Raw genomic sequence first — 115,343 nt, 5'->3', positions numbered from 1 at the left:
GTGGTCCAGGTTTCCGACCACCAGCAGCGGCGGCTTTGCGGTGTTGGCCAGGGCGATGCGCAGCAGGATCTGGTCGAGCTCGGTGAGCCCGTCGAAGTACGCCGTCAGTGACGGCAACGGCAGGTCACCGAACACCGGCGCGCACACAGCGGCCAGGGCGTCTTCGTCGGCGCGGCCCACCAGCGTGTACCAGGGCGCGTCCCACCGGCGTTGTTCGGTCACCAGATCGCGCACCGTCACCGATTCCGACACTGTGTCCAGTTCATCGATCCCGGCGAGCGCCGCGAAGCGGAAGATGTCAGGCGCCCGGGTACGCCCGAACACGGTCAGCTGTCCGCGCGCGGTCTTCATCCGCCCGGCAAGTGTCATCAGCAGTGCGGTGCGACCGGTACCCGCCGGTGCGACCAGCACCGTGACGCCGCCTTCGTCGATGGCGAGGTCGACAGGCCCGTACACCGGGCCCCAGGGACCGTGCATGGTGATCGCGCGTGCAGTGATCGCCGGCGGCTTTTGCTCGTCCTCGCCGACATCAGGCTCTGGACTTTGCTCAGGCATAGGCACATCACAACACATCCGGCGGGTCCGCACAGGCAACCGGAATCCCGCGGCCGGCCGCCGATTCCACCTGCCTGCGTCGGGCGTGGCCTCGCACGTAGAGGAGACGGTGTCAACACCGGCTTCGCGCGTGACCTGACCGGCGGCGCGGCTGCCAGGTTTGTAGCGCGATCAGGCATGCGGCGGCAAGCACACCGACAGCGGTGGCGAAACCGATTCCGGCGCCCCTCAGCCCCCAATGCTGCGCGGCGAGGCCTTCGCCGATGACGGGTACCGAGATGGCGATGTAGGCGACCACGAACAGCGTCGAGCTGACTTCGGCGCGCCTATCGGCTGGGGTGAGCTCGGTGACGGCGGCAAGGCCGCGACTGAAGGTGATACCTTGTCCCGCACCGGAAATGATGGCAGCGGCGATGAGTCCGGCCAGTGAGGTGGTGACCAGCGCCGCCGTCAAGGCGATCATGCCGATCACCAGTGTTGCGCAGCCAACGGCCATCGCGCGTTGGGGCGGTATCCGGGTTGCCGCTACCTGGGCCGCTGCTGAAGCGAGGAAGGCGCTGCTCGCCATCAACCCGGCTGCGGCGTGGTTGTCGATGCCGATCATGGTGGATAGAAATGACGGCGCGAGCGCGGCGAACAGCCCGATACAGGCGAATCCCGCGAAAACCCCGATCGCCGCGAACGTCAACATTCCCCGCACCTGGGCGGGCAGTCGCAGTCGCTGTAACCCTAGATGTCCAGTCTTGGAAGATGTTTCAGGTACGGCGATGACCGCCAAGCTGGCCAGTCCCGCTGCCGTCGCATGGACGGCGAAAGCCAAATGCAGCGGTGCGGGACAGTACTGCACGAGAAGACCTGCCAGCACAGGTCCGACACCCAGCCCGCCCATGTTCGCGATCGTCGCGATCGCGGCGGCCTTGGTGCGCCACTTCAGCGGTGCGGTTTCGACGATCGCGGCGGTGGCGGTGGCGGTGAACACACCTGCTGACAGTCCGGACAGCACACGAGCGATCACCAGATCGAGCACGGAGTCGGCAGCCAGGAACAGCACGCTGCTGACCATGGCGACGGCCACACCACCAAGCAGAACCGGGCGTCGACCGATCGCGTCGGACCAGCGACCGAACACGACGAGTGCCGTCAGCACTCCTCCGGCGTACGCCGCGTAGATCACCGTGGTGGTGGCAACCGCGAAGTGCATGGCGCTGGCGTAGAGCGCATACATCGGGGTCGGCAGCGTGGTGCCGGCCATGATCACAGCGAGTGCGTAGACCAGCAGCGCGGTGGCCACACCGCCGGAGGTCACCCGGCCGTGCGCACCTGTCGCGTCGACATCGTCGACATCCGTGCCTACAGTCACGATTGCGACGTAATTGACTGTGGGGTAATATTTTTCACTGCGGCTCGCGTGGTTTCGGCGATATTGTGGATCGCGATGTGGCCGATGTAGCCATCCGGGCGGATCAGCAACAGCGCGTCTCGGCTCAACCCGTAGATCCGCGCGAACTCTCCGGTCGGGTCGGTGAGCACATCGCCGGGTATGTCGCACTTGCTATCGGCGCCGATGATGAGGCGCGTAAGTGGTGCTCCGCCTGCGGGCCAGTCGAGTTTGGTCAACTCGGCGGCGGCGTGTGGGCCGTACGCCAGCGCGGTGAAGTGCGGTCCGCGGTAGGCGTCGAACAACCGCACGCGGTGGCCGCCGCCGGTGCCGAGGTCGGAGTTGGGAGCGCGGTCACCGACGCGCAGGGTCTTGGTGCGGTCAGCGGCCAGGGGCGCCAGCGGACCGCCGTGGTAGGTCAGCGTGAGTTGTTTTTCGTCCTTGCCTCGCCGGATGCTGGAGGGGTCGAACTTCCCGATGCCTTCGTATTTCTTGGTGGACAGCCCGAGGACTCCGGCGGCGATGGGTTGTCGTTCCTGTTCGTAGGTGTCGAGAAGGCGATCATCGGCTCCGGCCAGGACTTGGCCGAGTTTCCAGCCCATGTTGTAGGCGTCGCCGATGCCGGTGTTGAGGCCCTGGGCGCCGGCGGGGGTGTGGACGTGGGCGGCGTCGCCGGCCAGCAGGACACGGCCGCGTCGGTAGTTCTTGGCCAGCCGGATATTGGGACGAAACACCGACTGCCACTGGATGTCTCGCAGCACAAGACGCTTGCTGCGGGTGTGCGCTTGGATGCGCGCGTTGATCTGTGCGAGGTCTTCGGGCGCTTGCTCATCAGGCGCGAGTCGGATCATCCACTGGAATTGGTCGCTGTGCGGCAGCGGGCAGGCGCCCACGAAGCGGCCCTTGATGCCGGGCCACACGTGCCAGTAGTTGCGGGACAGCCCGCCCGAGATGGCGGCGTCGACGATGAGGATGCGATCGGCCTCGTCGGTGGAGCCGCTGAACTCGACGCCGAGGATCTTGCGGACCCGGCTGGCCCCGCCGTCAGCGCCGACGAGGAAACGAGCGTTGATGTCCTCAGTCCCATCGGAGGTCGCGACGTGCGCGGCGACATGGGTGCCATGGTCGGTGAACTCCAGCAGCTCAGTGCCGAATTCGACACGACCGCCGAGGGATTCGAACCCCGCGTGCAGGGCCCGGTCGGTGCGGCGCTGCGGGATCAGCCAGGTGTCGGGGTAAGGGACATCGGGGCCGCGTTTTCCCTTGGCCATCATCCGGAACGGGATGGTGATCGGGCCGAGATGGATTCCCATCGGCGGGTACAGGGCGCCTTGGTTGATGATGTCGGGCAGCGCACCCAGATCGTCGAGAACTTCAAGGGTGCGGGGCTGGATGCCTTTAGCGCGTGACCCGTCGAAGGCGTGCGGCGCCTTGTCGATGATACGTACCGTCACGCCGCGGCGGGCGAGGTCGATTGCCAGGGTGGCGCCAGCGGGCCCGGCGCCGACGATCAAGACGTCGGCGGTGCTGGTTGTGGTCATGGGTTACGCCGATCTGTGGAAGGTGTCGTAGAACGCCGCCAGTTGGTCGGCGACTACGCCCGGACGTTCGAACGGAGCCATGTGGCCGCAGTCGTCGATGACGTGGAATTGGCTGGGCTGCAGCAGGTTACGGACTTGATCCAGGCTGCTGATGGGAGTCACGTGGTCGTCGCGGCCCCAGATCAATTGGATGGGCAACGCAAGCGTGCCGGTTTGCCGGTAGAGCTCGGCGCGGTCGAACAACGGGAAGTGCCGCAGCGTCTCGAAGAAGGCGTAGATCGAGCCTTCGTATCGGTAGGCGTCACCGACCATGGCTGACAACTCGGCGGCGCGATTCGGGTCTGCGACGTTGTGCCCCAGATGCTGCTCGAGCATGCGGCGCCCGGCGTGCTTGGCGATGACACTGGCCGTGAAGTCGTTGCCCAGGACAAGTTTCTGGAGCATCGGTTGGCCGCTGAGGCCGGCCGGTCCCACCAGGGTCAAAGTGGCGGCGCCGACGGCGCGTTGGCCCACATACGCCATCGCGGTCAGCGCGCCCATCGACGTGCCCACGACATGGCACGGGACGGGCACCTCGAGGTGGTCGATGAGCTCACGTAGTTGGCGAACGAACAACGCCTGGTCGTAGCGGGCGACGACGCGGTCGGAGTAGCCGCGCCCGTAGCCGCTGTAGGCGAGGGTCCGCAGTCCACGGGCGTGCAACTCCGCGGCCAGCCCGTCCCAGTAGAACAACGGTATGGTCAGGCCACCGGCCAGGACGACGACATCACCGCCGCCAGGCCCGGCCAGCTCGTAATGCGTTACGCCATCCGACAGACGGATGTAGTCGCCGCGCAAAGTGCGCCGCGTGGCAGCATCGAGTCGGCGGTCTTCTCCAGCCGCGACGAAGTACTTCATTTGGCGTTCCGCGGCTGGAGGGCTTGCAGGAATTCGGTGATCGCGTCGGCCACCCATGCGGGGTCCTCCTCGGGGAGTAGATGCCCGCCATCAGGATGGACTTTTTCGATGCTGCCGGCGATGTCGCGGACGAAGTGCTGGCCGTCCATCTCGGCGCTGCGCAACACCAGGGTAGGCACGCTGATACCGGGAATCTCGGCACTGCGGTCGGGTTGGTCGGTGGTGAGGAAGTCGACGAACGCCGAGCGGTTGCCTGGCCTGTTCCACAACCGGTGCGCGCGGTCCACCATCGCGGCGTCGACGATGTCCGAGTTCGGTCCGACAGCTTGGCGCAGGCTGCGCTCGACGGCGCGGCGCGGCATGAACCGTCGCAACAATTGACCGACAATGGGGTTGCGCGCCAGCGCCATCGCGGCCGGTAGTTCCTTGTCCGGATAGCCGGTCCCATTGATCAACACCAACCCGGTGAGCTTCAGGTGCTCGGGGTGATCGAGCGCAAGATTCCAAGCGATGTTGCCGCCCAAGGAGTTGCCGACCAGGGCGCATCGCTCGACGCCGATGGTGTCCAAGAAGCGTGCGAGCGTCGCGGCATAGGTGGCGACCCGATAATCGCGGTCGGGGCGCGGCCCCGTCACGCCGAAACCCGGCAGATCCGGCCGAATCACGTCGAACGAACCCCACAGTCGTTGCGCGACCGCCTCCACCCCGTACAGCGAGGAAGCGCTGCCGTGCAGCAGCACCACCGTCAGGCCCGATCCGGAGCGCTTGTAGTGGATCCGCATGCCGTCGACCGCGGTGAACCGCGAGTCCGAGTGAACATCGATATCGCATCCATTCATAATGGATACAGTGTTACCGTTATTGTGATGGCTGTCAAGGGTCGGCATACTGGGCCGTGTGAGCACGTCACGTACCGGCGCCAAGCTGGAGCAGAACCCGCGGCGATCCCGGGGCCGCCCACCGGTGCCGCTGGACCGGATCATCGCGACTGCTATCGCCCTCCTGGACGAGGAGGGCGCCGACGCGCTGTCGATGCGCAACCTGGCCCAGCGCCTGGACTCGGGTACCGCGACGTTGTACCGGCACTTCACCGGCCGGGCCCAGCTGGTCGCTCAGGTAATCGACAGCGTGTTGGCCGAGGCACACGTCGACAACGAGGCACTTGAAGCCATGACATGGCAGCAAGCCTGCGAAGCGTTGGCACACAGCCTGTTTGATGTGTTCCGACGCCACCCTCACGTCGCGCCACTGTTGGTCGAAAAGATTCCGATCGGACCTAATGCGATGGCCCAGCGCGAGCAGACCATCGCGCTGCTGCTCAAATCCGGCTTCGCGGCACCGTTGGCCGCGCAGGCTTGCGCCACGCTGGCGCGCTACGTGTTGGGGTTCGCGACACAACTGTCCCCGCCTGACTCCGACCCCGCGGGCCAGGACGAGATCTGGCAGACCCTCGACCCACAGGCGTTTCCCGCCACCGTCAGCGTGGCCGATCATCTACCCGTGCCGCTGGAGCAAGAGTTCACCTTCGGTCTGGAACTCCTCATCAACGGCTTGAACCAGGTTGCGCACCACGACGACAAACGCGCACCGGGACGGCGGGCTCGGGGCGGTTAGGCGAACCGGCGATCGATGCGGGTGGCGGGCCCGGTGGCAATAGATGGAGACGGCCCACCATGAGCAACACACCGACGCCGCGGTAACAGTGCCCATGGGGCGCATGAACATGCCTGCCTGCGGTCAGGCCGATGGCGGCAGCGATCCGGGCACCCCGATCAGCCTGCTCAGCGGTCGGACCAAGCCAGCCGCCGTTCGATGACGGTTGACACCAGACGACATTATCGGTCACACTGTATCCGTTATAAACCAAGCGTGGCCGTCAGCGGCATGCACCATTTACGCCGAAGCGCAGACCACACCAGCGCCAGCGGTGGCGCGAAAGGGTGACAGGAGACAACCAGTGACCCGAATTCTGTTGCGCGGCGCCCAGGTGGTCAGCCTGGCGCCGAATCGGCCCGATAGCGAGCGAGTCGACATCTTCATCGAGGACGATCACATCGCCGCGATGGGCGAATACCTCGACCCGAGCGGCGCCGACCTCGTCGAGCTTACCGACCGCATCATCATCCCCGGCCTCGTCAACGCCCACCTGCACACCTGGCAGACGGCGCTACGGTTCACCGGCACAGACTGGTCGCTGCTGGAATACCTGGCCCACACGCACGGCCACGTCGCCCGCCAATACAGCCCCGGCGACATGCACGTCGGCACATTGGCCGGGTCGCTGAACCAGATCAACTGCGGCACAACGACCGTGGGCGACTGGTGTCACAACTGCCTGACACCTGGCCATGCCGACGCCGCTATCGACGCGCTGAGCACCGCCGGCATCCGCGCAGTCTTTCTGCACGGCACAGCGCATGGCGGCCCGACCAAGCCTCATGACGTGCGCGAGATCGACCGCCTCCTCGCCGGCTCCATCGCCAACAGCGCGCTGCTCACCGTGGGAATGGCAATCAAGGGTCCGCAGTTATCGGCACCCGACGTGGCAATCGCGGACCTGCGGGCTGCGCTCGAGCGTGGCGTGATCGCGTCAATGCACCAAAGCGCCGGAACGCCCGGACCAGGCTGGAATGCCGTGGACGCTGCGGGTTTGTGGGGTCCGCACGCCAACATCGTGCACGGGACCGGCCTGACCGACGAATGGGTCAAGCGCCTCGCCGATACTGGAACCAGCTTCACCTCGACACCGGAAAACGAACTGGGTCAAGGGCATTGCACGTCGATCACCGAACAACTGCTACGCGCGGATGCGGCGCCGTCTCTGGGTACCGACACCGAAACCGCCGTCTCTGGCGAAGTTCTCACCGCCGCCCGGATCACCCTGGCTCACCAGCGAGGCCTGGCCCATGAACAGGAATTGCGCCGCACCGGGCTGAGCGCGCCGACCGCGACGCTCACCAGCAAGCAGGCGCTGTCATGGGCGACCGTGCACGGTGCGCGCGCCCTCGGCCTGGCACACCAGGTGGGCCACATCGCCCCCGGGATGCAGGCCGATCTCGTCGTCATCGATGCCCGAGCATTGAACCTGTGGCCGGCCCACGACCCGATAGCCGCGGCATTGCAGGCCAGCATCGCCAACATCGAGGCAGTCATGATCGCCGGCAACTGGCGAAAGCGTCACCATGCCCTGGTCGGCACGGACATCGAAGAGGTCCAAGACCGGCTGATGCTGTCGGGCGAACGATTCGCACACAAGATCCGCGCGACCGGCCCGGTAGCCCGCGCACGACGCCGAGTGGTGCGCACGGTCGTGCGCCAGCACCTGCGTCGCCAGACGCGGTGAACCGTGTTGACAATCCCCCGGTGTAGGGTTTCCAATGAAACCCGCGCTTCGTTAGGTGAGGCTCCTATGCGAACACAGGCCACTGATCCGACGACGTCGAGAGACGCCCAGGGTTAGGACAGGTCTTCCCGGCCTAAGGGATGACCCGAAGTGGCTTCCCACCTCTGGTGGGACACGTCGTGTAGTGCCAAAGCTCTGATGAGGGAGTGCTCGCGCCGTCCGGCGCGTTTGGCCATGTGCCCAACTTCCTCTTCAGCGCGTTCGCATCTGACGATGGCGTCAAGACCAGCGGCGTCGCGTGCGCCCGACAGCGAGGAGGTGACGACGACATGACGTCGAGTGACAGTCCGTATCCCAGTCCGATTCGAAAACGTCTGTCCATAAACACCTTTCCGCTGTCGATGACTGCGTAGATCCACCACCCCGGACACCCGCGGTGGCCGGCCGCCGCATGCCTGTCGACGCGGAGAGCTCCGATTCAACTGGAGATGATCCGATGCAGCGCAACACCTTTCTTCGTCATGCTCACGGCTTGGTCAAGGGCCCGATCGCGTGGATTCACACGCGTGCGTCGCTGACCCCGCAGGAGCGGCACAACCTGAGGATGAGCAACACTCCGGTGGCGGTCCTGACCGCGTCCCTGGGGGGCGGCTCGCACACCGCTCGGTAACCGAGCAATCCCAGATCCCTTTGATTCGATCATCTTTCACGTAACTACCGACGTGAACTGACACCTTCCATACTGCGCATCACCCTCAAGTCCGCCGAATCCTGGTTTTCCCCAGCCGATTCGGTGCGACTTGTGGTGCGCGCTGACCACCGACAGGAGCAGCCGGATGAACACCGCTGTCGAACAATTCGCTCTGACCCCCACCAAGCGCGACGGCCACAGCCTGTCCCTGCGCGCGGCCGCTGAAGCACACAACGATGTGGACCTCACGCTGGCGAATGTGAGAGGCCACCTCGACGGCCTGACCATCGAGGATGCCGCCGAACGTCTCGCCGTCGACGGCCCCAACGAGGTCGCCCACGACAAAGCGCCGCCCGCGATCCTCCAATTCCTGGAGGCCTTCAAGAACCCGTTCATCGCGGTACTCGTGGTGCTGGCGGCCATCAGCTCGGTGACCGACATCTACCTTCCGATGCGCGACGGACAGGACGCGGACTACACCGGTGTGCTGATCATCCTGACCATGGTCGCGCTCAGCGCCCTGCTGAGGTTCTGGCAGGAGTACCGCTCGGGCAAGGCGGCCGAGACGCTGAAGGCGATGGTGCGGAATACCGCAACTGTCCGGCGCCGGGCCGCCCCGGGTGCCACGCCCGAACTCATGGAGATCCCGATGGCGCAGATCGTCACCGGCGACATCGTGCAACTGTCGGCCGGCGACATGATTCCCGCCGACATCCGCCTGCTCGAATCCCGCGATCTGTTCGTCAGCCAGGCAGCGCTGACCGGTGAGGCCCTCCCGGTCGAGAAGTACGACACTCTCGGCGACGTGGCGCAGAAATCCGCGACCGTCGTCGCCGACGACGAGGCCGGCCTGCTCGACCTGCCGGGCATCTGTTTGATGGGCACCAATGTGGTGAGCGGTACGGCCACGGCGGTCGTCGTATCGACCGGTGTACACACCTATTTCGGATCGCTGGCCAAGACGATCGTCGGTTCGCGTGCGGAGACGGCCTTCGACCGGGGTGTCAACAGCGTCAGCTGGCTGCTGATCCGCTTCATGTTGGTGATGGTGCCCATCGTGTTGCTGATCAACGGTTTCACCAAGGGCGACTGGCCCGCGGCGTTCCTGTTCGCGCTTGCCGTTGCGGTAGGGCTCACCCCGGAGATGCTGCCGATGATCGTGTCGTCCAATCTCGCCAAGGGTGCTGTCGCGTTGTCGCGTCGCAAGGTTGTGGTCAAGCGCCTCAATGCCATCCAGAACTTCGGCGCCATGGACGTGCTGTGCACCGACAAGACCGGGACGCTCACCCAGGACCGGATCATCCTCGAGCACCACGCGGACATCCGGGGCGATCGAGACGACAACGTGCTGGCCCTGGCCTGGCTCAACAGCTTTCACCAGAGTGGTGTCAAGAATCTGATGGACCGTGCTGTCCTGCACTTCGCCGACGGGACGCCCGAAACGCTGATCGCCGCCTCCGCGTACCGCAAGGTCGACGAACTTCCGTTCGACTTCGAGCGGCGCCGGCTGTCGGTCGTCGTCCAGGACGTCGACCGGAATCACTTGCTGGTCTGCAAGGGAGCCGTCGAGGAAATGCTGGCGGTGTCCACCCAAGTGTCCGACGGCACCGCTTGCCGGCCGCTCACCGACGTCGACCGCAAGACGCTCGCCGAAACAGCGCGCGCGTACAACCGCGACGGGTTCCGGGTGCTGTTGGTGGCCACGCGCGAGATCCCCCGCATTCAGCGCACGCACCGATACAGCGTCGATGCCGAGAAGGACCTCGTCGTCCGCGGCTTTCTCACCTTCCTCGATCCACCGAAAGAGACGGCCGCCCCGGCCATCACCGCACTCGCCGAGCACGGCGTGACGGTGAAGGTCCTCACCGGCGACAACGAGGTGGTCAGCGCCAAGATCTGTCAGGAGGTGGGACTCGATCCCGGCCAACCCGTTCTCGGCCGCGAAATCGACACCCTCGACGATGAGGCGCTGGGCCGAATCGTCGACGAAAGAACCGTTTTCGCGAAGCTGACGCCGATGCAGAAGTCCCGGGTACTGCGGGCACTGCAGGCCAACGGGCACACGGTCGGTTTCCTGGGCGACGGCATCAACGACGCACCGGCGCTGCGCGATGCGGACGTGGGCATCTCGGTCGACACCGGCACCGATATCGCCAAGGAATCAGCGGACATCATCCTGCTCGAGAAGAGCCTGATGGTGCTCGAAGAGGGTGTGGTCAAGGGCCGCGAAACATTCGGCAACATCATCAAATACCTGAACATGACCGCCAGTTCGAACTTCGGCAACGTGTTCTCGGTATTGGTGGCCAGCGCCTTCATCCCATTCCTGCCCATGCTGGCGATCCACCTGCTGATCCAGAACCTGCTGTACGACATCTCCCAGCTGGCCCTGCCGTGGGACCGGATGGACAAGGAGTTTCTGCTCAAGCCTCGCAAGTGGGACGCCAGGAACATCCGTCGTTTCATGATCTGGATGGGGCCGACGTCATCGATCTTCGACATCACCACCTTCGCGGTGATGTGGTTTGTCTTCGCCGCCAACTCACCCGAGATGCAATCGCTGTTCCAATCGGGTTGGTTCATCGAAAGCCTGCTCTCGCAGACACTGGTCGTTCACATGTTGCGAACCCGGAAGATCCCGTTCATCCAGAGCACTGCAGCGTTGCCGGTGCTGCTGGCGACGGGAACGGTGTGCGTGCTCGGGATCCTCATCCCGTTCTCGCCACTGGGCACGGCCGTCGGATTGCAGCCGCTGCCATGGCAGTACTTTCCCTGGCTGGTCGCGACTCTGGTGTCGTATTGCGTCGTCGCTCAGACCATGAAGACGATCTACATCCGAAAGTTCGGTCAATGGTTCTGAACAGCTGAGGTGCCATCGACTCCGCCGGGGGTCACGGCGGAGTCGATGGCATTCTGGATTCGTGGAACCTCTGTGGCAGTTCGCAGGGAACTTCTGGTGGCTGATCTTCCCGCTGGGCGGAGTGATCGGCGGCGGCATCAGGGCCGTCGCCGCTGCCAACGAGCGCCGGGCCCAACGACGGCTGGAGCGTTACCGCATCAAGCAGCAGACGAAAATCGAGCTTGCCCGGGCCGCCGGTACGGCCAAATCGGCGGACGCCGCATACCAGCGGGAGCTGACCAAGGTGCTCACGCAACACGACCGGACCAACGAACGGTGGCTCGACTACGAGATCGATATCGCCAAACTGCTGGACTTCCCGCTGATGACGGATATGCGGGATCCATTGACGATCGCGTTTCACCGGGCGCGCGGCCGTGCCGAGCTGCTGCGGCCCGAGAATGCCGAGGACCTGCTCGACGACCGCGCCGCCCAGCTCGAGTACCGCGACGCCGTGCACGACTATGTGACGGCCTTCGACATCGCCGAGGCCGAGGCGGTCCGCAGGCGGCGCAGCGACTTCTCGGAGGCGGCCCAGGAACGCATCGCCCGGGCCCAACAACTGCTGCGGCTCGCCTCCGACGACGGCGCGACCCCCGACGAACGCCGCAGCGCCTATGCACGGGCGCAGAAGGAGCTCGACGGGCTCATCGTGCTGCCGGCCGGCACCCGGGCCGCCATCGAGCGCGGGATCGCCGGGGAGTTGGAGGCCTGAGCTCCGGCACGGCGGTGCGACGATGGGCAGGTGACCGAGTCAAGGACCTATCCGCCCGGGGTGCCCTGCTGGGTGGATACCGACCAGCAGGATGTAGCTGCCGCCCAGGACTTTTACGGTCGGCTGTTCGGCTGGACGTTCGAGGACGTGCTGCCCGACGACACCGAGGAGTCCTATCTGATCGCCACGCTGGACGGTCAGGACGTCGCGGCGATCGCGTCCGCGCAGACCGGTGACGAGATCACCTGGAACACCTATGTCGCGGTAGCCGATGCAGACACGACGGCCACGGCGGTGACGGCCGCCGGCGGGACCGTGACGAGCAGCCCCGTCGACGCGGGACCCGGTGGGCGGCAAGCCGGTTGTGTCGATCCTCGCGGCGCACACTTCAAGCTGTGGCAGCCGCGGCGGCGCCCCGGTGCCCAGCTGGTCAACGTTCCCGGAACCTGGAATTTCAGCAACCTGCAGACAACAGACCCGCAGGCCGCCGCGGCGTTCTACTCGCCCTTGTTCGGCTGGGAGTTGGACGGAGCCGGCTTCGCGACGATGATCCGGCGGCCGGGATACGGCGACCACCTCGCCGCCACCGTCGACCCCGGCATCAAGGAACGTCATGCCACTGCTGGTACCCCGCCCGGGTTCTCCGACGCGGTCGGCTGGACCGGCCAGTTACCCGACGAGCAGCAGCCCGAGCACTGGCAGGTGGTATTCGCGGTGGCGAACCGTGACGAAGCCGCGGGACTGGCCGAGAAACTCGGCGCTGCCGTGGTTTCCAGCGCGGACACCGAGTGGACGAACACCGCTCTGATCCAGGACCCACAGGGCGCCCGGCTGGTCCTGAGCCAGTTCATCCCGCCGACGGGCTGATCACCGAGCGGTGCCTGGTTGTGTAGGCCAGCACGGCCGCGGCGACGACCACCTCGAGCAGAGCCAGCAGCGTCGCCGTCGTCATCACCGCCGAGGTCTGCACGGGGGCCACCACGCCATGGTGATGCATGGGCATCGGGGTGTGCAGGGCGATCATCGCCAGGCTCATCAACGCGATCGTGCACCAGACGCCGGAAGTGCCGCGCCGCCACAGATGACGGGCGCAGTACAGGCAACCCACGATCATCGCCGCGAGCACCGCGGCGGCCACCGGATTGGCGGTCGCGCCGAGCATCGCCACGTGCAGCCCTGCCGAACCCACGGCCAAAAGCGCACACGTCCGCCGCCCGAGAACACTGCAGGCTTGTGCGGCCGACATGACCACCATCGTCGCAGCAATCGCTTGTCGGCGCTCCCGAAACCCGGATGAGCTGCCAAAACCCCGGTACGTGTTCCCCTATCGCCGTAGCGTCTGCCGTATGACGAACTTCGCAGCCCGCCCGGCCCGGTCGCGATTGGCGATCGGCACATTCCTTCTCGCGGTCGCGCTCACGTCCGCTTGTTCGACCAACACGAACTCGACCGAGGGGACGACGAACCCGGACAGCGCCAAGGGCGAATCGACGGCGGGCAAAGTCGTCGTGATCACCACCGGTGGGACCATCGCGACGAGCACCGATGCCAACGGCGTGCGCCGCCCGACGGTCAGCGGGGCCGACCTGGCGGCCGGCCTGGACGTCGAGGTCATGGATGTGATGAAGAAGGACAGTTCACAGCTGACACCCGCAGATTGGGATGCGATCGGAACGGCCGCCGAGAAAGCAGTGGCCGACGGCGCTTCCGGCGTGGTGATCACCCACGGCACCGACACCATGGAAGACACCGCGATGTGGCTGGACGTCACCTACAACGGACCCGCCCCGATCGTGCTGACCGGGGCGCAACGCAGTTCCGATGCCCCGGATGCCGACGGGCCGACAAACCTGCGCAACGCGCTGACCGTGGCGTCCAGTCCCGCCGCCCGCGACCAGGGCGTGATGATCACGTTCGCCGGGGATGTGTTTCAGGCCTTGGGGACCCACAAGGTGAACACCCAGGATCTCCATGCGTTCGGCGGTACCCCGCCGATCGGGTCCGTCGCCGGCAACACCTTCACGCTGGACCACCCCGCGCAGCGGCCGTTCCTCGGTGAGGTGCCGGCGGTCAGTGCGCCGCGGGTCAACGTCGTCGCGGCCTATCCCGGCGACGGCGCCGGACCCATCGATGCCGCCGTGGCCGCCGGAGCACGCGGAATCATCCTGGAGGCACTGGGATCCGGCAACGCCGGTGACGGCGTGGTGGACGCGGTGCGCCGCCACGCGCCGGCCGGCGTGGCCTTCGGAATCTCCAGCCGTGTCCCGGACGGGGAGGTCATCGCCGAATACGGTCCGGGTGACGACATGGTCAAGGCCGGCGCGGTGATGGTTCCCCACCTGCGGCCGAGCCAGGCGCGGGTGCTGATGATGGCCGCGCTGGCGACCGGTAAGCCGGTGGGCGATGTGATCAAGCGCTGGGGCTGAGTCGTCCCGGTTATCCGGGGTCGAGCCCGAGCAGCTTGACGCTTTCGTCGCGCATATCGACCTTGCGGATCTTGCCGGTGATCGTCATCGGGAATTCGTCCACCACATGCACATACCGTGGAATCTTGTAGTGGGCCAGTTTGCCCGCGGCGAAGGCCCGTACCGCTTCGGCATCCAACGGGGTGCGGCCCGGTTTCATCCGGATCCAGGCGCAGATCTCCTCGCCGTATTTCGCATCGGGAACCCCGATCACCTGCGCATCGTCGATGTCGGGGTGGGTGTACAGGAATTCCTCGACCTCCCGCGGGTACACGTTCTCCCCGCCCCGGATCACCATGTCCTTGATCCGGCCCACCACTGCGCAGTAGCCGTCCTCGCGCATCACCGCCAGATCCCCGGTATGCATCCAGCCCTCGGAATCGATGGCCTCACGAGTCTTGGCCTCCTCATTCCAATAGCCGAGCATCACCGAATACCCGCGGGTGCAGAACTCCCCGGGCTGTCCGCGCTCGACGGTCTCACCGGTATCGGGGTCCACGATCTTGACCTCGAGGTGTGGATGGGCCCGGCCTATGGTGGCGGTGCGACGCTCCAGATCGTCATCGACCAAGGTCTGACACGACACCGGCGAGGTCTCGGTCATGCCGTAGCAGATGGCCACCTCGGCCATGTGCATATCGGCCACCACCCGCTTCATCACCTCGACGGGGCACACCGAACCCGCCATGATGCCGGTGCGCAGCGAGGACAGGTCGAACTTGGCGAAGTCGGGATGACCGAGCATCGCGATGAACATCGTCGGCACCCCGTACAGCGCGGTGCACTGCTCCGCCTCGACTGCGGCCAACGTGATCCCGGGATCGAATCCCGGCGCCGGGATCACGATCGTCGCACCATTTGTCAACGCCCCGAGATTGCCCATCACCATGCCGAAGCAGTGATAGAACGGCACCGGGATACACACCCGGTCACCGACTCCGAAGTTGATCAACCCGCCGACGAAGAACCCGTTGTTGAGGATGTTGCGATGGCTCAGCGTCGCGCCCTTGGGGAATCCGGTTGTCCCCGAGGTGTATTGGATGTTGATCGGATCGGTGTTGGACAACTCCGCGGTCCGGGCGCGCAACTGGTCCTCGCCGACCTGCTCGATAGACAGCTGGTCCCAATCCAGGGTGCCCAGAAAGATGATGTCTTTCAGCGCTGGACACTCCGCCTGCACCTCGGCCACCATCGTCACGTAGTCCGAGGACTTGAACGCGGTGGCCGACACCAGCGTTCGTATCCCGGACTGCTTGAGCACATACGCCAACTCATGGGTGCGGTAGGCCGGATTGATGTTGACCAGGATTGCCCCGATCTTGGCCGTCGCGAGTTGCAGGATCACCCACTCGGCGCAGTTGGGCGCCCAGATCCCGACGCGATCGCCCTTGGCCACACCGAGGGCCATGAGCCCCCGGGCCACCTTGTCGACCTCGGCGTTGAGTTCGGTGTAGGTCCAGCGCCGTCGGGTCGCCACCTCGACCAGCGCGTCGGCGTGCGGTCCGGCCGCCACCATCCGCTCGAAGTTCGCCCCGATCGTCTCTTCGAGCACGGGTACATCCGTGGGGCCGGTGTCATAGGAACTCATCGCCGTATTCATTCCACAAGATCCTCGTATCGGTATTCGGTGGAAATCGGTTCGCCCGCTGCGTGAGCCGCGTCCTCACGCTTGCGCAGCTCGACGCGGCGGATCTTGCCCGAGACCGTCTTGGGCAGGTCGACGAACTCGACTCGGCGCACCTTGAGATACGGCGCGAGATGGTCACGGGCATAGGCCATGACGTCTTTTGCCGTGTCCGCGTTGGCTTCCCAGCCCTCCGCGAGCGCAAGATAGGCCTTGGGCACCGCCAGCCGGGTGTCGTCGGGTTGCGGCACCACCGCGGCCTCGACCACGGCCGGATGCTCGATCAGCACGCTCTCCAACTCGAACGGCGAGACCTTGTAATCGCTGGACTTGAACACGTCGTCGGTGCGGCCGATGTAGGTGATGTAGCCGTCGGCGTCGCGGGAGGCCACGTCGCCGGTGTGGTAGTAGCCGCCGGCCATCACGGCTTCATTGCGTTGCGGGTCACCGAGATAGCCCGTCATCAGGTTGCGCGGGCGCTCGCTGAGATCCAGACAGATCTCGCCCTCGTCGGCAAGCTCCCCGCTGATCGGGTCCACCAGCACCACCGGCACCCCCGGCATCGGCCGGCCCATCGAACCGGGCTTCACCGGCTGCCCCGGGGTGTTGCCGACCAGCAGCGACGACTCGGTCTGGCCGAAGCCGTCACGGATCGTCAGCCCCCAGGCCTTTTCGACCTGAGCGATCACATCGGGGTTCAACGGCTCACCGGCGCCGAGGATTTCCCGCAGCCCCTCGGGCCGCTCACCCAGGTCGGCTTGGATCAGCATGCGCCACACCGTCGGCGGGGCACAGAACGTGTTGACCCCGGCCCGGCGCAACTGGCCCAGCAGCGCCGCCGCATCGAAGCGCGCGTAGTTGTAGACGAAGATCGTCGCCTCGGCGATCCACGGCGCGAAGAAACAGCTCCAGGCGTGCTTGGCCCAGCCGGGCGAGCTGATCGCCAGGTGCACATCACCGGGTTTGACGCCGATCCAGGCCATCGTGGTCAGGTGCCCGACCGGATAGGACACCTGGGAATGCTCGACCAATTTCGGCTTGCTCGTCGTACCGGAGGTGAAGTAGATGAGCATCGGGTCGTCGACCGTGGTGCACGCCTCGAACCGCTGCGGTGCCGCGTCCTGCGCGTCGGCGTAGCGGTGCCAGCCTGCCGGCGTCTCACCGACCGCGATCCGCACGTAGTCGCCGGGCACCTCGGCGAACTTGACCGCATCGGCGGTGTTGGCGATGACGAACCGCGCGCCGCCGCGCGTGAGGCGATCGGACAGATCCGCCGACCCGAGCGCCCCGGTGGTCGGCATGATGACCGCACCCAGCTTGGCGATGGCCAGCATGGCCTCCCACAACTCGACCTGATTGCCGAGCATCAACAGCACCCGGTCGCCCTTGCCCACCCCGAGGCCCTGCAGCCAGGCCGCGACGCTGTCGGACCGCTGCGCCATCTCGGCAAAGGTGACCCGCTGCTCGGAGCCGTCCTCCTCGACGATCCACAGCGCCGTGCGGTCGTTGCCCCTGGCGATGGCGTCAAACCAGTCGACAGCCCAGTTGAAGGTGCCGCTGATCTGCGGCCAGGCGAACTCCTCGACCGCCCGGCCGTAATCCGCGATGGCGGCGACCAGCTGGTCACGGGCACCGCGGTAGCGGTCTGTGTTGCTCGCGACGACATTCATGACAGTTATGCTCTACGTCACACTCGCCCGACCGCTACCCCCGAAAGTGGGTACCTGCAATGCGCCCCTGGCTGCTGCGGCCTCGTGACGCCGACGCGGTGCGCTCCGAACTGCGCCGCATGGCCGCCGACACCGGGCTCCCGCTGGCCTTCGGCGGACAGGTACACGAGGACACCCTGCTGCTGAGCGAGTTCTTCGGCACCCGCACCGGCGCCATGCGCGGGCTCGCGGTGCTGCCCCGCGCCGGGCTGGGCGGGGCGAGCCTGGCGTCGCGCCGCCCGATCTCGGTGCCCGACTACCGGCGTGCCTCGAGCATCACCCACGACTACGACGAGCCCGTGCTGTCCGAGGGAATCCGTTCGATCCTGGCCGTGCCGGTGGTCGTCGACGGCACAGCCCGGGCCGTGCTGTACGGAGCCCACCGCACCAGTGCGCCGATCGGCGATCGCACCGCGGCCGCGATGGTGGCCTCGGCGCAGCGGTTGAGCGACGAGCTACGCGTCCGCGACGAGGTGGACCGCCGCATGCGGATGCGGGAGGCCGCGCTGACCAACTTCGCCGACACACCGGCCGACGCCGAGCAGATCCGTGAGGTGCACGCCGACCTGCGCCGGCTGGCCGCCGACACCCCGGACCTGGCCGGGCCGCTACGCGAGCTCGCCGACCGGTTGGCGGTGGCGTTGCGCGGTGACCCGCCGGCGAGCGCCCCCTTGACCGTCCGCGAGGTCGACGTGCTGGCGCAGGTCGCCCTGGGATGCACCAACGCCGAAGCAGCCCAGCGGCTTTCACTCAAGCCCGAAACGGTGAAGAGTTACCTGCGCAGCGCGGCGGCCAAACTCGGGGCGCGCAACCGCCACGAGGCGGTGTCCAAGGCCCGGCGGCTACGCCAGATTCCCTGACCTCCGCAGCTCCCTCTGGCAGATTGGGAGCCATGGCTCAGATCAACCCCTTCCGCATCGCAATCCCCGACGCCGACCTGGACGACCTCAAACAGCGACTGAACCGGACCCGCTGGCCCGAGGCCGAGTGCGTCGAGGACTGGACCCAGGGAATCCCGCTGGACTACACGAAGAACCTGGCCGCCTACTGGGCCAACGAGTACGACTGGCGCGCCCGTGAGGCCGCATTGAACCGGTTCGACCACTTCACCACCGAGATCGACGGGCTCGACATCCATTTCATCCACCAGCGATCCGGACGGGAGGATGCGTTCCCGCTGCTGATCACCCACGGCTGGCCCGGATCCATCGTCGAGTTCCACAAGGTCATCGAGCCGCTGACCGAGGCCGGGTTCGACGTGGTGTGCCCCTCTCTGCCCGGCTACGGGTTCTCCGGCAAGCCGAGTGCGACCGGTTGGGGCATCGGAAAGATCGCGGAGGCCTGGGACACCCTCATGACGCGACTGGGCTACACCCGCTACGGCGCCCAGGGCGGCGACTGGGGTGCCGCCGTGACGACGCAGATCGGCCGCAATGTGGGGGCGTGCGTGGGCATTCACGTCAACATGCCGATCGCGCAGCCGCCGGCCGAAGGCGTCGGCGAGATGACCGAGGACCTGCAGAAGGCCCTGGCCCGCATCGACTACTACCGCAAATGGGATTCGGGCTACATGAAGCAGCAGTCCACCCGGCCGCAGACCGTCGGCTACGGACTGGTCGACTCCCCCGTCGGTCAGCTCGCGTGGATCGTGGAGAAGTTCTGGTCGTGGATGGATTGCGACGGAAACCCCGAAAACGTGGTGTCCAAAGACGAGCTGCTCGACAACGTGATGCTCTACTGGCTCACCGCATCGGCGGCATCGTCGGCCCGGCTGTACTGGGAGAGCGCCAACACCTTCGGCGGCGGCGAATACGTCGGCCTGCCCACCGGGATCGCGTCGTTCCCGATGGAAATCCTGCGTGCCCCGCGTAGTTGGTGCGAGACCGGCTACAACGTCACCCACTTCACGACGATGCCCCGTGGCGGGCACTTCGCGGCCTTCGAGCAGCCGGAACTGTTCGTCGAGGATGTGAAGACGTTCTTCGACACGGTGCGTTGAGGTATTAGCGTCGTGAGCATGGACCCATTGGTGCGTTCCCGTGCCGTGCAGGCCGTCATCTGGGGGATGCCCGCCGTCAACTTCGAGCTGCTGCGTCAGGCAGCGGTCGAAGTCGGCGCGGGCGACAACCAGGTGGTGTTCTGGTCGAAACTGCTGGATTGGAAGAACCAGACCCTCACGCCCAACCCGGACACGCTCTACTTCTTCCCGTTCTACAACACCCAGGCCGGCCCGGTGGTGCTGGAAATTCCGCCCGCAGAAGGCGGTTCGATCACCGGGTCGGTGGACAACGCGTGGCAGGAGGCGATCGAGGACGTCGGACCCGCCGGGGTCGACAAGGGCAGAGGTGGCAAGTACCTGATCCTGCCGCCCGGGTTCGACGGCGAGGTCCCCGACGGCCACATTCCGATGCCGTCGGCGACGTACACCGGATTCGGTGCGCTGCGGTCCAACATCGCATCCAGCGACGATGCGGACGTCGCTGCGGCCGTCGAATACGGCAAACGCATCAAGTGCTATCCGCTGTCCGGGCCGGAACCGACCGCCTTCTTCGATGCATCGGACGCGTTGTACGACAGCACGATTCCCTACGGACTCCGCTTCTTCGAGTTGCTCGATCAGTTTGTGCAACGTGAGCCGTGGCTGCAACGGGACCGGGTGATGATCTCGGTGCTCGCCTCGATCGGCATCGAACAAGGCAAGCTGTTCGAACCGAGCGCCGAGCTGAAGTCAGTGCTCGAGGCCGCCGCCTCCGAAGCGCACGCCTGGCTCGACGCCAACTATCCGAAGTTCTTCACCCCGCCGTACTTCGAGGGAACCCACTGGGCCGTGCCCGCCTCGCCGGAGGTGGTGCAGGGCATGCAGAGTGGATTCGCCGACCCGACCAGCTACCCCGTCGACGACCGCGGCCTGCTGTACTCATTCATCTACTTCAGCGCCAAACATCTTGGCCAGGGCCAGTTCTACGTGATGACGATCGCCGACCGCGAGGGTGCGGCCTTCGACGGTGCCGCCACCTACCGGCTCCGGGTGCCCGCGGAAGCGCCGGTTTCGCTCTACTGGTCGGCGACGGTGTACGACCGTGGCACCCACGCACTGATCCGCGACCTGCCGTACGGGAGCCGCTCCTCCCACCGACCCGACCTCGTGACGAACCCCGACGGATCCGTCGACATCTACTTTGGCCCGTCCGCACCGAATGGCAAGGAGTCCAACTGGATCCCGACAAGGCCCGACGGCGGGTTCGAGGTGCTGTTCCGGCTATACGGCCCGAAACCCGCCCTGTTCGACAAGACCTGGGCGCTTCCCGACATCGAGAAGCTGTAGCCGCCACCATGAACCGCCTGCGCTGGCTGGGCATCGCCGTCATCGTCGTCGCCGTGGGCGGCGGCACGCTGCGGCTGCTGTGGCCGCAACCACGGCCGCCGCTCGTCGCCGAAGCCGATGCGGGGCCGTACCTGGTGCGGTTGAAAGGCGATCCGCCCAAGGTCGGGATCGGCTCGCTGACCGTCGAGATCCTGGGCAGCGCAGGCGAAACACCGACGCCGGAGTGGGTGCGGTTCGAACCCCACATGCCACAGCTGGGTCTGGTCAGCACAGGGGTCGAGGCCGTGCCCGCAGGCACGGATGACTACAGCGGAGTCATCGACCTGTCCGCGCCGGGGCAGTGGGACGTCACGGTGCGCATCGGAATGGGCACGGACGCAGGCGCAAAGAGCTATGCCGCCGTGCTGCACGTGACTGCCGAGCGCTAGACACCTGCGGACTCAGGCCAGGGAATCCACCCAGGCCCGGTGCAACGCCGCGTAGGCCCCGTCGGCCCGGCCGATCAGCTCCGCCGGCGCCCCGTCCTCGATGATGCGGCCGTGCTCGAGCACCAGCACCCGGTCTGCGATCTGCACCGTGGAAAGCCGGTGCGCGATCACCAGGGCGGTGCGGTCGGCCAGCACGGTTTCCAACGCGCGCTGCACCATTCGCTCACTGGGGATGTCGAGCGAGGACGTCGCCTCGTCCAGGATCAGCACCGCCGGGTCGGCCAGGAACGCCCGGGCGAACGCCACCAGCTGACGTTGCCCCGCCGAGAGGCGGCCGCCGCGCTTGGCCACATCGGTGTCATACCCGTCGGGCAACGCGTCGATGAACCGGTCCGCGCCGACCGCCGCGGCCGCCGCCCGCACCTGCGCGTCGGTGGCCTCGGGCCGCCCGAACCGGATGTTGTCGGCGACCGTCCCGGAGAACATGAAGTTCTCCTGGGTGACCATCACGACGTGGCGGCGCAGTTCGGACTGCGCGAGCTCACGCAGGTCCACCCCGTCCAGCGTCACCGACCCGGCGCTGGGGTCGTAGAACCGGGCGATCAGCTTGGCGATGGTGGTCTTGCCCGCACCGGTGGTACCCACCAATGCCACGGTCTGACCGGCCGGCACCGCGAGCTCAAGACCCGGCAACACCGGCCGGCCGGTTGTGTACTCGAACCGCACGTCGTGAAACGCGATGTCGCCCTTGGGGTCCGGTAACGCCACCGGCACCTCCGGATCGGCGATGGCGGGCTGCTGGGCCAGGACCCCGGCCAGCTTCTCCAGCGCCGAGGATGCCGACTGGAAGGTGTTGAAGAACTGCGAGATCTCCTGCATCGGCTCGAAGAACATCCGCAGGTAGAGCAGGAACGCGGCCAGCGTGCCTACCGTCATCTCACCGTTCAGCACCCGGTAACCGCCGTACAGCAGCACCACGCCGGTGGTGAGGTTGCCGACCAGTTTGACCCCGGGCATGAAGATCGCCAGCAGCTTGAAGGTCTTCTCGTTGATCGCCCGGTACCCATCGGCGACATCGTCGAAGATCTCCTGGTTTCGTGGCTCGCGCCGGTAGGCCTGAACGGCCTTGATGCCCGTCATGGTCTCGACGAACTGCACGATCACCAGGGCCGCACTCTCGCGCACCACTCGATAGGTCTTGCCCGACTCGTTGCGGAACCACCACACCAGGGCCACCAGGATCGGGAACGCCGCCAGACACATCAGGCCAAGGCGCCAATCGAGAGCCACCAACAGAACTGCCGTGCCGAACAACGTCAGCACCGCGGTGATCAGGCTGTCGAAACCGGTTTCCAGCATGTCCTGGATGGCCTCGACATCGTTGGTCGACCGGCTGACGACCCGGCCCGAGGTATACCGATCGTGGAAGGCCACATCGAGCTTGCCGAAATGCCGGAACACCCGGCGGCGCAACTCCAGGAGCACCCGCTGCCCGACCCGCCCGGAGCGCCGCAGGAAGAACATCCGGCTGATCGCCTGCACGATCACCACGACGCACAACGTCCCGACGATGAGCATCAGCTCACGGGCCGGACCGCCCTCGACGATCGGCGGGATGCCGCGGTCGATACCGCGCTGCACCAGGATCGGAACCGAAAGCCGGGCAGCGTTTTCCACAACGACCACCAGTGCCAGCACCGCGACCGTCCGCCGGTAGGGGCGCAGCAGTGACATCAGCAGCGCCCGGGCCTCACGACGCCGGGGCACGCTTTCGTCGATCGGGAGGGCGTTGGCGTTGCCTGCGCTGTCGGTGGCACCGTCGCGGTCGTCGGTGACCTGTCCGCGCCAGTCAGTGAGGGTCATCGGCGCTGCACCTCCGCACTGAGATGTGGTGGCTCGCCCACTTCGTCGATGGCTGCCCGCTCAGCGTGCCCGCGCTCCAACCGGCCCAACGCCTCGTCATCCTCCCACTCGCAGCTGCGCTCACTGGAGTCGTCGAGTTGGTCGTCGGCGGCCAGCAGGTAGCGGTATTGCGGTACCTGCGCCAGTAATTGGGCGTGGGTCCCGATGTGGGTGATGGTTGCCCCTGAAGGACCAACCCTGTCCAGCAGCGCGACCTTGTCGGCCAGAAGCACAGTTGACGCCCGGTGCGCGACGATGATGCCCGTCACCCCACGCAGAACCCGGCCCAGCGCTTCGGTCACGACGGCCTCGGTGTGAACATCCAGCGCCGACAGGGTGTCGTCGAGCACCAGGATCTTGGGCGCCGCCAGGATGGCCCGGGCCAGCGAAAGGCGTTGGCGCTGCCCACCGGACAGGCTCATGCCCTGCTCCCCGATCCGGGTGTCCAGGCCGAACGGCAGGTCGTAGACGAACTGTGCGGCCGCGATCTCGATGGCCTGATCCATCTGCTCGTCCGTGGCATCTGCTCGGCCGAGTCGTAGGTTTTCTGCCACCGACATCGAGAACAACGTCGGATCCTCGAATGCCGTGGCCACGGTCTGCCGCAGCGCCGCCAGGCTCAACTCCCGGATATCGCGGCCGTCGATCAGGATCTGGCCCTCGGTGACGTCGTAGAGCCGCGAGAACAGTGCGGCCAGTACCGATTTGCCCGAGCCTGTCGCGCCGACGAGCGCCAGCGTCTGCCCCGGCTCGACCACCGCATCGACATGCCGGAGGGCCCATTCGTCACCATCGGGGAATTTGAAGCCGACGTCGCGTAATTCGAGGCGGCCACCGCGCGGCGGCTGCGACACCGGGCCGTCGGCGATATCTACCGGGGCATCGAAGATCTCGGCGATCCGGTTGGCGGCGGTGAACGACTCCTGGGTCATCGACAACAGAAAGCCCAGCGACGCGATGGGCCACACCAGCGACAGCATCATCGTGATGAACGCGACCAGTGTGCCCATGGTGACCTGGCCATGGCCCGCCGCGTACGCACCGAAACCCAGCACCACGATCAGCGTGAGGTTCGGGATGACCTCGAGGAGGGTCCAGAACTTCGCCGATACGGTCACCCGGGCGAACTGGGTGTCATACAACTGCGTGGCCTGCTCGTCGAAGCGATCGAAGACGTAGTCCTCCCGGCCGAACGCCTTGACCACCCGCAGCCCGAGCGCGGCCTCCTCGACATGGGTTGCGACGTGGCCGGTCTGGTCCTGCGCGAGCCGCGACAACCGGGTGTACTCCCGCTCGAAATGCAGCACCGTCAAAGTGATCGGCACGATCGACACCAGCACCACGACACCCAGCGGCCAGTACATGGCCAGCAGGATCGACGTGACCACCACGATCTGCAGGGTGTTGAGGATCAGGAACACCAACCCGAAGGACAGGAACCGGCGGATGGTCGACAGATCGTTCATCACCCGCGACAGCAGCTGCCCGGACTGCCAGCGGCTGTGGAAACTCATCGGCAGGATCTGCAGCCGCGCATAGAGATCCTTGCGGATGTCGGCCTCGACGCCCATGGTGGCGCGGGCCACCAGCCAGCGCCGGATGAACCACAACACCGCCTCGGAGATTCCGACCGCAACGGCGGCCGAACCCAGGACCCACAGCCCGTGCGGATCCTGGTGGCGCACCGGGCCGTCGATCACGGCCTTGGTCATCAGCGGAATCGCCACCGTGGCGGCCAGGCTGACCACCGCCACCACGACCATCACGATCCAGCGGGCCCGGTACGGCAACAGATAGGGCAACAGCCGCCACAGATCTGAACTGGTCCGGATCCGCTTCGGAGATGGGGCGATCGCGGCTTGACTCACTGAATCAATCCTCCCATCAAAAGCAAACGATTAACCTCACGCGGCCGGAACCTCCTCGGCGAACTGCGTGTCGTAGAGCTCGGCGTACCGACCGCCGCGGGCGAGCAGTTCGCGGTGGGTGCCACGCTCGACGATGCGCCCGTCCTCGACGACGAGGATGAGATCGGCGGCGCGGACCGTGGACAACCGGTGTGCGATGACGATCGAGGTGCGCCCGTCCAGTGCCTCGGCCAGGGCCTGCTGCACAGCGGCCTCCGAGGCCGAGTCCAGCGACGCCGTCGCCTCATCGAGCACCACCACCCGCGATCGTCCCAACAGCAGGCGCGCGATGGTCAACCGCTGCCGCTGCCCTCCGGACAGACGGTATCCGCGCTCACCGACAACTGTGTCCAAGCCGTCGGGCATCGCCGCGATCACGTCGTCGAGCCGGGCCCGGCGCAGGGCGTCCCACAGCTGGTCTTCGGCCGGAGCCGCCCCGGCGGCGACATCGGATCGAGCTTGCGGAGCAGCCAGCAGGAGATTCGAGCGGATCGACTCATGGAACAGGTGCCCGTCCTGGGTCACCATGCCCACGGTGTCCTTGAGCGACGCGAACGTCACGTCGCGCACATCGGCGCCGTTGAGGGTGATGGATCCGGAGTCGACGTCGTAGAGCCGGGCCAGCAGCGACGCGATGGTCGACTTACCCGCTCCCGACGAACCGACCAGCGCCACCATCTGCCCTGGCTCCGCGGTGAACGAAATGCCGTGCAGCACCTCGTCCCCGCCCCTGAGGTCGGTTTCGGAGAGCGTCGCCACTTCCTCCAGCGAGGCCAGCGACACCTTGTCCGCCGACGGATAGGAGAAACGGACGTCGTGAAATTCGATCGAGACCGGCGCGCCTTCTTTCTGGCCCGGGACCTCGACCGCGTCAGGCTCCTCGGCGATCAGCGGCACGAGGTCCAGTACCTCGAAGACCCGCTCGAACGACACCAGCGCGCTGGCGATCTCGACCCGTGCGTTGGCCAGGGCGGTCAGCGGCGCATACAGCCGGGTCAGCAACAGCGCCAGCGACACCACCGCGCCGGCCTGCAACTGCCCGCCGATCGCCAACACCCCGCCCAGCCCGTAGACCAAGGCCAGGGCGAGCGCCGACATCAGGGTCAGCGAGTTCATGAACGTCGACTGCAGCATCGCCGTCCGGACCCCGATGTCACGCACCCGGTCGGCGCGCACCGCGAACTCGCCGGACTCACGTTCCGGACTGCCGAACAGCTTGACCAGGGTGGCGCCCGGGGCGGAGAACCGCTCGGTCATCTGGGTGTTCATCGTGGCGTTGTGGGTGGCCGCCTCCCGCGACAGCCCGGCCATCCGGGTACCGATGCGACGCGCGGGCAGCACGAACAACGGCAGCAGCGCCAACGACAGCAGCGTGATCTGCCAGGAGATGCTGAGCATCACCACCAGTGTCAACGTCAGGGTCACCAGGTTCGCGACGATGCCCGAGAGCGTGTCGGAGAACGCCCGCTGCGCCCCGATCACGTCGTTGCCCAACCGGCTCACCAGGGCGCCGGTGCGGGTGCGGGTGAAGAAGGCCACCGGCATCCGCTGCACGTGGTCGAACACCGCGGTGCGCAGATCCAGGATCAGACCCTCACCGATGTTCGACGACAACCACCTGGTCAGCAGGGCCACCGCGGCTTCAGCGACGGCGATCGCAGCGATACTGCAGGCCAGCAGCAGCACCGTCGACGCCGGGCCGCCCTGCGTGATCGCGTCGACCACACGGCCGGCCAGCACCGGCGTCGTCACCGTCAACACCGCGCTGACCACGCTGATCGCGACGAACCAACCGAGCCTGCGGTGGTGGCGCGCGGCGAACCGCCAGATCCGGGACAACAGCCGCCGGTCGGCCAGTGCCCGCAGGTCACCGTCACGCGCGTGGGCCTGCCGATACAGCGCCTGTCTGGCCACGCTTTCCATACTCATAGGCATCACGGTAAAACCTGAACAATTATTGAGGTCAATAACATCCCCGGGGACTTCCCTGGGAGCCTGCGCGATTCGCCGCTGTTCATCAGGCAAGATGGCTGGCATGGATAGCGCTACCGGTGGCATGGCCTCGCCCCGGGTCCTCGTCGTAGACGACGACCCCGACGTGCTCGCCTCGCTGGAACGCGGGCTGCGGCTGTCCGGGTTCACCGTATCGACGGCCGTGGACGGGGCCGAGGCGCTGCGCAGCGCCACCGAGACCCGACCCGACGCGATCGTGCTCGACATCAACATGCCCGTGCTCGACGGTGTGAGCGTGGTGACCGCACTGCGCGCGATGGACAACGACGTGCCCGTCTGCGTGCTCTCGGCCCGCAGCAGCGTCGACGACCGTGTCGCCGGCCTGGAAGCCGGCGCCGACGACTACCTGGTCAAGCCGTTCGTGCTGCAAGAGCTGGTGGCCCGGGTCAAGGCGCTGCTGCGCCGGCGCGGCGCATCGGCCACCTTCTCGTCCGAGACCATCCAGGTCGGCCCGCTCGAGGTCGACATCCCGGGCCGCCGCGCCCGGGTCAACGGTGTGGACGTGGATCTGACCAAACGCGAGTTCGACCTGCTGGCCGTCCTGGCCGAGCACAAGACCGCGGTACTGTCCCGGGCGCAGTTGCTGGAACTGGTCTGGGGCTACGACTTCGCCGCAGACACCAACGTGGTCGACGTGTTCATCGGGTACCTGCGCCGCAAACTCGAAGCCGGCGGCGCGCCACGACTGCTGCACACCGTCCGCGGGGTCGGTTTCGTCCTGAGGACCCAGTAGCCCCGACCATGAGACCGCTGACCCGGATCTTCCGCCGCACCCCCTCGCTGCGGACCCGGGTCGCGTTCGCCACCGCCATCGGCGCGGCGATCGTCGTCGTCATCGTCGGCACCATCGTCTGGGTCGGCATCACCAACGACCGCAAGGAACGGCTGGACCGCCGCCTCGACGAGGCCGCCGGATTCGCCATCCCGTTCCTGCCGCGCGGCCTCGGCGAGATCCCCCGCTCCCCCAGCGATCAGGACGCGGTCATCACCGTCCGCCAGGCCGGTGACATCTCGTCCAATTCGAACGTGATCCTGCCCGAACTGCCCGACGGCTACGCCGACACCTACATCGACGGCGTGCGCTGGCGGGTGCGCACCGTGCAGATCCCCGCCCCGGGACCCATGTGGGTGGCGGTGGGCGCGACCTACGACGCCACCATCGCCGACACCAACAACCTGCACCGCCGGGTGCTCATCATCTGCGTGTTCGCCGTCGGCGCGGCCACCGTGCTGGGCTGGGTGCTGGCCGCGTTCGCGGTCCGCCCGCTCAAACGGCTGGCCGAGCAGACCCGCGAGATCGAAGCGGGCGACGAGGCGCCCGACGTCGAGGTACGCGGCGCCAGCGAGGCCGTCGAGATCGCCGACGCCGTCAACGGCATGCTGCAACGCATCTGGAAGGAACAGGACCGCACCAAGGCCGCATTGACCTCGGCCCGCGACTTCGCCTCGGTGTCGGCCCACGAGCTGCGCACCCCGCTCACCGCGATGCGGACCAACCTGGAGGTCCTGTCCACGCTCGACATGCCCGACGATCAACGCAAGGAAGTGGTCAGCGACGTCATCCGCACCCAGTCGCGCATCGAGGCCACCCTCGGCGCCCTGGAGCGCCTCGCGCAGGGCGAGCTCACCACCACCGACGACCACGTCACCGTCGACATCACCGAACTGCTCGACCGCGCCGCCCACGACGCCATGCGCGTCTACCCCGACCTCGAGGTCTCGCTGGCGCCGTCACCGACCGTGATCATCATCGGGCTGCCGACCGGACTGCGGCTTGCCGTGGACAACGCGATCGCCAATGCGGTGAAGCACGGCGGCGCCACCCGGGTGCAGTTGTCAGCGGTGAGCTCCCGCGACGGCGTGGAGATCGCGATCGACGACGACGGGGTGGGCGTGCCCGAGGAAGAACGCGAGATGGTGTTCGACCGCTTCTCGCGGGGGTCGACGGCATCGCGATCGGGTTCCGGTCTCGGATTGGCACTGGTGGCTCAGCAGGCCGAATTGCACGGCGGCACCGCCACTCTGGAATCCAGCCCACTGGGCGGGGCGCGACTGCTGTTACGCCTGCCCGGCCCGCACTGACACGCCCCCAGATACAAATCGCCCGCCTCCGATGGTGGAGGCGGGCGATCTGCGTTGCTGTTACTTCTTGTCTACTTCTTGTCGCGCTGAGACTTACCGCTGTCCCACCGGTTGAACCCGGCCCCCTCGGCGGTTTCCACGTCGGCGAACCAGATCTCGGCGATGGTCACCGAGTAGGACGGGCTCTCCGGCGAGTGATAGAGCATCGAATCCTCGTTGCCCTTGATCAGATACCCCGTCGGCGTGCCCGCACCCGAGACCCGGACCGAACCGGCACCGTAGGGCGTCTCCTCGACGACCTTGACGTCATCAGCTCCGTCGTCAGCAGCCTCATGGGCACCTCCGCCGGAGGCGAACTTGGCCGCACCTGCCGCACCCGCACCCGCGGCAGCCGCACCTGCCGCCGCGGCACCGGCGCTGGTGACCTTCGGCAGCTTCGTGGTGGGCTCGTCGACCGAGCCGACCTTGGGCAGCCGCGTTGTGGCGTCATCGGTGACGGCCGTTGCGGCGGCGGCAGTTCCGCCCTTTGCCGCAGCGTCGGGACGGCGGCCGAGGGCACCGTACACCGGCACCTCCCGCTTCACCCGGCGCAGGGTCAGTGCCAGCGTCAGTACCAGCCCCAGCACAAAGGCCAGGGCCATCAGCCACCAGTTCACATCGCTCATCGTCGTGCTCCAATCTCACGCGAGCCGGGCAGTTCGGCGAACGCCTCTTCCTCACTGGTGGGCTTGACGGTCACGACTGAGATCAGCCAGGCCACCAGCGACCCCACCACGAACGCGAGCAGGTACCACAACCATTGGATTACGAAGTCCATGTCGAATCTCCCTAGTTGACCGTGATCTCGACGCGGCGGTTCTGCGCCTTGCCTTCGGGGGTGTCATTGCTGGCGATCGGATTCGCCGAACCCGCGCCCGACGACGTCACGTGATCGGCCGCCAGCCCCTGCGAAACCAGATAATCGGCAACGGCTTTGGCGCGGTTGCCGCTCAGCGGGACGTTGATCGCGTCATTACCCGAGCTGTCGGTGTAACCGGTGACAGCCACCTGCGCACCCGCACAGGACTTGAGCTTGTCGGCCACCTGAGAGAGCAACTGCTGCGATGCCGGAGCCACCACGAACCCGTCGGTGCTGAAGTTGATCGGCGTGCGCAGCAGTGCGCTCACATCGCCCTGCAGCACGGCGCAGGGTCCGGGTGTACCCGGAGTTCCCGGCGCACCAGGAGCGGCAGGGGGCGGAGGCGCGGGGGCAGCCGGTGCCGCAGCGATCTGAATGTTGTTGACGAGCTTGATGTTCGGCCATGCCGCCTTGGCAGCCGCCTCGACCGCGTCGCGCACCTGCGCCGACGGCGCGGTACCGGTCAACGTGAGCGTGTCACCGTCGACGCTGAAACTGAAATCCGGAATGCCCTCGGCTGCGGCGTCGAACACCTTGCCCAGAGCCGAAACATCGGGGGTACTCACACCCGGACGCAGATTCAGGTTGTCGATCAGATTGACGTTCGCACCGAACTTTCCGCGCAGCCAGTCCAGCAGCGAGGTCTTCGCGGCCGCGTCGGGCAGATCGCCGGTGAGGGTGAAATCGTTGCCATTACGGGTGATCGACAACGGCGCGAACGAGAGGTTCGGCAAATTGACGTTGGGCGCGTTGACGTCCGGGGCATTCACGTCCGGAGCGGTCATCGTCGCTGTGGGATTGACATCGGGAAGAGTGAGATCGGTGTTCTTCTTGGAGTGGTCGAGCCCACCCCATCCGATCAGCCCCAGCAACAATGGAACTGCCGCCAGCGCCAACAACCAACCCAAACCGGGTGGTCGTCGATATAATTTGGAGGCTGTTTGCCAGCCTGTGATTGTCCGAGATTCGTCCGAACCCGACATTTGGGCACTCCTGAAGTCGACGAACAGTTATCGATTGAAACGAAACAGGTTGACGTTAGCAGCAAATGGAATTTGATGGTTAGGTTCGGCTAATACTGTTCGAACCCACGGCGACGTCAGCGAGTGGCGAGCAGATCGATCACGAAGATCAGCGTCTTACCGGAAAGCCGGTGCCCCGAACCCGCCGGACCATAGGCCTGGGCCGGCGGGATGACGAGCTGGCGGCGACCACCCACCCGCATCCCGGGAATTCCGTCCTGCCAGCCTTGAATTAGGCCCCGCAACGGAAACTCAATGGATTCTCCACGATTCCATGAGCTGTCGAACTCCTCACCGGAGTCGTATTCGACGCCCACATAGTGCACCTCGACAGTGCCACCGGGCACTGCCTCGGCGCCGTCGCCGACCACCACATCCTTGATCACCAATTCGGTGGGGGCAGGTCCGTCCGGAAACTCGATCTCAGGTTTTGTACTCACCAGATCAACGGTAGTCGGGCAGACTGGTTGTGTGGCCAAAGATCAGGACATCCTCGCCGAAGTTCACCGGCTCGTTGCCGAAGAGCAGGAGCTCCGGTCGAAACTGCAGCGCCGGGAAATAGACGAATCCGAAGAGCAACACCGACTGAGATCGCTGGAAGTCGCCCTCGACCAGTGTTGGGACCTGTTGCGGCAGCGCCGCGCACTCCGTGAAACCGGACAGGATCCCGGATTGGCCCACCCCCGTGGGGCCGACGAGGTCGAAGGTTACAAGGGCTGACCGGACGGGTATGACGTGACCGAAGGCGCGTTGGACGCCGTCATCGTCGGTGGCGGGCACAACGGCTTGGTGGCTGCTGCCTACCTGGCTCGCGCCGGCCGCCGGGTACAGGTGCTCGAGCGCCTCGACCACGTAGGCGGGGCGGCTGTTTCGGCGCATCCCTTCGACGGTGTGGATGCGCGGCTGTCGCGGTACTCGTATCTGGTCAGCCTGCTGCCGCAGCGCATCATCACCGATCTGGGCGCCCGAATCCGGCTGTCGCGGCGCCGATACTCCTCCTACACACCGGATCCGGTCACGGGCGGGGCCACCGGCCTGCTGATCGGTCCGCAGCCGACGTTCGACGCGATCGGCGCAGACAACGACGCGGTCGGGTTCGATGAGTTCTACCGCCGATGCGGGCTGGTCACCAGCCGAATCTGGCCGACGCTGCTGCAGCCGCTGCGCACCCGGTCCGAGATGCGCGGGGACGTGCTGGGCGGACAGGACACCGAAACCGCCGCGACCTGGGACGCCCTGATCGAACAGCCCATCGGTGAAGCGATCACCGCCGCGGTATCGCACGATCTGGTGCGCGGTGTGATGGCCACCGATGCCCTGATCGGCACGTTTGCCGGCATCGACGATCCGTCGCTGGTGCAGAACGTCTGTTTTCTCTACCACCTGATCGGCGGCGGCACCGGCGACTGGGACGTCCCGGTCGGCGGGATGGGCGCGGTCACCGGGGCCCTGGCCGCCGCCGCAGCCGGCGATGGAGCCGAAATCATCACCGGTGCAGATGTTTACGCCGTCAGCCCGGATGGCGAGGTGTGCTACCGGCAGGGCGGATCGACCCGGCGGGTACGCGCCGACCGGGTGCTGGCCAACGTCACGCCGGCCGTGCTGGCCGAACTACTCGGCGAACCGGCACCCGAGACCGCCGCCGGTGCGCAGGTGAAGGTCAACCTCATGCTGCGTCGGCTCCCTCGGCTTCGCGACGAACGTGTCACGGCCCAGCAGGCATTCGGTGGAACGTTCCACATCAACGAGACCTTCAGCCAGCTGGCCGGGGCCTACGACACCGCCGCCGCCGGGCGGGTACCGGACCCGCTCCCATGCGAGATCTATTGCCACTCCTTGACCGATCCCAGCATCCTGTCCGAGGACCTGCGCGCCTCGGGTGCGCATACCCTGACGGTCTTCGGCCTGCACACTCCGCACGCACTGACGCTGAAGGACCCCGACCGGATGCGGGACCGACTCACGTCGGCGGTGTTGAACTCGTTGAATTCGGTTCTGGCCGAGCCGATTCAGGACGTCCTGATGGAGGACGGCGCTGGTCGGCTGTGTATCGAGTCCAAGACCACCGCCGATCTGGAGCAGGCCCTGGGGATGACCGCGGGCAATATCTTCCACGGCGCGCTGCGCTGGCCGTTCATCGAGGACGACGCGCCCCGGGAAACCCCGGCCCAACGGTGGGGCGTGTCCACCGGCCATGACCGGATCCTGTTGTGCGGCTCAGGATCGGTACGCGGCGGTGCCGTCTCGGGTATCGGCGGACACAACGCGGCGATGGCAGTCCTCGAAAGCTGACACCCGCACTACGCGTCGATGTGGCTGCGGGTTACGGCGCGGCGACCTTGCTCAGGATCTCCCGCAGGGCTTCGAGGTCCCCGGCGTCGAGCGCGGCCAGCGCGTCCGGCGCCGGGTCCTCGATGCGGTCGATACGCGCCAGCAGCACGCGCCCGGCGTCGGTCAGCGACACCAGCTTGCACCGACGGTTGGCCGGGTCGATCTCGCGCACGACGAGCCCGCGTTCCTCAAGGTCGTTGACCGCGACGGTGGCCGCCGGGGCGTCGACGGTGGCAGCGTAGGCCAGTTGCTTGACGGTCAACGGTTCGCGCGCAAGCCGTTTCAGGACACGGACGCGGCTGAACGGCAGCCCGGTCTGTTCGATCACCGCCCGCCTCCAGCGGTCGCGGTGATCGAACACCAGTGCGGTCAGACCGCGCCACACCTCGTCGGCCAATTCGGCCTGCCCGTCACCGGACATGGCTCACCTCCCGAGCATCGTGCTGACCGATCAGGGGCGCCAGCTTCTGCGCCGACCGCAGCGCCCACGGTGTGGTGGAGACGACGCCCAGGGCGAAGATCACCGACCCCAGTGCGGCACAGACGAACCACAGCGGTCGGGCAGCCGCGGCGAAATCCACACCGGTTCCGGCCAGCGCCGCACCGGCGACCGAACCACACAGCGCCACACCGACACTCACGCCGACCTGCCGACTGGTGGAGGCCACCGCCGAGGCCGCACCGGCACGGTCGAGCGGCATACCGCTGACCGCCGTGGTGGTGATCGGCGCATTCACCATCGAGAAGCCGATGCCGAACACCGCGAACATGACGAGCAGCTGCCACACCGGGGTGTCACCGGTCAGCCGGGTCAGCAGAAGGGTGGCCACGGTGATCGTGGCTCCGGCCACCACCAGCGAGGGCCGGCTGCCGTACCGGCCGACCAGCCGGCCCGACAGCGGGGAGAAGATCAGCGCACCCACCGCGACCGGCAGGTAGATCAAGCCGGTGTGCATCGCCGAGTAACCCCGCTCGGTCTGCAGGTACAGCGACATCATGAACAGGAACGCGCCGTAGGCGGCGAACGCACAGACCGCGATCAGAGTGGCCGAGGCGAACGGCACGCTGCGGAAGAACCGCAGATCGATAAACGGGTCCCGGCGGCGCGACTCGTAGCGCAGGAAAGCCACCAGCGCCATCAACGCGACCGCCGCGACGGCCACCGTGCGCGGGTCGGTCCAGCCGAACCCGGGACCCTCGATCAGCACGAAGACGACGCCGAACAGGAACGCCACCCCGAGTACCTGGCCGACCGGGTCGAGATCCCGCATGGTCGCCGATCTGGATTCGGGTACGAAGATCGCGGTGAGCACGACGGCCAGGGCACAGATCGGCAGGTTGATCCAGAAGACCGCGCGCCAGTCGACGTACTGGATCAGCGCCCCGCCCACGATCGGGCCGAGTGCCATCGAGATACCGACCACCCCGCCCCAGACGCCGATGGCGCGGGCGCGCTCGACCCGGCCGGTGAATACCTGGGTGATGATCGACATCGCCACCGGGTTGAGCATCGAACCGCCGATGGCCTGCAGTAAGCGGGCCGCGATGAGGGTTTCGATGTTGGGCGCGAGACTGCACAGCAGCGAGGCCACCGCAAAGATCGTCAGGCCCAATTGGAAAGTCCGCCTGCGGCCGAACCGGTCGCCGGTGGCGCCGGCCAGGAGCAGCAGCGAGGCCAGCACCAGGGTGTAGACGTCGACGATCCACTGCAGCTGCGACGGGGAAGCGCCCAGATCGTCGCGGATGCTGGGCAGCGCGACGTTGACGATGGTGGCGTCCATCGACACGATCAGCAGGCTCAGGCAGCACGAGACGAGGATGATCGCCTTGCGCCGGGCGCTGAGAGCGTCAACAGTTGCATTCACACAACTATTGTGAAACTACAACTATCTGTCAGGCAAATCGAAATCACTCCACCCCGCCGCCACCCCCACTACAGTGGGCGCCACCAGCAAACGCAGACCAGCCCATCCGGACGACGACCGGAACGGAAGACCCATGCGTGAACCGAGTGGTTACCCCATGTCCCGCCGCCAAGCCTTGACCGCGCTCGCCCTGTTGAGCGCGGCGCCGACCATACTGGCCAGCTGCGACTCCCGGCCGAGCGCGCCGCCCTCCGGAAGCGCCGACGTCATCTTCCGCAACGGCACCGTCTACACAGTGGACCCGGCCACGCCGCGGGCCGAGGCCGTAGCCACCCGGGGCAAACAGATCATCCACGTCGGCACGACCGAGGGCGCGATGGCGCTGGCCGGGCCGTCCACCCGGGTGGTCGATCTCGACGGCGGCATGCTGCTCCCGGGGTTCGCCGAAGGGCACATCCACCCCATCGCAGGCAGCGCCATCACCCGCGGCGTCGACCTCCAGTACGACACCCGCGACGCCATCCTGGCGGCGTTGCGGGACTACGCACCCACTGTGGCCGGCAACGGTCCGGTACGCGGTTTCGGATGGCGCTACGACGCCTTCCCCGCCACCGGGCCCCGACGCGAGGACCTCGACGCCATCTGGCCGGACCGCCCGGTGCTGCTTATCGCCATCGACGCCCACTCGGCGTGGGTGAATACCAAGACCCTCGAGCTCGCCGGGATCACCAGAGACTCCACCGACCCGGTCCCGGGATTCAGTGTGTTCCAACGCGATCCCGACGGCACCCCGACCGGGTACCTCGTCGAGGTACCCGCCTATATGCAGGTCCTGAACTCGGTGGTGCCGATGGACGAGGCGTTCGTCGCCGAATCGCTGACCAAGTGGGTGCCCGACGCATCGGCCGCCGGCATCACCTCGGTGTTCGACGCCGGCGTCGAAATCATGCCCGAGGACAAGGCTTTCGGGCACTACCGCGACCTCGAGACAGCAGGCAAACTGCCGTTCCGGGTCACCGGGAGCTACTACTACAACGATCCCAAGATCGACCCGCTGCCCAACATCATCGCGTTGCGCGATGGGCCGCAATCCGAGCTGGTGCACGTGAACGTGCTCAAGATCGTGATGGACGGCGTGGACGCCGGGCGCACCGCGGCGATGCTCGCGCCGTACGCAGACAAGCCTGACACCAGCGGTCAGCCACTGTTCTCGGCCGAACAGGTCAACGACGTCGTCCAACGCGCGGACGCCCAGAACATCGACGTTCACGTCCACTGCATCGGGGATCGAGCCACCCGCATGACACTCGACGCGATCGAAGCCGCCATGAAGACCAACCCGCAGCGCGACCGCCGAAACACCATCGCGCACCTGCAATATGTTGACCCACAGGACATCCCACGGCTCGGTGCGCTCGGTGTCATCGCGCAGGTATCCGCGCAGTGGGCCACACCCGACCCCTACTGGCGCAACGTCACCACCGTCCGTTGGGGACCGGAGCGGGCCAACCGGATGTACGCCTTCAAGTCACTGTCCGACGGCGGGGCCCGGCTGTCGTTCGGCTCCGACTGGCCCGCCGCGAGTTACTACAGCACCTTCCTCCCGCTGGAGGCGATCGAGATCGCCGTCACCAGGCAGGAACTGGGCAAGCCCGACCAGGCACCGTTGCCCCGGCCGGAGGAACGGCTGACTCTCGACCAGGCGATCACCGCCCAGACCATGGGACCTGCCTACCAACTGCATCGCGAAGGCGACCTCGGCTCCATCACGGTAGGCAAGCTGGCCGATCTGGTCGTGCTCGACAAGGACCTGACCGCGATCCCACCATCGGAGATCCACGAGGCAGGTGTCAAGATGACGATGATGAACGGCGTTGTCCGCCACGAGAAATAGCGTTGCGCGGGCGGGGACAGTGTGGACAATGTGACGGTGAACGAACGGAACTCCCGCGTCGCGGCCGCGGTGACCGCCGCCGGAATCGAACCGGCCATCAGAATCCTCGACGCCGATGCCAAGACCGCGGCTGCGGCAGCCGAACAGCTGGGCTGTGAAGTCGGGGCAATCGCCAACAGCCTGGTCTTCGAATGCGACGGTGAGCCGCTGCTGGTGATGGCCAGCGGTGCCGCCCGGGTCGACACCGGCGTCGTCGCCGAACATCTCGGCGCCACCGACATCCGCAAGGCCGACCCGGAACTCGTCCGCAGCGCAACCGGACAGATCATCGGCGGGGTCGCACCCGTCGGGCACCCTGAACCGCTGCGCACCGTCGTCGACCCGACGCTGGCGTCCTACCCGGTCATCTGGACCGCGGCAGGCACCGCCGATTCGGTCATGCCCCTGACCTACGCCCAGCTGCTGACACTCACCGCCGGCCTCGCCCTGCCGGTGCGCTGACCCGGTATGACAAAAGCCCGGGAGCGCAATGCTCCCGGGCCTTCGTCAGTTGATGTCAGCGCTTGTTGATGTCTACGTAACCGCGCTCGGTGTAGCCGGTATAGATCTGGCGCGGGCGGCCGATCTTGTTGGGCTCCGAGTGCATCTCACGCCAGTGCGCGATCCACCCGGGCAGCCGGCCCAGGGCGAACAGCACCGTGAACATGCGCGTCGGGAAGCCCATCGCCCGGTAGATCACGCCGGTGTAGTAATCGACGTTCGGGTAGAGCTTGCGCTCGACGAAGAAATCGTCGGTCAGCGCGATCTCTTCGAGCTGCTTGGCGATATCCAGCAACTCATCTTCGACGCCGAGCTTGGCCAGGATCTTGTCGGCCTGCTCCTTGACGATGCGCGCCCGCGGGTCGTAGTTCTTGTAGACCCGGTGCCCGAAGCCCATCAGCTTCACACCGTCTTCGCGGTTCTTGACCTTCTTGACGAAGGTCTGCACATCGCCGCCGTCCTTGCGGATCTTCTCCAGCATCTCCAGCACCGCCTGGTTGGCGCCGCCGTGCAGCGGGCCCCACAACGCGTTGATGCCACCGGAGATCGAGGTGAACAGGTTGGCCTGCGACGAGCCGACCAGACGCACCGTCGAGGTCGAACAGTTCTGCTCGTGATCGGCGTGCAGGATCAGCAGCATGTCCAGCGCCCGGACGATCTCGGGATCCACCTCGTAGGGCTCGGCCGGGAAGCCGAACGTCATCCGCAGGAAGTTCTCCACCAGGCTCAACGAGTTATCCGGGTACAGGAACGGCTGTCCCTCGGACTTCTTGTAGGCATACGCCGCGATCGTCGGCAACTTGGCCAGCAACCGAATGGTCGACAGCTCGACCTGCTTCTTGTCCAGCGGATCCAGCGAATCCTGGTAGTAGGCGCTCAGCGCGTTGACCGCGCTGGACAGCACCGGCATCGGATGCGCGTTGCGCGGGAAGCCGTCGAAGAACCGCTTGAGATCCTCGTGCAGCAGGGTGTGCCGCTGGATCTGGGTGCTGAACGACTCCAACTGCTCGGCCGTCGGCAGTTCACCGTAGATCAACAGGTAGCTGACCTCAATGAACGTGGAGTTCTCGGCGAGCTGCTCGATCGGGATGCCCCGGTAGCGCAGGATGCCGGCATCACCGTCGATGTAGGTGATCGCGGACTTGGTGGAGGCGGTGTTGACGAAGCCACCATCGAAGGTGGTGTAGCCGGTCTTGGCCAGCAACGGGCCAAGCGCGATGCCGTCACTGCCCTCGGTGGCGCGGACGATCTCCAGATCAATCTCGCCATCGGGGTACTTCAGAGTGGCAAACTCCTGCCCACTCGACGGGTTTTCGGCCACGGGAATCCCTTCATCGTCCTGGGAACCGACAACTGCTCTACAAAAGGTAGTCGCAATCGATCGGCGCTGCCCGCGGGGGGTTACCAACCAGTCACCACGAACGTCCCCGCGCTGCGTTATGGGCCGTTCCGACAGAGCCCCGATTTGCCTGAGATCCCAGCTCAGCGACAGTTCCAAATTGGCGCGGTGACGCCTGCGACCGCCCACTTATACTGCTCACGGCAACCCCGTGCGCGATACCGACGTGGTGCCGCACACAGTCAAGGAGGGGGCCGTGGCCGATTGGTCCGGGGGCCAGTTCGGCGTCGGTGGGCAGCCGCCCACGCCGGGTTGGCCGACGACGGATCCCAGTTTCTCGTCCGCTCCGCCGCCTCATTTTCCCGACTATCCACTGTCGACACCGCCACCGGTCTTCGGCGCACCCACAGGAGCGCCCCCGCCCAAGCGCCGCAAGGGCATGGTCATCGGACTGGTGGTTGCTGCGGTGGTGACGGTGCTCGCGGTGCTGGCGGCGCTGACCGTCGTGATCACCCGGTCGGATTCGGGCGACGGCGGCGGCGGTGCAGGCGGCGAAAGCGCGCAAGCCGCCGTGGTGGCATATCTGGAAGCACTGGCCCGCGGTGATGCGGCCACCGCCCTGTCCTACGGCAAGTCCCAGCCAGTCTCCACCGAACTGCTGACCGACGAGATCCTCGGCCGCCAGATCGCGAAGTGGCCGATCACCGACATCCGCGTGCTCGACACCACCGACAACAGCTACATCTCCCAGGTGCATGTCACCGCCAAGTTCGGCGACGAGGTCTCCGAGGCCAAGCTCCTGGTGGAGAAACACGGCGGCTGGAAGTTGTTGAACACCTTCATCAAGATCGACAAGACCCTGATCGGGCAGAAGGACGCGGAAACCCTCACCGTGTTCGGAAAACCCGTCGACCAACCCCGCTATGTGTTTCCCGGCTTTGTCGACGTCGGCAGTAGCAGCCCGTACCTCACCGTCACTTCGAAACCGCTGGTGCTGCAGGAAATGGCCACCGGAGCGTCGGTGATGTCGATGACTTTCAAGCTCAGCGACTCTGGCGAACAGGCGATCCGCGCCGCGATCACGGACTCGTTCGCGCTGTGTACCAATTCCAACCTGATCCGGCCGCCCGGCTGCCCGATTCGTATCAATGCTCCGAATTACGTTGAGGGCACCGCCAAGTGGGGCCCGATCGAAGGTGCCGAGACGTTCAAGATCATTCCGCTGACCACCGCGATGACGGCCTCGATGATCGGCACGCTCACCACGACGATCACCGCTCAGCACAGCGGCGGCGCCGTCCCGACGGTCGCCGTGACGTCGTCGGTGTCCGGGACCGCGGACCTGTCGACAAGCCCACCAAAGCTGACCTGGAACTGAGACCTGAACGAGCGGGGAGAACACCGATGACATACCCACCACAACCACCACCTCAGTGGAACCAGCCCTCGGGCAGTCCATTCGGCTCCAACGATCCGTTCGGGCAGACCCCGCAGTGGCCGAATTACGGCCAGCAGCCGCCGACGTGGTCGGGATACGGCGAGGCACCATCTTCCGACGCTCCGCCGCCCAATCGGAACAACACCGGTTGGATCCTGGGCACGGTCGCGGGAGTGCTTGTTGTCGCGCTCCTGCTCGGCGGTCTGCTGTGGAAGCTGAACTACGGCGACAAGAACGACACCAAGAACACCGCCGATTCCACCACGACCTCGTCGGTGACCAAGGCCCCGCCGAGCACCAAGACGACTCCCTCCTCGGCGGCACCCGCCGCGCCGCCGAAAGCGGCGCCGGCCGGCTGTGACGGCCGTACCGCCACTGCCGGCCCCAATACTCCGGCAGGATGGTCGACAGTCACCACCTCGCGTGGACTGGCTTACGACGTGCCCGCGGACTGGACGGTCGAGGAATGCAGCACCGGTGTTGGTTGGGAAAAGCCTTGCCCTGACGGACCGTTCGGCTACTGTCCGGTTCGGCTCCTTAAAGGCGCCGCCACCATGCCCAACAAGCAGTGCCCGAAGGGCAGCAGTGCCATCGCCGGAGTCGCGTCGATCACCGACCTCACGGACGTCAATGAGTCCGCGACGCTGGACGCCAAGCTTGCGACCAAGATCTTCACCTCGGACAGCGGTGTGGTGCCGTCGGTTTCACTCGGAGCGCCACGCAGCCTCACCGTCTCCGGGGCGCCCGCAGCCCAGGTCGTGGCGACTGTGACCGGCATCCAGGACGACTGCACCGGTAGCTCGGCGCTCTATTCGGTGGTGTCCACCACCGTGCCGGGTCAGTCCGGCACCGTGAACTTCATCATCGACCTGGAGCAGGGCTTTGCCGGCGCGGCCGATCCGGGTGTCATCGACCAGATCGTGGGGACACTCCGCAGGATCGACTAGGCCGGGTTATCCCGGCTATCCCGGTATGCGCGACAGGATCTCGACGGCGGCCGCTTCCGCGCGGCCGCCCGGGTCGGGGCTCATGAACGCCACGTCGATCACGACGTTGGACTTGGCAGCGATGGCACGCGTATTGCGGTTACCCACTATCAACTTCGGCCCATCCTGCACCGTACTGCTCAGCAGCACGATCGACGGGTTGGTCGCGGACCGGGTCACCGCACCGACGTCGAACACAACCGGGCCGCTTGGCCCGTTCTGGGTGACAGTCCCGCGACATCCCTGCCACACCTTTTCGATCGCATCGACCTGTCGGCTCGCGGCGGATGCATCGGCGTACAACGTCACTCGTTCATCAAGAGTGCCCAGTGCGAACATCGTCTTCACGTCCAGGTTGGAGAAGGATCGGGCGTGGGTCGCGGTATGGCCGCTGTTTGCATAGATGTCCGGGAGCCCCGCGGCCACGGCAGGGAAACACTCCGTCGGCACGGTGGACAGATCGGCAACGACGCGAAGGATGGTCTCGTCGTACGGGCTGTATCCGTCGTTCAACCCGACGAGTCGCACGGAATCGTCGAGGTTGAGCAGCAGACCGGGCAACTGCGCCTCGGTGACCAACGGTAGCGGCGGAGGCTCCGGCGTTGTCGTCGTCGTCGTTGTGGTGACCGGACTCTGCGCTGCCGGTGCGGTCGTCTTTGCCTCGGTTGTCGTAGTGCTCGACGAACTCGGCACCACCGCCCAGATCACCAGCGCCGCAACGGCAACCACGATCAACGTGTACGACAGGCTCAGCCCCACCAGGGCACGATCCCGACCCCGCTGCCCGGTGCGCTTGATCTGCGACAGCCCCAGATGCCCCAACACCGCGCCCGCCGGTGCGAACAGGAACACGAACACCACCGACAATGTCGCGAAGGTGTTGACCTCATCGCGCGGCGCGGACGGTGGCGGACCTGCCGGGACGACCGGCGGCGCCATATACGGCGGCTGACCCGACGAGAACTGCTGACTCGACGGATACTGCCCGAACGGCGTACCACCGAACGGATCCTGCGGACCCCCAAAACCACCCTGCGTCATATCAACCCGGAATTCTGTCGAGGATTCGCTGGACCGCGGTGACCGCCTCATCGGTCACTCCAACTCCCAGAAGCTGCACGTCGACCAAGACGTTGGCCTTCGCACCGATCGCCCGCAGCATCCATGATTGCGATCCCTGATTGCTGCTGCGCAACGCGATGATTCCGCCGTCCTTCTCCTCTGGGCCGCCCAGGACGAAGTGCGTGGAACGGCCGTCTGGGATGGTCCAGGTGAACGTCTTACCGGCACACCCGCGCCACAGCTCGAGGTAGTGAGCAAATGCCCGTTGCGCCGCCGCGGCGTCAGCGAACGTCGCCACGCCTTCGGCTGCCTGCATGTCGGGCTTGGGACTCTGATACTGCGTGGCCGACGCGATCTTGAGGTACCCGCTGTTTTCGTACGGGAGTGGCGTGAACATGCCGAACGAACTTGAACATTCCTCCGGAATGTAACGATGGGGCGCCGGCGGTAAGCCGATCGTCTGGGGCTTCTCGTCGACGACCAGCTGCGGGTTATTCGTGATCTCTTGCATCTCGGCCAGGCTCGGGAGCAGGGCCGGCAACTGAGCCCCGGTGACGAGCGGCGGTGGCGCCGGAGTCGTCGTTGTGGTGACGGGAGCTGTTGTCCTCGTTGACGTCTCGGCCGTCGTGGTACTCGACGAACTCGGCACCACCGCCCAGATCACCAGCGCCGCGACAGCAACCACGATCAACGCATACGACAGACTCAACCCCACCAGCGCACGATCACGACCCCGCTGCCCCGTGCGCTTGATCTGCGACAAACCCAGATGCCCCAACACCGCACCCGCTGGTGCGAACACGAACGCGAACACCACCGACAACGTCGCCAACGTGTTGGCCTCATCCGGCGGCGACTGCGGCGGACCCGCCGGAACCATCGGCGGCCCTCCATACGGATACTGCTGCCCCGACGGATACTGCCCAAACGGGGTACCACCGAACGGGTTTCCCCCGAACGGGTCCTGAGTGGTCACCTACAACACCCCGAAGCTCGAGGTGACCCACCGGATCGGATCCGCGCACCGGAACGGCGCGATCCCCCGTGAATGCAGCCGGTTGCCGCTGGGCGGCTGCCCCAGGGCAGACACTACGAAATAGCGGTGCGGCAACACCATTCCCGTCGACGGATTCTCCACCGCGGCCACGATCGCGCCGCCGTGCAGTCGGGTCAGCAGGCTGCGCACCTCCTCGTGCAACAGTTGCCCGCCGAGTTCGTCATAGCGCGGTGCATCTGAGGTATCGCGCAGGTACGCCGCGCCGGTGTTGGACATGATCATGCTCCACTCGGAGCCTTCGACATTCCGCAACGTCCGCAGCGCATCGAACTTCGACAGGATCACCGCGAGCTTGGGCTGGCCCTGCCCCACCGCCATCAGCAGGTTGTTCAGCACCGACCGAGGATCGCCGCCGGTGAACTGCTGGGCGGGCAACAAGTCCCGCAATTGGTCACGAATCGTCTGGACCCGCAACGGATCGAACATGAAGAACACCGCGTCGGCGTTGGCGAAGAACCGGAACGGTGGCGTGTGCAGATCGCCCGATTCCATGTCTTCCCCGGCCACATCGCGCAGCACGAGGAACCGCCGAATCCCGTGCCAGCCGCCGATGGAGAACACCAGCGGCTCCCGCTGACTGGACGCCTGGGTGTGCATCGTGGGCGTCGGAGGGATCAGCCCGCGCTGCACGAAGAGCGGGGTCTCGTAATTCGCCTCGTAGGCCTGCGCGGTGGCTCGGGTGACGGGTTCCATTGACACACCGAGCCGTTCGCACAGCAGCTCCAGCTGTTTGACCAGAACCGCGATGTAGAGGCTCTTGCCGGTAGCCCGGGCGCCGGCCATCGCGATGCAGATCGCGTGCCCGTGCCGCCACCCCTCGGGCAGCGTGTAGTGGCACACCGTGCAGATCTCGACCGCGGGGCCCTGCAGGGCGTGGCTGGCGTCAGCCGTCGACGGCGGCGGACCGTTGTGGCCGGGGGTGCGGGTCCAGGTGTAGAGCGGACCACACTCGGCGGGCGCACCGAGGTAGGCCGAGGCGACGTCGTCGCGGTAGCGGGGTGCGCCCGGCTGCGGAATCAGCGTCCACAGGAAATGATTCGGATTCAGCACCGAGAAGCAGCGAGGGCACTTCGTCACGTCAGCGCCCGCACCAACGCCGCCGTGATCCGATCCAGCACCGGCGGATGCGCCAGCAGTTCGGCCCCCGCCTCGTTGCCCGGGCGGGGCGACGGCAGCCGCGCGCCGTCCGCGTCGAGGCGCCGGTCGTTGGACAGCGCCAACACCGGAAACTGCTGCCGCACAGCAGAGGTGGGAAAGTCGGAACAGATGACGGTGCGCGCCGGTCCGGCCGGCAGCCGTGACCAGCGGGCGCCCGCCGACCACCGGGGTTCGGCCTGGCGAAGCGCCTCCGCCAACGCGGTCGCGTCGCCGGCCGGCACCGGGATCACCTCGGCCCCGACCAACACCGCCGATACATCCCGTACGCCGATCGCATCGGCCACCCCGACGACGATGTCGGCCGCCGCGAACGCGCTGCCGTCGGCGAACCAGCGCCGCATCGACGCCGACGTGTCCAGAGCCAGCACCACCGCCCCGTCGGAATTTCCCGGCCCCCGGCCGGTGACCTTGCGCGCGGACGTGCGGGCCGCGGATGCCAACGGACTCATCGGAGTATCGGCCACCGCGCTGACGGCCACCTCGATCTGGGTGCCGTTCGGGGCGAGCGAGGCGAAGGTCACGACGGTGTCGCCCCCGACGTCGACCGGATCGAACATCACCTGCACCGGGTCGACGTCACCGGGGTTGTCGTGCGCGATCGCCAGATGGATGGGCGTCCCGGAAGCGAAGCGATCCGCGCCCACCGGGCGCACCACAATCGTCACCGGCCCGGTCAGGCTCGGCAGCACCGCCTGGTGCGCTGTGGAACGCACCACCGGTTGGTCCGGGCCACCCTGCACTTCCAGCGCGGCACCACCGACTGCACCGGTAATCGACACGGTCAGCGCCTGATTCGGAATCTGCACACGCTGATTGCGTGCACCCATCACATAGATCGGCATCAGCGACTCCCCCGCAGTCGGGCTGCGAGCGACGGTTGTGCATCAGCGCGCCGCGCCAACAGCCTGCTCACCATTTTTCGGTATCGGCGCAACGCGCCGTCGGACATGTCTCCGGACATCTGGGCCATCAGCGTCGCCGCCCCCTCGACCTCGTGATCGTCATTCTGTAACGGCGCAGCCACCTGCTCGGCGAGCTGCGCCAGCACCGCCTCGACACCGCTGACCGGGGTCTCGGTGTCCTCGGCCGCCACGGCGTGCAGCAGGCTGACCGCCAGCACCACGTGCGGCGAGATCTCGTACCCATCCACCAGTGGGAGCACTCGGCGTACCGCATCGGCGGCGAGTTCCGGATCGGCCGCCAGCATGTGACAACTGTCCGGGAAGGGTTGGCCGGCAATGGTTCCCAGCACCGCGAAGGTCAGCAGCCCCGCCGAGAAATCGCGGTGAACCTCACCCGGCCGGGCCGTGGCCAGCGCCTGCTCCCAGAACGGGAGGTAGGCCCGCTGATGGGTATCCACATAGCGTTGCTGCATCCACTGCATCGGGGTGATGTGCCGGACCGCGGCATGGGCGACGGCAGCACTGTCGTCATTGCCGTCGATCACCTTGGCGGCCAACCGGTCCAGCTCGGGTGAATCAGGTGCGGCCAGAAGCGTGCGGATGGCGGCGGCACCGGGCAGTGCACCTTCGCCCACGACGGCCAGCAGATCGGCCGGATCCCACACAGAGTCGCCCGCCACCTGGACGAACCTCGGAGAGCCCGACACGCCCAGCCACCAGAGCTCGGCCACCCGGTCACCTGGGGCAGACGGGCCCCGCCGCGCGGCCCGTACCCCGCGCACCGCTGCCCGGGTCCAGCCGGAATCCCACGGCTGTGACCGGGAAAGCTCTGCAGCAGTGGGGATGTCGACCCCGTCGGCCAGCCAGTCCAGCAGGCCGTCACCGATGGATCCGGCCGCCACGTCGCCGGGCGAGGTGCGGAGCAGCGCAGCAGCCAATGTCAGCCTGCCCTCGGGGCCGAGTGGTCGACTCAATTCAGCGGCGCGCGACGGATCGTCGAGCTGCGCCACCACGTCGGTCCGCAACGCCGTCACCAGCCGGTCGTCCTGCACACCGGCCCGCAGCAGCAGGTCCACCACTTTCAGTACCCGCTCGGGTCCGGTGTCGCGCGCCCGCTGCAGCGCCGGCCCGATCGCCGCCTGGACCTCGGCCGGGGCCCCTCGTCCGTGAAACATCCTCGGCCCCAACGGAACCTGACCCGAATGCGTCAGCCAGGCATCGTCGTCTAGCGCTCGGCACAGGTAGCTGACGTCGGCGAAATCGGCGGCGGCTCCGTCGGGCAGGTTCTGGACCGCCTGCCAGGCCTGGGCGGTACTCGTCCCCACCACTTCCCCCAGCACCGCTGCGATCGTCTGGGCCGCAGCGGATCCCGTGGCCACACCCGGCGGCGAATACGTGGTGACGACGTCGTGCGCCTCCTCGATCGCGTCGGCAAACTCCGCGTTGGCCGTCACCGCCATCGCCATCGGCCACGCCGGGTGCAATCCGGCATCGGGTACCTCAGCGGCGAACCGGTCGATGTCGTCGAGCAGCGTCCGCGCCGACGTCGGGTCCAGCAACACCACCTGTGCCATGGCCGACCACGGGGTGACCTCGATGGGCTGCCCGGCCGCGGTGCGATGCGGCTCCCCACCCAATTCACCGAGCGAGATCAGCTCGGTCTCACCGATGCTCACCACTCCCGCCGGAACCGCGCCCAAGTCGCCGATCGGCAGCGCGGTCAGATGTTGGCCGCTCTGGAGCGCCAAGGCCAGCTGATCAGCGCGGTCGAAAGTCGAGAAACTCAACTCCGCCGCGGTTCCGGCCGACATCAGGAAGCTGACCAGCCCGATCCACTGCGCGGCCGATTCGGCCGATTCGACCCCGAGCACCACCGGCGGACCACCGGCGAGCGCGGCGACTACCGCGTCCAAAAGCCCGAACAGGGTGGTCAGGCGCCACGTGGCGGGATCGAGCGCGAACGCGATCACGCTGTCCTTCGTCACCACCGCGCCCGGCTCCGGGGCGCGCGGCGGCAGGACCGCGCGAGCGACCGCCGCCGGCCCGTACGGCCGCAGCCACTGCGCCGACCGCCACCATTCGATCGGCCGGCGCGCGGCATCGGGTTGACGGTCCAGCAACACGTGGGCGAACACGTTGCCCGGCCGGCCGGTGCTGTCGGACCCGGCCGGAATCGAATGCCAGTAGCCCGCCGCGCCGCTGTCGAGCGGGCTGTAGGCCAGCCGGCGCGGCCCGCGCTCCAACTGCTCGGGTGTCGGGTAGGCGGGCAACGGCTCCACCGGATGGAACACCGTGCGCACGCCGGCGATCAACTGTTGTGTCTCGTCGGCGGTCAGCCCCCCGGTGGACTCTTTGACCTGCCAGCCGCCGGCGGACCCGACCTTGTCGAACGACGTGTAAGCCAACTGGCCGTAACGCGTGGTCATCGCGCCGGCGGGGTGAGTCGCAGGGTCTCCACCGGCGGGTCGAGCAGGGCGATGACCCGGAGCCGCGCGGGCGTGGGGGTGTTGACGAACAACCTGATCCATCCTTGCAAGCCACGCACATCAGCGGCCCACAGCTCGCCGGTGCCGGTGGTGGTCAGCGCCGTCCAGCGCAACTCCTTCGACGGCCGGTCGCCGATCTGGCCCTGCTCGGTGAGCGGTGCCACGTCGACGGCCTGACCGTCGTGGACGCCGAGCGGAATCCGCTGCGGATTGTTGACCAACACGAACGCCGGAGACCCCGGCAGGTCGTGTTCGGAACGCATCGCGATCGTGGCGGAAACCGGAAAACCGTTGGGGTCCCGGACAATCTGCACGGCGTACTGCAGCCGCAGCAGCCCGGCGTATTCAGTGCTCGTGACCGCACCGGTGACACGCCGTCCGCCGGAGAACGCCACCGGCGCCAGGTGCAGCGAGCAGCCGCCGACGGGCAGTTGCCCGGTCAACTGCATGCCGCCGTACTTCTCGTACTCCTGCAACGAGATCTCGAAGGACTTGCCGGTGAGCCCGTCACGTGGATCGTGCCCCTTGGGAGCCAGGTACATCACGACGCCGGCGGCGCCGTCCGGCCAGTCGAACGTCAGCACCTGCTTGTTGCAGTACTCGGCCAGTTCGATGTCGCTGATGGTGCCGGTGCGCACCGAGGACAGCGTCTTGCCCAGCAGGGCACGCCCGCCCAGCAGCGTCACCGGGGTCAGGTACGCGCGGCTCCAATCGGCCGGCCACGACACCGCGACCAGCACCGACTCCGGCCGTCCGTCCGATGTGTGCCGCGTGACCACCGGCTGGGTCAGTTGCAGCTCGGGTGTGAGCCCCACCTGCTCAAGAGCATCCTCGGCCAGTTCGGCGGAATCGGCGCCGGCGTTGGGCCCGTTCTCGCTGCGGTAGATCACCACGCGTCCGGCCGGCGGCGGCGTCCAGGTCAGGTCGAACACCGAGCCGTCGCCACCGGCCTCCACCGCCAGATCGGTGACCGGCTCCAACACCGCCGACACCGCGATGTCGACCTGGACTGCTTCGGACAGCCGCAGCACGCCGTCCACGGTGGCGGCACAGCGCGCCCGGTACAGGTAGCGCTGGCCGCGGGCGGTGTCGGTGTCGATGAACCCGGAGAGGTTGGCGCTGTCGGCCAGGATCCGGTACTGGGGGCCGTCCCGCCCGGCGTCTTCGGCCGGGATGCGGTAGACGAACACCGCGCTCACCCCGGGCGGAACCGCCCACTGCCCGATGACCCGTCCGGAGTCCTCCCGGATGTCGAAGTCGGTGAGCGGGCTGACCAACACCCCGGCGGCGTACAGCATCGGCTGGGCCGCGAGCGCGTCGGCGCGCGACGCTCCCACGTTCACCCAGACCTGGAAGTGCCGCGCCGCCGACGTGGCGGACCGGGCGTCCGCGGCGTACGGGGTATCGGTGGCGGCCACCAGATCCGCGCGGTCCGGTGCGTACGGCGCGTCGCCCTCGGCACTGACCACGCGGTAGAGCACCACCGCGTCAGCCGACTCGTAAGGCGGCCAACTCAGGTCCAACGCGGCGCCGTCCGGGCGTCGCCGCAACGCGATGTTGTGCCTCGGCGGCTGCTGGGCGCCGAACGTGAACGGCGCGAAATCGGCTGCGCTCAGCGGCGTTTCGACCGGCCGCGGCGGTGCGGGCGGCTCCGGAACGACCGGCGACAACTGCGGTGCCGACGGTGCCGGCGTCTCGACGGTTTCGGTCACGGATTCGGCTACGGAGTCTCCGGACCGGTGCCGCCCCGAAGCAGCGTCGGCCCCCGGACCTGCGCCACCCAACTCGGCCAGCACCCGGGCCATATCCTCGGCGTGCTCGGCCACCGACCCGGGCAGCATGGCCCGGATCCTTTCGACGTCGGTCAAACCCGACCGCAACACCAGGCGCACATGGGCTTCCTTGAAGCTGCGGGCAGCGACCGCCCCGGAGTCCAGCAACTGCTGACGCCAGGCCAGCAGCGGCACCAACCGCGGATCGTCCTCGTTGTCGGGGGCGGGACGTGGATCATTCATCGCTAGAACACCATGTCCTCCCCGGGCGGCACGTCAAAGTCGGCCCGGCTGATCATCGTGGTCGGCTCATCCTCGACGCCGGGCATGACCGACACCGGTGTCTCGAACAGCGCGAAGTCATACGGCGGCAGACCATCGCTGGCCTGCACCACAACCGCCCGGTAGCCCAGCCCGCGACGGTTGACGGCCACCTTGTCCACGGCGACCGCCGAACGTCCCGCCGTCACCGCGGCATGGGTGAACAGCGACGCGTCGAACGGCGCGGCGTGGCCGGGCCGGTGATCGGTGATCCCGGCACTGAACTGCTGGGCGGGTACCTGACGACCGATGGTGGGGACGAGAACGTTTCGGGTCAGGGTGTCGCTCACACCGCCCTGCGGTGCGCCGCCGTCCTCGTTGAACATGTGCTCCACCCGAGCCCACAACGCGTCGGCGCCGGCGGGCCTCACCCGGCCGCTGATCACGGCCTGCGACCACTGGTCGAGACCCGAGGACGAGCCGACGCCGGGCTGCTTGAACAACGCCACGGGTTCCTCACGCAGGCGTGCCGCGGCCTCGCCCACCATGTCCTCCCACGGTTTGGTCAACCAGCCCAACGCATAGAGCCGGCTCTGGATACCGTGAATGGCGTTGTCGGCCTGCTCGGTTGACGCTGTGGCCACCCCGACCTGGGTGGACCGGGGCAGCCCCGCGACGAGTTGGCCGACCGGCGGGCGCGCCGGCGGTGGCGGACCGAAAGGTGCGCGCAGCACGGTGCCCAGGGTTCTGCTCCAGGCCAGCAGTTGGCCGTAGGCCGTCGACAATCGGCCCACGTCCTGCAACGCGGTACGCAGATTCGCCTGCATCGCTTCCAGCTCGGCCGCCTGCGATTTTCGCAGATTCATCTCCGCGAACAGGTCACGCTGACCGAGCAGGAACAACGCCAGCGACACGACGATGTACAGGCCGATGAGGGCACCGCCGGTGGCCAGGGCGAACTTCCAGCGCACCCAGTCCATGGCCGCCACACCGATCAGGGTCACCAGCACAGCCAGCAGCGCCCATGTGAATGTCTTGAGGATGGTGCTGATCGCCTGCTGCCGGGCCTTCAGCCGCTCGTCGACCGCGCCGCGGTTCGCCAGCGCCTGGATCTGTGACACCAGCTCGGCCACCTCGGCACGTCCCCGGTGCATGAAATCGGCCAGGATCGAGCTGACCTGCCACGCATAGCTTTTCATGGCGGACGCCTGCCAGCGATCGAGCTCGGTACCGGTGTTCCGGGCTTCCACCCCGGCGGCCGGGTCGGAGTAGGCACGCTGCAGGCGGTCCCGCAGGTTGGACGCACCGAGCACGTCGGCACCCTCCACCGAGCTGACGCCGATCACCGCGGCCAGCGACGTGGGAATGCCCTGGAAGCGCTCAGACGCGCTGGGCACCACATCGGCAGCGTTGTAGACCACTCCGATGGCCGCGCCGACCTGGACCGGTTCCAGCCCGGCAGCACGGCGGCCACCATCGGCCAAAGTCAGTGCGCCGTTGACGAAGTCGGTCCACAACCCACTCATATCCTGCTGGGCGAAGTGTTCGCCCTGCCCGGCACCGAGCGCGTTGCTCAGTGTTTCCGCGCTGCGGCCCAGGTCCTGCCAGTCTGATTGGGCCGTGTCGGCGACCACCGCGAACGCCGAGTCGGTTCGGCCGAAGACGGTGCTCTGCACAGTGGTGACCACCGCCGAGGTGACCGTCCCCATCACTGCCGACCACCACGCCGAAGGCGCGCTGCGCACTGCCGCACCCATGAACTTGAGGAACATCTGCATCGCGGCCCAGATCGAGATGGCCTGCTCCTGGCCTGCGGTCGCGGCGATCCTGGGCCCGCGCAACACATCACGGTGTTTCGTCCACAACGCACGCGCCATCGACTGGGCAGCGGTGGGCACATCCTCGATGTAGATCACCGGCACCTGCCCGCCGCGGGGCAGCGGCAGCCGGCCGGTCGGATCGAACAGGTGCGTGCGCAACCCTTCCTCCACGCCGTCGGTGTCGAGCCACCGATAGAACGCCCGCACCGCTCGCACCGTCTGCCCCGGCAGGATCTCCAACGTGTCGAAAGGGCCTTGATCCACCCCGGCCCACAGCCCCGTCACCCCGGCCACCACCGGAGCCGCGAACTGGGCCACATCCAACGGATCGGTGAGCCGGCCCCAGGCCACCGCGCCCAGCCCGGGCGCCGCCGAATCTTCCGGCGCGATCAACAGGTTGTGCCAGCCTTCGAGCACCAACGCCAGATCGGGGGTCGTGGGGATCGCGTCACCACGGGTGAACAACAGCCGCAGCAGGTTGATCGGGGCACCCATAGAACTGCTGCGAACGGTCTGTTCCACTGCCTGCTCGACGGCCAACGGGACCCGATCGGCAGCAGGCACATCGACGGGAACGAGTACCCCGATACGGATCCGGTCATAGCGTTCACCGGTCAGCATCTGCTGCAACACCACCGGCTCGCACTGTCCGTCGCGAACCAGGGTTCCGGATGTGGCGCTGCCGCCGACATCGGCGGCGTCCACCCACACGAACGACCCGATCAGACCGACCGCGGAGTAGTCCACCAGCACCGAGAGAATCTCCTCGGTCTGCGGGCGGGGCGCCAACAGCACCGTCAACGCGCGTGACGGCGCCGCGGTCGGAGTTACCCCGGGCAGTGCCATCGTCAGAACGTCCCGCCGTCAGGGATGACGACCGAGCCGCCATCGTCGAAGAACGCGCCCGCACCGGCCGTCTCACCCTGAGCCAACGCCGCACCTTCCCGCTGCAGCAGCTTGATCAAGGCCTCGGTCGCCCAGAACACATCGGGCGCCACGTCCCGGAAGATCGGCGTCTTGGCCGCCTTGGACCGGGTGGTGACGGTGGTGAACGCACCGTCGGGAGTGGCCCCGGGGGTGTCGGCCGGCAGGTACTGGGCCGCGACGTCGCGGACGTTGCCCAGCCACGTTTCGGCGGCGGCCTGCCGGTCCTCGGGGGTCTGCGCTGCCGCGATCGGCCCGACCCGGGAACTGATCCCCGGACCGGAGGTTCCGGTCTTGAGGAATTCCCGAACCAGTGCCGCCGCCGACAGTTCGACGATGCCGCTGGCCGGGTCCTGGCTGTGCGAGTCGTAGAGCGCCCGCAGCACCCCGTACGGCCGCAGCGAGGTCATCACCGGCGGCTCGTGCGAGGTGGCGATGGCCAACAGACTCGACTCCAGCACCGCGGGCAGCCAGTCGTAGGACGCGGTGAACGCCGACGGCGGAGTCAGCAGCGGATTCGGGAAGCTCAGCCACTGGTTGTCATTGCCGTCGTAGATGCGCACCGGATCGGTGAACGGCGACGCCGGGATCTGGATACGACCGAGCATCTGACCGAGGAACCAGCCGGCGGTCATGGTGCGCCGTTCGGCGTCGGTCATCGGCAGCGACGCCGCCAACGGCCGGGAGCGGCGGTACCGCCAGAACGCCCCCCGGCCCGGACCGGCGGTCTGGGCCCACTGCTGCGCGGCCGGCTTGAGCACCGAATCGAACACCAGCGGTGAGTAGTTCGGGTAGGACCCGAAGATGTCGATGCGGGTGACGCTGTCCTCGTCGGACAGCGAGCGGCCGTAGTTGTCCTTGGTGGCCTGGTCGATACGCGGGTTGGCGCGCAGCACCTCGGCCAATGTCTCGGCAACCGGCTGGCCGGCGAACGGTATCTCGGAGAACTTGTACCGGTACTCCACCTGTTGACCGGGATGCACCCGCTGCAGCGCCTGATCGTTGACACTGGCCAGCGGCCGGGCCAGGGACAGCGCCTCGGCGAACTTGGTGTCGATGTCACGGCGGCGATTGGCCAGTTCGGATTCCGCGGCGCCCGCACCCTGCACGTAGTCCCGCAACGAGACCTTGCAGAACTCCTCGAACGATTCACCGGGCCGCCCCACGTAGAGCCGGGCCCGCCTCAGCAGTTCGGCGGGCCGGGTGTGGACGTCGAACTGCGCCATCGACGGCACCCGCGGCCGCCCATTCTCCGGATCGGTGCCCAGCGCGCGGGTCACCCAGGTCGCGGTGCGTTCGATCAACCCGCCCGGCGCCGCCGTCCCGCCGGTGGTCTGCCACAAGCCCAGGATCACCCGGGTGGTGGCGTCGTCGACGGCGGTGCGCAGCGGAATCATCGCGTTCGAGCCGCCCACCGCCTTGGGCAGATCGTTTTCGTAGCGCTGCTTGAACGCCGAGGAGCTGATCAGCAACACCTCGTTGTTGGCTTCGGCGAACCGCGACGGCACCAGCTCGTCGGCGTCCGACGGCCACGCCACGTACTGGTCGGTGGACAGGCGGGCCAGGCCGACGTCCGACGGCGGTTCGGTCCGGGCCTTCTCCAACAGGATCATCGCCTCGCCCAGCGCATCGCGCAGCGGCGCCAGCAATTCGGCGCCCATCACGCGCAGCACATCGGCCATCCGAGCCGCGGCATCGGCGTAGAGCTGGCGGCGCACCGTGGACCGGAAGCCGTCCAGTGCGATGCCCAGCACCTGGTCAGCGTTGGTCATCACGCCACGTAGCGACCGCAGGGCGGCGTCGACCTGGGGAGGGATGGCGACGATGTCGGGCGGGCCCATGGCGCCGAGTTGCGCGATGCCGGGCGCCAGCACGCTGTCGAGGTGCAGGCGCAGCCGGTCGATCAACTCCCGGGCATAGGGCAGGCCGAGCGTGGCGGCCGCGGTGCCGACCATCTGCTCCACCTGGTCGGAGAACTCCCGATGCCAGGAGAACACCATCGCGTACGCGGTCTCCGAACAGGCCCGGGCCAGCTCGGCCCGCCGGTTCATCACCGCCTGACGGAACACCGGCACCCACTGCTCGGCGGACATGCCCTGAGGGTTGGGCAGGTAGCCGCGCAGTTGCCGCTCGATCAGCCCGTTGACGGTGGAGGTCACCGCGTCCGGCGGGAAGGCGCCGTTGGCGATCCAGTTGCCGAGGATCCCGACCCGCGCCTGCTCGTCGCCGGCCGCGGCCGGCATCCTCAGCTCGTTGCAGTGCGCCTGCCACTGGCTGCTCAGCAGCGTGTCCAGCTGTTCATTGCTGGAGGCCGGGTTGCCGGCCTGCAGGTGCCCGAACGACAGCTTGTCGGCACAGCTGCGGGCCAAGCGCTGCGCGGCGTACTCGGCGTAGCGGTCCCGTCCCATGCTCAGGCTGGAGAAACCGTAGGTGCCCCACGGCAGCACATCCCACGACGAGATACCCCAGCCGAGCACGTCACGGTCACCGGTCGGGGACGCGGTGTTGCCGAGGTCGTAGGACACGAACTGGTCGCTGGCCTTACCGCTCATCATCAGGCCGGCCAGACCGCGGGCCAGACCGCGATAGACCGCGTACTGGGAGCCGTCGCCGAACAGCGTGCGGTCGGCGCCGATGTAGCGGCCCACCGGGAAGACGCGGGCGAACGGGATCGGCTCGCCGTCGCCGTGATGCTGGCCCAACGCCCGCAGGATCCGCACGTCATGCTCGCGGGCAGCGCCGGTCTGGCTGGCCACGATCTCGCCGAGCATGGCCAGCGCGTTGGCCCGCACGCCGATCCGCGCGCTCTCCGGCAGCGACTCGAAGATGTCGGGGGTCACCATGAAGACGCCCATCAGCTTCGGGTCCAGGCCCGTGACCAGGGTCAGCAGCCGGCAGATGTCCAGCGCCATCGACGCGCCCGCACCGCCGGCCATCGACGACACCACCAGCACCAGCGGCGGTTCATTGGGGTCGAACCGGCCCATGCCCGGCACGCTGACCGTCGACATCTCCGAGATGGTCTCCACCCGGAACAGGGCATCCCAGGCCGCCTGCAGCCGGGCGTGGATCTCACTGGCCTTGCTCAGCGTGATCATCCGGCCGATGGCGCGGTACTGCCCGGCGCCCGCCGAGATCGGGTTGGTCACCTCTTGGGGATTGCGCGGCGCCCAGGTGGCGATGGCGTCCAGCGCACCATCGGCGGCCAGACGCTGCGACAGTGCGCCGTCGAGGATCGCGTAGCTGCTGCCCTGCGGGCCGCAGCCGATGTAGCTGCCGCCCTGCGCGGGCACGTTGGCAAGACCCTCAGGCCCCGACTCAGCGGCGCTGGGCACGTCGATGTGCACGAACTGCCAACCCGACAGCACCTTGTCGACGCCGGCGGCGTGCAGTTCGGAACGCAGCTGGTCCATCATGAACGCCAACGTGGCGCCACCCGAACCGCCGCATCCGACTACCAGGAATCGTCGCATCAGGCTCCTCCACCAAAGGGATCGAACGGATCAGAGTCATACCGCTGCGGCTGGGCCGGCCCGGGTTGACCGGGTCCGGGTCGCATCGGCGGGGGTCCCGACGGCGGCGGCCCCATCGGCTGTGCACCGTCGGCGAACGGGTCGTAGCCGACCGGCGCACCCACGGCTGTCTCACCGAACGGGGATGCGCCGGGGCCGGCATCGTCGTGCAGTGACGCCAGTCCGGCCTGAACCGCGCGCAGCCGCAGACCGTTGAGGACCTCGGGCAGCCGCCGCGCCACCTCTTCGTACAGCTGCTCCCGCGCCGCGATGTCGGTGTTGCCACTGACCAGCAACAACACCTCGGCGTCGGTCGACGGTCCACGCGGATCGTGCAGCACGACCCAGGTGTTGTGCACCGCCAGCGGCAGCACCGCGCGCAGGCCGGTGTCATCGGTGGCGGGCAGTTCGGAACCGGTGCTGACCAGATGGCCGGCGTCGACGCTGACGTGGCCGGCGCCGAACGGGCTGCGGCCCAACACCACGCTCAGCGTGGTTCCCAGCACCGAGAGCCGACGCGTACCGCCGGCCAACCCGGGTACCGGGTTGACCAGATCGGTGTCGACCATCGCGAAGGGTTCGCCGTCGCGCAGCGCGATGTCCGAGCGCACCTCGGCCCGGATCCGTTCGGCCAACAGCGGGATGTCGGGGATCTTGCTCACCCACCACTTCGACAGGTACAGCAACCCCAGCGGGATGCCCGGACCGAGCAGCAGCGCGGCGATGAGCACCAGGACGAAGTTGACGGTGCTCAACGGCTTGATCAACGACGCGGCGAACGGCACCTGGACCGTCTGCGAATCATCGGGGTTGTCCAGCGCGGCAACATGAAGCGGCACCGTGCCGTTGAGACCGCCGTGGCCGTCCTGCTCAGTGCGCAGGGTGACGTCCAGCTTGCCGGTCTGCCCCTCCTGCACCTTCAGGCAGTTGCCCGGCGAGTTCGCCGCCGAGGTCACCTTCGGCGTGCCGATGCCTTCAGGGCCGGCCTGCACCGTGACGGCGTCGGAATCGGCGATCCACACGCAGCCCGGGCCGGTGATGGTCAGCGACGCCGTCGCCCCCTCCGCGGCCTGGACACTGCCGAAGTCGATCCGCTCCCCCGGCGACGGCAGGCCGAGCTTCGGCAGGATCTGCATGTTGACGTCGACGTTCTGCGGCGACAACTGGGTGCCGGGCGCGATCTGGGCGCCCGCCGGATCCAGCGCCGGAGCGGTGGTGACGACCAGTGACATCTTCAACGTGGCCGGGCCGGGCTCGACCTTGCTCAGGTCGACCTGCACCGGTTTGCCGATGTCCTCCTTGGGGATACCGCCGAGCAGTTCGATGGGTGCGGCTCCGGCGGGCACCAGTTGCGCCGAGAGCGTGGCGGAACCAGCCAGATCGGTGGGCGTCACCGGCTTGTTCTGCCCGTCGACGAGGCCGAAGGTCAGCCCCTGCAGGGTCTGTCCGCTGTGCCACGTGATGTCATGCCCCTGTTTGCCGTCGCTGCTGATCAGGGCCGGGAAAATGTCGGTCGTGATGTGGATGCTGACCTTCGACACCGCATCGGGGTGCGTACCGGCGGGGTCGACATAGACGATGCCCCACTGGCCGGCCCATTCCCCGCCACCGGTGTTCTGCATGACGATGTTCTGCCCGGTCTCGGACAGCCATTCGTAGGACACCCGGACACCCGCGACGTCGACGTCGACGGAGCCGTCTTTCCGCGGCAACTCGACCGTCTGCCCCGACGGCGACACCAGATAGGGCACCACGCCGGGCACGTCGCCGGAACCCAGGATGGTCACCGACTTGATCGAGCGGTCCAGCACGAAGTTGTGCTTGGCCTCCGGGCACACCTGCAGCTGACACACCGCACCCTGGTTCTCGATGCCCGGGTCCGGGTTGAGCGCGTCGAACGCGAACAACATGTCGTCGATGTCGGCCACCGAATAGAAGTCGCCCGGCACCGGATCTGTCTTGTCCCCGCAGGTTTTCCCGGCCAGACCCTTCCCGGTGCTGATCGCGCTCATCACGTCGAAGTCCGCCGGGGCAGTGGTCGCGCCGAGGCCGATGCCGAGCATGACGATCCCCGACGACCGCACCTGATCGGCCACGCCGCCGGAGCGGCAGATCGACTCGATGGCGCGCTGCCGGGCCTGCTCGACCCCTTCCTGGGAACTCAGGTCGACGCCTTCGGCGTACGGCTTGGCCACCTCGCGTGCGGTGAAGTCGATCTTGCCGTCGGAGAACCATGCGATCGCCTGGCAGCGCTGACCGCCCTCGGTGTTCTTCGCGCGGGCCGCCAACGCCTGGCGCGCCCCGTCCAGGGCCACCCAGTAGTCGGTGTCGATGCCGGTGTTCTTGGACTCAAGACCGCTCAGTTGCTGCGCCGTCGCGTCGGCGTTGGCGTCGGTGAGGCGAGTCCAGTCATGTTCAAGGGTGTAGGTGTCGGAGAACCCGGCCGAGGCCACCTCAAGATCGGCATCCACCCGCCCGGCGTAACGCCCGAGGGTCTGCAGCAGGTAGCGGGCGGCCTGCACCCGCGCGCCCTCTGGATCGCTTTGCTGCAGGCTGCTCGACTCGTCGAACAACAACAACAGGTCGCCGGTCTTCTGCGCGGCCAGACACGCGCCGAACCGCTTCGCCCCGCCGGCCGATCCCTGCGCCGACGCCGTCGGGAGGGTCAAGCCCACCAGCACGGTCGCCAGCCCGGTCAACACGGCCAGCATCATGGCGGAGACGACGCGCACAAATCCCCTATGCAATCCCCTCGTCATCGCCCTAGAGCCTGCCCGCCCAAAGTGCGATCTGCCAGGCCCCGACGGCGATGCCCACCAGGCACACCGCCAGCACCGCCCAGTACAGCGTCGACGTCCAGGTCGGCGCCGAGTAGATCGCATCGGTGCGGCGCCGGGTGTCCACCCGCGTGTAGATCGCCAACGCGCCGATCGCGATCGGCCCGGCCAACAGCCAGCCCGCCACCGCCGTGACCACCATCGGCCCCATGACCGCGCCGATCACCGCGACAATCACTCCCGCCAGCGCCAATGCGAGCGCCACCGCAAACCAGATCAACGGTGGTCCGGTGGTCCGCAGTGCTGCCGCACCGGGCCCCACCGTGATGGGCTGGCCGAACGCGTCCTGCGCACCCATGGGGTGGCCGGCCGGCGGTGCACCGAAAACCTCGTGAGACGCACGCTGGGGCTGGGCCGGGGGTTGCCCCGCCCACGGATCGAATCCCGACGAGGGCCCACCCGGACCCGGTGCCGGACGCCCACCCGGGCCAGGGCCCGGGCCGGTTGGGCTGCCGGGCCGGGCGGGGGGACCGAAGTCGCTGAAATCGAATGGACTCGGGGTGCTCAAACGCCACCAATCCTTCCGTCTTCAGTTCTCGGTCGAGCCAGGTCGGCGCGGAGTCGGATGCACACCGCTGAAAGCGAAGCCAGACCCCCGAACCGCACCACGTGATGCTATCGAAGCAGGCGGTGCGGTGACGCCATGCTTCGCCGAAGCGATCGTCCGTCGTGTTCCGCCGAATGGGTTGTTGCCGAATGGATCAGCCGGGCCGCCCCCGTGCCAGCCGTCTGTCATCTGCTTTTCCCCACCCATTTGCTCGTTGACCCCGTCGAACAGCGATCGGCCGCCGACGGCGATCCGAAGATTCGATGGTAATCGGGCCCGGTGCCGCTGTGCGCAGCGGCGTTCGCTGAGCTGCGCCACCGAACCCTTCCAAATACTTCATGCGCGGCCCGGTCGAGCCTAACCGCATCTGCGGGGTCTACTGCGCGCCAATCCGGTGCCCCCGCTACCGCGAACCGGTACAACAGATTCCCTGGATACGGCGCCGCGATCAGGTCCCGGGCTACCCCACGCCCTCGACGACCGACAGGAAATCCGCGTACGTCGCCTCGATCCGCCCGACGATGTCGTCGACGCTCACCGAAGCCCAATCGGCGTGAGATCCCAGCTCGCCGATGGCAGTCATGATGATCGAACCCCACACGACGGCCGTCAGCTTGAGCCGGCGATCGTCGCCGGCCACGCCCATCCGCCGTGACAACGCCACATTGACCGCATCCGCCCGGAACTGCGACGCCGTGTGCATCAGCGCCGGCGATGAGGTGACGATGCGCGCCGAGGCCAACAGCCGATCGGCCGTGAGTTGGGTCGGCGGCGCGGTCTTGGTCTTGCGGAACGCCTGCACGTGAGCCCGGTACAACGCCTCGAGATGGCCGATCTCGGCCGGTTGCGCCGTCAACTCGACCGCCACACCCTCGATCACCTCGTCGACGAACGCCAGGACGACGGCATCTTTGGTGGCGAAGTAGCGGCTGAAGGTGCGCGGGGAGACATCTGCGACCGCCGCGATCTGCTCGACGGTGGTGTGCTCGAACCCCTGTCGGTCGCACAGATCGATCGCGGCCTCGATCAACAGCGCTCGGGTGCGTTGCTTCTTGCGTTCACGCAAACCGTCCTGCCGCATCACGTCCACCACGAGATCGGATGCTATCGCTCAAAGGACTGCTGTTTGGTCCATTTTGGCAACTATGTGGCGCCGGGTGCCATTCGCCGGTGGTCATACTTTGTCAGCCTCGGACTGTTCCTGCGGAACGGTCACCTCTGCACCGTTCACACCTACCCGGTAGCGCACGAATGCCGGCACCGCGAGCGCGGCGAGCACCACGCCGACGACAACCAGCGCACCGCCGCCTGCCGCGGCGACCGTCGTGCCCACCGCCGCCGCTGCCGCGCCGTGCAACGTGTCGGCCAGTCGCGGGCCACCGGCCACCACGACCGTGAACACGCCCTGCAGCCGGCCGCGCAGCTCGTCGGAGGCCGCCTGCTGCAGGATCGTCGATCGGAACGCGGCCGACACCATATCGGCAGCACCACCAACAGCCAAGAACACCAAGGCAATCCAGAACACCAGCCCGGCGGTGCCGCCGGCTGCCCCACCTGCGATGCCGAACCCGACCATCGCCACGCCCCACACCACGATGGCCAGCACCACGGCCAGCCCCTGCCTGCGGATCCGCGGCAGCCAGCCGGAGAACACACCGCCGGCCACCGCACCCGCCGACATCGCCGCCGCCAGCAACGCCATGGCCGTCCCGCCCTCGACCGGGCCGCCGAAACTCTCGTGCGCCATCTGGGGGAACAGCGCGCGCGGCATCCCGAAGATCATCGCCACCAGATCGACGACGAACGACATCAACACCACGCGGTTGCCGGCCAGGTAGCGGAAGCCGTCCAGCACTGCCGTCAGCCCCCACCGCGAGCCGCCCTCCTCGGTGCTCACCGGCGGCATCGGCGCCAGTCGGAAGGTGGCCCAGATCGGGACCAGGCAGCAGATGGCATCGATGAGGTAGAGCGTCGACAGATCCACCCAGTGCAACATCACGCCGGCCAGCAGCGGTCCGACAATCGCACCGAACTGGAAGTTCGTCATGTTCAGCGCGTTCGCCGCAGGCAACTGCTCACCCGGCAGCATCCGGGGAATGGCCGCCGACCGGGTCGGGCTGTTTATCGCGAAGAACGCCTGCTGGACCGACAGCAGGCACAGCACCACCCAGACGTTGTTCAGTGCGAGTGCGGCCTGCAGCCACAGCAGCACGGACGCTCCGGCCAATCCGATCGAGGCGATGATCAGCAGCAGCCTGCGGTCCATCGCGTCGGCCCAGGCGCCACCCCACAGGCCGAAGACCACCAGCGGGACGAGCGCGAACAGGCCGGACAATCCGACATAGGCCGAGTTCTCGGTGAGCACGTACAGCTGCACCGGTACCGCGAAGATGGTCAGGTTGGCGCCGATGACCGTGGGGATCCCGGCCACCCACAGCCGCCGGAAATCCGGGGTGCGCAGCGGTGTGGTGTCGGCGAAAAACCTGCGCACTACGGCTGGAGACGTTCGGCGCGGGCGCCGGTCACGCGAATTCGGTTGTGTACCCGGTTCTCCCGGCCCTGCCAGAACTCCACGCTCTCCGGCGCGATCAGGTATCCACCCCAGTTCGGCGGCACCGGAACAGTTTCGAGATCGGCGAATCGCGCGGTGACCTCGGCGAGCTGGTCCAGCAAGGCCGGACGCGACGCGATCGGGCTCGACTGCTGCGACGCCCACGCCCCCAGCTGTGAACCCCGGGGGCGCTTGGACCAGTAGTCCTCGGTGGCCGCCCGGCTCACCTGGGTCACCGGACCGCGCACATGGACCTGGCGCCCCAGCCGGTACCAGGGGAATGTCGCCGACGCGTACGGATGCGCGGCCAGCTGTGCCCCTTTGGCGGAGTCATAGTTGGTGTAGAACGTGATGCCCGTCTCGTCCATGCTCTTGCACAACACCGTTCGGGTGACGGGTCTTCCCTCGTAGTCGGTGGTGGCCACCACCATGGCGTTGGGCTCGGCCACCCCGGCGCGGTACGCATCGGCCAGCCAGGTCCGCAACAACGTCAGCCAACCGGTTGCCGGGTCCTCGCCGAGCCAGTCGACGTCCAGGTCGCCGCAGCCGTCCTTCTCCACGTAATCCACGCGCATGGCAGCGAGGTCGTGTTGGTCGTGTTCACGCGGTATGGCCACCGCGGTAACGCTACGCCTGGACTTGGTGCAAGAATCTGGCCATGCCAGCTGTACCGGAAGACTTCGTTGCCGGCCTCGAAGGCGTCGTTGCCTTCACCACCGAAATCGCTGAACCGGACAAGGACGGCGGCGCACTGCGCTACCGGGGTGTGGACATCGAGGAGCTCGTGGACCGCCGGGTCACCTTCGGCGACGTGTGGGGACTGCTGGTCGACGGCGGTTTCGGCACGGGCCTGCCCCCGGCCGAGCCGTTCCCGCTGCCCATTCACAGCGGCGACGTCCGCGTCGACGTCCAGGCCGGGCTGGCGATGCTGGCGCCGATCTGGGGCTACGCGCCGCTGTTGGACATCGACGACACCACTGCGCGTGACCAGTTGGCCCGGGCCTCTGTGATGGCGCTGTCCTACGTCGCCCAGTCCGCCCGCGGCATCTACCAACCTGCCGTGCCGCAACGCCGGATCGACGAATGCGACACGGTCACAGCACGTTTCATGACGCGCTGGCAGGGGGACCCGGATCCCAAGCACGTCGAGGCGATCGACGCCTACTGGGTGACCGCCGCCGAGCACGGGATGAACGCCTCGACCTTCACCGCCCGGGTGATCGCCTCCACCGGCGCCGATGTCGCGGCCTCCCTGTCGGGTGCGGTGGGCGCGATGAGCGGGCCGCTGCACGGCGGCGCCCCGGCCCGGGTGCTGCCGATGATCGAAGAGGTCGAGAAGTCCGGCGATGCCCGTGCGGTGGTGAAATCCATCCTGGATCGCGGCGACAAGCTGATGGGCTTCGGGCACCGGGTGTACCGGGCCGAGGATCCGCGGGCCCGGGTGTTGCGGGCCACCGCCAAACGCCTTGGGGCGCCCCGCTACGAGGTGGCCGCGGCCCTGGAGCAGGCCGCGCTGGCCGAGCTTCGTGAGCGCCGCCCGGACCGGGCCATCGAGACCAACGTCGAGTTCTGGGCGGCGGTGATGCTGGACTTCGCCCAGGTGCCCGCCTCGATGATGCCCGCGATGTTCACCTGTGGGCGGACCGCGGGCTGGTGCGCGCACATCATGGAACAGAAACGGCTGGGCAAGCTGGTTCGCCCGGCCGCCATCTACGTCGGCCCCGAGCCGCGCAGCGTTCAGTCGGTCGCCGGATGGGACAAGATCGCCACGTCATGAGCCGCGCTCGCGACGAATTCGCTTCGGCAGCACATGCTTTCGCTCGACTGGTGCGAGCGCTGCCGGCGGACTCGTTTGACGGGCCGGGCCTCGGTGAGTGGGACCTGCGCGCATTGGTGGGCCACACGTCGCGCTCGCTGATCACCGTCAGCACGTATCTGCAGGACCCGGCGTCGACGGCCGATCTGGCCGGTCCGGTCGAGTACTACGCCGCCATGCGGGGGTTTATGTCCGACGCCGGCGCCGAGGCCGTCGTCGAACGCGGCAGGCAAGCCGGGCGTGACCTGGGCTCCGATCCGGCCGCCGCGGTGGATGCGCTGGTCAGCCGGGCGCTGGCCGATGTCGACGAGGCAGGCGATCCGTTGATCACGGTGATCGGCGGGTTCGGCATCCGGTTGAGCGACTACCTGCCGACCCGGATCTTCGAGCTCGCCGTACACAGCCTGGACATCGCCCGGGCCACCGGCCATTCGGCGGATCTGCCGGCCGAGGTGATGGAGGCGGCCAACGTCCTGGCCGCGCAGATTGCGGTGGAGCTGGGCAAGGGTGAGACCGTGCTGATGGCCCTGACCGGGCGGGCTGAGCTGCCGCGGGGTTTCTCGGTCACCTGACGTATTGCCCCCCCTGCGCCGAGACTACGGTTTCTGACGAGTTCAGGGCCATTTCCGTCATAAAACGTAGTTTCGCGGCCGGGCTTTTGTCAGAGGGCAGTGGTTGCATGGGACGTGTCCGCCGATGAGATCCGCCCGCCGCGCGGGTCTGCATTGAATCCGCTCACGAATCCCAGGAGAAGATCATGGCGATCGAAGTAACACCCGCAGTCCTGCCGCATCTGGTTGTCGACGACGCCGCCGCGGCAATTGACTTCTATGTCAAGGCATTCGGTGCCACCGAGTTGGGCCGCGTGCCCGGGCCCGACGGCAAACTCATTCACGCCGCACTCGCCATCAACGGGTCCACGGTCATGCTCAACGACGACTTTCCCGAGTTCAACGACGGCAAGTCGACGACGCCCAAGGCCCTTGGCGGCACCCCGGTGACCATCCACCTCACCGTGACCGATGTCGAGGCCAAGTTCGCCAAGGCGGTCGATGCCGGTGCAGAGGTCGTCATGCCGCTGGAGGACCAGTTCTGGGGCGACCGCTACGGCATGGTGCGCGATCCGTTCGGCCACCAGTGGTCGCTGGGGCAGCCTGTGCGCGAGGTCAGCCCGGAGGAGATCGCACAGGCCATGCAGTCGGGGCAGTAGCCCGCTCCCCCGCCATCACCCAGAGTCCATACTGATCTCCTGCCACGAAGGAGATCGATGAACACCCAGCCCACCGACACCACGCCGACTGCCCGCGCGCTGCGCTGGCGGGTCGTGGACATCGTCGTCGCCAGCGTCCTCGCGACGGCGGCCGGGCTGGTGTTCGTCGTGTGGAACATCGCGTCCAACCCGATCAGCGCACCGTTGACGGCGGTGCTTCCTGGGCTGCAGGCGTTGCTCGCCGGCGGATGGTTGTTCGCCGGCGTGCTCACCGCCCTGGTGATCCGCAAGCCGGGCGCGGCCCTGTACGGCGAGCTCGTCGCGGCCACGGTGTCGGCGCTGGTCGGCAACCAGTGGGGCGTGCTCACGCTCGAATCCGGGCTGGTGCAGGGCCTCGGCGCGGAACTGGTGTTCGCGGCTTTCCTCTACCGTCGCTGGGGATTGCCGGTCGCGCTCATCGCGGGCGCCGTCGCCGGGCTGGCCCTGGCTATCAACGACCTCATCCTCTGGTATCCCGGTTCGGCCAACACGTTCGCGGTGATCTACACGGCCTCGGCGATCGTCTCCGGTGCGCTCGTGGCCGGGCTCCTGTCCTGGTTCGCGGTCAGGAGTCTGGCGAAGACCGGAGCGCTCAGTCGGTTCGCCTCGGGGCGGATCGGCCCCGAGGCTCGATGAGCTCACCGCACGGCGCCGGCGCCACCGTCACGGCGCACACCTGGGGTTGGTGTCATGCCGGACGCGCCGCCTGGGCCGTGCGGGATCTCGATCTGCAGATCGAGCCCGGTGAGCGGGTGTTGCTGCTGGGGCCATCCGGGGCCGGGAAATCGACTCTGCTGCACGGCATTGCGGGATTGCTCGGCGGCGCCGAAGAGGGCAAGCAGGCCGGCGTTATCCAGGTCGACGGCGCCGCGCCGAGCGAACAACGCCATCGGATCGGCATGGTGCTACAGGATCCCGATGCCCAGGTGATCCTGTCCCGGGTCGGTGACGACGTCGCCTTCGGCATGGAGAACCTCGGCGTCGCGCGCGAACAGATCTGGCCCCGGGTCCGAGCGGCCCTCGACGCCGTCGGGCTGAATCTCGGTCTGTCCCAATCCACCTCGGAGCTGTCCGGTGGACAGAAGCAGCGTCTCGCACTGGCCGGGGTGATCGCGATGGATCCCGGGCTCATCCTGCTCGACGAACCGACGGCCAACCTCGACCCCGTAGGTGTCCTCGAAGTGCGGGACGCGGTTGGCGCTTCGGCCGCACGGACCGGCGCGACGCTCATCGTCATCGAGCACCGCACCGATGTCTGGATGCCCATCATCGACCGCGTCGTCGTGCTCGGCGCCGACGGCCAGGTGATCTCCGACGGATCACCCGATGCGACCATCCGGCGCAACCACGACTACCTGGTCCGATCGGGTGTCTGGGTACCCGACACCCCGCTACCCGAGATCATCCGCCACCGGTCCGGAACACGCGAATCATTGCTGCGCGCCGCAGATCTCGCGCTGGCCCACCCGGGTGATCCCCCGATGCACGTCGGATTGAATTTCGAGATCGACGCCGGCCAGACCACGGTGATCACCGGCCCGAACGGAGCCGGCAAGTCGACGCTGGCACTCACCCTCGGCGGCCTGTTGCCCGCGCCTGCCGGACGTCTTGAGGCGCACCCAGACTTCGCGCCCTCCCCGTCACGCCGCAATCCCGTCAAATGGCGGTCGAAAGAACTGCTCACCCGGATCGGCAGTGTGTTCCAGGATCCTGAGCACCAGTTCCTCGCCGCCACGGTGCGCGACGAACTCACGTTGGGTCCCAGGGCGATCAAGCTCAGCACCGCCGAAATCACCACCCGCACCGACGAGCTCCTCGAACGCCTCCACCTGGCACATCTCGCGGCGGTGAACCCCTACACCCTCTCCGGTGGAGAGAAGCGCCGACTCTCGGTGGCCACGATGCTGGCAACGGCGCCCAGGGTGATCATCCTCGACGAGCCGACATTCGGCCAGGACCGGCGCACGTGGGAGGAGTTGACCAGGCTGCTGGCCGAAATCGCCGACGGCGGTACGGCCGTCGTCGCGGCCACCCACGATCTCGACTTCGCCGGCCTACTCGCTGACGCCCGGATCGTATTGCCCGACTGGGAGCCCACCGCGGAGACCGCATCGTGATCAATCCGGTCGCTCGGTTGCTCACCGCGCTGATCATCGCGGGTGCCTTGGTGCTGTCGGTCGACTGGGTGTCGGCGCTGACCGCGCTGGTCGGTGAGATCGTGCTGTTCGTCGTGATCGGTGTGAAATTGCGAGCGGCGCTGACCCGGGGCGCAGTGGTGGCTCTCGCGGCCACGCTCACCGCGATCACCATCCTGCTCTACGGGCAGGTCGGCGGAACGGTGTACTGGCACTTCTTCCTCGTGACGATCAGTGACGGATCCATCGCTCTCGCGGCGGCTACCTTCCTGCGGGTCCTGGCGATCGCACTGCCGTCGGTGATCCTGTTCATCGGCGTCGAATCGACCGAATTGGCAGACGGTTTGGGGCAGGTGCTGCGGCTGCCGGCCCGGTTCGTGCTCGGCGCGCTGGCCGGCCTGCGTCTGGTCGGACTGCTCGGACAGGACTGGCAGTACCTCGGTTACGCCCGACGCGCCCGCGGCGTGGCGGACCACGCCAGGGTGCGCCGGATCGCCGGGCAGACGTTCGCCCTGCTGGTATTCGCCGTACGGCGCGGATCGAAGCTTGCCACCGCGATGGAGGCCCGCGGGTTCGGCGCCTACCCCACCCGGACCTGGGCCCGGCCGTCGCCGTTCGGCACACGCGAATTCGCCCTGATCGCGGCGGGATTCGTCATCGCAGCAGCCGCCATCGCCGTGTCGGTGGCCTCCGGAGCCTGGAACTTCATTGGCACTCGATGACGTCCTGGGCCGCCTCGGCCCCACGGTGACGACTGTTCTTATCGACGGCCGTTCCGGGTCGGGCAAGTCGACTCTGGCGGCACAGCTGCACGACAGGTGGGCCGACAGCGCGGTGGTCCGTCTCGACGCCATCTATCCGGGTTGGGACGGATTGTCGTGGGCCGCAGAACATGTGCGGCGATCGCTGCTCGAGCCGCGAGCGGCCGGGTATACCGGGCGCTGGCGCCAATGGGACTGGACATCAGCTGCGCCCAGCGGCTGGCACACGGTCGAACCCGGACAACGTCTCATCGTCGAGGGCATCGGTGCGCTCACCCCGGCCACCCGGGCGCTGGCCGATCTGGGCATCTGGGTCGATGCCGACGACACCGAGCGCAAGCGGCGTGCACTGGAACGCGACGGCGAGACCTACCGGCCGCACTGGGACCGGTGGGCCGCCCAGGAGGACGCGTTCATCGCACGGTTCCAACCCAGGGCGTGCGCCGATCTGATCGCGGTGCTGACCGCACGCGGATTCGAGTTCACCGCTCCCGGTTAGGGTCGACGCGAGACGATCGGAGGGAGGGTCGATGCTGGACTGGCTGGCGCAACTCGTGCAACCGCTCACCACCACACTGTTCGTCCTGGGCGGTGACGCGGTGAGTTGGGCCGAGCTGCTGGGCTTCGTCACCGGTGGGCTGTGCGTGGCACTGACCGTGCGCCGGCACATCGCCAACTTCCCGGTGGGCATCGCCAATTGCCTGTTCTTCCTGGTGCTGTTCGCCTCGGCCCGGCTGTGGGCCGACGCCGGTCTGCAGGTGCTCTACATCGTGCTGGGTTTCGCCGGGTGGTGGCAGTGGCAGTACGGCAACGCCGGCCGCACCCCACTGGTGGTCACCCGGGCGCGCCCGGACCAAATCGGTTGGTGTGTGGGCATTGTCGTCGCGGGTACCGCGCTTCTGACGGTCGTCTTGCGCGCCGCGCACGACGCGGCCCCGTTTCTCGACGCGCTCACGACGAGCCTGTCGTTGGTCGCGCAATGGCTGTTGAACGGCAAATACCTTCAGACCTGGTACTTCTGGATCGCGGCCGACTGTGTTTACATCCCGCTCTACCTGAGCCGCGATCTGAATCTGACGGCGGCGATCTATGTGGTGTTCCTGATGCTGTGCCTGTCGGGGCTGCAGTCCTGGCGGAAGGTGCGGGTGCCATGAGCGAGTTCGGTCACGGCCTGTTCATCGGCAAGTTCTATCCGCCCCATCGCGGACATCACGCCGCCATCACCGCCGCCGCGGACCGCTGCGACCGGGTGAGCGTGCTCGTGATGGCGGCGGCCCCGGAGACCGTACCGCTGGCGGCTCGGGTGGCCTGGCTCCGCGATACCCATACCGCTCAGACCAACGTGACCGTTGCCGGAATCCCTTGCGATGCACCGCTGGACGTCACCGACCACCGAGTGTGGGCAGCACAGGTGGCCGCCATGCGCGCCGGGCTGCGGGCGGCAGACTGCCCGGACCGGGTCGACGCGGTGTTCTGCGGCGACGACTACGGTGACGAGCTCGCACGCTGGTTCCACGCCGCGAGTGTGCGGATCACCCGGAGCCCGGTCAGTGCCTCGGCCGTCCGCCGCGACCTGGCCGGCCGGTGGCCGGAACTGTCCTCGGCCACCCGCGCCGGGTTGACCACCCGGGTCGTGGTGGTGGGCGCGGAGTCGACCGGGACGACGACGGTCACGGAGCGGCTGCAGCAGCACTATGCGGCACGCGGCGGGGTGTGGGCCACGACCCGCAACGTCGAGGAGTACGGCCGCGAGTACACCGCTGGGCTCTGGGAGCGCCAACCCGACCGCGCGATCGACGAATTGGTGTGGGATCACGCCGATTTCGACGCCATCGGGGCCGAGCAGAACCGCCGGGAGGAGGCTGCGGCCCGCGACGGTTCACCGATCCTGGTGTGTGACACCGACGCATTCGCCACCGCGGTGTGGGAACGACGCTATCTCGGGACCGCCGCGCGCAGCAGTCAGCCGTGGACCCGGGTGCCGCACCGTGCGGTGTATCTGCTCACCCATCATGCCGATGTGCCGTGGCACGACGACGGGATGCGAGAGGGCGACCTGGACATCCGGGCGGCGATGACCGACTGGTTCGCCGATGCGCTGACGGCCGCCGGGCACTCCTGGGTGCTGTTGACGGGCTCCCTGTCCGACCGCGTCGAGTTGGCGCTACGAACCGTCGACCCGCTTTTGGATCTATCGATGCGCTTCGGGGAGCCGTTGCACGGGCCCGGCTTCGAGTAAGCCCAAGCCGGGTCCGGCAACTCAGTGCGCTTGCAGGCTCGCGGTGAGACGCTGTCGCACAGTCGGTTTCGGCGCTGTCGCGGCGACCGCGATCATCTCCTCCACCGAGGTGAACTTGTCGCGCGGCCGGTCTTCGCCACCGCGCGCGATCTCGGTTGCGTCGATGGCCTGCCACCCGGCGGCGTCGATCATGGCGGGCTGGCGTGTCCGCACCAGCTTCTCCAGGGCGGCCGGCTTGTGCGCCGGGGCGGTCAGCACGCCGGCGTTGTAATCGTCGACCAGCTGGTGCACGGTCTGCGCCGCACACGACTTGTTGGTGCCGATGAAGCCGGTGGGCCCGCGCTTGATCCAGCCGGCCACATAGGCCCCGGACGTGTCGCGGACGCGTCCGCCGTCGTTGGGCACGACGGCCGCATCGTCATCGAACGGAAGATCGGCAATCGCCTTGCCGCGGTAGCCGATTGAGGTCAGCACCAGGCCGGCGTCGAGCGTACGCACCTGATCGGTTCCAGTGACACCGAATTCGATGCCGGTCACCCGGTCCTCGCCGAGCACGCGCTGCGGGGTGAGGCGGTAGGCCAGCCGGATCCGCGGCCGGGTCAGCGGTGCGGACGCATTACCCAGCTTGGTCAGGATCTCCAGCTTGTTGCGGGTCAGCGGATCGGTCTCACGGGCCAGATCTGCGACCACCAGCTGATGATCGGCATCGTCGAGCACGACGTCGCAGCTCGCGGTCAGGCCGATCAGCTCGGGCAGGGTGAAGGCGGACTCGGCGGGGCCGCGGCGGGCCACGATCACCACCTCGGAGATCTTCGAGGTGCGCAGGGCCGCCAACGCATGATCGGAGATGTCGGTGCGGGCCAGTACGTTCGGATCGGTGGTGAGCACCCGGGCCACGTCGAATGCGACGTTGCCGTTGCCGACGATGATGACCCGCTCGTGGCTCAGGTCCACCGGTAGATCGGTGAATTCGGGATGCCCGTTGATCCAGGCCACCATCTCGGTCGCCGTCCCCGTCCCGGGCAGGCCCATGCCGTCGATGTCGAGCCGGCGGTCGTTGGGCGCACCCACCGCGTACAGCACGGCGTGATGGTGCTCCAGCAGGTCGGCGTGCGACAGGTGCCTACCGACCTCGACGTTGAGGAAGAACCGGAACCCTGGTTGCTTGCCGATAACGTCGAACAGCTTCGTCACCCGCTTGGTGCCCTGATGGTCCGGTGCCACACCGGCACGCACCAGCCCGTAAGGCGTCGGCAGCTTCTCGAAGACATTGACCCGCACCCCGCGCTGCGTCAGCAGCTCGTCGGCCGCATACATGGCGGCCGGGCCCGAGCCCACGATCGCCACCGTCAACGGCCCACCCGAATGTGCGGTCACCTTCGGCGCCGCGATCACCGGTGCCAGCTTCGACGTCGGCGGCAGCTTGCCTTCCCGCTTCGGGTAGAACGCGGCGTTGAGCTCGACGAAGGGCAGCTGCTTCTCGGTCAGCTTGGTATCGGCCGCGATCGCACCGACGGGGCAGGCGCTGACGCATGCGCCGCAGTCCACACACGCCTCGGGATCGATGTAGAGCATCTCGGCGGTCGCGAAGCCCGGCTCATCCGGTGAGGGATGGATGCAGTTCACCGGGCACGCGTAGACACAGGACCCGTCGCTACAACACGACTGGGTGATCACATGGGGCATAAAAAACCTTCAGACCCTCTGGGCGAGCTTTAGGCGACCGAGACCAGGTGCTCGCGCTGAGGCTCGCTACGGTAGCGGCTCGGCGGCCCGTCGATCTTGCAGATCCGCCACACCAGCTTGGCGATCGGGTTCATCAGGCCGGTGTCGTGGCACAGCATACGGACATCGCCGAACATGTCCCGCAGCATCTTGCGCGACTCGGGCGAACGGAAGAACAGCTCCTTGCGCACCGAGCGCGGGATGTCGAATTCCTTCCAGAACGCGCGCGGCGGCACGATGATCGCCGAGCACAGGATGCGCATGGTCAGCGGCACGAACAGCGAGAGAATCCAGCGCTGACGGCGGCGCAGGTTCGGCACCCGCTTGTGCAGGTACTGGTGCGCGAAGGAGATGTGCCGGGCTTCCTCGGCGACGTGGATCGCCATGACCCGTTCCATGATCGGGTGCAGTGCCTTGCCCTCGCGCAGCACGTTCTTCTGCGTGTGGTCGATGGGCTCCTCGCCGGCGAGCACGCCGAAGAAGAACGGGATCGGCAGCGGGCCGGCGGCCAGCGGGATGAGCGGCTGCAGCCACTTGAGCAGGCGCGGCATGCCCGGCACGTCCATGCCGATGCGGTTGACCATCTCCTGGAACATCAGGGTGTGGTTGCACTCCTCAACGGATTCGTGCAGGCAGTACCGGTATTCCGGCGAACCGTTGGGCACCCAGAACGAGTACTCCATCAGGCCGCGGATCAGGATGTTCTCGAAGTGCAGGCCGACCTTGGCGACGTTGGCCTGGCGCCACATGCCGATCTCGATCTGCCGTTCGACCGGCAGTGCCTGATACCACGCGTGACCACCCATCGGGTCGGTCGACGGCAGGATCCAGCGCGGATCGTTGGGGATCACCGCGAACTCAGGCGAGTCCCACTCGATGTCCTTGTACGGGTTGAAATTGCGTCGCACCGACCCCTCGGACAACGTTGCGAGCATATCGACGTACTGAATGTCGTCGCTGACGTCCATGTTCTTGCGCCAACGCCTGACCATCTTGGTCCGAGCCATGTTGCAGACCTCTCTATAATTGTCTGAGGTTTACATCTACCCACTTGTTGTACAAACGGTACCGCAGGTATCGAGTAAATGTCCATGCCTGATTTGAATCGTTTGCCGATAGGTGACTGCCCGTGGTCAATCTGAAGCCAAAAGACCAGGTAGAAGCGATGGCCGCGGCCGGAAAAATAGTCGCGGAAACATTGCGAACTATCGCCGATCAGGCCGTCCCAGGTCACACCGCGGCCGATTTGGACCGGATCGCCGCCGAAATCCTGGCCGCGCGCGGCGCCACATCTCCGTTCCTCGACTACCACCCGCGCTGGGCGCCCCGCCCGTTCCCGGCGGTGCTGTGCGTGAGTGTCAACGACGCGGTGGTGCACGGCATCCCCGACGGCACCGTGCTGGCCGACGGGGACCTCGTGGCCGTGGACTTCGGAGCAGTGCTGGACGGCTGGTGTGGAGACTCCGCCCGCAGCTTCGTCGTGGGCACCCCGCGGACGGCCGACACCGCATTGATCGAGGCGACGGACGCGGCCCTGGCGGCCGGGATCGCCGCCGTACGGCCGGGCAACACCCTGGGCGACATCGGGCACGCCATCGCGTCGGTGGCCCGCGACGCCGGTTACGGCCTGCTGGCCAACCACGGCGGCCACGGCATCGGGCGCACCATGCACGAGGCGCCGCACGTTCCCAACTCGGGACAGCCCGGGGAAGGCCTCAGGCTGCAGCCCGGGCTGGTGATCGCGATCGAGCCGATGCTGATCGCCGACGGCACCACGGGCTACGTCCACGATCCCGACGGCTGGACGCTTCGCACCGTCACCGGGGCCCGCGCCGCGCACAGCGAACACACCGTGGCCGTCACCACCGACGGTGCCCGGATTTTGACCCTCTAGCGGCCGACTTTAGGCTTGTCGGCATGGCTGAACTGATCATCCCCGCCGACCTCAAGCCCCGCGACGGCCGTTTCGGATGTGGCCCCTCCAAGGTCCGCCCCGAGCAACTGACCGCGCTGGCCGCTGCCGGGGATCTGTTCGGCACGTCCCATCGGCAGGCGCCGATCAAGAATCTGGTGGGTCGCGTCCGCGACGGACTGCGCACGCTGTTCTCGGTTCCCGACGGGTACGAGGTGATCCTGGGCAACGGCGGCTCGACTGCATTCTGGGATGCCGCGGCGTTCGGTCTGATCGACAAGCGCTCGCTGCACCTGACCTATGGCGAATTCAGCTCGAAGTTCGCGTCGTGCGTGGCCAAGAACCCGTTCGTCGGCGACCCGATCGTCGTCAAGACCGACCCGGGCACCGCACCGCAGCCCCAGTCCGACCCGTCTGTCGACGCCGTCGCCTGGGCACACAACGAGACCTCGACCGGCGTCTCGGTGCCGGTGCAGCGTCCGGCCGGCGATGCCCTGGTTCTGATCGACGCCACCTCGGCCGCCGGCGGCCTGCCCGTCGACATCGCCGACACCGATGCGTATTACTTTGCGCCGCAGAAGAATTTCGCCGGCGACGGCGGTCTGTGGCTGGCCATCGTCAGCCCCGCGGCGCTGGCCCGCATCGAGGCGATCGGCGCATCGGGCCGCTGGGTGCCCGACTTCCTGTCGCTGCCCATCGCGGTGGAGAACAGTCTCAAGAACCAGACCTACAACACCCCGGCCATCGCCACACTGATCCTGCTGGCCGAGCAGATCGACTGGCTCAACGGCAACGGCGGGCTGGACTGGGCCGTCAAGCGCACCGCCGACTCCTCACAGCGGCTGTACTCATGGGCCGAGGGCACGTCGTTCGCCACCCCGTTCATCACCGATCCGGCCCTGCGCTCGCAGGTGGTCGGCACGATCGACTTCAACGATTCGGTGGATGCCGCCGCGGTCGCCAAGGTGCTGCGCGCCAACGGGATCGTGGACACCGAGCCTTACCGCAAGCTGGGCCGTAACCAGCTTCGGATCGGCATGTTCCCGGCCGTGGAGCCTGACGACGTGAGCGCCCTGACCGCCTGCGTCGACTGGGTCGTCGGCCAGCTCTGAGTCAACCTTCGATCTCCGCCGTCTCCCACCAGCGTGTCAGCCCGGTAACGGGCTGATAACGCAGTAGGGTTCGCGCAGGAGGTCAGGTCGGTATGCGAGAACTCAGAGTCGTTGGATTGAACGTAGACGGCAGGCGCATCATCTGCGAAGACGACGACTCCAAAGAGACGTTCAGCTTGCGTGTCGATGATCGGCTGCGCGCCGCGATGCGCGGAGACAAGGTCTCCTCGAATCAGTCCGAGATCGATGTAGAGGTGCAGAACGTGCTGCGACCCAAGGAGATTCAGGCAAAGATTCGCGCCGGGGCGTCGGTCGAGCAGTTGGCCACGGCAGCCGGGGTGCCTATCGAGCGGGTCGAGCGGTTCGCTCATCCGGTGCTACTGGAGCGCGCGCGTGCGGCCGAGCTGGCCACCGCGGCGCATCCGGTGCTGGCCGACGGACCCGCAGTGCTGACGCTGCTCGAAACCGTCACGCAGGCCATCGTCGCCCGGGGCCTTGACCCCGATTCGATCGCGTGGGACGCCTGGCGCAATGAAGACAGCCGATGGACCGTGCAGCTGGCCTGGAAGGCCGGCCGGTCGGACAACGTCGCGCATTTCCGGTTCAGTCCCGGGGCCCACGGCGGCACCGTCTCCGCGTCGGACGATGCGGCCCGCCAGCTGATCAATCCCGATTTCGACCGGCCGCTGCGCCCGGTCGCCGCGGTCCCGCACCTGTTCGACAATCACGAGGCCGACGCGGTCCATCACGTCCCGGCCGCAGCCCCCGATCAGTTCGGCCGACCCGCCGATCCCGCGCCTGCGCCCACTCCCGCTCCCCCGGCACCCAAGCGCGGCCGCAAGGCGCGCCCCGCGGTTCCGGCCTGGGAGGACGTGCTGCTGGGCGTGCGTTCGTCAGGCACCCAGCCCTGACCGTTTGATCGCTTACGCCGCGGATCGCAGCCACCATCGAGCAGCGACCCGCGGCGTAGTGCATTTCGGCCCCGACTTCGCGATGTGGTGCACGCGACTCCCCGGCACGCCCGCAGATTAGTTATAGTGGCTAATAACTAGCTTTGCTATACATCTGGGGGGCATCATGGCGCGGACCGAGAACGACACCTGGGACCTGGCCACCGGCGTGGGTGCCACCGCCACCGGCGTCGCCGCGTCCCGGGCACTGGCCTCCAGCGCCGCCGACCCGCTGATCTCCGACCCGTACGCCCGACCACTGGTCGACGCCGTCGGTGTGGACTACTACGTCCGCCTGGCCCAGGGCGACCTGGTCGCAGACGGAGCCGCCGAGCCGCTCGATCCGCACGTGATCGCCGACGGCATGGCCATCCGCACCCGCTACTTCGACGACTTCTTCCTGGCCGCCATCGACGCCGGTATCCGCCAGGCGGTCATCCTGGCCTCGGGTCTCGATGCCCGCGCCTACCGGTTGCCCTGGCCGACCGGGATGACGGTGTTCGAACTGGATCAGCCGGCCGTGATCGAGTTCAAGGGCCGCGCACTCGCCGATCTGGGCGCCGCGCCGGCCGCGGAGCTGCACGCCATCGGCATCGATCTGCGCCACGACTGGCCCGCCGCCCTGCGCGCACGCGGCTTCGACCCGCAGGCTCCGACCGCGTGGATCGCCGAAGGACTGCTCGGCTATCTACCGCCCGACGCCCAGGATCGGCTGTTCGACAACATCACCGCGCTGAGCGCCCCGGGTAGCCGCATCGCCACCGACTGGATCACCGGGCACTCCGAGCTGGCCGAGAGCCGGATACGGACGCTCACCGACCACCAACGCGAGCAGGGGCTGGAGCTGGACGACCTGTCAGAGCTGATCTTCTCGGGCGACCGCAACGCCGTCGCGGACTACCTGACCGCAACCGGCTGGCAACCCGAAACCACCACGGCCGAGCGGATGTTCGCAGTCCACGGCAGGCCCTTCCGCCGCGACGAGGCCATCGCCGGGCTGCTCGACGCCAACTACACCGCCGCAGAACTGGTGGCCTGAGCGCTAATCAGATCAACCCTGCGTCAATCCAATGGCCAGCAGCGCCAGCCACCCGCACGCCACACCGACGCCCGACCCCAGCACGAACCAGCGCCACACCGGCCGGTGCCGCCAGCCCCACACGGTGGGAGCCAGCCCGCCGACCGCCACCATGTTCAGCCCCACCGCCAGCAGCGGGTGCACGCGCAGGAGCCCCATCCCGAGCACCACGATCGCCGCGCCCAGGACCACGGCCACGAAACCGGCCACCGTCAGGCCGGTCCCCCACGGAGTGGAATCGTCGGTCACGGTGTCAATCTAACGCGATCTCAGCCTCCGAGCCGGGCACGCTCGTAGAACGCGAGCGCTGCGGCCGTGGCGACATTGAGTGAATCCGTGCCGCGCGACATCGGGATACGCACGCGCACATCGCTGGCGCGCATCGTCCGCTCGGTCAGGCCCGGCCCCTCGGCACCGACCAGTACCGCCACCCGGTCACCGTCAAGCTGCGTCATCGCCTCCGACAGTGTCGCGGCGGCCGGATCTGGCGTCATGGCCATGAGTCGAAACCCTTTGTCCCGCAACAGCTCCAGATCATCCAGCCACGAGGCGGCCCGGGCGAACGGAACCAGCAGGGCATGTCCCATCGACACCCGCACGGCGCGCCGGTACAGCGGATCGGCGCATCCCGACCCGAACACCACCGCATCGACCGCCAACCCGGCGGCATTGCGGAAGATCGATCCGAGGTTCTCGTGGTCGTTGACCCCTTCGAGCACCGCCACGGTGCGCGCCCCGGAGATGACCTCCGCCACCGACAGCTCCGGCGCCCGCGACGCCGAGGCCAGCACGCCACGGTTGAGGTGGAATCCGACCGCGGCGGCCATCACGTCGGCATTGGTCCGGTAGAACGGCACGTCGACGCCGTCGAGGTCGGCACCCAGTTCCGTCAGGCGCCGGTCGGTGCCCAGCAGCGCGCGGGGGACGAACCGGGAGGCCAGCAGGCGCTGCGCCACCAGCACGCCTTCGGCGATCACCAGGCCTTTTCCGCTGGGCAGATCGGGACGGCGATCCACGCTGTTCAGATCGCGGAAGTCGTCCAACCGGGAATCGGCCGGATCCTCGATATCGATGACCTGCAGTTGACTCACGCGCCTTCGAAAACCATGGCCGACATCAGATCAGTTGCGGTGACCAGAGTCTGGCGCTCATCCGGATCCAGGCGCGACAGCTGCGTCGTGAGCCACTCCTGACTCGCCCTGCGCTCGGCCTCGACGAGGGTCATCCCGGCCGGCGAGGCAGACACCACGATCTGGCGTCCGTCCAGCGGATGCGCGGCACGGGCCACCAGGCCCTGCTCGGCCAGTGAGGCGATCACCCGCGTCATCGACGGGGGGCGTACCCGCTCCCGCAACGCCAGGGCGCCCGGCGTCATCGCGCCCTCCTTGGCCAGGGTGGCCAGCGCTGAGAACTGGGTCAGCGAAACCGGGGATTCCGCACGCCGCGTACGCAATTGACGCGCGAGACGAACAACTGCCAGCGCCAGGTCATTCGCGAGTCGCGCCTCCGGATCCTTCACATCGGAAATAGTACTGAGGCGCTGAAGGTAAAGGGCTAAAACCAAGACCAATGAATACGGACCGCATCGGATACGTTGGTCACCGATGACCGAGGACACCAACGACACGCCGGAACCCCAACCGCCGGCCCTGCCTGCTGCACTACTGGAGCCGTGGCCGGTGATTGTGGTGATCGCCACGGGCTGGTTGATCGCGACCGTCCTGACCTTCACCGTCAGCGATCTGCAACACTGGCGGCCGTTCGCACTCGCCGGACTGGCGATCGGCGTTCTCGGCACGACCATCTTTCTGATCCAGCGCCGCGCCGTACGCCGCGGATCCCGCGGTGCGCAAAGCGGATTGACCTGAGGAGACACCATGGCCGCACCCCTGCTGCAAGCCACCATCGACATCGACGCACCGGTTGACAAGGTCTGGGGGTTGATCTCGGACCTGAGCCGGATGCCGCAGTGGAGCCCGCAGTGCCGGCTGATGAAGCCACTCGGCCCGCTGCGTCCGGGAACCCGCACGTTCAACCTCAACCGACGCAAGTTCATGTTCTGGCCCACCACGTCACGCCTCACCGAGGTCGTCGACAACAAGAAGCTGTCCTTCCTGGTGGAGGGCAACAACACCGTGTGGAGCTACGAACTGGAACCGACCGACACCGGTACCCGGGTGACCGAATCCCGGCACGCCGAGAACGGCACCACGGCCGTATCCAACGCTCTGGTCGGCGCATTGTTCGGCGGAGTCCCCAGCTTCGAGGACGAACTCGTCGACGGGATGAACTCTTCGCTGGCGCGGATCAAGACCGCCGCCGAGAACTGAGCCCAGCTCAGTCGGCGAGATCGAGCACACCGTCGTCGTACGGCTCGTACATCGGCGACCCGGTGCCGGGCGGTTGCGGGGTGTCCGAATGGGCCCCGCAGCCGTACTCGGCCTCCACCACATGCCCGTCGGCGGACAGATCGTTGGCGCACACACCGAACATCACGCCCAGCGCACCGCCCAGCGGTAGGTAGAAGCCGCAGTCGCGGCAGACCCGACGCGTCGAGCGGGCCATCGCCGAATCCGGCCCGTAGTCGCCGTCGTGCCAGCGCTGGGCCGTCTGCTCCCGGCCCCACTCGCTGAGCACCTGACGCCGCCCGAAGCCGAGTTCGAGCGCGGCGTCGTCGATCAGCGGATCCCCGGTGGCCACGTACCCCGGAACCAGACGCGGATCATTCGGCGGCGGGGCCAACAGGTCGCCGGGCCCGAGGTCCCCAGGACGGACCCGGTTCTCCCACGGCACCCACTCCGGCGCCAGCAGCGCCGTCGGCCCCGGGACCAGGACCAGCTCGCTGATCGTGGCGTGGTCGGCGCCGGGGTAGGCAGCCACCACGACGGCCCACTGCCAACCGCGGTAACCAGGCAGGTCAGCCAGGAATCGGTGGGTGGCCGAGGAGGCATCCTCGATGCTCACGCCGAGGTATTCACCCACGGTGCCCTCGCCGCTGAACTCGATCAGCGCAGCGCGAGCCTGCTCGGCGGCACCCAAGAGCACCGCCTCCTGCTCCTGCGACGGTGCCGCCGGGCCGGTTTCGGTGGTCTGCTCAGCAGATTCGGTCACGCTTTCCATCGCCTCCATAGTGCCTGATCGGGGCAACCACAGACCACACCGGTCGCCTGTCGGCCGCCTGCGCGCCGGATAAGAGAGAATCGGGGGGTGACCTACTACCCGCCGCGGCCGCCTGCCGATCACGGCGAGGAACATCCCGGAATGGCCAACTACCCCAGCGACGAGACGCCGCGGCGGCCACGTAGGCAATCGGTGCCCAGCTCCAACCGCTGGCTGCCGCCGCTCGACGAGCAGCACACCGCCGAGCACCCGAGGCAGGACGACCCGCAACGCTCCCACGGGGTCGGCGCGGCAGCCGGTGAGAAGGTCACGGTCACCCGGGCCGCCGCGGCGCGCAGCCGCGAAATGGGTTCGCGGATGTACGGTTTCGTGCACCGCGCGGCCACCGCCGACGGCGCCGACAAATCCGGGCTGACCGCGCTGACCTGGCCGGTGGTGGCGAACTTCGCTGTCGACGCGGCCATGGCCGTCGCACTGGCCAACACGCTGTTCTTCGCCGCGGCCAGCGGCGAGTCCAAGAGCAAGGTCGCGCTGTACCTGCTGATCACCATCGCGCCGTTCGCGGTGATCGCCCCGCTGATCGGGCCAGCGCTGGACCGCCTGCAGCACGGTCGCCGGATGGCGCTGGCGGCCTCGTTCGCGTTGCGCACCGGGCTGATCGTGATCTTGATCGCCAACTACGACGGCGCCACCGGAAGCTATCCGTCGTGGGTGCTCTACCCGTGCGCGCTCGGCATGATGGTGTTGTCCAAATCGTTCTCGGTGCTGCGCAGCGCGGTCACCCCGCGCGTGCTGCCCCCTTCGATCGACCTGGTCCGGGTGAACTCCCGCCTGACCACCTTCGGCCTGCTCGGCGGCACCGTCGTCGGCGGCGGCATCGCCGCGGGGGCCGAATACCTGTTCAACGTGGCTCAACTGCCCGGGGCGCTGTACGTCGTCGTCGCGGTCAGCGTCGCCGGCGCGGTGCTCTCGATGCGGATCCCGAAGTGGGTCGAGGTCACCGAGGGTGAGGTGCCCACCACGCTGAGCTACCACGGTCAGTCGGGTGACCAGGGCGACGTGCGCCGTCACCCCGGCAAGCCCACGGCCGTACGTCAGCCCTTGGGCCGCAACACGATCACCGCGCTCTGGGGCAACTGCACCATCAAGGTGATGGTCGGATTCCTGTTCCTCTACCCGGCGTTCGTCGCCAAGTCGCACGATGCCAGCGGCTGGGAACAGCTGCTGATCCTCGGCCTGATCGGGGCCGCCGCCGGAATCGGCAACTTCGGCGGCAACATCGCCGCGGCCCGGCTCAAGCTCGGCCATCCCGCGCAGCTGGTGGTACGGGCCGCAGCCGCCGTCACCGTTGTCGCACTGGCCACCGCGCTGACCGGAAACCTGCTGGTGGCCGCCGGGGCAACACTCGTCACCTCCGGCGCCAGTGCCATCGCCAAGGCCTCGCTGGACGCATCCCTGCAGGACGATCTCCCCGAGGCCTCGCGCGCCTCGGCGTTCGGCCGGTCGGAATCGGCGCTGCAGCTGGCCTGGGTGACCGGCGGCGCCACCGGGGTGCTGATCTATACAGACCTCTCAGTCGGGTTCACTACGATCACGGCCGTGCTGATACTGGGCCTGGCGCAGACCATCGTGAGCTATCGCGGCGAATCACTGATTCCCGGCCTGGGCGGTAATCGCCCGGTCCATGCCGCACGGGAAGGCGGCAGCCGTCCCGCGGCAGCCTCGACAGCACAGTGGGAGTCCCGATGAAGCGTGTTCTGGCGGTCCTGGGGGCCGTGATCGTGCTGGCGATTGCCGGTACCGCGGTCGGCGTCTGGCGCCTGCACAGTGCGCACGGCGATCGGCTGCCGGAGATCAGCGCGTACTCGCACGGAAACTCGGTACGGGTCGGCCCGTTCCAGTACTGCGAGGTGCTCAACCTCGACGACTGCAAGGAACCCCGCAATGCGGGCGAGTTGGCGGTCACCAAGAACAGTCCGGTACAGCTTTCGGTGCCCAGCTCTGTCGCCCGGGCACCGTGGCGGCTGCTGCAGGTGTACGAGAACCCGATCGACACGACGGTGACGTACTTCGCGCCCAAGACGACACTGGCCGTCACCATCCCGACGATCGACCCACAGCGTGGGCGGCTCACCGGGGTGGCGGTCCAACTGCTGACCCTGGTCCAGGATCAGGACGGCCAGGAATTCGCGCTGCCGCACGCCGAATGGTCGATCAGCACCGTCTGGCCCTGACCCTTCGGCCGGCTTGCTACTTGCTTTCACAAGCAACCGTGGAGCGGATTTCGCGTACCGAGATTTTCCGCGGTTATGCAGCGATAACGTAAATTCATGAGGCCGCTGATCGCGTGGCTGGCAACCACGGTACTGCTGGCAGGCGGTTTGGTTCTGGGCGCTCTCGGGGTGGGAGCCGGTACCGCGCAGGCCTATACCTATGGCCCATTCCAATGGTGTCCCGGGCAACCCCTGCCGAATGACCCGCCCCGGTCGGATACCGAACTGGTGTGGGACATGGGCGTCTGCCACACCTACTACTTCGAATACGACGTACGAACCCACGCCCCCGCGCATTACTGGGAGGGACCGAACCTGTTCCCGACACCGATCCCGCCGCCTCCGCCGCCGGCGAATCCGCCGAACATCTTCGAGCAGTGCCCCGGGCTCATCCCCTTCGTCAACTGTCTGCCCGGCCTCTAGCTCTCCGCTCGACGGCTAGGACGCGCCGTGCCCGTCCGGGACACGTTCAGCCCCGGGCGTCGGGCCGGGCGGGGTGCCGTCACCGAAAGGCCTGCCACCCAAGGATTCCCGCCCGTGTGGCGTGAGCCAGTCGGCCAGGTCCGGGCCCTTTGGCACGATCTGCGTCGGATTGATGTCCGAATGCACGATGTAGTAGTGCTGCTTGATCTGGACGAAGTCGATGGTGTCGCCGAAGCCCGGCGTCTGGAACAGATCCCGCGCGTATGCCCACAGAACGTCCATCTCGGTGAGCTTGGACCGATTGCACTTGAAATGGCCGTGATAGACCGGGTCGAACCGCGCCAGCGTGGTGAACAGCCGGACGTCAGCCTCGGTGATCGTGTCGCCCACCAGAAATCGCTGGGTGCTCAACCGGTCACTCAGCCAGTCCAGCGCCGTGAACAACCGGTCGTAGGCGGCATCGTAGGCCTGTTGTGACCCTGCGAATCCACAGCGATACACGCCGTTGTTGACCTCGGTGTAGATGCGCTTGGACACCGAATCGATCTCCGCCCGCAGCGGCGCGGGATACAGCTGGGGCGCGCCCTCGCGGTGATACGCCGTCCACTCGGTCGAGAAATCCAGTGTCATCTGGGCGAAGTCGTTGGTCACCACCGCACCCGTGGCAACCTCGACGATCGCGGGCACCGTGATGCCCTTCGGGTAGTGCGGGTCGCGCTTGAAATACGCGTCCTGCAACCGCGGAATCTTCAGCACCGGATCGAGCCCGCCCGGATCGAGATCGAAGGTCCAGCTGCGTGCGTCGTGCGTCGGTCCGCAAAAGCCAATGGACAGAGCACTTTCCAGCCCCAGCAGGCGTCGCACGATGATTGTGCGGTTGGCCCACGGGCAGGCCCGCGCCACGATCAGCCGGTACCGGCCGGCCTCGACGGGGTAACCGTCGCGGCCATCGGTCGTGATCCTGGTGGTGATGTAGTTGGTGTCGCGGTTGAACTCGCCCGAAGTGGACGTGTCGGCGACGTAGGTGCCCTGAGCCATAGACCCAGTCTCCCCGTCGAGCGTTGCCTCAGATGCGAGAAATCAGCGGATTCTCGAACACAAGCCAATGCTCGGCGCGCAGGTACTAGGCGTCGAGTTCCTGCGCGACGGCCTTGACCACCTCGGACACCCGGCGCGCGACCTTGCGGTCGGGGTAGCGCCCCTTGCGCAGCTCAGGCTGCACGATGTCCTCGAGCAGCGTGATCATGTCCGAAACCATGCCGTGCAGCTCATCGGGAGTGTGCTTGTGCTCGGGACGCTCGGCCTCGCGCCGAGTCCGACTCAGGCTCGGCGGGGGATCGATGAGCTTGACGCTCAACGCCTGCGGGCCACGACGGCCGGCGGCCACGCCGAACTCGACACGTTGACCGGCCTTGAGGCCCTCGACGCCCGCGGGCAACGCCGAGGAACGCACATAGACGTCCTCACCGTCCTCCTGGGACACAAAGCCGAAGCCCTTTTCGGCGTCGTACCACTTCACCTTGCCGGTCGGCACTGCACTCACCCGCTCGTCTTGTCAGAACTACTTACACACATAAAGTTCGCCCCCCGTCAGCACCGGGACGCGATGGAGCGATCCTACTCGGACCTGACTGGGTGCTTCACCCCTATTACTCGGTAGGCTTGCAATCACCTCTGGAAGAGAGATGCGCCGGTAATGCGAGTGATACTCAACATCATCTGGTTGGTCTTCGGCGGCCTGTGGCTGGCACTGGGATACCTGCTGGCCGCACTGATCTGCTTCGTCCTGATCATCACCATCCCGTTCGGGTTCGCCTCGCTGCGCATCGCCTCCTACGCCCTGTGGCCGTTCGGCCGCACGATCGTGGACAAACCGGGAACCAGGCCCGGCGCCCTCGTCGGCAACATCATCTGGATCGTGCTGTTCGGTTGGTGGCTGGCGCTGGGGCATCTGATCAGCGCAGTGGCCATGGCGGTCACCATCATCGGAATCCCGTTGGCGCTGGCCGATCTCAAGCTGATCCCGGTCTCGCTGGTCCCGCTGGGCAAGGAGATCGTCCCGGTCGACTCGGTGAGGGCGCCGGTATGACGCTGACCTCACTCGGCCTGCCCGCTGTGAGCGGGTCCGGGCGCCCGTCCATCGGGCCGGCCCCGGCGAGCGGCCCGCTGGTGGACACCTACGGCCGGGCGGCCACCGACCTGCGGGTCTCGCTGACCGACAAGTGCAATCTGCGCTGTACCTATTGCATGCCCGCCGACGGCCTGGACTGGTTGCCCGGCGAAGCGCTGCTGAGCACCGCCGAACTGAGCCGGCTGCTGCGCATCGCCATCACCCGCCTGGGCATCACCAGCGTGCGGTTCACCGGTGGCGAACCGTTGGTCACCCGCCATCTGGAGGACGTGGTGGCCGCGGCGGCAGCGCTGCACCCCCGCCCCGAGATCACGCTGACCACCAACGGCATCGGGCTGGCCCGGCGCGCCGCGGGCCTCAAGCAGGCCGGGCTGGACCGGATCAACGTGTCCCTGGACAGCGTCGACGCCACCCACTTCGCCCGGATCACCCGCCGGGACCGGCTGGGCGACGTGCTCGACGGCCTGGCGGCCGCCAAGGCAGCCGGGCTGGCGCCGGTGAAGGTCAACGCCGTGCTGGACCCGGTGTCGGGTCTCGACGACGCCGTGGACCTGTTGGGCTACTGCCTGGACCACGGATACCAGCTGCGGATCATCGAGCAGATGCCTCTGGACGCCGGACACACCTGGCAGCGCGGCAAGGTCATCGACGCAGACTCCATCCTGGCCACCCTGCAGAAGCACTTCGAGCTGCGGCCCGATCCGAAGCCGCGCGGCTCGGCCCCCGCCGAGCTGTGGCAGGTCTCCGAGAGCGCCGAGCATCCCGCGGGCAGCGTCGGGGTGATCGCCTCGGTGTCACACGCCTTCTGTTCGGCCTGTGACCGCACCAGGCTGACCGCCGACGGCCAGATCCGCAGCTGCCTGTTCTCCACCGAGGAGAGCGATCTGCGCGCACTGCTGCGTGGCGGCGCCGACGACGCCGACATCGAGGCGACCTGGCGGACAGCGATGTGGGGCAAGCCCGCCGGGCACGGCATCAACAACCCGGATTTCGTGCAACCCGCGCGGCCCATGAGCGCGATCGGCGGCTAGATGACAGGGCACACCGTGGCCGTGACGGTCCGCTATTTCGCTGCTGCGGCCGCGGCGGCCGGAGTTGATACGGAAACGTTAGATTTGGCAGAGGATGCGACGATCGCGTCGCTCGTCGAGCAACTCAGCGGCCGCGACTCGGAGCTCGCGCGCGTCCTAAAGCGCTGCTCATACCTGTGCGACGGGATGGCCGTCCGCGATCTGAACAAGCGCGTATCAACGCCTCAGACCATCGATGTGTTACCGCCCTTCGCCGGCGGCTAACGTGATTTGCATCACATAACGAAATGGTCACGAGCTGGCTACGACGCGGTGGAGCGCCTCGCCCACCTGCGACAACGCAGAAATAACCTGCACCTTTAAACAACTTTTAGAGTTTGCTCGCATCGGAAACGCCCGAGGCCGCAAAAGGTGACGGGATAGCGGGCAGCAGTTACCGTTCATTCCCAAGTCAACCGACCCTAATCAGTTGACCTACCCCCATACCGACGCGCCGAGCTCCATCCATCGGGCAGGGGTTAACGACGAACAACAAGGATGGAGGCGGGGGACCCAACCGGTCCACCGATTTATCTCAGGACCAGGAGCCGCTTGCGGCCCCTTGGGGTGAAGCCGTCGCAGTTTCGACGACGACGGCCGGGTGACCTCTCCTACCCGAACCCGACAGCTGACCTCGTGGGCGCATACGAGAGGACCTTCACGCTTATGAGCGGACGGCATCGCAAGCCCAGCACGTCTTCATCAGCCAAGAGCGTCGCCAAGATCGCGGTGACCGGCGCTGCGATCGCAGGCGGCAGCCTCGCGATGGCCAGCCAGGCGATGGCTGCGACCGACGGCGAATGGGACACCGTGGCTCGCTGTGAGTCAGGTGGTAACTGGGCCATCAACACCGGCAACGGCTACCACGGTGGCCTGCAGTTCTCCCCCAGCACGTGGCGTTCAAACGGCGGCGGCGAGTACGCACCCAACGCCTTCATGGCCACCAAGGAACAGCAGATCGCGGTCGCCGAACGCGTGCTGGCCGGCCAGGGCAAGGGCGCTTGGCCCGTTTGCGGCCGCGGCCTCTCGGGCGCCACCCCGCGCAACGTGGTCAACGAGCCCGCTCCGGCCCCGCTGGATGCACCCGCGGTCAACGGTGAACTGCCCCCGGCCGCGCCGCTCGACGCCCCGCTCCCGGCAGACGCCCCGCCGCCTGCCCCCGAGAACCTGCCCCCGGCACCGGAGGCTCCGGCCCCCGACGCCGCACCGCTGGACGCCGCGCTGGCCCCGGCCCCCGAGGCCGCACCGATCTCCGACGCCGCACTGCATGTCCCCGCCCCCGAGGCCCCCGCACCGGACGCTCCGGCTCCCGAAGCTCCCCCGGCCCCCGAGGCCCCGGCTCCCGCCCCCGAGGCCGAGGCCGAGGCCGCCCCGGTTGATGCCCCGCTGCCCGACGCCCCGGTCGATGCCCCGCTGCCCGACGCTCCGGCTCCGGACGCCCCGGCTCCGGCCCCGGCGGACTGGGATCAGGCTCCGGCTCCGGTCGACGGCCCGCAGACCTGGGCGCTGCACGTGGGCGACCCGCTGCCCCTCGATCCGGCACTCCCCCCGGCTCCCGCGCCCGCACCGGATCCGCTGGCCCCGCTCAACAACGTCGACATCCCGCAGCCGGCCTTCGACGTCGCCAACCAGGTCGTCACCAATGGTGCCCCCGCGGTTCCCGAAGGTGTGCCGCACCTGGTCAGCCCGCAGAACCTGCCGCCGGGCACCACCACCGACAGCCCGTCACAGGTCCCGGGCCAGGGCCCGAACGCGACCTATCTGCGCGAGATCTGGCACGCGATCCAGACCCAGGACATCAGCGGTAAGGATGCCCTGCTGGCGCTGACCCAGCGTCCGCTGTCCACCCCGGACACCCCGGGTGGTCAGGCCCCGAGCCTTCCGGTCGGACCGGCTGGCCAAGCAGACGCCCCGGTTCCGGCTGTGCCGGCCCCTTCGGCCTGAGCCGACTCAGGCCGAGCCGACCCACTCGTCGGTGCCGTCCGAGAAGTACTGGTGCTTCCACACCGGTAACCGCTCCTTGACGGTGTCGACGAGACGGGCACAGGTTTCGAACGCCGCCCTGCGATGGTCCGCTGCCACAGCGGCCACCAGGGCGGCGTCTCCTATCTGAAGGGTGCCGATGCGGTGGCTGACCGCGATCGCCCGTACCCCGGTCGCCTGCGCGGCGACCTCGGCGGCAACTTCTTCCAAGGTTTGCAGAGCATCGGGGTGCGCGGAGTAGTCCAGCCGGATGACCGAACGGCCACCGTCGTGATCACGCACCACCCCGGAGAACCCGACCACGGCTCCGGCCGCTTCTTGTGCCACCAGCGCCTCGTACTCGGTCAGCGAGATCGGTGTGTCGGTCAGATCGACACGTATGACGGATGCGCTCATCTGGAATGGTCCTTGCCGCTCAGCTGATCCAACGCATGCTCCAGTACGCCGGCCAGCACGCCCAGTCCGTCCTTGACCCCACCCGGGGACCCGGGCAGGTTGACGATCAGGGTGCGCCCGGCGACGCCGCAGACGCCGCGGGACAGCACCGCGGTGGGCACCTTGTGCACGCCGGCGCGGCGGATGGCATCGGCCAGGCCGGGTATCTGATAGTCGAGTATCGCCAGGGTGGATTCCGGCGTGGCGTCGGTGGGCGAGATGCCGGTGCCACCGGAGGTGATGATCAGGTCTACGCGCTCGGCCAGGGCGGCGCGCAGTGCGTCGCCGACCGCGTGCCCGTCGGCCACCACCATCTGCTCGGTGACGTCATATCCCCGATCGGAGAGCCAGCCGACGATGAGCGGGCCGGTCCGGTCGTCATACACCCCTGCTGCGGCACGGGTGGAGGCGATGATGACCCGAGCCGAACGCGTCACTGCTGAGTTTTTTCCGACGGGCTTTCCCATACTCCCGTTTTACCGCCTTCTTTGCGCACCACCTTGATGTCGTCGATGCGTGCGGCGGGGTCGACGGCCTTGATCATGTCGTACAGCGTCAGCGCGGCGACGCTCACCGCGGTCAGGGCTTCCATCTCGACCCCGGTGCGGTCGGTGCTGCGGACGGTGGCGGTGACGGACACCTCGGCGTCGCGCGCATCGAAGTCCACGTCGACGCCGGTCAGGGCCAACTGATGGCACAGCGGAATCAACTCGGGAGTCCGCTTGGCAGCCAGGATCCCCGCCACCCGGGCCGTGGCCAGGGCATCACCCTTGGGCAGGCCGCCCGAGGCGATGAGGGCCACCACATCGGGGCGGGTCCGCACGGTGCCCACGGCCACCGCGGTGCGCTTGGTGACGTCTTTCGCCGTGACGTCGACCATGTGCGCCGCGCCGGACTCGTCTAGGTGCGACAGTCCCACTGCTACCTGTTGACGACAGTGGCCGACTGGATGAAGGGCAGCTCTTCGGCCGGCAACGGAAAGGTCAGATCGCCGAATGGGGACAGCGCGCCGGTGCGGTCGGTGGCGAGCTCGCTTACGGCGTGATCATCGCCGTCGGAGAGCACAGGCCAGCCGTTGTCGACGTATTGGTTCTTCTTCTTGTCAGCCACGCTCCATATTGTGGCAGGCTCCTCAACCGGTGGCGAGACCGGCGGCCTGCTTTACGCTGGTCAGGATATGACCGCCGCACAGACTCCCGGATTCCCGCTGGGTGCCTGGCTGTCCGAACTCGACGACAAGGCCCTGATCCGCCTGCTGGAACTGCGGCCCGACCTGAGCCAGCCGCCACCGGGAACGATCGCCGCGCTCGCCGCGCGCGCCACCTCACGTCAGTCGGTCAAGGCTGCCACCGATTCCCTGGACTTTCTGCGGCTGGCCGTCCTGGATGCGCTGCTGGTCCTGCATGCCGACGCCCACGCCGTCCCGGTGCCCGAAGTGAGCGAACTGCTCGGCGAACGCGTCGGCGCCGACGACGTGACCGCCGCGCTCGAAGATCTGCGCGAGCGGGCTCTGGTGTGGGGCGAGGCCGCTGTCCGGGTGGCGCCGGAGGTGGCCTCCGGCCTGCCGTGGTTCGTCGGCCAGGCTGCCGTGGAGGTCTCCGACCGCAGCGCCGAGGAGATCGCCGGCCTGCTCGACGGGCTCGACGACGCCCAGAACGATCTGCTGGCCCGACTGTTGGAAGGTTCGCCGGTGGGCCGCACCCGCGACGCGGCGCCCGACACCCCACCGGACCGGCCGGTGCCGCGACTGCTCGAGGCCGGGCTGCTGCGCCGGATCGACGCCGACACGGTGATCCTGCCGCGGTTGGTCGGCCAGGCGATGCGTGGCGAGGCTCCCGGCCCGGTGGAGTTGACCGCACCGGCACTTCAGACGTCGTCGACGACGCCTGCCGATGTGGACGCGGTGGCCGCCGGCGCGGCCATCGACCTGCTGCGCGAGATCGACCTGATCATCGAAACCCTTGGCAGCACACCGGTTCCCGAGTTGCGCAACGGCGGGCTCGGGGTGCGCGACGTGAAACGGTTGGCCAAGGCCACCGGCATCGACGAACCACGGTTGGGGCTGCTGCTGGAGCTGGCCGCCGGCGCGGGGCTGATCGCGGCCGGGATGCCCGATCCGGACCCGGCTGACGGGACCGGGCCCTACTGGGCGCCGACGGTGTCCGCCGACCGGTTCATCGACTCCCCGACTGCCACCCGCTGGCACCTGTTGGCCTCGACCTGGCTGGACCTGCCGGCGCGGCCCGCCCTGATCGGCAGCCGCGGTCCGGACAACAAACCCTTTGCCGCACTGTCGGATTCGCTGTATTCGACGGCCGCTCCCCTGGACCGCAGACTGCTGCTGAGCGTGCTGGCCGAGTTGGCTCCGGGCGCCGGGGTCGACGGTGCCGAGGCCGCCCGGGCGATGGTCTGGCGCCGGCCGCGCTGGGCGGCGCGTCTGCAGCCCGCCACGGTCGGCGGCCTGCTCGCCGAGGCGCATTCGCTGGGCATGGTGGGCCGCGGCGCGATCAGCACCCCGGCTCGCGGTCTGCTGGCCGGCGACCCCGACGAGGACGTGCTGGCCGCGATGGCCAAGGCGCTACCCAAACCACTCGACCACTTCCTGCTGCAGGCCGATCTCACGGTGATCGTGCCCGGCCCGCTGGAGCGGGATCTTGCCGAGCACCTGGCCGAGGTCGCCACCGTCGAATCGGCGGGCGCGGCAATGGTCTACCGGATCAGCGAAGCGTCGATCCGGCGCGCACTCGATGCCGGCCGGACCGCCAGCGAGTTGCACACCCTCTTCGAGAAACACTCGAAAACCCCAGTCCCGCAGGGGTTGACCTACCTCATCGACGACGTCGCGCGTCGCCACGGCCAGCTGCGGGTGGGGATGGCCACGTCGTTCCTGCGGTGCGAAGATCCGGCACTGCTGGCCCAGGCCGTTGCCTCACCGGGGACCGACCGCCTCGAGCTGCGACTGCTGGCCCCGACCGTGGCGGTGTCGCAGGCGTCGATCGCCGACGTCCTCGCGGTACTGCGGGAGGCCGGGTTCGCGCCTGCCGCCGAGGATTCCACCGGCAGCGTCGTCGACATCAGGGCCCGCGGGGCGCGCGTCGTAGCACCGACCCGGCGCCGCGTCTACCGTCCGCCCACCCCGCCGACGGCCCAGACCCTGGGGGCCATCGTCGCGGTGCTGCGCAAGGTGGCGTCGGGACCGTTCGCCAACGTGCGCCTGGACCCGGCGATGGCCATCACCCAATTGCAGGATGCCGCGATCCACCAGACCTCCGTGGTGATCGGCTACGTCGACCCGGCCGGGGTGGCCACCCAGCGGGTGGTCTCCCCCATCAACGTGCGGGGCGGTCAGTTGACCGCGTTCGATCCGGCCGCCGGGCGGGTGCGCGAGTTCGCCATCCACCGGGTCACCTCGGTGGTGTCGGCGGACACCTAGCCCCCTCGCCTCCTAGCACTCAGGCTGGCACCCGGCACAGGGAAACACAGCCTGCTCACAGAGCGGTTCACGAATATGGCGATGTGACAACGATGTTGATGGCCGCGGATCAGGTGCCGCCCGCGTACCGGGGAGTGTCGCTGCTGCACGGGTGGCTGCCGCCGACGTTGCAGGCGATCGCGGCCGTGGCTCTGATCGCGGCGATCGGATGGCGCACCCGGCGCTGGCGTCTGATCTGGTTACCGTGTGCGATCGCGGTCGGTCTGGGCCTGACGGCGTGGGCCCGCTGGTTCGTCCATTCACAGGGGCTCGCAGGCGATCCTGCACCGGCGGCGCTGTGGATCTGGATCGGGCTGACCGGATTGGCTGTGGCCGTGGTGGCACTGGGCTGGCGTGGCAGCCGCTGGCGGCGCCGCACCGCTTCGGTGGCCGCGGTTCCGTTGTGCCTGCTCAGCGTGGGCGTCGCGGTCAATCTCTGGGTCGGCTACTTTCCTACGGTCACCGCATTGTGGAACGAGGTGACGGCGGGACCGCTGCCGGGTGAGACAGATCTGGCCACCGCTCTCGACCAGCGCCGGCGAGGTGAGATCCCGTCCCACGGCGAGCTGGTGTCCGTCACGATCCCCGCCGACGAGTCCGGCTTCAAACATCGCGACGAACTGGTGTACCTGCCGCCGGCCTGGTTTGCCCCATCGGCACCCGAGCTTCCCGTGGTGATGATGATCGCCGGGGAGTTCAACACCCCGGCCGATTGGGCGCGCAGCGGCAACGCGATGGCCACCATCGACGCCTTCGCCGCCGAGCACGGCGGCAACACCCCGGTGTTCGTCTTCGTCGACGTCGGCGGCTCGTTCAACAACGACACCGAATGCGTCAACGGTCCGCGCGGGAACGTCGCCGACCACCTCACCAAGGATGTGCCGCCCTATCTCACCAGTACCTTCGGCGTACGCGACACCGGCTGGGGTGTGGTCGGCTGGTCGATGGGCGGAACCTGTGCGGTGGATCTGGCCGTGATGCATCCCGAGTTGTTCAGTTCATTTGTCGACATCGCCGGGGACACCGGCCCGAATGCGGGGACGAAGGAGCAGACCATCGCCCGCCTGTACGGCGGGGACGCCGCCGCCTGGGCCACCTTCGACCCGGCCACCGTGATCGACCGGCACGGCACGTACCAGGGGGTGTCCGGCTGGTTCGTGATCTCCTCGGATGCCCCGGTCAAACGCGGGGCGCATCCGGTGAATCCCGATGCGGTCGGCCTCGGCGGGCAGGACGCCGGGGGCAACCCCGGTGATCAGACCGAGGCCGCGCACACCCTGTGCGACCTGGGCCGCAGCCGCGGCATCTCCTGCGCGATCACGGCGCTGCCGGGCAAGCATGACTGGCCGTTCGCCGAAGAGGTGCTCACCACCGCCCTACCGTGGCTGGCCGGTGCGGTCGGAACGCCCGGGGTGCCGCAGGTACCCCTCCCGGCCGGTGGCGCGCCGCCACCGGCGCCGACGGCTGCGCCACGCTGATCCGGCTCCGATGCACGGCGCCGAATGCGCGTGTCGGCCGATTCGGGATAATGGGCTCCGATGAATTCTCCCGCGATGAGCGCGATGAGTGGATGGGACCACGCGAATGACTGACGGCCCACTGATCGTGCAGTCCGACAAGACGGTGCTGCTCGAGGTCGACCACGAGCAGGCCGGGGCGGCCCGTGCCGCCATCGCACCGTTCGCCGAGCTGGAACGCGCCCCCGAGCACGTGCACACCTACCGCATCACCCCGTTGGCACTGTGGAACGCCCGCGCGGCGGGCCACGACGCCGAGCAGGTGGTCGATGCGCTGGTCAGCTTCTCGCGCTACCCGGTGCCGCAGCCACTGCTGGTCGACATCGTCGACACCATGGGCCGCTACGGGCGGCTCCAGCTCGTCAAGCACCCGGCACACGGATTGATGCTGATCAGCCTGGACCGCGCGGTGCTCGAGGAGGTGCTGCGCAACAAGAAGATCGCCCCGATGCTGGGCGCCCGCATCGACAACGACACCGTGATCGTGCACAACAGCGAGCGCGGCCGGGTCAAGCAGATGCTGCTCAAGATCGGCTGGCCGGCCGAGGACCTGGCCGGCTACGTCGACGGCGAGGCGCATCCGATCTCGTTGGCCGAGGACGGCTGGGTGTTGCGTGATTACCAGCAGATGGCCACCGACTCGTTCTGGGCGGGCGGCTCCGGTGTGGTGGTGCTGCCGTGCGGGGCCGGTAAGACGCTGGTCGGGGCGGCGGCGATGGCCAAGGCCGGGGCGACGACGCTGATCCTGGTCACCAACACCGTGGCCGGGCGGCAGTGGAAACGCGAACTGGTGGCCCGCACCTCGCTGACCGAGGACGAGATCGGCGAGTACTCGGGTGAGAAGAAGGAGATCCGGCCGGTCACCATCGCGACGTACCAGGTGATCACCCGCCGCACGAAGGGCGAGTACAAGCACCTGGAGATCTTCGACACCCGCGACTGGGGGCTGATCATCTACGACGAGGTGCACCTGCTGCCGGCACCGGTGTTCCGGATGACCGCTGATCTGCAGTCCCGGCGGCGGCTGGGCCTGACGGCGACGCTGATCCGCGAAGACGGCCGCGAAGGTGACGTGTTCTCACTGATCGGGCCGAAGCGCTATGACGCGCCGTGGAAGGACATCGAGGCCCAGGGCTGGATCGCCCCCGCCGAGTGCATCGAGGTGCGCGTGACGATGACCGACAACGAGCGCATGCTCTACGCCACCGCCGAGCCCGAGGAGCGCTACAAGCTGTGCTCGACGGTGCACACCAAGATCGCGGTGGTCCGCTCGATCCTGGAGCGCCATCCCGGCGAACCGACCCTGGTGATCGGCGCCTACCTGGACCAGTTGGAGGAACTGGGCGAGGAACTGGATGCCCCGGTGATCCAGGGGTCGACGAAGAACTCCGAGCGCGAGGCGCTGTTCGACGCATTCCGCCGGGGTGAGATCTCCACGCTGGTGGTCAGCAAGGTGGCGAACTTCTCCATCGACCTGCCGGAAGCGTCTGTCGCCGTTCAGGTTTCAGGCACTTTCGGCTCCCGCCAGGAAGAGGCGCAGCGGTTGGGCCGGCTGTTGCGGCCCAAGGCCAACGGCGGCGGTGCGGTGTTCTACTCGGTGGTCTCACGCGATTCGTTGGACGCGGAGTACGCCGCCCACCGGCAACGCTTCCTGGCCGAGCAGGGCTACGGCTACGTCATCAAGGACGCCGACGATCTGTTGGGGCCGGCCATATGACAGTGCGGCGGGTGATGCCAGTGCTCACGGTGTCCGACGCCGCAACGGCCGCCGCGGTGTACACCAGGTGAGCCTGATGACCAAGGACGCCACCGCTCCGGTGAATCCGTCGGTTTCGATCGACGTCGACGCGGCGGGCAACGTGGTCAACGTGCTCGGCCACCGCTGATCGCGTCCTCCAGCGCCGAGCTCGAACTGTCTCAGGTGTGCGGCCCCATGACCTTGACGACGGTGAGCAGCACCACCGAATCGGTGAGCGCCTGCAGGCTGTGCCGGGTGCGCGGGATCACGATGTGATCGCCGGGCGAACCTTCCCAGCTGGCCTCGGAATTGGCCAGCTTGACCCGGCCCTCGATCACCTGCAGCGTGGCTTCGCCCGGGCTCTCGTGCTCGTCGAGCCCGGTGCCCTCGGTCATCGCGATCAGTGTTTGGCGCAGTTGGTGCTCATGCCCGCCGTAGACGGTATGGGCACTGCGTCCACTGTTGGCCGTGCGGGCTGAGGCCAACTGCTGACGGGCAATCGCGGTGAGCGAGATCTTCTCCATACCCAGAATCGTGCCACCTCCGGCGGCCGCGTAGGCGTGGGTCGCGATATGTATCCCGGGTGCGCGACCTCCGACGCGCGGCCGGTCACGCTCAGCTGACCGTGACGTCGTCGATGTCGATGGTCACGGTGACCATCTCGCGCCGCGGTTGGCCGGCATCGTCGCGGACGTAGACGATGCGATTCATCGGCAACACGATGCCGTCGACCATCAGGTGGTTCTCGGAATAGTGGGCAGCCGGGGAGTTGCCGGCGATGTCGACGTCGTAGTCGCGGCGGCGGATCAGGCCGTCCGAATCGACGTAGAGGGTTTGATCGGTGCTGTGCGTGGCGATGCTGTCGGGGTAACGCACAGCCAGCCGTCGCCACGTCTCCCCGTCCTCGCTCCATTCACCGAGCTCCTCGGTGTACACACCGGGGAAGGTCAGGGAGTACGGCTCGGACAGGTAGGTCCACATCGCATATCCGGCGAAGTAAGCCAGTTGGAGCGGCGTCCACGGGGTCTCGAGCGTGTGCCCGTCGAAGGATTCGCGAGGCGACGTCAGGGTCTCCACGACCTGTGGTGACGCCCCGTCGGTTTCGATCAGCACCTGCTGCGGGCTGTACGAAGAATGAAATCCTGGCCGCGGCAGGGGGCTGTGCCAGGCTCGTTGACTCTTGGGCTCGATCTCAACGATCGAGTCGTCGAGGATGCCGTCGACACCCTTGAGCTTCCATAACCCGCCGCCGATGATCTGGTGAATGCGGATGGAATCGACCTGCTTCCAGCGATCCAATCCCCCATGGGCGGCGATGACTTCGTCGAGCAGTTTCATTTCTTTTCAGCTCCTTTGATGACGGGGTAGGTGCCACACCAACACTGCGGCTGCGCCTCGGCTGTTGGAAGGCCGCGGAGATCCTGGTACCCGTAGGGACAGGGTGAGTTTCGGCTACACCGCGTCGAGGAAGGCTGCGGTGTCGGCAGCGAATTCGTCGTGGTGCTGGAACAGGAAGCCGTGCGCCGAATCGGGATAGATCTTGACGTTGGCCTGCGGGATCAGCCCGGCCAGCAGATGGCTGAAGTGCGGCAGAATCATCGGATCGCTGTCGCCGTTGACGATGAACACCGGCGCGCTGATCGCGCTGACTCTTTGCAGGGCAGCATGATCGGGAATCCCCCAGGTGCTGACTGCGTCATACTGCGCCTGCATGGTCGCCCAGCTGGCGGGCGCATCGGCATCCTCGGGATGGGTGAAGGTACGGGCGAATACCCGGCCAAGCACCTCCTGGCCCGTCGCCCGGCTCGACGGCGACGGGCTGAAGAACACGTCGAGGTAGCCGGCCGGATCGGGCTCCGGCTGCCCCACCGCCGCAACTACTTCCGGCGCCCATCCGTGCATGCCCGCAGCACCGCGCGGGGCTGACGATGCCAGCACCAATCGGCTGACCAGCGCGGGCCGGATCAGTGCGATCTCCTGCGCGACGAAGCTGCCTATCGAGAAGCCCAGGACATCGACGCGGGTCAGGCCTAGCGACGTGATGAACGCGATGGCGTCGCGTGCCATCTGCTCGACGGTGTCCGGCGTCGTTCCGGACGATCCCCCGACGCCGACATTGTCGAAGGCCACCACCCGGCGGTTCACCGCCAGGGCGTCGACGAGGGCGGGGTCCCAGTTGTCGAGGTTGCCGCGGAAGTGCTGCAGCAGCACCAGTGGTGTCGCGTCGGGGTGTGCGCCGGCGCCTACCTCCCGGTAGGCGTACTCCACCCCATTGGCTGCGGTGACCACCTTGTTGGTGGCGGTGGCATAGCTTGATTCCAAAGCGGTTCCCATGTCGGTTCCTCCAGTGCGCTGATCGATGGACATCTCCACCGTGGCGCGAGCCCGAACCGGCTGGGGACACCCCGCCGATCCTGGGAGCGGCAGGAGCAGGCTCAGCAGCTATCCCGAACGGAGCTCGTCAAGGGCCTTCGCTGAGGCGCTGCCCGGCTCGGCGCGAAAGATGATCAGGTGCTGCCCACCTGAATGGGGTACGTGCAGGCGATTGCGTTGCAGGTACATCTCGCCCACCCGTGGATGACGCACATGGGTGATACCCGGGCGGTACCCGACGTCGGCCCGCGCCCAGAGCTCACGGAATCGTTCACTGACAGAAGACAGTTCGTCGATTATCCGGTGCAGCCGCGGATCGTCTGGAGTACTGCCCGCGACTTCGCGCAGCCCACTGACCGCGATGTCGGTGGCCTCGTCCCAGTCGACGAAAAACTCCCGCGCGGCGGGATCCAGTAGGCGCCATTTCAGGAAGTTCTGTCCGGGCTGGAACGCCGGCGCCAGCGCCCGGGCAACCGGATTGGCGGCCAGCACATCCTGGTACCTGTTGGCGACGATCGCCGGCATCGGGAACTGGTCGATCAGCTCATCGAGTCCGTCGGCAGCTTTCTCGAGATCACTCTGTTCCCAACGTGTTCCGGTCTGCCCGGCGAGCTGGTGCAGGTATTCGGTGCCCTTGATGTCCAGTTGCAGCGCACGTGCGAGCGCTTCGAGCACCTGCGCGGAGGGATTCTTGTCACGGCCTTGTTCCAGCCGCAGGTAGTAGTCGGAACTGATCCCGGCCACTAGGGCCAGCTCCTCGCGGCGCAGCCCGGCAACCCGCCGTCGGGCACCGCCGAGAAGGCCTACATCCTCGGGACGCACCTGCTCGCGCCGCGATCGGAGGTAGTCGCCCAGGGCGTTGCTCTTCACCACCTGATGAGCGTAAGCCTGTCCCCGCCAATACCAGGATCAACGTGGCGTTCCCACGGCACTTCGGGCGGTCCGAAGGTGGAAGCATGACCGAACGACAGGACATCGAGTTCACCGCCGAAGGCGGAGTGACGCTACGCGGCTGGTTGTTCCAACCGGAGTCTCCGGGTCCACATCCCGCCATCACCATGGCGCACGGGTTCGCCGGGGTCAAAGAGCACGGGTTGGAGCGCTTCGCCCGACTCTTCGCCGACGCGGGGTTCGTGGTGCTGGTACACGACCACCGGGGTTTCGGCGCCAGCGACGGGTCACCGCGATTCGACATCGACCCGTGGGTACAGATCGCCGACTGGCGGCGAGCCATCTCGTTTCTGGAGAGCCGCCCGGACGTCGACTCCGACCGGATCGGTGTCTGGGGCAGCAGCTACGCGGGCGGGCACGCCATCGTGCTCGGTGCGACCGATCGCAGACTGCGGGCAGTCGTCGCACAGGTACCCACCATCAGCGGCTACCAGCAGAGCCTGCGCCGCGTGGCACCCGATCAGGTCGCCAACCTGCAGGCCCAGTTCATCGAGGACGAGCGGGCCCAGTTCCGTGGCGATCCCCCGGCCCTGCAGGCGGTGGTGAGCAGCGCTCCTTCGGTTCCGGCCGCCTACCGGTCCCCCGATGCGATCGCGTTCTACACCCAGCCGACGACGCCGGAGAACGCGTGGCACAACAGCATGACGATCCGCTCGTCCCGCGCGGCGCGGATGTACGAGCCGGGCACCTGGATCGACCGGGTATCCCCCACGCCGCTGCTGATGATCGTCGGCCTGCAGGACACCATCACGGTCACCGATCTGGCCCTGCAGGCCTACGAACGGGCACTTGAGCCCAAGCGGCTCGTGACCATCGCCGGCGGACATTTCGACCCCTACCTGGGCCAGTTCGATCAGGCCGCGGGCGCGGCGCGGGACTGGTTCGCGCAATACCTCACCCAATCCGAATTGTGAAGGGAAACATCATGACCGCACTGCGCTATGAGGTAATGGTCCACGACGGCTTGCCCCGCCATCGTGAACAGCGCCTGCCCGATGGCAGTCCCATTGTGTCCTCGCCGGTGGCGTCCACGCTCGTCATAGGAGAGCACGACGCCGTGCTCGTGGATCCGCCGTTCACCCACGATCAGGTGCGCCGTACCGCCGACTGGATCGAGAAGTCCGGCAGGACATTGAAATACATCTACGCCACCCACGGCCATGGCGATCACTGGTTCGGCACCGACCTGCTGCTGCAGCAGTTCCCCGACGCCGTCGCCTACGCCACCGAAGGAACCATCTCGAAGATGCACCAGCAAGCCGTCGAGGGTCGTGCTCAGATGTGGGACGTCGACTTCCCGGGCCAGATCCCGCCGAGCCCGGTTGTCTACCAACCTGTTCCGACCGACGGGCTGATGTTGGAGGGCGAGCGTCTGGTTCCGGTCGAGGTCGGCCACACCGACACCGACGACACCACGGTGCTGTACGTGCCCTCGATCGGGTTGGTGGTGGCAGGCGACGTCGCCTACAACGGCGTGCATCAATACCTGCTGGAAAGCGCCCACGGCGGAATCAAGGCCTGGCTGCAGGCACTCAACAAGGTTGCCGAGCTACAGCCTCGCGCCGTGGTGGCCGGGCACAAGAACAGGGAGCTTCCCGATGATCCGGCGATCCTTGCCGAGACTCGCGACTATCTGCTCGACGCGCAGCGGCTGATCGCCGGAAAGCCCAGCCCTCGCGAGTTTTTCGACTACATGATCCGGCTCTACCCGGACCGGCTCAACGTCGGCCCGGTCTGGTACAGCGCCGTAGCGCTGCTGTCTTGATTCCCTCACCCGAAAAGGAAAAAGCACATGATCATCGATGCGGACGACCTGGATCCCACATCCAGCTACAAGCTGCTCATCGGCAGCGTCCTGCCCCGCGCGATCGCCTGGGTCAGCACCAGTTCGGCCGAGGACGTGGGCAATATCGCGCCGGTCTCGTTCTTCACGGTCGTCGGGCGGATGCCACCCATCCTGTCCATCTCGCTGCAACCGCGCTCGGACGGCGTCACCCTCAAGGACACGTTCGTCAACATCCGCGACACGGGCCAGTTCGTGGTCAATGTCGCCACGATCGCCCAGGCCGATGCCGTGCACCGGTCGGCTTTCGAATTCGACTCCGGTATCGATGAATTCGAGGCGCTGGGCCTGACCAAAGCGCCTTCGGAGACCATCGCGGCGCCCCGCATCGCCGAAGCGCCGATCTCATTCGAATGCGTGGTGGACCGCATCATCCCGATGCCGCCGCTGCCCGACCATGTGGTGTGGGGCCGGGTGAAGCGGATCCATGTGCGCGACGACCTGTACCTGTCGCGCGGGCGCATCGACGTCGGCGCGCTGAACGCCTTCGGTCGCCTCGCAGGCGAATACACGATGGTCGACAACATCTTCACCACCCCGCTGCCCGAGGGTCTCGCCGAGACGCTGGCCACCCAGCGCGCCGAACGGCTCGACGGCAAGGCCGCCGGCTACTCCCCGATCGACACCGCCGACTGGTCACCGTCCGGCGCGACGAAGGCGGCTGCGCAATGAACACCATGCTGCTCATCCACGGCTTCCTCGACGACGTGCACGTCTGGGACGACCTCGTCTCCGAATTGCCCCATGACGTCGACGTCATCCGCTATCAGCTGCCGGGCTTCGGCACCCGCGCCGGGGACGTGCCCGCTGAGCTGACATTGACAGCGCTGGCCGCCGAGGCCGGCCGGCTCCTCGACGACGTCGACTCTGACGTCATCGTCGTCGGGCAGAGCCTCGGCACTCAGGTCGCCGAACTGGTCGCTGCTGCCCACGCCGGGAAGGTCACCGGTCTGGTGCTGATCACCCCGGTCCCCCTCGGCGGCACCCGGCTCCCCGAATAAGCCCTCGCACCCTTCCGGACCTTGGGCGGCGATCCCGCTGCCCAGCGCACGGCTCGATCCGGCCTGTCCCCGGCCCTCACCGACGCACAACTCGACCGGCTCACCCGGGCCGGCGTATCGGCGCGACCGGACGTCGTCAGCCGCTACGTGGACGTCTGGAACAACGGGGTGCCGGATGCGCCGCCGACCAGTGCTTTCACCAGACCCGTTCTGGTGATCCGGGGCAGCGCAGACGCCTTCGTCACCGCCGACCTGATCGCCACCATCACCTCGCGCTTCCCGGAACCCCGCCAACAGGTCATCGACGGGGGCGGGCACTGGTCGCATGTCGAGTTCGCCGACCAGATCGCGGCCGCCATCGTGGCATTCACCGACGAGATCGCGGGCGGCGCAACGGCCGCGGGCTGGCGTCAGGCGTTTGCCGAGCAGTCGCAGGCCGGCTTCGCCGATACGTTCGCCGACGATGTGGAGCTCGATGCCACCACGCTGGTGAAGCCCGTCGTCGGCCGGGACGCGGTCGCCACCGTGCTCGGCGTCGCCAGCTCGATCTACGAGACGCTGGAGTTCACGGCTGAGACCAGCGACGGTTCGACGAGCTATATCCAATGGCGGGCAACAGCTTTCGGCGGCATCGCGATCCGGGGCATCACGATCCTGGAGCGCAACGCCGAGGGGCGCATCGTCTCGGCCGCGATCCACCACCGGCCGCTGGGCGCCGTGTTGCGGTTCTCCGCCGAGATTCGCGATCGCCTCGCCGGGGCGATCCCGTCAACGCATTTCCTCCAGGAGGCACGATGAACGCCTTACAGCACCGGGTTTTCGTCACCGGACAGATCCCGCAGTCGGGCCGCGGCCCACTCCCCGACGGCAGCCGACGGATGTGGTCGCCGATCGCGTCGACGCTGATCACCGGTTCCCGCGACGCGATCCTGGTCGACCCGCCCCTGACCATCAGGCAGGCAGCCGAGGTCGGCGACTGGATCGAGGCGTCCGGCCGGCGGCTGACCGGGATCTACGTCACGCACGGGCACGGCGACCACTGGTTCGGCGCCATCCCGCTGCTCCGGCGTTTCCCGGGCGCGCAGGTGTACGCCACGGCGGGCACCTGCGCGCACATGACCGCGCAGAACTCACCGGAGTTTCGAGCCTCTTTCTGGGACACGGTCTTTCCCGGGGAATTGCCGACCGGCAACGTCGACGTCAGGATCGCCGACGAAGGCGGGTTCGAACTCGAAGGCCAGCGACTGCTGCCGGTCGAAGTCGGCCACACCGACACCGACGCCACGACCATGCTGTATGTCCCCAGCACCGGCCTGCTCGTCGCCGGGGATGTCGTCTACAACGGTGTGCATCTGTATCTCACCGAATCCGGCGGCGTGGCGGGACTCGACGAGTGGCTGGCCGCACTGGACATTGCCGAGAGCCTGATGCCGGCCACCGTGATCGCCGGCCACAAGAATCCCGACGCACCCGACGAACCGTCGCAGCTCGACGCCACCCGGCGTTACTTGACCGATGCCCGCCGGCTGATCGAATCATCCACCGGCGCCGACGATTTCTACCGCGACATGCTCGCCATCCACCCCGACCGGATCAATCCGGGTGCACTGTGGGGTGCGGCGATTACCCTGTTCCCACCAGACTGACGAGGTTGAGATGACCAACTTGGTAGCGGAAGTATTGGACGCCCATGGCGGCGTGGCGCGCCGGAACGAGTTTTCGCACGTCGAGGCGACGATCGTGACCGGAGGCAAGCTCTGGGCGCTCAAAGGCCAGCCACAGGACGCCGTACCTCGGCGGATGGCCGTCAGCCTGCAAACGCAGTGGGCTTCGGTGCAGCCGTTCGGCGCACCCGACCAGAAGACCGACTTCACGCCCGGTCGCGTCGCGATCGAGAAGCTCGACGGCCGCGTCATCGCCGAGCTGCCCAGTCCTCGTGAGTCATTCGCCGGCCACGAGCTGGAAACCCCGTGGACTCCGCTGCAGCGCGCTTACTTCAACGGTTACGCGCTGTGGAACTATCTGACGGCGCCGTTCCTGATGTCGTTGCCGGGCTTCTCGGTCGAAGAGATCGACCCGGTCACCGACCGCGGCGAGACGTGGCGCGGCCTGCGGGTGCACTATCCCCCGCACATCGCCAGCCACAGTCCGGTGGAGGAGTTCTATTTCGACTCCAACCACCTGATCCGACGTCACGACTATCGGGTCGACGTGGCCGGCGGGTTCGCCACCATGCACTACACCGACGACCACGTCGAGGCCGACGGCATCAAGGTCCCGACGAAGCGCCGGGCGTACCGGTGCGATTCGGCAGGACAGATCCTGCCCGACGAGCTCATGGTCGCCATCGATCTGAGCGATATCCGGTTTTCCTAGGACATCGACAGGACTTCAGGTACGCGCGTTCGCCATCTCAGCGACAAGCGCTACGCCCAACTCATCGAGGCGTTGCTCGCGGATGTCGGCAACACACCCTTCCTGGTGTTCGACGGCTGAGACCTTCGCGATACAACCCTTGGGAGGATCGGCCTCCCAGCTAGAAGGCAGTCGATCGTGGCGCGTCAGGCCGCGCCCGCGACACCCTGTAACGATGCCCACAGCCCCCTGGATACACGTCGCACGGACCGCGGCAATCCTGGCCGCCGCGATGGGGATCGGACGTTTCGTCTACACCCCGATCCTGCCGTTGATGACCGCGCACGCCGGCCTCAGCACCTCGGCGGCGGGCCACCTGGCCACCGCCAACTATGTCGGCTATCTCGTCGGCGCGGTGGCCGGCGCGTGCTCGGCCCGGCTATCCCGTTCGATGTCCGCGTGTCGGGCGTCGCTCATCGTGCTGGTGGTCAGCCTGGCGGCGATGCCTTTGACCGGCAATGCCTTCGGTTGGATGGTGCTGCGCCTGGTCGCCGGGGTGGCCAGTGCCCTGGTGTTCGTCATCGCCATCAACACGGTGCTGGATCATCTGCACGGCCATCCTCCGCACCTCCCGGGTTGGGCCTTCGGCGGGGTCGGCGTCGGCATCGCCTTGTCGGCCGCGCTGGTGTTCGGACTACCGCCACGGGCCGGGTGGCAGGGAGCGTGGTGGCTGGCCGCCGGGCTCACCGCGGCGTTGAGCGTCGCCGCTTGGTTCATGCGCCCCGCCACAACGACGACCGACGTGAAAGCTCCTGCCGACCAACGAAAAACGACGCGGCGTCCATTCGCCCTGCTCTTCGGCAGCTACACCCTCGAAGGCGTCGGGTACATCATCGCCGGCACCTTTCTGGTGGCCGCCATCGCGCAGCAGTCGCCGGGCCGGCTGGGCACCGGTGCGTGGCTCGTGGTCGGACTGGCAGCGATTCCGTCGGCCGCGTTGTGGGCACGGTTGAGTTCCCGTTTCTCCCACCCCGTGCTGCTCACCGGGGCGCTGCTGCTGCAGGCCGGTGGAATCGGGCTCGCGTGCGCCGGAACCGGCCTCGCGGCACTGATCGGCGCCGTGCTGTTCGGCGGCACTTTCATCGGAATCAGCACGCTGGCACTGGCTGCCGGTCGGCTGCTGCAGTTCCCGGGAGCTGTCGCGCTGTTGACCGCGGGCTACTCCGTCGGCCAGATCATCGGACCGGTTGCGGTGTCACCGTTCGTGCACAACGGGTTTCGGATCGCACTGGCTGCAGGCGCACTTGTGGTGCTACTCGCCGCCGTCGCCGCGATCTCGATGCGGGTCGTCGGCGGGCAACCACGCTCCGGTGTCACGGATCCCGAGGTCCCCGACACCGCTGGTGAACGCGTCGATCACGGCGCGCACGGCCGCACTGTCCTCGTCGCGGCGCCAGACCAGTGACCACGTCCACAGCGGCACCGGCGCCAGCACCGGACGCCGGACCAGGTCCTTGGGCAACGGCGCGTCCTGCCCCTTGGGGTTGTTGAGCACCGGCCGCCGCAATTCCCGGACGTGCTCGAAGAAGGTCGGCCCGGTGACGCCGCCGTCGTCGGTGCGCATGACGCGCGCCCCTGTGTCGGCCGCGAACTGCTCCCCGTACCGGTTCCACGACGACCAGCTGGCGGCGTCGGCATCCACCAGCACCAGCACATCGGAGGCCTTCACCGGCGTCTCGTCCACCCCCGCGGACAGGGCGTACAACCTGTCGACGCCCATCAATCGGGCGTCGAGCCCCAACGCGTCGAGGTCGCCGGTCTGCACCCAGCAGATCGCGAGGTCCAGGCTGCCGTCGGCGACCCGCCCGGCCTGGGTGTGCGACGGCATCACCCAGGTGTCCACCCGCAGCTGCGCCAGTCCGGCCGCTCGCTCCGCCAGATCACCCGGACACCAGTTCACGTACCCGACCCGCACCGGCTCTGTCATCGCCATCCCCGTTGCGCTCCTGCGCAATTCATCAGCCTGCTGGATCAGCGCCCGCGCGCCCGGCAGAAGGGCGGTACCGGCCGCGGTGAGTGCGACGGATCGGCGATCACGGTCGAACAGCTGCACCTTGAGGTCGCGTTCCAGCGCCTTGATCTGTTGGGAGAGCGACGGGCCGGCGATACGCAGGCGCTCTGCTGCGCGCCCGAAGTTCAGCTCCTCGGCGACGGTCACGAAATACCGCAACTGGCGCAGTTCCACCGAACGAGCGTAGTAGGCGGAACCTCTCAGAAACGAGCTATCCGGTCACACCGTTCGGACATCACCGCGCCCGCGAATGCGTTGAGCAGTACATCCGACCAGAAGGGACCACCCCAATGAACACCTCACCACGCGTCGCAGTCATCACCGGCGCTTCCCAAGGCATCGGCGAAGGCCTGGTAGCGGGCTACCGCAAGCTGGGCTATGCCGTCGTTGCCAACTCCCGCAATATCGGCGAGAGCGACGACCCGATGGTGCTCGCGGCACCGGGTGACATCGGGCAGCCCGGAGTGGGCAAGCGGGTGATCGACGTCGCCGTCGAGCGCTTCGGCCGTGTCGACACCATCGTGAACAACGCGGGCATCTTCATCGCCAAACCGTTCACCGAGTACACCGACGACGACTACGACGCCGTCACCGGGGTGAACCAGCGTGGATTCTTCGAGCTGACTCGAGCCGGGATCGCCGCGATCGAGTCGCACGGCGAAGGCGGCCACGTGGTGAGCATCTCCACGAGCCTCGTCGACCATGCGAACTCGCAGGTGCCCTCGGTGCTGGCGTCCCTGACCAAGGGCGGGCTGAACGCAGCCACCAAAGCGCTGGCCATCGAGTACGCGTCGCGGGGCATCCGGTCCAATGCCGTCGCGCTGGGCACCATCCGCACCCCCATGCACTCACCGGAAACCCATGAGTTTCTGTCGGCCCTGCATCCGGTCGGCCGCATGGGCGACATCGACGATGTCGTCAACGCAGTGCTGTACTTGGAGCAGGCCGGGTTTGTCACCGGTGAGATCCTGCACGTCGATGGAGGTCAAAGTGCCGGGCATTGATGAGGCCGCGCGGGTCCTCCGAGATGTCCTCGACGAGTGGCAGGCCGGCATCGCTGCCCACGATTCCCAGCGGGTGGCCGACGTGTTCACCGAGGACGGGATCTTCCAAGGGCTACATCCCTACAGTGTCGGCCCGCTGGGAGTGTTCGATTACTACGACTCCCAGCCGGTCGGGCTGACCGTCGACTACCGGATCGACGAGATCCGCCGGCCGGCCGAGGATGTCGTCCTCGGCTATCTGCGCGCAGACTTCACCCGACCCGACGGCACGGTGATCCCGCTGAACCTCAGCGTCCTGATCACCCGTGCCGATGTGGGCTGGCGGATCGCGCACTATCAGGTCAGTACAGTTCCCGGGCCCGCCGGCGTCCCCGGCGGGGCCGGCGGGGCCGCAGACTAAATCACCCGAAGTGAATCTCCGTCGTTGCCGAACCGGCCCCGGAGCTGGACCAGTAGACGCTCGGCCTCGGCGATGCGCGCGTACAACCGGACCAGCGCTTCCGGCATCGGCGCTTCGGCCACTCGGCTGCGTTCGCGAAGGCGTCGCCACCGGAGTTCGGCGGCGACGAGAAGGTCGCGCAGCTCGGCGATTTCGCCGATCAGAATATCCTCGAACAGCCGGGATTGAGCAACGTCAGCGCTGTGCACGGGCTTGGAACAGTCAACCGGGGAGGGCGCGGGCGGAGCCATGCGCGGCTGGGGGTTGAACACCGCGACCATCTCTGACCCGACTGTCGGGGCAGAGATGTGTCCGCTTCCGAATTCCCGTGAAATCAACGTCACGAGGGGACCATGGAGCACGCGACGATTCCAGGTCACTGCGAATGATTCACCTGGAATACGTCTTGTAGTCACCTTCCAGTCATTCGGTGATTATCCGGCGGGGATCACCTTTGGCTCGAACACCAGCAACGGCTTACCTCCGTGCTGGGGAGCTTCGGCCAGAAAGACAGCATCGCTGAACTTTTCGACCGGGATCGGCTGGCCCTCCGGAACGCGCAGGGCCCCGCTGGCAGCGAGTTGAACCGTCCGGTTGATCGTCGCGGCCATGCGATCTTTCGGGGTCTCGGTGAGCCAGCGAAACAGCCAGAATCCCCGAACGGACTTGGTTTCGTAGATCAGTGAGCGCGCGAAGATCGGAACGGTGAGTTTTTCGGGATCCGTCTGGCGATGCGTGGACAGTGCACCGTAGACCACCAGCTCACCACCCGGCGCCAGAGCCCGCGACACGTCCGCACCCACCTGACCGCTGACGCAGTCGATCGCCTTGGACACGCCGCCCTGGCCCGCGATGTCGGCCACCCGTTCACGCAGGTCCTCATCCTCGGTGCAGATCACCGCCGTGCCGCCCAACGCGAGGATGTCCTCGACAGCGGATCGACGGCGCACCACGTTGAGGGTCTTGAAGCCGACGTGTGTTCCGAGCTGGATGACCAACTGGCCGACGGTTGAACCGGCCGCCGTCTGCAGCAGCCACTCCCCCGGCCGGACGTCGAGCACGTCGCCGGTCAAGATCACCGCGGTGAGCGGATTGCTGAGAAGCTGGGCGGACGTCGACATACTCATCCCGGCGGGAACCGGCAAGACCCGCTCGGCATCGGCAACGACATACTCCTGCCACGTGCCGGTGACACCGATCGTCACGACGCGCTGCCCGACCGTCAGACCTTCTGTGTCGCTGCCGATTTCGTCGATGAAACCGACAGATTCGATTCCGGGTACTGCGGGGAACTCCGGGGTGAATCCGTATCTGCCGCGGATGGTGTGCAGATCGCTGGCCTCGACAGGCACCGCGGCCACGCGGATCCGAACTTGGCCGGGACCGGGTTCCGGAATCGGGCGGGCCTGCAGGCGCAGAACCTCGGACGGCTCGCCCACCGTCTCGGCGACGACACACCGCATCGTTGCCATCTTCCTGATGCTCCTTCAGTCGGATCCAGATCTGAGGGCGGTTCGGGTTCCAGAGCGTCATTCCCGACTCGTAATGCTGTCACGCCCCTGGCCTCGCGTATTGACTATCGCGACGCCGCTACGGGTCGCCGCTCATCCCTGGACGGCCGCGCGAGCCTCGATGGCCTTGACGCTGTTACTGAACGCCTTGGCCAGCGAGCGCTTTCCCACCGTGCCGAGCACGCCCGCGACAATTCGTCCTCTGAGATTCTTGCCCTCGCGCACCAGCACGGCGTCGATCTCGGTCGTACCATCGGGCTGGGGCGTCAGCGTATAGGTGTGTCCCGAAGCGCCACCGAAGAGATTGGAATCGACGGTCGTGAGGACCACGTACTCCGGATTTGACCAGTCGTAGTGCAGACGTTCCCAAACGCCACCCGAACCCTCCGTTACATCAGCCTCATGCGGCCCCAGGCTGTGCACTTTGAGGTAACCATCGGCGCTGTTCTTGAAGAGCGTCGATCTACCGGGCCCAAAATCGGTCAGCCCGGCGACGAACTGCTCGGGTGTTGCGGTGGTCGTCTCGTGGAAACGGATGATGGCCATTGCGCGGTCCTCTCAACTGGTGTTCATTGTCGATGGACCCAACAACCACCCGATATCCGTCGCTCATTCCACCAATTGGGCTGCCAGCCAGACCTTGTCGATCCTGGTATTCGCAGGGACAGGCGGGGATCAAGCCGCCAACAGCAGACTCAGACCAGCGCGGGCAGCACCTTGTCGGTGAGCAGCTCGACGGACTTCCATGCCTCGTCCACCGGCATGCCACCGACCAGGGGATGCATGACGAGCGGCCCATACTGGTCGGCGCCGCGGATCTCGGCGATGAGCTGCTCGGGCGTCAGGATGCGGTACCGCCCCGACTCCCTGACCTCCTCCAGCGTGCGAACTCCCGGCAGATGCATGAGTGAGCGCTGATCCACCGACCAACCGCCGTATGTGACTGCTTCCCAGAGAATGTGCTCGCCCAACTCGGCCCAGGCCTGGTCGGGATCTTCGTGCAGATAGACCATGCCGCGGTTGACCGCCCCGGGCATCAGGACGATCGGCGTGGTGCCCTTCTGCTCACACAGTTCGCGGTAGTAGCCGGCGATCTCGGGGAGATGGTCAACCAGGCTCAGCGGCAGACCGAATCGCGCCGCCCGCCGTGCGGTGGCCCGCACCCCGCCGCCGACGAACAGCATGGGATGCGGCCGGGTCCAGGTACCCGTTTCGGCCCAGACCGACAGCATCCGCGTGATCAGGTCGTCCATCAGCTGTCCGCGCTGGCTGAAATCCACTCCGAGCGCGCCATATTCGACGTCGCGATAGCCGAGGCCCACGGTGGTGTAAAGCCTTCCGCGGCTCATGTTGTCCACCAGTGCGATGTCCTCCGCGAGCCGGACCGGATTCCACAGCGGCCCGAGCGCGCAGTCCACACTGGCGATCAGGGTCGAGGTGCGGGCCAGGAACATGCCCGCAGCCAGGATCGGGTTGGAGCTCCAGCCATGCCCGGTGGCGTGGTGCTCGTCGACGCTCACCGACGTGATGCCCCTGGACTCACCCCACTGAGCCAGTTCCAGCGCGGCCGACAATAGCCGGCTCTGCGTGCGTGGGTCTCCTTGCGGGGAGGCGAAATTGAACCGCAATACCGTCAGCGCCATGGGTTACACGCAGTCCGAAGCACCGTCGACGACAAAGACCGCGCCGGAGGTGTAGGCGCTCTGCTCGGTACACAGGAACGCGACCGCAGGCGCGATCTCCCCGACGGATCCGAAGCGCCGCAGCGGAATGTGCGCCAGCTCGGCATCCACCAGTTCCGGGGCGAACTGCATGGGAGCGGTCATCGGGGTGTCGATTGCACCAGGGGCCACCGCGTTGACCCGGATGCCCTTGTCGGCCCATTTGACGGCGAGGTTGCGGGTGACGCAGATGATCCCGGCCTTCGCTGCACCGTAACCGGGGACCAGCGGGACCGCACGCAGCGCCGACATGGACGCCAGGTTGACGACGCTGGCGCCGCCCTCGGCCGTCGACGCCTTCAGCGCCCGGTACAGACCCATTGTCAGCCGGTACGGCCCGGTGAGATTCACCGCCACCGATGCGTCGAATCCATCCGGTTTCGACTCATCAAGGCCCCCGGGGAAGTTCGCGCCCGCGTTGTTGACCAGGACGTCGAGGCTGTCGAAGCCTTCGGCCACGGCGTCCACCGAATCACTGTCGGTGATCAGCAACTGCCGGTACGTCATACCGGACAGGTCGGTGTCGTAATCCGTTGCGGCGGTTTTGGTCCCGGTGACGGTGACCTCGGCCCCGGCATCCCGGAACAGAACAGCCGTGGCGTGCCCGATCCCACTGGTGCCGCCGGTGATCAGGGCGGTGGTCCCGGTGAAGTCGAAGTTGATGCGTGCGGTCATGAGTTCCTCGCTGCCAGTTGACTCAGAGTGTTTTTGAGCCATGCGGTTTCCCAGAAGTTCGTACTGTCGGCGAGCAGTCGTTCATGCGCCTGCCGCAGGACGTCGCGCGCCCCCGGATGGTCGGGTCCGACCAGCTCGGCCAGATGGATGGCGTGCAACGGGCGGTCGGCTTCCAGGTGTGCCCGCGCCCGCCCCACTATGGCCTCGGCGCCGGCCAGTTCGACGATGTCCGCGGTGACGGTATCCAGCCCCACCGGATACAGCTCGGTGGTGGAGCGGTGGTGAAACCATCCGGAGTAGTTCTCCCAGATGGCCCGCACATCCCAGGCCACCTTGCCGTATCCCTGTCCCACCTCGAACTCGGCGGGCAAGGTGATCTCGCGCATCAACGTGCCGACGTCCTTGCCGGCGTTCATCCCCGCGACGGTCTCGTCGTGGATGTATTGGATCGCGCCGCGCAGCCGGGTGAGTTCGGCGTCGATGCGCTCAGCCCCGGCGATGGGCTCGAAGTGGCCGGTGACCAGGAGTTCGGGCTGCAACGCGCGAACCTTCTCGACCGACGCGATCGCGGTGAGCGCGTCGCGGTACCGGTCGCCGCGCATGGTGACCAGGTTGGGGATGTGCCCGAATATCGGTCCGAAGGTGTTTCCGCACAGGCAGATTCGCTCGTCGGGCAGCCAGACCACCAGGGAGTCGGTGGTCTCCCCTCCGGGCACCGAGATCAGCTCGATCCGGCGCCCACCGACCTCGACGGCCAGCGTCTCGTCGAAGTCGATGTCGACGGTGGGCATGCTCTGGGCGGCCAGACGCTTGGTGCCGAGGCGTTGTTGGATCGCCTGGATGCCGGTGGCCAGCTTGTCGCTGAAGGCGAAGGCGCTGCGGCTCGCACGGTATGGGATCAGCCGGTCGTTGTCATCGCGCCACGTGGTCCAGTTCGCCTGCGCGACAACCTGAGTGTCCGGGTCGCGCACGCTGTCCAGACCGCCGACGTGGTCCACGTGCCCCTGGGTGAAGATGATGTAGCGCACCGGCGAGGAGTCGACGGCGTCGAAGTTGGCCCGGTGCACCGGCCCCTCGAAACCCATGCCGGTGTTGATGATCACCCGGCCGTCGTCGGTGGTCAGCAGGTAGGAGTTCGACAGGCCCGGTGAGCACCACAGCCCGGGTGCGATCTGCTGGGCCGCCGCGGCGGAGGCGGGTGCCAACGCATCGGCGCCGGGCCTGCTGCGGTAGACGGGTTCGAACGGTGTGCTGGTCATCGCGGACGTCTCCTCAGCTCTCGGGCCGCACGTCGAACCGGTCGAAGTAGAAATCGAACCGGCCCCGCAGGTCCTCGGCCGAGACGCCGAAGTGCCGTTGCAGGTCGTAGCGGATGCGGCCGTGCTTGCCGCGCGGATTGCCATCGAGATACTGCTCGAAGCGCTGGCGCACCTTCGATGTCAGTTCGACTCCCCCGCGGGCGTACAGCTGTTCCAGCAGCGGCAATTCATTGCCGCCCAGGTGGTGGAAGGCGACGTCGATGCTGCGGTCGGCCGGCACCAGCTCGCGGTCGCGCACGCAGGCGCTGAGCAGCCGGTGCACGCGGTCGCCCCAGTAGTCCAGCAGCCAGCCGGGGTCGATGCTGGTGCGGCGCATCCGGTCTCCGTAGGCCATCATCGTGATCGCCGACTGGATCACCGCGACGGGATCACGATGGGTGAAGGCCACCGTCGCATCCGGGAAGGTCGCCATCAGCGGGCCCAGTTGCTCACAGTGCTGGGGGCTCTTGAGCACCCAGGTCCGCGGGCCGCGCAGGAAGGTCAGCGCCTGCAGCACCTTCCTCAGGTACGCGTAGTGCCGGGTCTGGTCGAGCCCCAGGTAGTAGTCCCGCCAATCAGGCACGCGCGCATGCCATTCCAGGACGTACGAGGCCAGGTCGAGGTCGAGGATCTCGACCTCTTCCTCGATCGCCTCCGGGTACCTGTCGTGCATGGCGGCCACCAGCGGGGTGCTGGCCATCAGGGCTTCGTGTTCGGCTTTCACCCGTGCGTAGCGCGGGTCGACGCCATGGATGTCGGGGCCGCGCCCAAGCGCAGGAATCGGCTCCTGGCTCTCCCAGTACGGCAGCGCCCGCCGGCGCGGGTCGGCCGCGATGAGGTTCACCAGATGCGTGGTGCCCGACCGCGGCATCCCGACGACGATGAAGGGCGCTTCGATCGGGATCGACTCGATCTCGGGGTACCGCTTGATCAGATCGGTCAGCGACAGCCGGTTGCGAAGCAGCCGAACCACTCTGGCGCGCAAGGTCATTCGGGCCAACTGGGTGAGCCCGGTGTCGGCCTCGATCGCGGCGACGTGTGCGGTCAGCCGGTCAGTGAATCCGTCGGTGTCGGCGAGGTCGGCTTGATCTCCCAGGCCGGCCTGCATGCGCGCTTCGGCCAGCATCGCCTCGATGTCGAGAACGACCGGGCGGGACTCGGTGTACTCGAGGATCTGCCGTTGCAGCTCGGTGAGCCGCGGCGCCGCCAGGTCGTCGAACTCGATGACGTCAGCGGCGCTGCCCATTGATCACTCCCGGTGCGACTTGTGCATGTCGAGTATTCGACGTACCGTTCGAAAATATGACGCTGAAGGTAGACCGGCAGAACACCGCCAGTCAAGTGCCGTCGCCGCCGACCGAGCGGGTGATCGCCGTGATGCAGCTGCTGGCGGCCGAGCCCGACCGGACCTTCACCCTCGCCGACATCTCCCGCCGGCTCGACATCAGCCGCGCCACCGGGCATGCCATCCTGACCACCCTTGCCCTGCACCGGTGGGTGCTGCGCGACGGCGAGAGCGCGGGCTACTCCTGCGGGCCGGCGATCGCCACACTCGGCCGCCCGGCGAATCACCGCGGGTTCCGGCCGGTGCTGCACGCCCTTTCCGAATCGGTTGGCGCACAGGTATTCCTGGCTCACCGGGACGGGGCCAGCCTGCAGATTGTCGAGACGGTCGGTGAGACGCTCACCGCCCCGCGCATCGGCACCGACTTCCGGATCCCGCTGGTGGCTCCGTTCGGCCGCGACTACATGGCGTGGGCCCCCGAGCCGGCGCAGCAGGCCTGGCTGGACGGTGTGGGGCAACCGTCGCCGCAGCTGCGGAAGCGTCTGGCGGCGGTCCTCGGCGAAGTACGCCGACGCGGATATGTGGTCGAACGGCTCAGCCGCGAGTACGTCCGGGTCTACTCCGCCTTGCATGCCCTGGCGGGCGAGGGCGAGCCCGACGCCATCACCCGGCGCCTGGCCTGGTCGTTCGCCGACCTCACCCTCGTCGATTACCTGCCGGACGAACTCGACGACTCGGGCACCCACCGCGTCGCCACCGTCTCGGCCCCGATCCGGGACGCCGACGGGCTGGTGACGATGTCGGTGACCGCGGCACCGTTCGCCGCGCTCACCGCCGACCAGGTACACGAACTGGGCACGCACGTCTGCGACTCCGCCCGCCTGATCGAAGACCGTCTACAAGGAGCAAGCACATGAAGGTGGCGACGGTTCGACTGACCTCGCCGGCGGCGCCGACACGTCCTGCACACGCCGGCGGAATTCAAATCACCCGGAGTGAAT

The 115,343-nt window shown here is 67.4% G+C and carries 110 protein-coding genes, 1 pseudogene and 2 riboswitches (2 of these 113 cut by a window edge); of the genes and pseudogenes, 55 read left to right on the top strand and 56 right to left on the bottom strand.

What is annotated here, in order from left to right; translation table 11 throughout:
- The 5 genes from AB0I14_RS20010 to AB0I14_RS19990 all read right to left on the bottom strand — a co-directional run.
- Positions 1-555 carry the 5' portion of a hypothetical protein gene (locus AB0I14_RS20010; protein WP_358025154.1) on the bottom strand. 186 nt of this gene lie to the left of the window's left edge, so only the first 555 of its 741 coding nucleotides appear in the window; the start codon lies at positions 553-555; its stop codon lies off the left edge, out of view.
- Positions 556-667: 112 nt separating this feature from the next.
- The gene (locus tag AB0I14_RS20005; RefSeq protein ID WP_358025491.1) at positions 668-1,861 is read right to left on the bottom strand and encodes an MFS transporter; all 1,194 of its coding nucleotides are present in this window, start codon (positions 1,859-1,861) and stop codon (positions 668-670) included.
- A 50-nt stretch (positions 1,862-1,911) separates the two neighbouring features.
- Positions 1,912-3,474: an FAD-dependent monooxygenase gene (locus tag AB0I14_RS20000; protein WP_358025152.1), complete on the bottom strand. Its 1,563-nt coding sequence runs from the start codon at positions 3,472-3,474 to the stop codon at positions 1,912-1,914.
- A gap of 3 nt (positions 3,475-3,477) precedes the next feature.
- Positions 3,478-4,371 carry an alpha/beta fold hydrolase gene (locus AB0I14_RS19995; protein ID WP_358025150.1) on the bottom strand — a complete coding sequence of 298 codons (894 nt, stop codon included), beginning with the start codon at positions 4,369-4,371 and terminating at the stop codon, positions 3,478-3,480.
- On the bottom strand, positions 4,368-5,210 hold the full coding sequence (locus tag AB0I14_RS19990; protein ID WP_358025148.1) for an alpha/beta hydrolase: 843 nt from the start codon (positions 5,208-5,210) through the stop codon (positions 4,368-4,370). Before AB0I14_RS19990 ends, AB0I14_RS19995 begins: the two co-directional genes overlap by 4 nt.
- 58 nt (positions 5,211-5,268) lie before the next feature.
- On the opposite strand from AB0I14_RS19990, the gene AB0I14_RS19985 reads away from it, so the two are divergent.
- From AB0I14_RS19985 to AB0I14_RS19960, 6 genes are all read left to right on the top strand, one after another.
- Positions 5,269-5,985 carry a TetR/AcrR family transcriptional regulator gene (locus AB0I14_RS19985; protein WP_358025146.1) on the top strand — a complete coding sequence of 239 codons (717 nt, stop codon included), beginning with the start codon at positions 5,269-5,271 and terminating at the stop codon, positions 5,983-5,985.
- 43 nt (positions 5,986-6,028) lie between these two features.
- Positions 6,029-6,187 carry a hypothetical protein gene (locus AB0I14_RS19980; protein WP_358025144.1) on the top strand — a complete coding sequence of 53 codons (159 nt, stop codon included), beginning with the start codon at positions 6,029-6,031 and terminating at the stop codon, positions 6,185-6,187.
- Between the two features lie 141 nt (positions 6,188-6,328).
- Positions 6,329-7,714: an amidohydrolase family protein gene (locus AB0I14_RS19975; RefSeq protein WP_358025142.1), complete on the top strand. Its 1,386-nt coding sequence runs from the start codon at positions 6,329-6,331 to the stop codon at positions 7,712-7,714.
- A gap of 40 nt (positions 7,715-7,754) precedes the next feature.
- A riboswitch (M-box (ykoK) riboswitch) is annotated at positions 7,755-7,927 on the top strand.
- Between the two features lie 623 nt (positions 7,928-8,550).
- Positions 8,551-11,265 (top strand): magnesium-translocating P-type ATPase, encoded by a 2,715-nt coding sequence (gene mgtA / locus AB0I14_RS19970; RefSeq protein WP_358025140.1) that lies wholly within the window; start codon positions 8,551-8,553, stop codon positions 11,263-11,265.
- A 61-nt stretch (positions 11,266-11,326) separates the two neighbouring features.
- Positions 11,327-12,019 (top strand): hypothetical protein, encoded by a 693-nt coding sequence (locus AB0I14_RS19965; RefSeq protein WP_358025138.1) that lies wholly within the window; start codon positions 11,327-11,329, stop codon positions 12,017-12,019.
- A 30-nt stretch (positions 12,020-12,049) separates the two neighbouring features.
- Positions 12,050-12,886, top strand: a complete 837-nt coding sequence (locus tag AB0I14_RS19960) for a VOC family protein (protein ID WP_358025136.1) — start codon at positions 12,050-12,052, stop codon at positions 12,884-12,886.
- Here the strand turns inward: AB0I14_RS19960 and AB0I14_RS19955 are convergent.
- Positions 12,867-13,265 carry a hypothetical protein gene (locus AB0I14_RS19955; RefSeq protein WP_358025134.1) on the bottom strand — a complete coding sequence of 133 codons (399 nt, stop codon included), beginning with the start codon at positions 13,263-13,265 and terminating at the stop codon, positions 12,867-12,869. The genes AB0I14_RS19960 and AB0I14_RS19955 overlap by 20 nt on opposite strands.
- Before the next feature lie 100 nt (positions 13,266-13,365).
- Here AB0I14_RS19955 and AB0I14_RS19950 point away from each other — a divergent pair, with 100 nt between their 5' ends.
- Positions 13,366-14,445, top strand: a complete 1,080-nt coding sequence (locus AB0I14_RS19950; protein WP_358025132.1) for an asparaginase — start codon at positions 13,366-13,368, stop codon at positions 14,443-14,445.
- A gap of 10 nt (positions 14,446-14,455) precedes the next feature.
- Here AB0I14_RS19950 and AB0I14_RS19945 read toward each other — a convergent pair whose 3' ends face one another.
- Positions 14,456-16,072, bottom strand: coding sequence for an AMP-binding protein (locus AB0I14_RS19945; protein ID WP_358025130.1), 1,617 nt, complete (start codon positions 16,070-16,072; stop codon positions 14,456-14,458).
- 8 nt (positions 16,073-16,080) lie between these two features.
- Positions 16,081-17,778 carry an AMP-binding protein gene (locus AB0I14_RS19940; RefSeq protein WP_358025128.1) on the bottom strand — a complete coding sequence of 566 codons (1,698 nt, stop codon included), beginning with the start codon at positions 17,776-17,778 and terminating at the stop codon, positions 16,081-16,083.
- A 59-nt stretch (positions 17,779-17,837) separates the two neighbouring features.
- On the opposite strand from AB0I14_RS19940, the gene AB0I14_RS19935 reads away from it, so the two are divergent.
- The 4 genes from AB0I14_RS19935 to AB0I14_RS19920 are packed head-to-tail and all read left to right on the top strand — an operon-like array spanning position 17,838 to position 21,570.
- A complete protein-coding gene (locus AB0I14_RS19935) occupies positions 17,838-18,677 on the top strand; it encodes a LuxR C-terminal-related transcriptional regulator (RefSeq protein WP_358025126.1) in 840 nt (279 codons plus the stop codon).
- A gap of 32 nt (positions 18,678-18,709) precedes the next feature.
- Positions 18,710-19,816 carry an epoxide hydrolase family protein gene (locus AB0I14_RS19930; RefSeq protein WP_358025124.1) on the top strand — a complete coding sequence of 369 codons (1,107 nt, stop codon included), beginning with the start codon at positions 18,710-18,712 and terminating at the stop codon, positions 19,814-19,816.
- Between the two features lie 18 nt (positions 19,817-19,834).
- Positions 19,835-21,142: a DUF1254 domain-containing protein gene (locus tag AB0I14_RS19925; RefSeq protein ID WP_358025122.1), complete on the top strand. Its 1,308-nt coding sequence runs from the start codon at positions 19,835-19,837 to the stop codon at positions 21,140-21,142.
- Between the two features lie 8 nt (positions 21,143-21,150).
- Positions 21,151-21,570, top strand: a complete 420-nt coding sequence (locus AB0I14_RS19920; RefSeq protein WP_358025120.1) for a hypothetical protein — start codon at positions 21,151-21,153, stop codon at positions 21,568-21,570.
- Between the two features lie 12 nt (positions 21,571-21,582).
- On the opposite strand, the gene AB0I14_RS19915 is transcribed toward AB0I14_RS19920, so the two are convergent.
- Genes AB0I14_RS19915 through AB0I14_RS19905 form a run of 3 tightly spaced genes read right to left on the bottom strand, consistent with a single transcriptional unit; the run spans position 21,583 to position 27,308 of the window.
- Positions 21,583-23,433 (bottom strand): ABC transporter ATP-binding protein, encoded by a 1,851-nt coding sequence (locus tag AB0I14_RS19915; protein ID WP_358025118.1) that lies wholly within the window; start codon positions 23,431-23,433, stop codon positions 21,583-21,585.
- Positions 23,430-25,340 carry an ABC transporter ATP-binding protein gene (locus AB0I14_RS19910; RefSeq protein WP_358025116.1) on the bottom strand — a complete coding sequence of 637 codons (1,911 nt, stop codon included), beginning with the start codon at positions 25,338-25,340 and terminating at the stop codon, positions 23,430-23,432. The genes AB0I14_RS19915 and AB0I14_RS19910 overlap by 4 nt, the downstream gene beginning before the upstream one ends.
- A gap of 36 nt (positions 25,341-25,376) precedes the next feature.
- Positions 25,377-27,308, bottom strand: a complete 1,932-nt coding sequence (locus AB0I14_RS19905) for an ABC transporter ATP-binding protein (protein ID WP_358025114.1) — start codon at positions 27,306-27,308, stop codon at positions 25,377-25,379.
- Positions 27,309-27,405: 97 nt separating this feature from the next.
- Between AB0I14_RS19905 and prrA the strand changes: the two genes are divergently transcribed.
- Entirely contained in the window at positions 27,406-28,125 is a 720-nt protein-coding gene (gene prrA, locus AB0I14_RS19900) for a two-component system response regulator PrrA (protein ID WP_076112068.1), read from the top strand.
- An 8-nt stretch (positions 28,126-28,133) separates the two neighbouring features.
- The gene (locus AB0I14_RS19895; protein WP_358025112.1) at positions 28,134-29,474 is read left to right on the top strand and encodes a HAMP domain-containing sensor histidine kinase; all 1,341 of its coding nucleotides are present in this window, start codon (positions 28,134-28,136) and stop codon (positions 29,472-29,474) included.
- Between the two features lie 71 nt (positions 29,475-29,545).
- On the opposite strand, the gene AB0I14_RS19890 is transcribed toward AB0I14_RS19895, so the two are convergent.
- From AB0I14_RS19890 to AB0I14_RS19875, 4 genes are all read right to left on the bottom strand, one after another.
- Entirely contained in the window at positions 29,546-30,139 is a 594-nt protein-coding gene (locus tag AB0I14_RS19890; RefSeq protein WP_358025110.1) for a hypothetical protein, read from the bottom strand.
- The gene (locus AB0I14_RS19885; RefSeq protein ID WP_029110268.1) at positions 30,136-30,291 is read right to left on the bottom strand and encodes a hypothetical protein; all 156 of its coding nucleotides are present in this window, start codon (positions 30,289-30,291) and stop codon (positions 30,136-30,138) included. Before AB0I14_RS19885 ends, AB0I14_RS19890 begins: the two co-directional genes overlap by 4 nt.
- A gap of 11 nt (positions 30,292-30,302) precedes the next feature.
- Positions 30,303-31,268 (bottom strand): OmpA family protein, encoded by a 966-nt coding sequence (locus AB0I14_RS19880; RefSeq protein ID WP_358025107.1) that lies wholly within the window; start codon positions 31,266-31,268, stop codon positions 30,303-30,305.
- Positions 31,269-31,471: 203 nt separating this feature from the next.
- The gene (locus AB0I14_RS19875) at positions 31,472-31,834 is read right to left on the bottom strand and encodes an FKBP-type peptidyl-prolyl cis-trans isomerase (protein WP_358025105.1); all 363 of its coding nucleotides are present in this window, start codon (positions 31,832-31,834) and stop codon (positions 31,472-31,474) included.
- A gap of 31 nt (positions 31,835-31,865) precedes the next feature.
- On the opposite strand from AB0I14_RS19875, the gene AB0I14_RS19870 reads away from it, so the two are divergent.
- Together AB0I14_RS19870 and AB0I14_RS19865 are read left to right on the top strand one after the other, a co-directional pair.
- Positions 31,866-32,114: a DUF2630 family protein gene (locus AB0I14_RS19870; protein ID WP_358025103.1), complete on the top strand. Its 249-nt coding sequence runs from the start codon at positions 31,866-31,868 to the stop codon at positions 32,112-32,114.
- Positions 32,115-32,129: 15 nt separating this feature from the next.
- A complete protein-coding gene (locus AB0I14_RS19865; protein ID WP_358025101.1) occupies positions 32,130-33,686 on the top strand; it encodes an NAD(P)/FAD-dependent oxidoreductase in 1,557 nt (518 codons plus the stop codon).
- A gap of 31 nt (positions 33,687-33,717) precedes the next feature.
- Here AB0I14_RS19865 and AB0I14_RS19860 read toward each other — a convergent pair whose 3' ends face one another.
- The gene (locus tag AB0I14_RS19860) at positions 33,718-34,146 is read right to left on the bottom strand and encodes a MarR family transcriptional regulator (RefSeq protein ID WP_358025099.1); all 429 of its coding nucleotides are present in this window, start codon (positions 34,144-34,146) and stop codon (positions 33,718-33,720) included.
- Positions 34,136-35,590: an MFS transporter gene (locus AB0I14_RS19855; protein WP_358025097.1), complete on the bottom strand. Its 1,455-nt coding sequence runs from the start codon at positions 35,588-35,590 to the stop codon at positions 34,136-34,138. The genes AB0I14_RS19860 and AB0I14_RS19855 overlap by 11 nt, the downstream gene beginning before the upstream one ends.
- A 133-nt stretch (positions 35,591-35,723) precedes the next feature.
- Between AB0I14_RS19855 and AB0I14_RS19850 the strand changes: the two genes are divergently transcribed.
- Positions 35,724-37,484, top strand: coding sequence for an amidohydrolase (locus AB0I14_RS19850; protein WP_358025095.1), 1,761 nt, complete (start codon positions 35,724-35,726; stop codon positions 37,482-37,484).
- A 36-nt stretch (positions 37,485-37,520) separates the two neighbouring features.
- Entirely contained in the window at positions 37,521-37,985 is a 465-nt protein-coding gene (locus tag AB0I14_RS19845; RefSeq protein ID WP_358025093.1) for a YbaK/EbsC family protein, read from the top strand.
- A 55-nt stretch (positions 37,986-38,040) separates the two neighbouring features.
- Here the strand turns inward: AB0I14_RS19845 and AB0I14_RS19840 are convergent, their stop codons facing one another.
- The gene (locus tag AB0I14_RS19840) at positions 38,041-39,345 is read right to left on the bottom strand and encodes a citrate synthase (RefSeq protein WP_358025091.1); all 1,305 of its coding nucleotides are present in this window, start codon (positions 39,343-39,345) and stop codon (positions 38,041-38,043) included.
- 274 nt (positions 39,346-39,619) lie between these two features.
- Between AB0I14_RS19840 and AB0I14_RS19835 the strand changes: the two genes are divergently transcribed.
- Together AB0I14_RS19835 and AB0I14_RS19830 are read left to right on the top strand one after the other, a co-directional pair.
- Positions 39,620-40,741 carry a hypothetical protein gene (locus AB0I14_RS19835; RefSeq protein ID WP_358025089.1) on the top strand — a complete coding sequence of 374 codons (1,122 nt, stop codon included), beginning with the start codon at positions 39,620-39,622 and terminating at the stop codon, positions 40,739-40,741.
- Positions 40,742-40,767: 26 nt separating this feature from the next.
- On the top strand, positions 40,768-41,748 hold the full coding sequence (locus tag AB0I14_RS19830; protein WP_358025087.1) for a hypothetical protein: 981 nt from the start codon (positions 40,768-40,770) through the stop codon (positions 41,746-41,748).
- A gap of 15 nt (positions 41,749-41,763) precedes the next feature.
- Here AB0I14_RS19830 and AB0I14_RS19825 read toward each other — a convergent pair whose 3' ends face one another.
- The 13 genes from AB0I14_RS19825 to pdxH form a co-directional block, all read right to left on the bottom strand.
- Complete coding sequence (locus AB0I14_RS19825) at positions 41,764-42,828, bottom strand: sensor domain-containing protein (protein WP_358025085.1); 1,065 nt, start codon at positions 42,826-42,828, stop codon at positions 41,764-41,766.
- 1 nt (position 42,829) lies between these two features.
- Positions 42,830-43,825: a sensor domain-containing protein gene (locus AB0I14_RS19820; RefSeq protein WP_358025083.1), complete on the bottom strand. Its 996-nt coding sequence runs from the start codon at positions 43,823-43,825 to the stop codon at positions 42,830-42,832.
- Complete coding sequence (locus AB0I14_RS19815; RefSeq protein ID WP_358025081.1) at positions 43,826-44,983, bottom strand: hypothetical protein; 1,158 nt, start codon at positions 44,981-44,983, stop codon at positions 43,826-43,828.
- Positions 44,980-45,906 carry a hypothetical protein gene (locus AB0I14_RS19810; RefSeq protein WP_358025079.1) on the bottom strand — a complete coding sequence of 309 codons (927 nt, stop codon included), beginning with the start codon at positions 45,904-45,906 and terminating at the stop codon, positions 44,980-44,982. The genes AB0I14_RS19815 and AB0I14_RS19810 overlap by 4 nt, the downstream gene beginning before the upstream one ends.
- Entirely contained in the window at positions 45,906-48,392 is a 2,487-nt protein-coding gene (locus AB0I14_RS19805) for a hypothetical protein (protein WP_358025077.1), read from the bottom strand. Before AB0I14_RS19805 ends, AB0I14_RS19810 begins: the two co-directional genes overlap by 1 nt.
- Positions 48,389-50,467, bottom strand: a complete 2,079-nt coding sequence (locus AB0I14_RS19800) for a hypothetical protein (protein WP_358025075.1) — start codon at positions 50,465-50,467, stop codon at positions 48,389-48,391. Before AB0I14_RS19800 ends, AB0I14_RS19805 begins: the two co-directional genes overlap by 4 nt.
- 2 nt (positions 50,468-50,469) lie before the next feature.
- Complete coding sequence (locus AB0I14_RS19795) at positions 50,470-53,151, bottom strand: hypothetical protein (protein WP_358025073.1); 2,682 nt, start codon at positions 53,149-53,151, stop codon at positions 50,470-50,472.
- A 2-nt stretch (positions 53,152-53,153) separates the two neighbouring features.
- The gene (locus tag AB0I14_RS19790; RefSeq protein WP_358025071.1) at positions 53,154-56,702 is read right to left on the bottom strand and encodes a tubulin-like doman-containing protein; all 3,549 of its coding nucleotides are present in this window, start codon (positions 56,700-56,702) and stop codon (positions 53,154-53,156) included.
- A complete protein-coding gene (locus AB0I14_RS19785) occupies positions 56,702-59,500 on the bottom strand; it encodes a vWA domain-containing protein (RefSeq protein WP_358025069.1) in 2,799 nt (932 codons plus the stop codon). Before AB0I14_RS19785 ends, AB0I14_RS19790 begins: the two co-directional genes overlap by 1 nt.
- Positions 59,501-59,504: 4 nt before the next feature.
- Positions 59,505-60,086 (bottom strand): hypothetical protein, encoded by a 582-nt coding sequence (locus AB0I14_RS19780; RefSeq protein WP_358025067.1) that lies wholly within the window; start codon positions 60,084-60,086, stop codon positions 59,505-59,507.
- Positions 60,087-60,585: 499 nt separating this feature from the next.
- Entirely contained in the window at positions 60,586-61,206 is a 621-nt protein-coding gene (locus AB0I14_RS19775; protein WP_358025489.1) for a TetR family transcriptional regulator, read from the bottom strand.
- A gap of 93 nt (positions 61,207-61,299) precedes the next feature.
- Positions 61,300-62,616: an MFS transporter gene (locus AB0I14_RS19770; protein WP_358025065.1), complete on the bottom strand. Its 1,317-nt coding sequence runs from the start codon at positions 62,614-62,616 to the stop codon at positions 61,300-61,302.
- Complete coding sequence (pdxH, locus tag AB0I14_RS19765) at positions 62,616-63,251, bottom strand: pyridoxamine 5'-phosphate oxidase (protein WP_358025487.1); 636 nt, start codon at positions 63,249-63,251, stop codon at positions 62,616-62,618. The genes AB0I14_RS19770 and pdxH overlap by 1 nt, the downstream gene beginning before the upstream one ends.
- An 83-nt stretch (positions 63,252-63,334) precedes the next feature.
- On the opposite strand from pdxH, the gene AB0I14_RS19760 reads away from it, so the two are divergent.
- The 9 genes from AB0I14_RS19760 to AB0I14_RS19720 all read left to right on the top strand — a co-directional run bounded on the left by AB0I14_RS19760 (position 63,335) and on the right by AB0I14_RS19720 (position 70,876).
- On the top strand, positions 63,335-64,453 hold the full coding sequence (locus AB0I14_RS19760; protein WP_358025063.1) for a citrate synthase 2: 1,119 nt from the start codon (positions 63,335-63,337) through the stop codon (positions 64,451-64,453).
- Complete coding sequence (locus tag AB0I14_RS19755; protein WP_358025061.1) at positions 64,450-65,064, top strand: maleylpyruvate isomerase N-terminal domain-containing protein; 615 nt, start codon at positions 64,450-64,452, stop codon at positions 65,062-65,064. Before AB0I14_RS19760 ends, AB0I14_RS19755 begins: the two co-directional genes overlap by 4 nt.
- A 185-nt stretch (positions 65,065-65,249) precedes the next feature.
- Positions 65,250-65,702: a VOC family protein gene (locus AB0I14_RS19750; protein ID WP_358025059.1), complete on the top strand. Its 453-nt coding sequence runs from the start codon at positions 65,250-65,252 to the stop codon at positions 65,700-65,702.
- A 57-nt stretch (positions 65,703-65,759) separates the two neighbouring features.
- The gene (locus AB0I14_RS19745) at positions 65,760-66,377 is read left to right on the top strand and encodes an ECF transporter S component (protein ID WP_358025057.1); all 618 of its coding nucleotides are present in this window, start codon (positions 65,760-65,762) and stop codon (positions 66,375-66,377) included.
- Positions 66,374-67,858 carry an ABC transporter ATP-binding protein gene (locus AB0I14_RS19740; protein WP_358025055.1) on the top strand — a complete coding sequence of 495 codons (1,485 nt, stop codon included), beginning with the start codon at positions 66,374-66,376 and terminating at the stop codon, positions 67,856-67,858. The genes AB0I14_RS19745 and AB0I14_RS19740 overlap by 4 nt, the downstream gene beginning before the upstream one ends.
- Complete coding sequence (locus AB0I14_RS19735) at positions 67,852-68,598, top strand: energy-coupling factor transporter transmembrane component T (RefSeq protein ID WP_358025485.1); 747 nt, start codon at positions 67,852-67,854, stop codon at positions 68,596-68,598. The genes AB0I14_RS19740 and AB0I14_RS19735 overlap by 7 nt, the downstream gene beginning before the upstream one ends.
- Positions 68,585-69,136, top strand: a complete 552-nt coding sequence (locus AB0I14_RS19730) for a hypothetical protein (protein WP_358025053.1) — start codon at positions 68,585-68,587, stop codon at positions 69,134-69,136. The genes AB0I14_RS19735 and AB0I14_RS19730 overlap by 14 nt, the downstream gene beginning before the upstream one ends.
- 31 nt (positions 69,137-69,167) lie before the next feature.
- Positions 69,168-69,791, top strand: a complete 624-nt coding sequence (gene pnuC, locus AB0I14_RS19725) for a nicotinamide riboside transporter PnuC (RefSeq protein ID WP_358025051.1) — start codon at positions 69,168-69,170, stop codon at positions 69,789-69,791.
- Positions 69,788-70,876 (top strand): AAA family ATPase, encoded by a 1,089-nt coding sequence (locus AB0I14_RS19720; RefSeq protein WP_358025049.1) that lies wholly within the window; start codon positions 69,788-69,790, stop codon positions 70,874-70,876. Before pnuC ends, AB0I14_RS19720 begins: the two co-directional genes overlap by 4 nt.
- Positions 70,877-70,897: 21 nt before the next feature.
- Here AB0I14_RS19720 and AB0I14_RS19715 read toward each other — a convergent pair whose 3' ends face one another.
- Positions 70,898-72,562, bottom strand: coding sequence for a 4Fe-4S binding protein (locus AB0I14_RS19715; RefSeq protein ID WP_358025047.1), 1,665 nt, complete (start codon positions 72,560-72,562; stop codon positions 70,898-70,900).
- Between the two features lie 29 nt (positions 72,563-72,591).
- Positions 72,592-73,608, bottom strand: a complete 1,017-nt coding sequence (locus AB0I14_RS19710; RefSeq protein ID WP_358025045.1) for a diiron oxygenase — start codon at positions 73,606-73,608, stop codon at positions 72,592-72,594.
- Between the two features lie 122 nt (positions 73,609-73,730).
- On the opposite strand from AB0I14_RS19710, the gene map reads away from it, so the two are divergent.
- The 4 genes from map (at position 73,731) to AB0I14_RS19690 (ending at position 77,614) form a co-directional block, all read left to right on the top strand.
- Positions 73,731-74,495, top strand: coding sequence for a type I methionyl aminopeptidase (map, locus tag AB0I14_RS19705; RefSeq protein WP_358025043.1), 765 nt, complete (start codon positions 73,731-73,733; stop codon positions 74,493-74,495).
- Between the two features lie 23 nt (positions 74,496-74,518).
- On the top strand, positions 74,519-75,625 hold the full coding sequence (serC, locus tag AB0I14_RS19700) for a phosphoserine transaminase (protein WP_358025041.1): 1,107 nt from the start codon (positions 74,519-74,521) through the stop codon (positions 75,623-75,625).
- 92 nt (positions 75,626-75,717) lie between these two features.
- On the top strand, positions 75,718-76,536 hold the full coding sequence (gene sepH, locus AB0I14_RS19695; RefSeq protein ID WP_358025039.1) for a septation protein SepH: 819 nt from the start codon (positions 75,718-75,720) through the stop codon (positions 76,534-76,536).
- A 166-nt stretch (positions 76,537-76,702) separates the two neighbouring features.
- The gene (locus tag AB0I14_RS19690; protein WP_358025037.1) at positions 76,703-77,614 is read left to right on the top strand and encodes a class I SAM-dependent methyltransferase; all 912 of its coding nucleotides are present in this window, start codon (positions 76,703-76,705) and stop codon (positions 77,612-77,614) included.
- Positions 77,615-77,626: 12 nt separating this feature from the next.
- Here AB0I14_RS19690 and AB0I14_RS19685 read toward each other — a convergent pair whose 3' ends face one another.
- The 3 genes from AB0I14_RS19685 to AB0I14_RS19675 are packed head-to-tail and all read right to left on the bottom strand — an operon-like array spanning position 77,627 to position 79,172.
- On the bottom strand, positions 77,627-77,902 hold the full coding sequence (locus tag AB0I14_RS19685; RefSeq protein WP_358025035.1) for a DUF2537 domain-containing protein: 276 nt from the start codon (positions 77,900-77,902) through the stop codon (positions 77,627-77,629).
- A gap of 20 nt (positions 77,903-77,922) precedes the next feature.
- The gene (locus AB0I14_RS19680) at positions 77,923-78,744 is read right to left on the bottom strand and encodes an RNA methyltransferase (protein ID WP_358025033.1); all 822 of its coding nucleotides are present in this window, start codon (positions 78,742-78,744) and stop codon (positions 77,923-77,925) included.
- The gene (locus AB0I14_RS19675) at positions 78,741-79,172 is read right to left on the bottom strand and encodes a MarR family transcriptional regulator (RefSeq protein ID WP_358025031.1); all 432 of its coding nucleotides are present in this window, start codon (positions 79,170-79,172) and stop codon (positions 78,741-78,743) included. The genes AB0I14_RS19680 and AB0I14_RS19675 overlap by 4 nt, the downstream gene beginning before the upstream one ends.
- Before the next feature lie 85 nt (positions 79,173-79,257).
- On the opposite strand from AB0I14_RS19675, the gene AB0I14_RS19670 reads away from it, so the two are divergent.
- Together AB0I14_RS19670 and AB0I14_RS19665 are read left to right on the top strand one after the other, a co-directional pair.
- Positions 79,258-79,521 (top strand): DUF2530 domain-containing protein, encoded by a 264-nt coding sequence (locus AB0I14_RS19670; protein WP_358025029.1) that lies wholly within the window; start codon positions 79,258-79,260, stop codon positions 79,519-79,521.
- Between the two features lie 9 nt (positions 79,522-79,530).
- A complete protein-coding gene (locus AB0I14_RS19665) occupies positions 79,531-79,983 on the top strand; it encodes an SRPBCC family protein (RefSeq protein WP_358025027.1) in 453 nt (150 codons plus the stop codon).
- A gap of 7 nt (positions 79,984-79,990) precedes the next feature.
- Here the strand turns inward: AB0I14_RS19665 and AB0I14_RS19660 are convergent, their stop codons facing one another.
- Positions 79,991-80,773: a DUF3027 domain-containing protein gene (locus AB0I14_RS19660; protein ID WP_358025025.1), complete on the bottom strand. Its 783-nt coding sequence runs from the start codon at positions 80,771-80,773 to the stop codon at positions 79,991-79,993.
- A 141-nt stretch (positions 80,774-80,914) separates the two neighbouring features.
- On the opposite strand from AB0I14_RS19660, the gene AB0I14_RS19655 reads away from it, so the two are divergent.
- The 3 genes from AB0I14_RS19655 to AB0I14_RS19645 all read left to right on the top strand — a co-directional run bounded on the left by AB0I14_RS19655 (position 80,915) and on the right by AB0I14_RS19645 (position 83,469).
- The gene (locus tag AB0I14_RS19655) at positions 80,915-82,522 is read left to right on the top strand and encodes an MFS transporter (protein WP_358025483.1); all 1,608 of its coding nucleotides are present in this window, start codon (positions 80,915-80,917) and stop codon (positions 82,520-82,522) included.
- Positions 82,519-83,007, top strand: a complete 489-nt coding sequence (locus AB0I14_RS19650) for a DUF2771 domain-containing protein (RefSeq protein ID WP_358025023.1) — start codon at positions 82,519-82,521, stop codon at positions 83,005-83,007. Before AB0I14_RS19655 ends, AB0I14_RS19650 begins: the two co-directional genes overlap by 4 nt.
- 96 nt (positions 83,008-83,103) lie before the next feature.
- Complete coding sequence (locus tag AB0I14_RS19645) at positions 83,104-83,469, top strand: hypothetical protein (RefSeq protein WP_358025021.1); 366 nt, start codon at positions 83,104-83,106, stop codon at positions 83,467-83,469.
- Between the two features lie 15 nt (positions 83,470-83,484).
- Here AB0I14_RS19645 and AB0I14_RS19640 read toward each other — a convergent pair whose 3' ends face one another.
- Entirely contained in the window at positions 83,485-84,507 is a 1,023-nt protein-coding gene (locus AB0I14_RS19640) for a glutathione S-transferase C-terminal domain-containing protein (protein ID WP_358025019.1), read from the bottom strand.
- Positions 84,508-84,592: 85 nt separating this feature from the next.
- The gene (locus tag AB0I14_RS19635; RefSeq protein ID WP_135452677.1) at positions 84,593-85,003 is read right to left on the bottom strand and encodes a cold-shock protein; all 411 of its coding nucleotides are present in this window, start codon (positions 85,001-85,003) and stop codon (positions 84,593-84,595) included.
- Positions 85,004-85,165: 162 nt separating this feature from the next.
- Between AB0I14_RS19635 and AB0I14_RS19630 the strand changes: the two genes are divergently transcribed.
- The 4 genes from AB0I14_RS19630 to AB0I14_RS19615 all read left to right on the top strand — a co-directional run bounded on the left by AB0I14_RS19630 (position 85,166) and on the right by AB0I14_RS19615 (position 88,614).
- Positions 85,166-85,558, top strand: coding sequence for a YccF domain-containing protein (locus AB0I14_RS19630; protein WP_358025017.1), 393 nt, complete (start codon positions 85,166-85,168; stop codon positions 85,556-85,558).
- A complete protein-coding gene (gene moaA / locus AB0I14_RS19625) occupies positions 85,555-86,631 on the top strand; it encodes a GTP 3',8-cyclase MoaA (RefSeq protein WP_358025015.1) in 1,077 nt (358 codons plus the stop codon). Before AB0I14_RS19630 ends, moaA begins: the two co-directional genes overlap by 4 nt.
- The gene (locus AB0I14_RS19620) at positions 86,632-86,895 is read left to right on the top strand and encodes a MoaD/ThiS family protein (RefSeq protein ID WP_166906438.1); all 264 of its coding nucleotides are present in this window, start codon (positions 86,632-86,634) and stop codon (positions 86,893-86,895) included.
- A gap of 248 nt (positions 86,896-87,143) precedes the next feature.
- A riboswitch (cyclic di-AMP (ydaO/yuaA leader) is annotated at positions 87,144-87,328 on the top strand.
- Positions 87,329-87,336: 8 nt separating this feature from the next.
- Positions 87,337-88,614, top strand: a complete 1,278-nt coding sequence (locus tag AB0I14_RS19615) for a transglycosylase family protein (protein ID WP_358025012.1) — start codon at positions 87,337-87,339, stop codon at positions 88,612-88,614.
- Between the two features lie 6 nt (positions 88,615-88,620).
- Here the strand turns inward: AB0I14_RS19615 and AB0I14_RS19610 are convergent, their stop codons facing one another.
- The 4 genes from AB0I14_RS19610 to AB0I14_RS19595 are packed head-to-tail and all read right to left on the bottom strand — an operon-like array spanning position 88,621 to position 90,207.
- Entirely contained in the window at positions 88,621-89,049 is a 429-nt protein-coding gene (locus tag AB0I14_RS19610; protein ID WP_358025010.1) for a molybdenum cofactor biosynthesis protein MoaE, read from the bottom strand.
- Positions 89,046-89,525 (bottom strand): MogA/MoaB family molybdenum cofactor biosynthesis protein, encoded by a 480-nt coding sequence (locus tag AB0I14_RS19605; RefSeq protein WP_358025008.1) that lies wholly within the window; start codon positions 89,523-89,525, stop codon positions 89,046-89,048. The genes AB0I14_RS19610 and AB0I14_RS19605 overlap by 4 nt, the downstream gene beginning before the upstream one ends.
- Positions 89,522-90,007 (bottom strand): cyclic pyranopterin monophosphate synthase MoaC, encoded by a 486-nt coding sequence (gene moaC, locus AB0I14_RS19600; RefSeq protein WP_358025006.1) that lies wholly within the window; start codon positions 90,005-90,007, stop codon positions 89,522-89,524. The genes AB0I14_RS19605 and moaC overlap by 4 nt, the downstream gene beginning before the upstream one ends.
- Before the next feature lie 2 nt (positions 90,008-90,009).
- Positions 90,010-90,207, bottom strand: coding sequence for a hypothetical protein (locus tag AB0I14_RS19595; protein WP_358025480.1), 198 nt, complete (start codon positions 90,205-90,207; stop codon positions 90,010-90,012).
- A gap of 58 nt (positions 90,208-90,265) precedes the next feature.
- Between AB0I14_RS19595 and AB0I14_RS19590 the strand changes: the two genes are divergently transcribed.
- From AB0I14_RS19590 to AB0I14_RS19580, 3 genes are all read left to right on the top strand, one after another.
- On the top strand, positions 90,266-92,521 hold the full coding sequence (locus AB0I14_RS19590; RefSeq protein ID WP_358025004.1) for a helicase-associated domain-containing protein: 2,256 nt from the start codon (positions 90,266-90,268) through the stop codon (positions 92,519-92,521).
- Positions 92,522-92,613: 92 nt separating this feature from the next.
- Positions 92,614-94,038 (top strand): alpha/beta hydrolase-fold protein, encoded by a 1,425-nt coding sequence (locus tag AB0I14_RS19585; RefSeq protein WP_358025478.1) that lies wholly within the window; start codon positions 92,614-92,616, stop codon positions 94,036-94,038.
- 106 nt (positions 94,039-94,144) lie between these two features.
- Complete coding sequence (locus AB0I14_RS19580) at positions 94,145-95,794, top strand: DNA repair helicase XPB (protein ID WP_358025002.1); 1,650 nt, start codon at positions 94,145-94,147, stop codon at positions 95,792-95,794.
- A gap of 200 nt (positions 95,795-95,994) precedes the next feature.
- Here AB0I14_RS19580 and AB0I14_RS19575 read toward each other — a convergent pair whose 3' ends face one another.
- The 4 genes from AB0I14_RS19575 to AB0I14_RS19560 form a co-directional block, all read right to left on the bottom strand.
- Complete coding sequence (locus AB0I14_RS19575; protein WP_358025000.1) at positions 95,995-96,339, bottom strand: cupin domain-containing protein; 345 nt, start codon at positions 96,337-96,339, stop codon at positions 95,995-95,997.
- 91 nt (positions 96,340-96,430) lie between these two features.
- Positions 96,431-97,153, bottom strand: coding sequence for a hypothetical protein (locus tag AB0I14_RS19570; RefSeq protein WP_358024998.1), 723 nt, complete (start codon positions 97,151-97,153; stop codon positions 96,431-96,433).
- A gap of 114 nt (positions 97,154-97,267) precedes the next feature.
- Positions 97,268-98,149: an alpha/beta hydrolase gene (locus AB0I14_RS19565; RefSeq protein ID WP_358024996.1), complete on the bottom strand. Its 882-nt coding sequence runs from the start codon at positions 98,147-98,149 to the stop codon at positions 97,268-97,270.
- 108 nt (positions 98,150-98,257) lie between these two features.
- The gene (locus AB0I14_RS19560) at positions 98,258-99,061 is read right to left on the bottom strand and encodes a helix-turn-helix transcriptional regulator (protein WP_358024994.1); all 804 of its coding nucleotides are present in this window, start codon (positions 99,059-99,061) and stop codon (positions 98,258-98,260) included.
- A gap of 83 nt (positions 99,062-99,144) precedes the next feature.
- Between AB0I14_RS19560 and AB0I14_RS19555 the strand changes: the two genes are divergently transcribed.
- The 8 genes and pseudogenes from AB0I14_RS19555 to AB0I14_RS19520 all read left to right on the top strand — a co-directional run.
- Positions 99,145-100,053, top strand: coding sequence for an alpha/beta hydrolase (locus AB0I14_RS19555; RefSeq protein WP_358024992.1), 909 nt, complete (start codon positions 99,145-99,147; stop codon positions 100,051-100,053).
- Positions 100,054-100,064: 11 nt separating this feature from the next.
- Positions 100,065-100,904, top strand: a complete 840-nt coding sequence (locus tag AB0I14_RS19550) for an MBL fold metallo-hydrolase (RefSeq protein WP_358024990.1) — start codon at positions 100,065-100,067, stop codon at positions 100,902-100,904.
- 27 nt (positions 100,905-100,931) lie between these two features.
- A complete protein-coding gene (locus AB0I14_RS19545) occupies positions 100,932-101,654 on the top strand; it encodes a flavin reductase family protein (protein ID WP_358024988.1) in 723 nt (240 codons plus the stop codon).
- The gene (locus AB0I14_RS19540) at positions 101,651-101,983 is read left to right on the top strand and encodes an alpha/beta fold hydrolase (RefSeq protein WP_358024986.1); all 333 of its coding nucleotides are present in this window, start codon (positions 101,651-101,653) and stop codon (positions 101,981-101,983) included. Before AB0I14_RS19545 ends, AB0I14_RS19540 begins: the two co-directional genes overlap by 4 nt.
- A 21-nt stretch (positions 101,984-102,004) precedes the next feature.
- Positions 102,005-102,781, top strand: coding sequence for a nuclear transport factor 2 family protein (locus tag AB0I14_RS19535; protein WP_358024984.1), 777 nt, complete (start codon positions 102,005-102,007; stop codon positions 102,779-102,781).
- Positions 102,778-103,629 (top strand): MBL fold metallo-hydrolase, encoded by an 852-nt coding sequence (locus tag AB0I14_RS19530; protein ID WP_358024983.1) that lies wholly within the window; start codon positions 102,778-102,780, stop codon positions 103,627-103,629. The genes AB0I14_RS19535 and AB0I14_RS19530 overlap by 4 nt, the downstream gene beginning before the upstream one ends.
- Before the next feature lie 10 nt (positions 103,630-103,639).
- Positions 103,640-104,359 (top strand): hypothetical protein, encoded by a 720-nt coding sequence (locus AB0I14_RS19525; protein ID WP_358024982.1) that lies wholly within the window; start codon positions 103,640-103,642, stop codon positions 104,357-104,359.
- An 82-nt stretch (positions 104,360-104,441) separates the two neighbouring features.
- Positions 104,442-105,608: pseudogene (locus AB0I14_RS19520) on the top strand (YbfB/YjiJ family MFS transporter); the annotation flags it as partial.
- 42 nt (positions 105,609-105,650) lie between these two features.
- Here the strand turns inward: AB0I14_RS19520 and AB0I14_RS19515 are convergent.
- Complete coding sequence (locus AB0I14_RS19515) at positions 105,651-106,583, bottom strand: LysR family transcriptional regulator (RefSeq protein WP_358024981.1); 933 nt, start codon at positions 106,581-106,583, stop codon at positions 105,651-105,653.
- A 116-nt stretch (positions 106,584-106,699) separates the two neighbouring features.
- Here AB0I14_RS19515 and AB0I14_RS19510 point away from each other — a divergent pair, with 116 nt between their 5' ends.
- Complete coding sequence (locus AB0I14_RS19510) at positions 106,700-107,413, top strand: SDR family oxidoreductase (protein ID WP_358024979.1); 714 nt, start codon at positions 106,700-106,702, stop codon at positions 107,411-107,413.
- Positions 107,388-107,813 carry an SgcJ/EcaC family oxidoreductase gene (locus AB0I14_RS19505; RefSeq protein ID WP_358024977.1) on the top strand — a complete coding sequence of 142 codons (426 nt, stop codon included), beginning with the start codon at positions 107,388-107,390 and terminating at the stop codon, positions 107,811-107,813. The genes AB0I14_RS19510 and AB0I14_RS19505 overlap by 26 nt, the downstream gene beginning before the upstream one ends.
- On the opposite strand, the gene AB0I14_RS19500 is transcribed toward AB0I14_RS19505, so the two are convergent.
- From AB0I14_RS19500 to AB0I14_RS19470, 7 genes are all read right to left on the bottom strand, one after another.
- Positions 107,810-108,133, bottom strand: a complete 324-nt coding sequence (locus tag AB0I14_RS19500; protein WP_358024975.1) for a hypothetical protein — start codon at positions 108,131-108,133, stop codon at positions 107,810-107,812. The genes AB0I14_RS19505 and AB0I14_RS19500 overlap by 4 nt on opposite strands.
- Positions 108,134-108,286: 153 nt before the next feature.
- Positions 108,287-109,324, bottom strand: coding sequence for a zinc-dependent alcohol dehydrogenase family protein (locus AB0I14_RS19495; RefSeq protein WP_358024973.1), 1,038 nt, complete (start codon positions 109,322-109,324; stop codon positions 108,287-108,289).
- Positions 109,325-109,456: 132 nt separating this feature from the next.
- On the bottom strand, positions 109,457-109,909 hold the full coding sequence (locus AB0I14_RS19490) for a hypothetical protein (RefSeq protein WP_358024971.1): 453 nt from the start codon (positions 109,907-109,909) through the stop codon (positions 109,457-109,459).
- Between the two features lie 149 nt (positions 109,910-110,058).
- Entirely contained in the window at positions 110,059-111,006 is a 948-nt protein-coding gene (locus AB0I14_RS19485) for an LLM class flavin-dependent oxidoreductase (protein WP_358024969.1), read from the bottom strand.
- A 3-nt stretch (positions 111,007-111,009) separates the two neighbouring features.
- Complete coding sequence (locus AB0I14_RS19480; RefSeq protein ID WP_358024967.1) at positions 111,010-111,759, bottom strand: SDR family oxidoreductase; 750 nt, start codon at positions 111,757-111,759, stop codon at positions 111,010-111,012.
- Positions 111,756-113,018, bottom strand: a complete 1,263-nt coding sequence (locus AB0I14_RS19475) for an MBL fold metallo-hydrolase (protein WP_358024965.1) — start codon at positions 113,016-113,018, stop codon at positions 111,756-111,758. Before AB0I14_RS19475 ends, AB0I14_RS19480 begins: the two co-directional genes overlap by 4 nt.
- 13 nt (positions 113,019-113,031) lie before the next feature.
- Positions 113,032-114,303, bottom strand: coding sequence for a sulfotransferase (locus AB0I14_RS19470; RefSeq protein ID WP_358024963.1), 1,272 nt, complete (start codon positions 114,301-114,303; stop codon positions 113,032-113,034).
- Positions 114,304-114,359: 56 nt separating this feature from the next.
- Between AB0I14_RS19470 and AB0I14_RS19465 the strand changes: the two genes are divergently transcribed.
- Positions 114,360-115,259 carry a helix-turn-helix domain-containing protein gene (locus tag AB0I14_RS19465; RefSeq protein WP_358024961.1) on the top strand — a complete coding sequence of 300 codons (900 nt, stop codon included), beginning with the start codon at positions 114,360-114,362 and terminating at the stop codon, positions 115,257-115,259.
- Between the two features lie 64 nt (positions 115,260-115,323).
- Here the strand turns inward: AB0I14_RS19465 and AB0I14_RS19460 are convergent, their stop codons facing one another.
- Positions 115,324-115,343, bottom strand: the 3' end of a protein-coding gene (locus tag AB0I14_RS19460; RefSeq protein WP_358024959.1) for a hypothetical protein. The gene runs 304 nt beyond the window's last position; 20 of the gene's 324 nt are visible here — the last part of the coding sequence; its start codon lies off the right edge, out of view — the gene reads right to left on this strand; it ends in the stop codon at positions 115,324-115,326.

The sequence above is a fragment of the Mycobacterium sp. NPDC050441 genome (assembly GCF_040655355.1).
Lineage (GTDB): Bacteria > Actinomycetota > Actinomycetes > Mycobacteriales > Mycobacteriaceae > Mycobacterium.
Note: the sequence above shows the minus strand (reverse complement) of the source record. Positions and strands in the feature narration are given on the sequence as shown.

Coding starts and splice junctions, on each gene's coding strand:
- AB0I14_RS20000 (WP_358025152.1), bottom strand. CDS start 3,474: ATGACCACAACCAGCACCGCCGACGTCTTGATCGTCGGCGCCGGGCCC.
- AB0I14_RS19995 (WP_358025150.1), bottom strand. CDS start 4,371: ATGAAGTACTTCGTCGCGGCTGGAGAAGACCGCCGACTCGATGCTGCC.
- AB0I14_RS19990 (WP_358025148.1), bottom strand. CDS start 5,210: ATGAATGGATGCGATATCGATGTTCACTCGGACTCGCGGTTCACCGCG.
- AB0I14_RS19980 (WP_358025144.1), top strand. CDS start 6,029: ATGGAGACGGCCCACCATGAGCAACACACCGACGCCGCGGTAACAGTG.
- mgtA (WP_358025140.1), top strand. CDS start 8,551: ATGAACACCGCTGTCGAACAATTCGCTCTGACCCCCACCAAGCGCGAC.
- AB0I14_RS19955 (WP_358025134.1), bottom strand. CDS start 13,265: ATGTCGGCCGCACAAGCCTGCAGTGTTCTCGGGCGGCGGACGTGTGCG.
- AB0I14_RS19950 (WP_358025132.1), top strand. CDS start 13,366: ATGACGAACTTCGCAGCCCGCCCGGCCCGGTCGCGATTGGCGATCGGC.
- AB0I14_RS19945 (WP_358025130.1), bottom strand. CDS start 16,072: ATGAGTTCCTATGACACCGGCCCCACGGATGTACCCGTGCTCGAAGAG.
- AB0I14_RS19940 (WP_358025128.1), bottom strand. CDS start 17,778: ATGAATGTCGTCGCGAGCAACACAGACCGCTACCGCGGTGCCCGTGAC.
- AB0I14_RS19935 (WP_358025126.1), top strand. CDS start 17,838: ATGCGCCCCTGGCTGCTGCGGCCTCGTGACGCCGACGCGGTGCGCTCC.
- AB0I14_RS19930 (WP_358025124.1), top strand. CDS start 18,710: ATGGCTCAGATCAACCCCTTCCGCATCGCAATCCCCGACGCCGACCTG.
- AB0I14_RS19925 (WP_358025122.1), top strand. CDS start 19,835: ATGGACCCATTGGTGCGTTCCCGTGCCGTGCAGGCCGTCATCTGGGGG.
- AB0I14_RS19920 (WP_358025120.1), top strand. CDS start 21,151: ATGAACCGCCTGCGCTGGCTGGGCATCGCCGTCATCGTCGTCGCCGTG.
- AB0I14_RS19915 (WP_358025118.1), bottom strand. CDS start 23,433: ATGACCCTCACTGACTGGCGCGGACAGGTCACCGACGACCGCGACGGT.
- AB0I14_RS19905 (WP_358025114.1), bottom strand. CDS start 27,308: ATGAGTATGGAAAGCGTGGCCAGACAGGCGCTGTATCGGCAGGCCCAC.
- prrA (WP_076112068.1), top strand. CDS start 27,406: ATGGCTGGCATGGATAGCGCTACCGGTGGCATGGCCTCGCCCCGGGTC.
- AB0I14_RS19895 (WP_358025112.1), top strand. CDS start 28,134: ATGAGACCGCTGACCCGGATCTTCCGCCGCACCCCCTCGCTGCGGACC.
- AB0I14_RS19890 (WP_358025110.1), bottom strand. CDS start 30,139: ATGAGCGATGTGAACTGGTGGCTGATGGCCCTGGCCTTTGTGCTGGGG.
- AB0I14_RS19885 (WP_029110268.1), bottom strand. CDS start 30,291: ATGGACTTCGTAATCCAATGGTTGTGGTACCTGCTCGCGTTCGTGGTG.
- AB0I14_RS19860 (WP_358025099.1), bottom strand. CDS start 34,146: ATGTCCGGTGACGGGCAGGCCGAATTGGCCGACGAGGTGTGGCGCGGT.
- AB0I14_RS19850 (WP_358025095.1), top strand. CDS start 35,724: ATGCGTGAACCGAGTGGTTACCCCATGTCCCGCCGCCAAGCCTTGACC.
- AB0I14_RS19830 (WP_358025087.1), top strand. CDS start 40,768: ATGACATACCCACCACAACCACCACCTCAGTGGAACCAGCCCTCGGGC.
- AB0I14_RS19825 (WP_358025085.1), bottom strand. CDS start 42,828: ATGACGCAGGGTGGTTTTGGGGGTCCGCAGGATCCGTTCGGTGGTACG.
- AB0I14_RS19810 (WP_358025079.1), bottom strand. CDS start 45,906: ATGCCGATCTATGTGATGGGTGCACGCAATCAGCGTGTGCAGATTCCG.
- AB0I14_RS19805 (WP_358025077.1), bottom strand. CDS start 48,392: ATGACCACGCGTTACGGCCAGTTGGCTTACACGTCGTTCGACAAGGTC.
- AB0I14_RS19800 (WP_358025075.1), bottom strand. CDS start 50,467: ATGAATGATCCACGTCCCGCCCCCGACAACGAGGACGATCCGCGGTTG.
- AB0I14_RS19795 (WP_358025073.1), bottom strand. CDS start 53,151: ATGGCACTGCCCGGGGTAACTCCGACCGCGGCGCCGTCACGCGCGTTG.
- AB0I14_RS19790 (WP_358025071.1), bottom strand. CDS start 56,702: ATGCGACGATTCCTGGTAGTCGGATGCGGCGGTTCGGGTGGCGCCACG.
- AB0I14_RS19785 (WP_358025069.1), bottom strand. CDS start 59,500: ATGACGAGGGGATTGCATAGGGGATTTGTGCGCGTCGTCTCCGCCATG.
- AB0I14_RS19775 (WP_358025489.1), bottom strand. CDS start 61,206: ATGCGGCAGGACGGTTTGCGTGAACGCAAGAAGCAACGCACCCGAGCG.
- pdxH (WP_358025487.1), bottom strand. CDS start 63,251: ATGCGCGTGGATTACGTGGAGAAGGACGGCTGCGGCGACCTGGACGTC.
- AB0I14_RS19760 (WP_358025063.1), top strand. CDS start 63,335: ATGCCAGCTGTACCGGAAGACTTCGTTGCCGGCCTCGAAGGCGTCGTT.
- AB0I14_RS19755 (WP_358025061.1), top strand. CDS start 64,450: ATGAGCCGCGCTCGCGACGAATTCGCTTCGGCAGCACATGCTTTCGCT.
- AB0I14_RS19750 (WP_358025059.1), top strand. CDS start 65,250: ATGGCGATCGAAGTAACACCCGCAGTCCTGCCGCATCTGGTTGTCGAC.
- AB0I14_RS19745 (WP_358025057.1), top strand. CDS start 65,760: ATGAACACCCAGCCCACCGACACCACGCCGACTGCCCGCGCGCTGCGC.
- AB0I14_RS19740 (WP_358025055.1), top strand. CDS start 66,374: ATGAGCTCACCGCACGGCGCCGGCGCCACCGTCACGGCGCACACCTGG.
- pnuC (WP_358025051.1), top strand. CDS start 69,168: ATGCTGGACTGGCTGGCGCAACTCGTGCAACCGCTCACCACCACACTG.
- AB0I14_RS19720 (WP_358025049.1), top strand. CDS start 69,788: ATGAGCGAGTTCGGTCACGGCCTGTTCATCGGCAAGTTCTATCCGCCC.
- AB0I14_RS19715 (WP_358025047.1), bottom strand. CDS start 72,562: ATGCCCCATGTGATCACCCAGTCGTGTTGTAGCGACGGGTCCTGTGTC.
- AB0I14_RS19710 (WP_358025045.1), bottom strand. CDS start 73,608: ATGGCTCGGACCAAGATGGTCAGGCGTTGGCGCAAGAACATGGACGTC.
- serC (WP_358025041.1), top strand. CDS start 74,519: ATGGCTGAACTGATCATCCCCGCCGACCTCAAGCCCCGCGACGGCCGT.
- sepH (WP_358025039.1), top strand. CDS start 75,718: ATGCGAGAACTCAGAGTCGTTGGATTGAACGTAGACGGCAGGCGCATC.
- AB0I14_RS19690 (WP_358025037.1), top strand. CDS start 76,703: ATGGCGCGGACCGAGAACGACACCTGGGACCTGGCCACCGGCGTGGGT.
- AB0I14_RS19670 (WP_358025029.1), top strand. CDS start 79,258: ATGACCGAGGACACCAACGACACGCCGGAACCCCAACCGCCGGCCCTG.
- AB0I14_RS19665 (WP_358025027.1), top strand. CDS start 79,531: ATGGCCGCACCCCTGCTGCAAGCCACCATCGACATCGACGCACCGGTT.
- AB0I14_RS19660 (WP_358025025.1), bottom strand. CDS start 80,773: ATGGAAAGCGTGACCGAATCTGCTGAGCAGACCACCGAAACCGGCCCG.
- AB0I14_RS19655 (WP_358025483.1), top strand. CDS start 80,915: ATGGCCAACTACCCCAGCGACGAGACGCCGCGGCGGCCACGTAGGCAA.
- AB0I14_RS19650 (WP_358025023.1), top strand. CDS start 82,519: ATGAAGCGTGTTCTGGCGGTCCTGGGGGCCGTGATCGTGCTGGCGATT.
- AB0I14_RS19645 (WP_358025021.1), top strand. CDS start 83,104: ATGAGGCCGCTGATCGCGTGGCTGGCAACCACGGTACTGCTGGCAGGC.
- AB0I14_RS19640 (WP_358025019.1), bottom strand. CDS start 84,507: ATGGCTCAGGGCACCTACGTCGCCGACACGTCCACTTCGGGCGAGTTC.
- AB0I14_RS19630 (WP_358025017.1), top strand. CDS start 85,166: ATGCGAGTGATACTCAACATCATCTGGTTGGTCTTCGGCGGCCTGTGG.
- moaA (WP_358025015.1), top strand. CDS start 85,555: ATGACGCTGACCTCACTCGGCCTGCCCGCTGTGAGCGGGTCCGGGCGC.
- AB0I14_RS19620 (WP_166906438.1), top strand. CDS start 86,632: ATGACAGGGCACACCGTGGCCGTGACGGTCCGCTATTTCGCTGCTGCG.
- AB0I14_RS19615 (WP_358025012.1), top strand. CDS start 87,337: ATGAGCGGACGGCATCGCAAGCCCAGCACGTCTTCATCAGCCAAGAGC.
- AB0I14_RS19610 (WP_358025010.1), bottom strand. CDS start 89,049: ATGAGCGCATCCGTCATACGTGTCGATCTGACCGACACACCGATCTCG.
- AB0I14_RS19590 (WP_358025004.1), top strand. CDS start 90,266: ATGACCGCCGCACAGACTCCCGGATTCCCGCTGGGTGCCTGGCTGTCC.
- AB0I14_RS19585 (WP_358025478.1), top strand. CDS start 92,614: ATGTTGATGGCCGCGGATCAGGTGCCGCCCGCGTACCGGGGAGTGTCG.
- AB0I14_RS19580 (WP_358025002.1), top strand. CDS start 94,145: ATGACTGACGGCCCACTGATCGTGCAGTCCGACAAGACGGTGCTGCTC.
- AB0I14_RS19575 (WP_358025000.1), bottom strand. CDS start 96,339: ATGGAGAAGATCTCGCTCACCGCGATTGCCCGTCAGCAGTTGGCCTCA.
- AB0I14_RS19570 (WP_358024998.1), bottom strand. CDS start 97,153: ATGAAACTGCTCGACGAAGTCATCGCCGCCCATGGGGGATTGGATCGC.
- AB0I14_RS19565 (WP_358024996.1), bottom strand. CDS start 98,149: ATGGGAACCGCTTTGGAATCAAGCTATGCCACCGCCACCAACAAGGTG.
- AB0I14_RS19555 (WP_358024992.1), top strand. CDS start 99,145: ATGACCGAACGACAGGACATCGAGTTCACCGCCGAAGGCGGAGTGACG.
- AB0I14_RS19550 (WP_358024990.1), top strand. CDS start 100,065: ATGACCGCACTGCGCTATGAGGTAATGGTCCACGACGGCTTGCCCCGC.
- AB0I14_RS19545 (WP_358024988.1), top strand. CDS start 100,932: ATGATCATCGATGCGGACGACCTGGATCCCACATCCAGCTACAAGCTG.
- AB0I14_RS19540 (WP_358024986.1), top strand. CDS start 101,651: ATGAACACCATGCTGCTCATCCACGGCTTCCTCGACGACGTGCACGTC.
- AB0I14_RS19530 (WP_358024983.1), top strand. CDS start 102,778: ATGAACGCCTTACAGCACCGGGTTTTCGTCACCGGACAGATCCCGCAG.
- AB0I14_RS19525 (WP_358024982.1), top strand. CDS start 103,640: ATGACCAACTTGGTAGCGGAAGTATTGGACGCCCATGGCGGCGTGGCG.
- AB0I14_RS19510 (WP_358024979.1), top strand. CDS start 106,700: ATGAACACCTCACCACGCGTCGCAGTCATCACCGGCGCTTCCCAAGGC.
- AB0I14_RS19505 (WP_358024977.1), top strand. CDS start 107,388: ATGGAGGTCAAAGTGCCGGGCATTGATGAGGCCGCGCGGGTCCTCCGA.
- AB0I14_RS19500 (WP_358024975.1), bottom strand. CDS start 108,133: ATGGTCGCGGTGTTCAACCCCCAGCCGCGCATGGCTCCGCCCGCGCCC.
- AB0I14_RS19495 (WP_358024973.1), bottom strand. CDS start 109,324: ATGGCAACGATGCGGTGTGTCGTCGCCGAGACGGTGGGCGAGCCGTCC.
- AB0I14_RS19490 (WP_358024971.1), bottom strand. CDS start 109,909: ATGGCCATCATCCGTTTCCACGAGACGACCACCGCAACACCCGAGCAG.
- AB0I14_RS19485 (WP_358024969.1), bottom strand. CDS start 111,006: ATGGCGCTGACGGTATTGCGGTTCAATTTCGCCTCCCCGCAAGGAGAC.
- AB0I14_RS19480 (WP_358024967.1), bottom strand. CDS start 111,759: ATGACCGCACGCATCAACTTCGACTTCACCGGGACCACCGCCCTGATC.
- AB0I14_RS19475 (WP_358024965.1), bottom strand. CDS start 113,018: ATGACCAGCACACCGTTCGAACCCGTCTACCGCAGCAGGCCCGGCGCC.
- AB0I14_RS19470 (WP_358024963.1), bottom strand. CDS start 114,303: ATGGGCAGCGCCGCTGACGTCATCGAGTTCGACGACCTGGCGGCGCCG.
- AB0I14_RS19465 (WP_358024961.1), top strand. CDS start 114,360: ATGACGCTGAAGGTAGACCGGCAGAACACCGCCAGTCAAGTGCCGTCG.